This window comes from Aerococcaceae bacterium DSM 111021, from assembly GCA_020112395.1.
Lineage (GTDB): Bacteria > Bacillota > Bacilli > Lactobacillales > Aerococcaceae > Ruoffia.
Genome location: JACCEK010000001.1, coordinates 519,043 through 634,385 on the forward strand (window position 1 = coordinate 519,043; position 115,343 = coordinate 634,385).

The 115,343-nt window shown below is 35.0% G+C and carries 102 protein-coding genes, 2 pseudogenes and 4 other annotated features (1 of these 108 running past the window's edge); of the genes and pseudogenes, 16 read left to right on the forward strand and 88 right to left on the reverse strand.

Annotation, left to right across the window (positions count from 1 at the left end; translation table 11 throughout):
• The 7 genes and pseudogenes from HYQ40_02435 to HYQ40_02465 form a co-directional block, all read right to left on the reverse strand.
• On the reverse strand, positions 1-223 hold the 5' end (the start) of the coding sequence (locus tag HYQ40_02435; GenBank protein ID MBZ6526619.1) for a kinase/pyrophosphorylase. The gene continues 614 nt to the left of window position 1, outside the view; 223 of the gene's 837 nt are visible here — the first part of the coding sequence; it begins with the start codon at positions 221-223; its stop codon lies beyond the left edge, outside the window.
• Positions 223-843: a helix-turn-helix transcriptional regulator gene (locus HYQ40_02440; GenBank protein MBZ6526620.1), complete on the reverse strand. Its 621-nt coding sequence runs from the start codon at positions 841-843 to the stop codon at positions 223-225. Before HYQ40_02440 ends, HYQ40_02435 begins: the two co-directional genes overlap by 1 nt.
• Positions 844-876: 33 nt before the next feature.
• The gene (locus HYQ40_02445) at positions 877-3,501 is read right to left on the reverse strand and encodes a pyruvate, phosphate dikinase (protein MBZ6526621.1); all 2,625 of its coding nucleotides are present in this window, start codon (positions 3,499-3,501) and stop codon (positions 877-879) included.
• A gap of 163 nt (positions 3,502-3,664) precedes the next feature.
• On the reverse strand, positions 3,665-4,516 hold the full coding sequence (locus tag HYQ40_02450; GenBank protein MBZ6526622.1) for a MurR/RpiR family transcriptional regulator: 852 nt from the start codon (positions 4,514-4,516) through the stop codon (positions 3,665-3,667).
• A 63-nt stretch (positions 4,517-4,579) separates the two neighbouring features.
• Positions 4,580-5,674 carry a DUF871 domain-containing protein gene (locus HYQ40_02455; protein MBZ6526623.1) on the reverse strand — a complete coding sequence of 365 codons (1,095 nt, stop codon included), beginning with the start codon at positions 5,672-5,674 and terminating at the stop codon, positions 4,580-4,582.
• A 69-nt stretch (positions 5,675-5,743) separates the two neighbouring features.
• A pseudogene (locus HYQ40_02460) lies at positions 5,744-6,171 on the reverse strand (PTS sugar transporter subunit IIC).
• 374 nt (positions 6,172-6,545) lie between these two features.
• Complete coding sequence (locus HYQ40_02465) at positions 6,546-7,334, reverse strand: hypothetical protein (protein MBZ6526624.1); 789 nt, start codon at positions 7,332-7,334, stop codon at positions 6,546-6,548.
• Positions 7,335-7,501: 167 nt separating this feature from the next.
• Here HYQ40_02465 and HYQ40_02470 point away from each other — a divergent pair, with 167 nt between their 5' ends.
• Positions 7,502-8,725 (forward strand): NADH-dependent flavin oxidoreductase, encoded by a 1,224-nt coding sequence (locus tag HYQ40_02470; GenBank protein MBZ6526625.1) that lies wholly within the window; start codon positions 7,502-7,504, stop codon positions 8,723-8,725.
• Positions 8,726-9,149: 424 nt separating this feature from the next.
• On the opposite strand, the gene HYQ40_02475 is transcribed toward HYQ40_02470, so the two are convergent.
• Positions 9,150-11,495: an ABC transporter ATP-binding protein/permease gene (locus HYQ40_02475; GenBank protein MBZ6526626.1), complete on the reverse strand. Its 2,346-nt coding sequence runs from the start codon at positions 11,493-11,495 to the stop codon at positions 9,150-9,152.
• Between the two features lie 175 nt (positions 11,496-11,670).
• On the opposite strand from HYQ40_02475, the gene HYQ40_02480 reads away from it, so the two are divergent.
• The 3 genes from HYQ40_02480 to HYQ40_02490 all read left to right on the forward strand — a co-directional run bounded on the left by HYQ40_02480 (position 11,671) and on the right by HYQ40_02490 (position 15,092).
• The gene (locus tag HYQ40_02480; GenBank protein ID MBZ6526627.1) at positions 11,671-12,654 is read left to right on the forward strand and encodes a hypothetical protein; all 984 of its coding nucleotides are present in this window, start codon (positions 11,671-11,673) and stop codon (positions 12,652-12,654) included.
• A gap of 266 nt (positions 12,655-12,920) precedes the next feature.
• The gene (locus HYQ40_02485) at positions 12,921-14,468 is read left to right on the forward strand and encodes an ABC-F family ATP-binding cassette domain-containing protein (protein ID MBZ6526628.1); all 1,548 of its coding nucleotides are present in this window, start codon (positions 12,921-12,923) and stop codon (positions 14,466-14,468) included.
• Between the two features lie 138 nt (positions 14,469-14,606).
• Positions 14,607-15,092, forward strand: a complete 486-nt coding sequence (locus HYQ40_02490; GenBank protein MBZ6526629.1) for a DUF421 domain-containing protein — start codon at positions 14,607-14,609, stop codon at positions 15,090-15,092.
• 122 nt (positions 15,093-15,214) lie between these two features.
• On the opposite strand, the pseudogene HYQ40_02495 reads toward HYQ40_02490, so the two are convergent.
• The 23 genes and pseudogenes from HYQ40_02495 to HYQ40_02605 form a co-directional block, all read right to left on the reverse strand.
• Positions 15,215-15,961, reverse strand: a pseudogene (locus HYQ40_02495) (methyltransferase domain-containing protein).
• 185 nt (positions 15,962-16,146) lie between these two features.
• A complete protein-coding gene (gene rpmA, locus HYQ40_02500; GenBank protein ID MBZ6526630.1) occupies positions 16,147-16,437 on the reverse strand; it encodes a 50S ribosomal protein L27 in 291 nt (96 codons plus the stop codon).
• Positions 16,438-16,450: 13 nt separating this feature from the next.
• Complete coding sequence (locus HYQ40_02505) at positions 16,451-16,798, reverse strand: ribosomal-processing cysteine protease Prp (GenBank protein ID MBZ6526631.1); 348 nt, start codon at positions 16,796-16,798, stop codon at positions 16,451-16,453.
• Between the two features lie 2 nt (positions 16,799-16,800).
• Complete coding sequence (gene rplU / locus HYQ40_02510) at positions 16,801-17,109, reverse strand: 50S ribosomal protein L21 (GenBank protein MBZ6526632.1); 309 nt, start codon at positions 17,107-17,109, stop codon at positions 16,801-16,803.
• A gap of 42 nt (positions 17,110-17,151) precedes the next feature.
• Positions 17,152-17,227, reverse strand: a sequence feature (ribosomal protein L21 leader region).
• A gap of 64 nt (positions 17,228-17,291) precedes the next feature.
• Positions 17,292-17,915, reverse strand: a complete 624-nt coding sequence (locus tag HYQ40_02515) for a DUF1054 family protein (protein ID MBZ6526633.1) — start codon at positions 17,913-17,915, stop codon at positions 17,292-17,294.
• Between the two features lie 9 nt (positions 17,916-17,924).
• The gene (locus tag HYQ40_02520; GenBank protein ID MBZ6526634.1) at positions 17,925-18,902 is read right to left on the reverse strand and encodes a membrane dipeptidase; all 978 of its coding nucleotides are present in this window, start codon (positions 18,900-18,902) and stop codon (positions 17,925-17,927) included.
• Positions 18,903-18,918: 16 nt separating this feature from the next.
• Complete coding sequence (locus HYQ40_02525; protein MBZ6526635.1) at positions 18,919-20,286, reverse strand: Sapep family Mn(2+)-dependent dipeptidase; 1,368 nt, start codon at positions 20,284-20,286, stop codon at positions 18,919-18,921.
• A gap of 138 nt (positions 20,287-20,424) precedes the next feature.
• Positions 20,425-21,228, reverse strand: a complete 804-nt coding sequence (locus HYQ40_02530) for a transporter substrate-binding domain-containing protein (GenBank protein ID MBZ6526636.1) — start codon at positions 21,226-21,228, stop codon at positions 20,425-20,427.
• A 39-nt stretch (positions 21,229-21,267) separates the two neighbouring features.
• Complete coding sequence (locus HYQ40_02535) at positions 21,268-22,092, reverse strand: transporter substrate-binding domain-containing protein (protein ID MBZ6526637.1); 825 nt, start codon at positions 22,090-22,092, stop codon at positions 21,268-21,270.
• Positions 22,093-22,195: 103 nt separating this feature from the next.
• Positions 22,196-22,415, reverse strand: a binding site (T-box leader).
• Between the two features lie 113 nt (positions 22,416-22,528).
• A complete protein-coding gene (gene mreD / locus HYQ40_02540; GenBank protein ID MBZ6526638.1) occupies positions 22,529-23,071 on the reverse strand; it encodes a rod shape-determining protein MreD in 543 nt (180 codons plus the stop codon).
• Complete coding sequence (gene mreC, locus HYQ40_02545; GenBank protein ID MBZ6526639.1) at positions 23,072-23,911, reverse strand: rod shape-determining protein MreC; 840 nt, start codon at positions 23,909-23,911, stop codon at positions 23,072-23,074. It abuts the gene before it with no gap.
• Between the two features lie 27 nt (positions 23,912-23,938).
• Positions 23,939-24,958: a rod shape-determining protein gene (locus HYQ40_02550; protein ID MBZ6526640.1), complete on the reverse strand. Its 1,020-nt coding sequence runs from the start codon at positions 24,956-24,958 to the stop codon at positions 23,939-23,941.
• Positions 24,959-25,334: 376 nt separating this feature from the next.
• Positions 25,335-26,738: an aldehyde dehydrogenase family protein gene (locus HYQ40_02555; GenBank protein MBZ6526641.1), complete on the reverse strand. Its 1,404-nt coding sequence runs from the start codon at positions 26,736-26,738 to the stop codon at positions 25,335-25,337.
• Positions 26,739-26,962: 224 nt separating this feature from the next.
• Positions 26,963-27,163: a cold shock domain-containing protein gene (locus tag HYQ40_02560; GenBank protein ID MBZ6526642.1), complete on the reverse strand. Its 201-nt coding sequence runs from the start codon at positions 27,161-27,163 to the stop codon at positions 26,963-26,965.
• A 155-nt stretch (positions 27,164-27,318) separates the two neighbouring features.
• Positions 27,319-28,014 carry a DNA repair protein RadC gene (gene radC, locus HYQ40_02565; protein MBZ6526643.1) on the reverse strand — a complete coding sequence of 232 codons (696 nt, stop codon included), beginning with the start codon at positions 28,012-28,014 and terminating at the stop codon, positions 27,319-27,321.
• 54 nt (positions 28,015-28,068) lie between these two features.
• The gene (locus HYQ40_02570) at positions 28,069-29,409 is read right to left on the reverse strand and encodes a bifunctional folylpolyglutamate synthase/dihydrofolate synthase (protein MBZ6526644.1); all 1,341 of its coding nucleotides are present in this window, start codon (positions 29,407-29,409) and stop codon (positions 28,069-28,071) included.
• Positions 29,410-29,594: 185 nt separating this feature from the next.
• Positions 29,595-32,228, reverse strand: coding sequence for a valine--tRNA ligase (locus HYQ40_02575; protein ID MBZ6526645.1), 2,634 nt, complete (start codon positions 32,226-32,228; stop codon positions 29,595-29,597).
• A 93-nt stretch (positions 32,229-32,321) separates the two neighbouring features.
• Positions 32,322-32,524: a binding site (T-box leader), on the reverse strand.
• A gap of 129 nt (positions 32,525-32,653) precedes the next feature.
• Positions 32,654-33,394: an NAD-dependent protein deacylase gene (locus tag HYQ40_02580; GenBank protein ID MBZ6526646.1), complete on the reverse strand. Its 741-nt coding sequence runs from the start codon at positions 33,392-33,394 to the stop codon at positions 32,654-32,656.
• Between the two features lie 89 nt (positions 33,395-33,483).
• Positions 33,484-35,406 carry a fructose-1,6-bisphosphatase gene (locus HYQ40_02585; GenBank protein MBZ6526647.1) on the reverse strand — a complete coding sequence of 641 codons (1,923 nt, stop codon included), beginning with the start codon at positions 35,404-35,406 and terminating at the stop codon, positions 33,484-33,486.
• 199 nt (positions 35,407-35,605) lie between these two features.
• The gene (locus tag HYQ40_02590) at positions 35,606-36,100 is read right to left on the reverse strand and encodes a redoxin domain-containing protein (GenBank protein ID MBZ6526648.1); all 495 of its coding nucleotides are present in this window, start codon (positions 36,098-36,100) and stop codon (positions 35,606-35,608) included.
• Between the two features lie 80 nt (positions 36,101-36,180).
• Entirely contained in the window at positions 36,181-37,398 is a 1,218-nt protein-coding gene (gene thiI, locus HYQ40_02595) for a tRNA 4-thiouridine(8) synthase ThiI (GenBank protein MBZ6526649.1), read from the reverse strand.
• A 12-nt stretch (positions 37,399-37,410) separates the two neighbouring features.
• Positions 37,411-38,553: a cysteine desulfurase gene (locus HYQ40_02600; GenBank protein MBZ6526650.1), complete on the reverse strand. Its 1,143-nt coding sequence runs from the start codon at positions 38,551-38,553 to the stop codon at positions 37,411-37,413.
• 167 nt (positions 38,554-38,720) lie between these two features.
• Positions 38,721-40,445, reverse strand: a complete 1,725-nt coding sequence (locus HYQ40_02605; GenBank protein ID MBZ6526651.1) for a septation ring formation regulator EzrA — start codon at positions 40,443-40,445, stop codon at positions 38,721-38,723.
• Positions 40,446-40,887: 442 nt separating this feature from the next.
• On the opposite strand from HYQ40_02605, the gene HYQ40_02610 reads away from it, so the two are divergent.
• Entirely contained in the window at positions 40,888-41,901 is a 1,014-nt protein-coding gene (locus tag HYQ40_02610; GenBank protein ID MBZ6526652.1) for a BMP family protein, read from the forward strand.
• 349 nt (positions 41,902-42,250) lie between these two features.
• On the opposite strand, the gene rpsD is transcribed toward HYQ40_02610, so the two are convergent.
• From rpsD to HYQ40_02650, 8 genes are all read right to left on the reverse strand, one after another.
• Complete coding sequence (gene rpsD, locus HYQ40_02615; protein ID MBZ6526653.1) at positions 42,251-42,859, reverse strand: 30S ribosomal protein S4; 609 nt, start codon at positions 42,857-42,859, stop codon at positions 42,251-42,253.
• Between the two features lie 215 nt (positions 42,860-43,074).
• Positions 43,075-43,740 carry an amino acid ABC transporter ATP-binding protein gene (locus HYQ40_02620; protein MBZ6526654.1) on the reverse strand — a complete coding sequence of 222 codons (666 nt, stop codon included), beginning with the start codon at positions 43,738-43,740 and terminating at the stop codon, positions 43,075-43,077.
• 11 nt (positions 43,741-43,751) lie between these two features.
• Positions 43,752-45,176, reverse strand: coding sequence for an ABC transporter permease subunit (locus HYQ40_02625; protein ID MBZ6526655.1), 1,425 nt, complete (start codon positions 45,174-45,176; stop codon positions 43,752-43,754).
• 339 nt (positions 45,177-45,515) lie between these two features.
• The gene (locus tag HYQ40_02630) at positions 45,516-46,145 is read right to left on the reverse strand and encodes an amino acid ABC transporter permease (protein MBZ6526656.1); all 630 of its coding nucleotides are present in this window, start codon (positions 46,143-46,145) and stop codon (positions 45,516-45,518) included.
• A 37-nt stretch (positions 46,146-46,182) separates the two neighbouring features.
• Positions 46,183-46,980 carry an amino acid ABC transporter substrate-binding protein gene (locus HYQ40_02635; GenBank protein MBZ6526657.1) on the reverse strand — a complete coding sequence of 266 codons (798 nt, stop codon included), beginning with the start codon at positions 46,978-46,980 and terminating at the stop codon, positions 46,183-46,185.
• Positions 46,981-47,659: 679 nt separating this feature from the next.
• Positions 47,660-48,355 (reverse strand): 5'-methylthioadenosine/adenosylhomocysteine nucleosidase, encoded by a 696-nt coding sequence (locus HYQ40_02640; GenBank protein MBZ6526658.1) that lies wholly within the window; start codon positions 48,353-48,355, stop codon positions 47,660-47,662.
• A gap of 17 nt (positions 48,356-48,372) precedes the next feature.
• Positions 48,373-48,900, reverse strand: coding sequence for a hypothetical protein (locus HYQ40_02645; GenBank protein MBZ6526659.1), 528 nt, complete (start codon positions 48,898-48,900; stop codon positions 48,373-48,375).
• Between the two features lie 5 nt (positions 48,901-48,905).
• Positions 48,906-49,484 carry an NUDIX hydrolase gene (locus tag HYQ40_02650; protein ID MBZ6526660.1) on the reverse strand — a complete coding sequence of 193 codons (579 nt, stop codon included), beginning with the start codon at positions 49,482-49,484 and terminating at the stop codon, positions 48,906-48,908.
• A gap of 251 nt (positions 49,485-49,735) precedes the next feature.
• On the opposite strand from HYQ40_02650, the gene HYQ40_02655 reads away from it, so the two are divergent.
• Together HYQ40_02655 and HYQ40_02660 are read left to right on the forward strand one after the other, a co-directional pair.
• A complete protein-coding gene (locus HYQ40_02655) occupies positions 49,736-50,797 on the forward strand; it encodes a 5-bromo-4-chloroindolyl phosphate hydrolysis family protein (GenBank protein ID MBZ6526661.1) in 1,062 nt (353 codons plus the stop codon).
• Between the two features lie 6 nt (positions 50,798-50,803).
• Positions 50,804-52,084 carry a toxic anion resistance protein gene (locus HYQ40_02660; GenBank protein MBZ6526662.1) on the forward strand — a complete coding sequence of 427 codons (1,281 nt, stop codon included), beginning with the start codon at positions 50,804-50,806 and terminating at the stop codon, positions 52,082-52,084.
• 70 nt (positions 52,085-52,154) lie between these two features.
• Here HYQ40_02660 and HYQ40_02665 read toward each other — a convergent pair whose 3' ends face one another.
• Positions 52,155-52,397, reverse strand: coding sequence for a hypothetical protein (locus tag HYQ40_02665; GenBank protein ID MBZ6526663.1), 243 nt, complete (start codon positions 52,395-52,397; stop codon positions 52,155-52,157).
• Positions 52,398-53,237: 840 nt separating this feature from the next.
• Here HYQ40_02665 and HYQ40_02670 point away from each other — a divergent pair.
• Positions 53,238-54,104, forward strand: coding sequence for a helix-turn-helix domain-containing protein (locus HYQ40_02670; protein MBZ6526664.1), 867 nt, complete (start codon positions 53,238-53,240; stop codon positions 54,102-54,104).
• Positions 54,105-54,404: 300 nt separating this feature from the next.
• Here HYQ40_02670 and HYQ40_02675 read toward each other — a convergent pair whose 3' ends face one another.
• Entirely contained in the window at positions 54,405-54,890 is a 486-nt protein-coding gene (locus tag HYQ40_02675; GenBank protein ID MBZ6526665.1) for a hypothetical protein, read from the reverse strand.
• Between the two features lie 482 nt (positions 54,891-55,372).
• On the opposite strand from HYQ40_02675, the gene HYQ40_02680 reads away from it, so the two are divergent.
• Both HYQ40_02680 and HYQ40_02685 read left to right on the forward strand, forming a co-directional pair.
• Positions 55,373-55,609 (forward strand): hypothetical protein, encoded by a 237-nt coding sequence (locus HYQ40_02680; protein ID MBZ6526666.1) that lies wholly within the window; start codon positions 55,373-55,375, stop codon positions 55,607-55,609.
• A 16-nt stretch (positions 55,610-55,625) separates the two neighbouring features.
• Positions 55,626-55,901: a hypothetical protein gene (locus tag HYQ40_02685; protein ID MBZ6526667.1), complete on the forward strand. Its 276-nt coding sequence runs from the start codon at positions 55,626-55,628 to the stop codon at positions 55,899-55,901.
• A 158-nt stretch (positions 55,902-56,059) separates the two neighbouring features.
• On the opposite strand, the gene HYQ40_02690 is transcribed toward HYQ40_02685, so the two are convergent.
• From HYQ40_02690 to HYQ40_02860, 35 genes are all read right to left on the reverse strand, one after another.
• The gene (locus HYQ40_02690; protein ID MBZ6526668.1) at positions 56,060-56,767 is read right to left on the reverse strand and encodes an ATP-binding protein; all 708 of its coding nucleotides are present in this window, start codon (positions 56,765-56,767) and stop codon (positions 56,060-56,062) included.
• A 27-nt stretch (positions 56,768-56,794) separates the two neighbouring features.
• Positions 56,795-58,351: an IS21 family transposase gene (locus tag HYQ40_02695; protein ID MBZ6526669.1), complete on the reverse strand. Its 1,557-nt coding sequence runs from the start codon at positions 58,349-58,351 to the stop codon at positions 56,795-56,797.
• 194 nt (positions 58,352-58,545) lie between these two features.
• Positions 58,546-59,598, reverse strand: coding sequence for an ABC transporter permease (locus HYQ40_02700; protein ID MBZ6526670.1), 1,053 nt, complete (start codon positions 59,596-59,598; stop codon positions 58,546-58,548).
• Positions 59,595-60,755 (reverse strand): ABC transporter permease, encoded by a 1,161-nt coding sequence (locus tag HYQ40_02705; GenBank protein MBZ6526671.1) that lies wholly within the window; start codon positions 60,753-60,755, stop codon positions 59,595-59,597. Before HYQ40_02705 ends, HYQ40_02700 begins: the two co-directional genes overlap by 4 nt.
• Positions 60,756-60,767: 12 nt before the next feature.
• Complete coding sequence (locus HYQ40_02710; GenBank protein ID MBZ6526672.1) at positions 60,768-61,709, reverse strand: ABC transporter ATP-binding protein; 942 nt, start codon at positions 61,707-61,709, stop codon at positions 60,768-60,770.
• A 258-nt stretch (positions 61,710-61,967) separates the two neighbouring features.
• Positions 61,968-62,618, reverse strand: coding sequence for a response regulator transcription factor (locus tag HYQ40_02715; GenBank protein ID MBZ6526673.1), 651 nt, complete (start codon positions 62,616-62,618; stop codon positions 61,968-61,970).
• A complete protein-coding gene (locus HYQ40_02720) occupies positions 62,611-63,744 on the reverse strand; it encodes a sensor histidine kinase (GenBank protein MBZ6526674.1) in 1,134 nt (377 codons plus the stop codon). The genes HYQ40_02715 and HYQ40_02720 overlap by 8 nt, the downstream gene beginning before the upstream one ends.
• Before the next feature lie 143 nt (positions 63,745-63,887).
• Positions 63,888-66,680, reverse strand: a complete 2,793-nt coding sequence (gene ileS / locus HYQ40_02725) for an isoleucine--tRNA ligase (GenBank protein ID MBZ6526675.1) — start codon at positions 66,678-66,680, stop codon at positions 63,888-63,890.
• A gap of 256 nt (positions 66,681-66,936) precedes the next feature.
• A complete protein-coding gene (locus HYQ40_02730) occupies positions 66,937-67,815 on the reverse strand; it encodes a DivIVA domain-containing protein (GenBank protein ID MBZ6526676.1) in 879 nt (292 codons plus the stop codon).
• A 42-nt stretch (positions 67,816-67,857) separates the two neighbouring features.
• Positions 67,858-68,640, reverse strand: coding sequence for an RNA-binding protein (locus HYQ40_02735; GenBank protein ID MBZ6526677.1), 783 nt, complete (start codon positions 68,638-68,640; stop codon positions 67,858-67,860).
• A 17-nt stretch (positions 68,641-68,657) separates the two neighbouring features.
• Positions 68,658-68,921, reverse strand: coding sequence for a YggT family protein (locus HYQ40_02740; GenBank protein ID MBZ6526678.1), 264 nt, complete (start codon positions 68,919-68,921; stop codon positions 68,658-68,660).
• 131 nt (positions 68,922-69,052) lie between these two features.
• A complete protein-coding gene (gene ftsZ, locus HYQ40_02745; protein ID MBZ6526679.1) occupies positions 69,053-70,345 on the reverse strand; it encodes a cell division protein FtsZ in 1,293 nt (430 codons plus the stop codon).
• 29 nt (positions 70,346-70,374) lie between these two features.
• Positions 70,375-71,928, reverse strand: a complete 1,554-nt coding sequence (gene ftsA / locus HYQ40_02750) for a cell division protein FtsA (GenBank protein MBZ6526680.1) — start codon at positions 71,926-71,928, stop codon at positions 70,375-70,377.
• A gap of 143 nt (positions 71,929-72,071) precedes the next feature.
• Positions 72,072-73,379, reverse strand: a complete 1,308-nt coding sequence (locus HYQ40_02755; protein MBZ6526681.1) for a hypothetical protein — start codon at positions 73,377-73,379, stop codon at positions 72,072-72,074.
• Between the two features lie 107 nt (positions 73,380-73,486).
• Positions 73,487-74,605: an undecaprenyldiphospho-muramoylpentapeptide beta-N-acetylglucosaminyltransferase gene (gene murG / locus HYQ40_02760; GenBank protein MBZ6526682.1), complete on the reverse strand. Its 1,119-nt coding sequence runs from the start codon at positions 74,603-74,605 to the stop codon at positions 73,487-73,489.
• A 12-nt stretch (positions 74,606-74,617) separates the two neighbouring features.
• A complete protein-coding gene (locus tag HYQ40_02765) occupies positions 74,618-76,009 on the reverse strand; it encodes a UDP-N-acetylmuramoyl-L-alanine--D-glutamate ligase (protein MBZ6526683.1) in 1,392 nt (463 codons plus the stop codon).
• An 18-nt stretch (positions 76,010-76,027) separates the two neighbouring features.
• On the reverse strand, positions 76,028-76,978 hold the full coding sequence (locus tag HYQ40_02770) for a phospho-N-acetylmuramoyl-pentapeptide-transferase (protein MBZ6526684.1): 951 nt from the start codon (positions 76,976-76,978) through the stop codon (positions 76,028-76,030).
• A 21-nt stretch (positions 76,979-76,999) separates the two neighbouring features.
• Entirely contained in the window at positions 77,000-78,505 is a 1,506-nt protein-coding gene (locus HYQ40_02775) for a UDP-N-acetylmuramoyl-L-alanyl-D-glutamate--2,6-diaminopimelate ligase (protein ID MBZ6526685.1), read from the reverse strand.
• A gap of 14 nt (positions 78,506-78,519) precedes the next feature.
• Positions 78,520-80,235 carry a penicillin-binding protein 2 gene (locus HYQ40_02780; GenBank protein ID MBZ6526686.1) on the reverse strand — a complete coding sequence of 572 codons (1,716 nt, stop codon included), beginning with the start codon at positions 80,233-80,235 and terminating at the stop codon, positions 78,520-78,522.
• Entirely contained in the window at positions 80,232-80,669 is a 438-nt protein-coding gene (locus HYQ40_02785; GenBank protein MBZ6526687.1) for a hypothetical protein, read from the reverse strand. The genes HYQ40_02780 and HYQ40_02785 overlap by 4 nt, the downstream gene beginning before the upstream one ends.
• An 18-nt stretch (positions 80,670-80,687) precedes the next feature.
• The gene (gene rsmH, locus HYQ40_02790; GenBank protein MBZ6526688.1) at positions 80,688-81,641 is read right to left on the reverse strand and encodes a 16S rRNA (cytosine(1402)-N(4))-methyltransferase RsmH; all 954 of its coding nucleotides are present in this window, start codon (positions 81,639-81,641) and stop codon (positions 80,688-80,690) included.
• A gap of 17 nt (positions 81,642-81,658) precedes the next feature.
• Positions 81,659-82,090 (reverse strand): division/cell wall cluster transcriptional repressor MraZ, encoded by a 432-nt coding sequence (mraZ, locus tag HYQ40_02795; protein MBZ6526689.1) that lies wholly within the window; start codon positions 82,088-82,090, stop codon positions 81,659-81,661.
• 184 nt (positions 82,091-82,274) lie between these two features.
• Positions 82,275-82,649: a hypothetical protein gene (locus HYQ40_02800; protein ID MBZ6526690.1), complete on the reverse strand. Its 375-nt coding sequence runs from the start codon at positions 82,647-82,649 to the stop codon at positions 82,275-82,277.
• 416 nt (positions 82,650-83,065) lie between these two features.
• Complete coding sequence (locus HYQ40_02805; GenBank protein MBZ6526691.1) at positions 83,066-83,263, reverse strand: DNA-directed RNA polymerase subunit beta; 198 nt, start codon at positions 83,261-83,263, stop codon at positions 83,066-83,068.
• 22 nt (positions 83,264-83,285) lie between these two features.
• The gene (locus HYQ40_02810; protein ID MBZ6526692.1) at positions 83,286-84,353 is read right to left on the reverse strand and encodes a rod shape-determining protein; all 1,068 of its coding nucleotides are present in this window, start codon (positions 84,351-84,353) and stop codon (positions 83,286-83,288) included.
• Positions 84,354-84,381: 28 nt separating this feature from the next.
• Positions 84,382-85,686, reverse strand: coding sequence for a UDP-N-acetylglucosamine 1-carboxyvinyltransferase (gene murA, locus HYQ40_02815; GenBank protein ID MBZ6526693.1), 1,305 nt, complete (start codon positions 85,684-85,686; stop codon positions 84,382-84,384).
• A 62-nt stretch (positions 85,687-85,748) separates the two neighbouring features.
• Positions 85,749-85,979, reverse strand: coding sequence for a DUF1146 domain-containing protein (locus HYQ40_02820; GenBank protein ID MBZ6526694.1), 231 nt, complete (start codon positions 85,977-85,979; stop codon positions 85,749-85,751).
• 356 nt (positions 85,980-86,335) lie between these two features.
• Positions 86,336-87,508: a hydroxymethylglutaryl-CoA synthase gene (locus HYQ40_02825; GenBank protein ID MBZ6526695.1), complete on the reverse strand. Its 1,173-nt coding sequence runs from the start codon at positions 87,506-87,508 to the stop codon at positions 86,336-86,338.
• Between the two features lie 48 nt (positions 87,509-87,556).
• Positions 87,557-88,816: a hydroxymethylglutaryl-CoA reductase, degradative gene (locus tag HYQ40_02830; protein MBZ6526696.1), complete on the reverse strand. Its 1,260-nt coding sequence runs from the start codon at positions 88,814-88,816 to the stop codon at positions 87,557-87,559.
• Between the two features lie 329 nt (positions 88,817-89,145).
• Positions 89,146-89,784 (reverse strand): uracil phosphoribosyltransferase, encoded by a 639-nt coding sequence (gene upp, locus HYQ40_02835; GenBank protein MBZ6526697.1) that lies wholly within the window; start codon positions 89,782-89,784, stop codon positions 89,146-89,148.
• A 20-nt stretch (positions 89,785-89,804) separates the two neighbouring features.
• Positions 89,805-91,031 (reverse strand): serine hydroxymethyltransferase, encoded by a 1,227-nt coding sequence (locus tag HYQ40_02840; protein ID MBZ6526698.1) that lies wholly within the window; start codon positions 91,029-91,031, stop codon positions 89,805-89,807.
• A gap of 27 nt (positions 91,032-91,058) precedes the next feature.
• Positions 91,059-92,108 carry a threonylcarbamoyl-AMP synthase gene (locus HYQ40_02845; GenBank protein ID MBZ6526699.1) on the reverse strand — a complete coding sequence of 350 codons (1,050 nt, stop codon included), beginning with the start codon at positions 92,106-92,108 and terminating at the stop codon, positions 91,059-91,061.
• A 13-nt stretch (positions 92,109-92,121) separates the two neighbouring features.
• Positions 92,122-92,973, reverse strand: a complete 852-nt coding sequence (gene prmC / locus HYQ40_02850; protein ID MBZ6526700.1) for a peptide chain release factor N(5)-glutamine methyltransferase — start codon at positions 92,971-92,973, stop codon at positions 92,122-92,124.
• Complete coding sequence (gene prfA, locus HYQ40_02855; protein ID MBZ6526701.1) at positions 92,957-94,036, reverse strand: peptide chain release factor 1; 1,080 nt, start codon at positions 94,034-94,036, stop codon at positions 92,957-92,959. The genes prmC and prfA overlap by 17 nt, the downstream gene beginning before the upstream one ends.
• 16 nt (positions 94,037-94,052) lie before the next feature.
• The gene (locus tag HYQ40_02860) at positions 94,053-94,634 is read right to left on the reverse strand and encodes a thymidine kinase (protein ID MBZ6526702.1); all 582 of its coding nucleotides are present in this window, start codon (positions 94,632-94,634) and stop codon (positions 94,053-94,055) included.
• A 286-nt stretch (positions 94,635-94,920) separates the two neighbouring features.
• Between HYQ40_02860 and HYQ40_02865 the strand changes: the two genes are divergently transcribed.
• Together HYQ40_02865 and HYQ40_02870 are read left to right on the forward strand one after the other, a co-directional pair.
• Complete coding sequence (locus HYQ40_02865; protein ID MBZ6526703.1) at positions 94,921-96,261, forward strand: Mur ligase family protein; 1,341 nt, start codon at positions 94,921-94,923, stop codon at positions 96,259-96,261.
• A gap of 22 nt (positions 96,262-96,283) precedes the next feature.
• Positions 96,284-96,931 carry a phosphoribosylformylglycinamidine synthase subunit PurQ gene (locus HYQ40_02870; protein MBZ6526704.1) on the forward strand — a complete coding sequence of 216 codons (648 nt, stop codon included), beginning with the start codon at positions 96,284-96,286 and terminating at the stop codon, positions 96,929-96,931.
• A 149-nt stretch (positions 96,932-97,080) separates the two neighbouring features.
• Here the strand turns inward: HYQ40_02870 and HYQ40_02875 are convergent, their stop codons facing one another.
• Genes HYQ40_02875 through HYQ40_02890 form a run of 4 tightly spaced genes read right to left on the reverse strand, consistent with a single transcriptional unit; the run spans position 97,081 to position 102,276 of the window.
• Positions 97,081-98,832 carry a M3 family oligoendopeptidase gene (locus HYQ40_02875; GenBank protein MBZ6526705.1) on the reverse strand — a complete coding sequence of 584 codons (1,752 nt, stop codon included), beginning with the start codon at positions 98,830-98,832 and terminating at the stop codon, positions 97,081-97,083.
• Between the two features lie 31 nt (positions 98,833-98,863).
• Positions 98,864-99,544, reverse strand: a complete 681-nt coding sequence (locus tag HYQ40_02880; GenBank protein MBZ6526706.1) for a DUF554 domain-containing protein — start codon at positions 99,542-99,544, stop codon at positions 98,864-98,866.
• A gap of 28 nt (positions 99,545-99,572) precedes the next feature.
• On the reverse strand, positions 99,573-101,048 hold the full coding sequence (locus HYQ40_02885) for a DUF5068 domain-containing protein (protein ID MBZ6526707.1): 1,476 nt from the start codon (positions 101,046-101,048) through the stop codon (positions 99,573-99,575).
• A gap of 13 nt (positions 101,049-101,061) precedes the next feature.
• Positions 101,062-102,276, reverse strand: coding sequence for an AI-2E family transporter (locus tag HYQ40_02890; GenBank protein ID MBZ6526708.1), 1,215 nt, complete (start codon positions 102,274-102,276; stop codon positions 101,062-101,064).
• A gap of 133 nt (positions 102,277-102,409) precedes the next feature.
• Between HYQ40_02890 and HYQ40_02895 the strand changes: the two genes are divergently transcribed.
• Together HYQ40_02895 and HYQ40_02900 are read left to right on the forward strand one after the other, a co-directional pair.
• On the forward strand, positions 102,410-103,438 hold the full coding sequence (locus HYQ40_02895) for a lactonase family protein (GenBank protein ID MBZ6526709.1): 1,029 nt from the start codon (positions 102,410-102,412) through the stop codon (positions 103,436-103,438).
• A 181-nt stretch (positions 103,439-103,619) separates the two neighbouring features.
• Positions 103,620-104,459: an undecaprenyl-diphosphate phosphatase gene (locus tag HYQ40_02900; protein ID MBZ6526710.1), complete on the forward strand. Its 840-nt coding sequence runs from the start codon at positions 103,620-103,622 to the stop codon at positions 104,457-104,459.
• A 260-nt stretch (positions 104,460-104,719) separates the two neighbouring features.
• Here the strand turns inward: HYQ40_02900 and serS are convergent, their stop codons facing one another.
• The 3 genes from serS to HYQ40_02915 form a co-directional block, all read right to left on the reverse strand.
• Positions 104,720-106,009 (reverse strand): serine--tRNA ligase, encoded by a 1,290-nt coding sequence (gene serS / locus HYQ40_02905; protein MBZ6526711.1) that lies wholly within the window; start codon positions 106,007-106,009, stop codon positions 104,720-104,722.
• Positions 106,010-106,102: 93 nt separating this feature from the next.
• Positions 106,103-106,326: a binding site (T-box leader), on the reverse strand.
• A gap of 34 nt (positions 106,327-106,360) precedes the next feature.
• A complete protein-coding gene (locus HYQ40_02910; GenBank protein MBZ6526712.1) occupies positions 106,361-106,888 on the reverse strand; it encodes a tRNA (cytidine(34)-2'-O)-methyltransferase in 528 nt (175 codons plus the stop codon).
• 90 nt (positions 106,889-106,978) lie between these two features.
• A complete protein-coding gene (locus tag HYQ40_02915; GenBank protein ID MBZ6526713.1) occupies positions 106,979-107,593 on the reverse strand; it encodes a 50S ribosomal protein L25 in 615 nt (204 codons plus the stop codon).
• A gap of 160 nt (positions 107,594-107,753) precedes the next feature.
• On the opposite strand from HYQ40_02915, the gene HYQ40_02920 reads away from it, so the two are divergent.
• Together HYQ40_02920 and HYQ40_02925 are read left to right on the forward strand one after the other, a co-directional pair.
• Positions 107,754-108,152 (forward strand): NusG domain II-containing protein, encoded by a 399-nt coding sequence (locus HYQ40_02920; GenBank protein ID MBZ6526714.1) that lies wholly within the window; start codon positions 107,754-107,756, stop codon positions 108,150-108,152.
• A gap of 47 nt (positions 108,153-108,199) precedes the next feature.
• On the forward strand, positions 108,200-108,619 hold the full coding sequence (locus tag HYQ40_02925; GenBank protein ID MBZ6526715.1) for a DUF1801 domain-containing protein: 420 nt from the start codon (positions 108,200-108,202) through the stop codon (positions 108,617-108,619).
• Between the two features lie 94 nt (positions 108,620-108,713).
• On the opposite strand, the gene HYQ40_02930 is transcribed toward HYQ40_02925, so the two are convergent.
• The 5 genes from HYQ40_02930 to HYQ40_02950 form a co-directional block, all read right to left on the reverse strand.
• A complete protein-coding gene (locus HYQ40_02930; protein ID MBZ6526716.1) occupies positions 108,714-109,679 on the reverse strand; it encodes a UbiA family prenyltransferase in 966 nt (321 codons plus the stop codon).
• Positions 109,651-110,757 (reverse strand): FAD:protein FMN transferase, encoded by a 1,107-nt coding sequence (locus tag HYQ40_02935; GenBank protein MBZ6526717.1) that lies wholly within the window; start codon positions 110,755-110,757, stop codon positions 109,651-109,653. Before HYQ40_02935 ends, HYQ40_02930 begins: the two co-directional genes overlap by 29 nt.
• Before the next feature lie 129 nt (positions 110,758-110,886).
• Entirely contained in the window at positions 110,887-112,185 is a 1,299-nt protein-coding gene (locus tag HYQ40_02940; GenBank protein MBZ6526718.1) for an FMN-binding protein, read from the reverse strand.
• A gap of 110 nt (positions 112,186-112,295) precedes the next feature.
• Complete coding sequence (locus HYQ40_02945; protein ID MBZ6526719.1) at positions 112,296-113,270, reverse strand: polyprenyl synthetase family protein; 975 nt, start codon at positions 113,268-113,270, stop codon at positions 112,296-112,298.
• Between the two features lie 119 nt (positions 113,271-113,389).
• Positions 113,390-115,267 carry an FAD-dependent oxidoreductase gene (locus tag HYQ40_02950; protein ID MBZ6526720.1) on the reverse strand — a complete coding sequence of 626 codons (1,878 nt, stop codon included), beginning with the start codon at positions 115,265-115,267 and terminating at the stop codon, positions 113,390-113,392.
• Positions 115,268-115,343 lie beyond the last annotated feature (76 nt).

Here is a 115,343-nt window from a genome sequence, read left to right on the forward strand (position 1 = left end):
GTAATTCTTCATTAACCAATGTCGCGATGACTGTCGCCTCATGCTTTGCCGCATCTCCTAAAATTTCTGATAATTCATCTAAGGTATTAATAAACGGAAATCGTTTAACGCTCATTTCATTCAATGTTGGAAACTGTGCAAGAGCAGCATTTGTCACTCGAATAGCTGTTTCACCTACAGAATCTGATATAACATAAATTGTTTGGTAATTTTCTTCTTGCATTAAGAATCCTCCCCCGAACTCAATTCTACTAATAAATCTACGATATTTGTCTTAGACATTTTACCTATTACTTGATTATCAGAACTAATAACGGGTAATGAGTCAATTTGGTGCTTTGAAATTAACTGGGCTGCTTTTAACACTGTCATCTCTGGCGTTACAGCAATTATGTTAGGCATTCGTGTCATAACAATTGCCACAGCAGTCTTGTCAGCCTGGCCAGCTATTAAACTTCGCAATAAATCTTTTCTTGATACGACACCAATTAAAGCTTTAGACTCTGATTCAACAACATATAATGAGCCGACATTGTACATAAACAAAGACGTAATCGCATCATTCACCATTGTATCTGGATAGACAATGACAGGTTGAATCATCACATCAGAAACTTTATATCGATTAAAATGCTCAAATAAGAGTGATTGAGGTTCTAAGCCCGAATATATATAGCCTACTTTTGGTCTTGCATCTAGAACACCCGTCATTGTTAAGACAGCTAAATCACTTCTTAATGTTGACTTAGCTAAGCCTATCTTCTCAGCAATAATGTCACCACTAACTGGCTCGTTCTCTTTAACAATTTCAACTATTTGTTGTTGCCGTGATGTGAAATTCATTTTAGTTCCTCACTTTATCATCATTATTATCTGTTATTGCGCTAATTTTATCGCACTTTGTGCTGCTGCCAGTTGAGCGATTGGGATTCGGTACGGTGAGCATGATACATAATCAAACCCTAAAGAATCGAATAATTCAACTGATTTTGGATTGCCTCCATGCTCTCCACATATTCCTAACTTCATCTCAGGATTCACTTCATGTATCTTTTCGATGGCTATTTTAAGTAATTCTCCTACCCCATCCTCATCAACGCGTTGGAACGGGTCATAAGCTAGAACACCTTCATTAACGTATTGATTTAAGAATTTCCCTGCATCATCACGTGAATAGCCGAATGTCATTTGAGTCATATCATTCGTTCCAAAGCTACAGAAGTCACTGTGCTGAGCGATTTGATCTGCGATTAAACTCGCACGTGGTGTTTCAATCATTGTACCTATTGTATAAGCAATCTGAACATCCATTTGATCTAATAGCGACTCAATTCGTTCTTGAATTATTTCTTTTAAGAAAGCAATTTCACGTTCTGTACTCACTAATGGTATCATAATTTCTGGCTTCACGGCTATACCTTTATTATATAATTCAATCGCAGCTAATATGATTGCTTCGGCTTGCATTAAATATAGACCTGGGAAAGTCATGGCTAAACGACATCCACGGTGTCCAAGCATTGGATTCAATTCATTAAGGCTTATTAATCTTTGTGATATGTCTTCAATTGCCATATTTTGTTGTTGCGAAACCAATTCAATATCTTGGTCTGAATTCGGTAAGAATTCATGTAAAGGCATATCTAATAGTCGAATTACCGTTGGTTTGTCTTGAATCAATTCAAAGATTTGCTTAAAGTCCCTTTGCTGATGGACTAATATAGCTTCGAGTGCATTCTTCCGGTCTTTATCACTATTTGATAAGATGAATCGACGAATTTCACTTAGTGGCTCTGGTTGGAAGAACATGTGCTCTGTTCTAACTAAGCCAATACCTGTCGCGCCAAAATCTAAACCTGTTTTAATATCTAAAGGTGTCTCAGCATTCATTCGCACTTGTACCCTAGCAACTTCATTTGCCCATCTCATGACTGTCTGATAATTCTCGTCTAAATCAGAATTTGTCGTCTCGATAGCTCCTACATAAATCGATCCCGTATCACCATTAACCGAAATGATGTCACCCTCATCTAAACTTCCTCCAGGGTAACGTACTTTTCTACTTTCTTCATTAATCTCTAATACATCACATCCAGCTACACAACATTTCCCCATACCACGTGCCACTACAGCAGCATGCGAAGTCATTCCACCATGATTGGTAACAATTGCTTCACTGACGCTCATCCCTTCAATATCTTCAGGTGACGTTTCATGGCGCACAAGAATAACTGGTTTACCTAAAGCCGTCCATTCTTTAGCGGTTTGAGCATCAAAAACGACATGCCCTGTGGCTGCTCCTGGACTTGCAGGTAGGCCGTTGTCAGTAATCAATTCTGCTTTACTTAATCCTTTAGTGTCAAAGGTCGGATGAAGAAGTTGGTTGATTGATTCTGGGTCAATCGTTAATAATGCTTCCTCTTTCGTTAAAACACCTTCGTTGACAAAATCCACTGCAATTTTAAACGCTGATTTAGCTACTCGTTTACCATTACGTGTCTGTAGTAAATATAGTTTCTCATCTTCTATCGTAAATTCAACATCTTGCATATCTTTATAGTGTTGTTCTAACTTGTTTGTCATTGTTAATAATTCATCGTAGAGTTGTGGCATCGTTTCTTTTAATCGATTAATTGCGATGGGTGTGCGAATTCCTGCTACGACGTCCTCACCTTGTGCCTTAAGTAAGAATTCACCATATAATTCATTTTCTCCAGTTGATGGATTTCTTGTAAAAAGTACCCCTGTCCCGCTTTGTTCATTTTTATTACCGAAAACCATTTCTTGGATTGTAACTGCAGTCCCAATTGAATCTGGTATATTATTTAAACGACGGTATACTTTCGCTCGGTCATTATTCCATGATTTAAAGACAGCTTCAACAGCACCCACTATTTGTTCTTTTACATCTTGTGGAAAAGGTTTGTCACATAAATCTAAGTATACTTGTTTATATTTTGTAATAATATTTTTTAAATCTTCTGCTGTTAATTCTGAATCATTGCTGTAGCGTTTAGCTATTTTTACATCATTTAGGATATTATCGAAATGAACCATATCAATTCCATAAACAACATTCCCGTACATTTGTAAAAGACGGCGATAACAATCTAAAGCAAATCGTGTGTCTTGAGTCATCTCAGAGAAACGCTCCACATTCGCATCATTTAAGCCCACATTCAATATCGTATCCATCATCCCGGGCATTGAGATTGTTGCACCACTTCTTACTGAAACGAGAAGTAAATTATTTGCTTGGTCAAATGCTTTTTCAGTCGATTTTTCTAATTGAACGAGTGCAGCATTAATCTGCGCTTGAAGTGCATCATTTAACTGTTCTCCAAGTTTTAAAAAATCCATACACGCTTCTGTCGTAATAACAAAACCATCCGGTACTGGTAGACCTAATCGTGTCATCTCAGCTAAGTTGCTTCCTTTACCACCTAGTAATTCTTTCATATCTAATCGACCTTCATTAAAAGCGTATACATGTTTCATCATAATGTCCCCCTAAAGTTTTTATATATCATGCATTCCATTATATAGTACGCATTATATAAAAGACATATGATGATTAAATGCATCTTATTTATAAGCACATAAAGAAACAGCCCTTAATATTAGAATAAGTATGCATTCTAATATCAAAAGCTGTTCAATTATGCTATTGATTGTATTCTTTCGTTGCTTTTCGTGATGATAAGATTTTATCGAGCGCAACTTCGTAATGCTTTGTCGCGTAAGTATGGAACAAAATATCTACAACGTAGAATTGCACATGCAATGATGCTGTGGCTGCGCTACGATATAATTGTTCATTCGCTCTCACATGACGAATTGAAACATCTGCTTCTTCAGAGACACTATTTTTCCCGAACTGAGTAATTGACATTGTTTGGCAACCTACTTTATTGGCAAGCTGCATAAGTTTTATGATTTCATTCGTTTCGCCTGAATTGGATATACCAACAAACAGTGCTTTCTTCGTATTACCCGTTATTATTGTAATCATAACGTGTGCATCCTTTTCAACAATACAAATTTTGCCGATACGTCGCCATTTCTGGGCAAAGTTTTCAGCAACTAAATGAGATGATCCAACTCCATATACATAGATAACATCTGCTTCTTCAATCTGTTGGATTGAAGCTTTTACCTCTTCTTCTTTAATTAACGACGAGGTATCTACTAGAGATTGGTGTGCATTACCCAATAATTTCTCTTTAATTTCGTAAAAATTTTCATCTTCACTAATGTCTGAATAGCCTGGTTCTTTTAGTTTAGATAATTCACTCGAAATCATTAATTTCAACTGTGTGAACCCATCCACATCCAACCGTCTACAAAAACGAACAACTGTAGGAGCACTCGCTCCCGCCTTTTCTCCTAATTGCTTGGCAGATAGATAGATGGTATCTTCTGGGGCGTCAATAATTGCTTGAGCAATCTTCTTTTCAGCCTTGGGTAAACTGTCCTTGATAGATTTAATCAAACCAATAATATTCGTCTCATTCAAACTATTTTCACCACATTTCTATTTTTCATTTCGCTTTTAACTAATAGTGAAAAACATCAGTTATTATCGATTAGCCTGCAGTTTAAATTTTTGCCAAGGCTTAATATCATCTAATATAAATACTTCTTCTTCTCTTACTTTGCCAACAACATTACTCTTTCCACTGTTCTTCATATCTTTTAATGCAATCTGTAATTCACCAGCATAATGACCATACTCACTACTTTCAATGACAACATCACCTCGTCTGATGACTTCTGGTGTATTAAAGACATCAAATTGATGTCCTTTATATTTCACTCGGCTTTGCGTTGAACGAATCATGTTCTCACTTACATCTCCACGATTAAAGTGTAAAGTATTAAATAAAATAGCTGTCTCCGTTTCAGGCAGTCCTTCAATCGGATCAACATTGAATGTTGGCATTTTTAAGTCAAGCTTGCTGACATTATTTAATTCTTCAACGGTTGGGAAGCAATTTGATATTATTATATCATCTACTAGGTTTAAAGTAATGTAGTGTTTTAATTGAACATCTAACGGCAGTTCACGATGAATTTCTAATGTTGGAAGACCATCCGTCACTGGCCAAGGTCCATATGTATTTTCATTCTGACTCGTGATAAAAGCTGCAGTCCTTAGCCCATGTTGAGTAAAACGCTCTGTACAAGCTTTAAAAAATTCTATTCCAAGTGCACTATAACGATGTGGGTAAAAGTTGTGACATGCAATCAAATTATATTGATTAGGTTGGTAATCCATTATGGTATCGATCGTATGAACATTGTTACTCATATTAATCTCAATAAGTAAATCGTGTTCGTTATAAGTCATAAGTGCTTCTTCACTTCCAGTGAACCCCATATCTAAACGAAGACCATCTGCACCGATTTCTTTAAAGAATGATAAATCAGCATAACTAATTTCAAGCTTTTCGAAAATACGTGGGGCAACGTCAACAATAACTTCAAAGCCTAATTCTTTTGCGTAACTATTTACATCGATAAACTCAGCAACTATTTCGTTTTTGTCTCCGTCTGCTGATAAAAGACACGAGAATATGCGTGAAAAACCACTTTCTGAAGCTTTTTTGATATACTCTTTAATTCGTTGACTATCATCTTTTTCTGGGTAAATTGATATACCTAATTTTCTCATAAATACCTACCTTTTTTTATTAAGAAACGTCCTAGGTGATTAGGACGTTAATAAACATTGATTTAATTATTATTCTGCGCTTACTTCACTTTGTTCTTCTGCTAACATCTGGTTATCATAAGTTCGTACAAATGGATAATAGATTAACACAGCAATAAGTGTTAAGACAATATTTAACACTGCTGCTCGCCAGTCATTACCCATTGAAAGAAAGGCACCAATTGGGCCAGGAAGTGTCCAAGGTGCACTCGCTACTGTTCGACTTACAAGCCCCCATTCTGTCGCATACCATGCAATCACAGCATTCACCAATGGAGCAATAGTGAATGGTATCATTAACGTTGGATTTAATACTACGGGAGCCCCAAAGATTAAAGGCTCATTGATATTGAATATTGCTGGTACTAAGGCAGTTTTCCCTAAAGTTCTTCCATAGGTTGATTTAATAGAAATGGCACGTAACAATGCTAAACAATTGTTGCACCTCCGATATAAATAAACCATTGATAAAAAGGTTCTGGTGCCGTATTTTGAACACGTTTTCACTTATAGATAATAGCATACTTTTTTATATATTGAAATCATATTTCGTTTTTTATTTATTTTTATGAAATGTTTTTCTATAAAATAAAAAAATATCGTTTCCCTAGTTTAAGATCATATTTACGGAGCGTATTGAATTTTGCCTAAAACAGCTTGCTTTGACGCTCCAGTGGCGCTTGGAGCATTGGATGGATTCTTTTGCAGAGTTTCATTGGCTAATATAATAACATCACTTTTTTATTAAAGTATGCGCTTTCTGAAATAGAATTTCAAGTATAAGTATTAAAAAAAGACACTAAACAAAACGTTTAGTAGCTTAACTATCATACTATTGTCCAGGTTCAAATATCTGATTGTCAACTTGAGTCACTAACATGAGGTAAATATAACCTGAAAAGCTATAAGCCATTAATTCTTCGAAAGGAACGGTCGTATCATCAACTACAGTTCCATCCTGAATAATTATAAGTCCACCTTCCCCAATAGTTGATGCTTCTTTTGGATATCCAATCCCATAAGCATATTCTCCATCAACAAGTATTTGACCAAATCCATTTAATTCCAGATTTTCAATATTCAGAAGTTCTTCTGTTGTTGCATTGTTCGATATAAGATCAGAATGCTCTTGGTTTGACACTAATTTATCTGACATAAAAGCTAATGATAAAGTCGTAATTCCTGTATAAATCAAATTATCATTTACAAAGTAAAAGTCGACTTGAGCCCAATCTTCAATACCAGTCGTAGGATTCATATCCCCTTCTTCTGCACGGTAAACATAACTAATACTTGCCGTACCATCACCACCATCTGCCTCAGAAACTTCGACATCACTGCCTGCTTCGTATGATTCAAGCACTTGATTATAGAAAGTTCCCTGCTCCATCGTTCCCATATCTGCTAGTTGATATGACTCTGTAGCAGTTTGATAATCTTCCCAAGCTCTTTCTAACATGGTATTGTTTTGGGCTTTATCTTCAAAAAGTTCTACCGTCCATTCAGGTATCAACGTCTCTCCACTAGTTGTCCATTCTGATGCTGCGTTAACTTGTGTAGATAACGATAGGAATAATGTCAAAAGGAGTGACATGACAATGCTTTTTTTTAATAACTTCATTTTATTTCCTCCTATTATAATTGCCAAACAGCTTATCTATATTCTATTATACAGAAAGCCTTTTCATACTGGTAATGATATGTATTTTAGTATTACTAAACAAGTTGTTAGTTGCTTTCAAAGCTCTATGATATAATTAGAATAATTTAATTTTATAGGAGGATTCAATGTCTTACCAAATTAATCAGAAATATGCTCCGCTTTTCAAGTCCCTTCGTTTTCCAAATGGTATTGAAATCGCGAATCGTTTTTCATTAAACCCGCTAACTACTAATGCTTCTTCTCTTGAAGGTTATGTTACTGAAGAAGAGACTTTATATGCTGAAAGACGTAGCTTATCTGCACCTCTTCAAATTACAACTGCCACATATATTGAAGATTATGCTCAACTCTTCGAATTTGGACCGAGTGTTCGTGATGATAGTTATATCTACGGCTTATCAAAATGGGCCGCAGCAATGAAAAAAGATGGCGCGAAAGCAATTTTACAATTAACTCATGCGGGCCGTTTTGCCAAAATCACATTACAAGACTATGGTATTGTTTACGGGCCAAGTCATATGAGTTTGAATACTCCAGTTGTTCACGAAGTACTACCGATGTCTAAACGAAAAATTAATCATGTTATTCAACAATATGTAGAAGCTACACGACGTGCGATTAAAGCCGGTTTTGATGGAGTTGAAATTTCTAATGCTCAACGATTATTACCGCAACAATTCTTCTCGCCTTTCTCTAATGAGCGTGATGATGAATACGGCCCACAATCATTGGAAAATCGATCTCGTTTTGGTATCGAAGTAATGAAAGCTGTTCAAGGTGCGATTGATGAATCTGGTGCAGAAAACTTTATACTAGGTTTTCGCGGTACGCCTGAAGAAACTCGTGGATCTGAAATTGGCTATACAGTTGATGAATTTAATCAATACTTTGATTGGTTAATGGAAGTTTCGGATATTCAATATTACGCCATCGCTAGCTGGGGACGTGATATATATAAAGCCACTGCTCGAGCTGGAAAACATGAAGGTGAACTAGTTAATAAAGCAGTATATGATCATGTAAACGGCCGTGTTCCAGTCATTGCGACGGGTGGCGTTAATAGCCCTGATAAAGCGTTAGAAGCTCTAGAGAATGCTGATATGATTGGTATGTCGTCTGTATTTGTTACAGAACCAGACTTTGTCCAAAAACTTGAAAAAGGTAAAGAAGCAGACATCAATCTTGGTTTCACACTTGAAGAATTACCTGATTTAGCTATTCCCCATCGTGCTTTTAAAGATTTAGTGGAATTTATGGACTTTGGTGGATCACTCCCCCAAGAAACACGCGATGAACTTCGTAAACTGACTGAACAGGATAAATCAAGTTACTTTAAAGAATTTAAATAGTACCAGAGATATAATATAAATTCACCTAAACACATTTGGAATAATGTTTAGGTGAATTTTTTATTATTTATACATGTGGCAGCCCACATTACATGTATTGTTTATGATTTACTTCAGAAATGACATTTTGTCAGGGATAGTTCACTAATTTTGGATTTGAAACTTTCTCAAATCCATAAAACCTCTTTATTTGGATTTGAAATCCTCTCAAATCCATAAAACCTCTTTATTTGGATTTGAAATCTTCTCAAATCCATAAAACCATTGAATTTGATTTGAAACTTTCTCAAATCCATAAAACCCCTTAATTTGGATTTGAAATCTTCTCAAATCCATAAAACCTCTGAATTTGGATTTGAAACTTTCTCAAATCCATAATACAACAAAAAATACGCCCTAATTAAAGGACGTATCTTCAAATTATTTAATCTGCTCTTAACGCGATTGCAGCATCTTTCTGTGCTGCCATTCTAGCTGGGATATGACCACCTAATACCGTTAATATCGTACTAATAATAATTAATGCCATTGCGTGCATTGGATCTAATTGAGCTACATTTGTAAGTCCAGTTAAAGATTCAATAATTGTGTTAATTGGGAGTGTAGCTAAGTATGCTACAGCAACTCCGATAACACCTGAGAAAACTCCTAAAATTAATGTTTCAGCATCAAATACACGTGTGATATCTTTCTTGCGTGCACCCAAGGCTTTTAGAACTCCAATTTCTTTCGTTCTTTCTAATACAGATGTGTAAGTAATTATACTAATCATAATCATACTTGTGATTAGAGAGATTGCGGCGAATGCGATTAATACATACGTGATTGCATCCATCAAGCCACCCGTCAACTCAGTCATTGTTCCTGCTAAGTCTGAATATATAATCTTATCTTCGCTCTCTTTTCCTTCATTAAATTCATCCAAGTAAGTTAAAACTTGATCTTTTGCTTCAAAGTTATTCGGATAAATCATTATCGTATTCGGAATCTCGCTTGCGCCTAAGTAAGTCATAAACTGATCTTTTGAATCACCTTCTAAAGTTTCATTTGTCATTACGTTGACATCTGACTCTTCCTGAGCTTGAACAATTTCTGATTCTTGGTTTTGGCTCACTACTTTTTGAGCTAATAAATCACTATAAGCTATACCAGGTGCCAATAAATCCATTGGCGAGTCTTCTTTAATACGAAGAACACCAGTTACCGTAATAGTTTCGTTGTTTTCATTATTATAAACATCTTCTAAATCTTGATTAGGCACAAAATTTCCCGTTGGTAACTCTTGGAAATAAGCATCATTATAAATTAAAGATACTTCCGTTCCTACTATATCTTCGAACGGTATTGTGTCACCTTCTGAAACTTCAAAACCAAGATTGTTTAAACCATGTAAATTAGCTTGATTGCGACCATCCACAATCAATACAACGTCGTTTTCATTTTCTGGATAACTTCCTTCTAAAACATCGTAGTTATCTTGTAGGAAAGTATTCTGGTCTTCATCTAAACTATGTGGGAATGTTGATACTCCCACTCCTGTCATATTAGACATCATACTCATCATTTCACCCGTCGCTTGATTGTCAGGATTTACGTTAGAGAATTGAACCATTTGAGGTTCGCCATCTATCTCACGCATCAAGTTAAGTTTAGTACTTCGTGCATAGTTTATATGTTGACTGAGTTCCGGGTCAATGTTTTCCACATGCTCTATGAAATCTTCATCAATAGGATTAATGTGCTGTAAAGCTTCTCTTGCATCTACGTCTACTATAACTTCATTTGTATCTGGAAACGTTACTTCTGTATTTTCCATACCCGAAAGATTTTCAGTTGACGTATCTTGTGCTATCTGAGAAATCGTTATAGGAAACTGTGCTAAAGTTTCGGCTTGTGTTTGATCAATTTGCTTTTGGAAACCATTAGATAAGGAAAGTACGATAGCTATACCGATAATTCCAATACTTGATGCAAAGGCTGTTAAGAATGTTCGACCTTTTTTCGTCCAAATATTTTTAAATGACAAACTCAGTGCCGTAAAGTAACTCATCTTAGTTCGTTTAAGATTTAATTTATCTGCAGCCACAGTATTGTCATATGCATTTGAATCATTCACAATCTGACCATCACTGAATTCGATGATGCGATTTGCATAATTTTCGGCTAATTCTGGATTATGTGTCACCATAATAACTAATTTTTCATGTGACAACTCTTCAATTAGTTCCATAATCTGAACACCAGTATCTGAATCTAATGCACCTGTCGGCTCGTCACATAATAGAATATCGGGGTCATTCGCTAATGCACGGGCAATAGCAACACGTTGCATCTGTCCTCCTGATAATTGATTTGGCTTTTTATTTAAATGTTCGCCTAAACCAACTCGTATCAGCGCATCTTCTGCCTTTTTTCTTTTTTCTTCTTTAGAGACACCACTCAAAGTCATACCCAATTCCACGTTATCAGTAATTCCTAAGTGACTGATTAAGTTGTAGCTTTGGAATACAAATCCGATTGAATTATTTCGATAGGCATCCCAATCTGTATCTTTAAATAATTTAGTTGATTGGCCATTAATAATCATGTCCCCACTGTCATAACGATCCAGACCACCTACAACGTTTAAGAATGTCGTCTTTCCTGAACCACTTGGCCCAAGAATTGCTACAAATTCTTTCTGACGAAATGAAACTGATACACCGTCTAAAGCTTTCGTGACCGTATCTCCAACTTCATATATTTTTTTGAGATTTTTCAACTCAAGCATTTTAACACGTCCTTTATATATTTTAAATTAATTCTCATGTAAATCATGTCCATCAATTACTTTAACATTCATTTATTGACTCTACATTAATTTCTTCTAACTTCTATAGTAATTTTTTGACCTATGATATTATATTAAGTAAACTTCATAGAAGTCATAGAAAAGAGGAATTAATATGGGAAGATTTAGTGTTTTTACAGAAGTTTACGCTTTAGAGAAACAAAAGAATTTTGGTAAAACTACTTATACTGGCATTATTAATGGGTATTTAACTATTATAACCATAGAAGAATCAAGGTATAAGCGCGATTTGTATATCACAATTGGAGCGACGGTAGATTCTAATAAACTAAAACAATCGAAAGAAAATTTATTGGACATTAAACGTGTTAAACATGTCACAATTAAAGATCATACGATTGAGATTTACGCTAATACATATGCAAGAACCGGAAAATTTAAAGAACATATTCAACAAATTATAGATCCATTAATAGATGATTTAGTTCAATTAAACGTAACAACTGGTTGTTTCTTAACTGGTATTAATGACAATACGGTTGAGCTCATGAAATTAGAAGGAGAATATGCATTCGTATCGAGTGTTGCTTATGAAGAAAAGCATGCTGAATTTCAAAAAATTCAAACAGATAAAAATGCTAAAGGAAACAGCCTAATTTTTGGCTTAGTCGGAGCTTTTATTGGCTCACTCATTGGAGGTCTTATCTGGGGTATTCTTTTATACTTTGGTTACTATGGTTGGTTTGCTGCTGTTATCGGAGTGATAGTAGCATTTTATCTTTATCGGAAATTCGGTGGGCCTATTAATATAACAGGAGCCATTGGAATACTTATCATACTCATATCCATCTTGCTGTTAACAAATAGAGCCGTCTATACTTATATCCTCTCCGAAATATTTACTGAAGCTAATCTTGTTGGTTATAGTTTTAGCGATATTTTTATGAATATCGAAGAATACCTATATCGACTTGATTCAATAATAGTTCAGACTGGAGAATCTGTTAGTTTCGTCAGTGCTTTTAATCTAGATAATTGGTTAGGGATTGGCGTTGCAATGATTTTTGGTATTGGATACTTTATTTTTGAATATCAACGGTTTAAAAATCAATATACAATTAAAAAATTAAATAAATAAAATTGTACTTCAGAATACTTCATGATATACTCTAGCTAATAAATTAAAGGTGGTGTGCACATGTTAACAATCTAAAAAAGCAGCTTATTGAAAATATTCTATTATAAGAGTATTTTCTGCGGTCTTTTTTAGATATTTACTGTGCATAAATGGGTTTATTTAATATACTTTGCGTATATTCCCCCTATTATAATGCTCTTTCCTAAAAACGGCCGTGCTGCAATTATTTGTAGTCGGCCGTTTTTTTGAATACGAGGTGTAAATATATGTTACAAATAAAAAATTTATTCATTAGGCATCGTTATGATTTGTCTATATTAATGCAAGATGTAAACTTTGTCGTTAATTCTGGTGATAAACTTGCCATAATTGGTCAAGAAGGTAATGGTAAGTCTACTCTACTTCACTATATTCTAGAACTAAGTCAAATTCATAGTTATTTGGATATTAATGGAGAAATGATTAATCATTTTAATCAAGTAGGCTATTTACCTCAAACTCTCCCAGAAGAAACTTTACAGAAACCACTTGAAAGTTACTTCTTTGCAGGATTAGACCCTGCGACAATAGATTATACAGAATTATATCGATACGGAAGTCAACTTGCTTTTGATATTGATCGCTTGTATACTGACCAACTTTTAAAGTCATTATCGGGTGGGGAACGGATTAAGGTTCAGTTGCTTAAATTATTAATTGAAGGCTCTGATTTATTACTATTAGATGAACCATCAAATGACTTAGACATTGATACTTTAAGTTGGCTTGAGAAATTTATTCGTGAGTCGAACCAAGCGATTATTTTCATCTCGCATGATGAAGCTTTGCTTGAATCAACTGCTACCAGCGTGTTGCACCTTGAAAGATTGCAGCATAAAGAACGTCCAGTTGCAACTTTCGCTAACCTGACTTATCTTGAGTATGTCGAACAAAAGAATGCAAAATTCAGTCATCAAATGAAGGTATCACAAAAACAACGTGAAGAACATGATCAGAAGATGGCGCGTCATCATCGCATTGAACAAAGTGTGACCCACCAACTTCGAGCAACAAAAGATGCCTCTGCCGGTCGCCTACTTGCGAAGAAAATGCAAGCCGTTAAATCAACAGGCTCACGTTTTGAGCGAGAAGCAGACCACTTTGAAGATATTCCTATTAAAGAAGATGCCATTGATATTCGATTTACTAACACTCAGCCAGTTCCAACAGGCAAGCAAATTATACATATCTATAATGAATCGGTAAAAATTGACGAGACTATCTTAGCTCAAAATATCGAATTAACTGTGAATGGTACTGATAAGATCGGAATTATCGGGCAAAACGGAATTGGCAAAAGCACCTTTTTAAAGAAAATTTGGAAAGTCTTAGCTAACAACGACACGTTTAAAGTAGGATATATGCCTCAAAACTATGACGAAATTCTTTCACCAGAAGACACACCGATTAGTTTTCTAACTGAAATTGGCTCAACAGATGAAAGAACTCAGATTATGACATACTTAGGGAGCATGAAGTTTCTTCCTGAAGAAATGGCGCATCCAATTAACGCATTATCTGGTGGACAACGTGCTAAACTATTATTACTGAAATTTGACTTACAAGGTCAAAATGTATTGCTTCTAGATGAGCCCACAAGGAACTTCTCTCCCACATCCCAAGGTGAATTAAGACAAGTCTTTCAAGACTTTCCTGGTGTAATAATAACTGTATCACATGACCGTCGGTTTTTACGTTCTGTATGTAGTCGGATTATAGAGTTGACTCCAACTGGATTTGTTGATCGAAGTGATTTATTTAATGAAGTAGAATAAAAACGAGCCTCATTAAATGAGCTAATAATGCCACTTTTTTATTATAAACTTTTCGCTATTTCAGAATTTTGTAACTCGTTAACCCTTCCGGTATAATTAGGCTAATGAACTAATTATACTGGAAGGGTGTTTTACTTTATGGTTACATTAATCAATCTATCTGAAGTAATCAGAATTAGTCTTGTTTCTTTATTATTTTTTATTTCTTTAATAATTATTTTAAGAATATCAGGTAAACGTACTTTGTCGAAAATGAATGCTTTTGATTTTGTTATAACCATTGCACTTGGTTCGATATTCGCTACTATTATCTTAGACTCGTCTATCAGTTTAATGAGTGGTCTTACTGCAATTATTTCCTTAGTTTTTTATCAATTTATTATCACTTTTTTGAGCGTCAGATTTAAAAATTTTAAGAACATTACTAAATCTAAACCATCCTTACTTTATTATAATGGCCAGTTTTTTGATGATTCTCTGAAAAAGGAACGAATTGCATTAGACGAACTCAAACAAGCAGTTCGAAATTCTGGTTTTGCATCCATTGAAGATATAACAGCTATTGTACTCGAAACGGACGGAACACTCTCAGTTATTGAAAAAGCCTCCGAGATTATTTTATAAGTTTGAATAAACGTTGTGTATATAATACTTATTTTTAGGCCATTTCCAATGGTTCCGTTATTGTAATATAACCGTATTTTTTGATTATGTTAACCATTCATGATTACGAGTTTATTTAATATTTAGATTTTTTTCGCAATATAAAAAACATAATTAAAGTATTCGTGATATTGTTTATATACTTCAATCTCTTCATGCACTAAATTTATAAATGTTTTTACATCTTCACTATTATTGTATTTTTGTAAAAAAGACTCTATCCGCTCTTCCATAGGATTGTAATAGTTTTCCAACCAAGCCTCTTCAGATAGTTCAAAATGTGTAATCGGCTCATAGCCAGAGTTTCAAATGACTTTTAACTTCTCTTCCATTGTATCTATTTCACTATATGCTTCAATCCAATACGATTCAATCTCAGCCGGTCGCTCATCTGTTGTCCACGAGATTTCTGATACAACAATATATCCGTTATCCTTTAAGTATCGTCTCCATTCAGTTAAGCCACGTTTGAAACCAATATTATAAATTGCTCCCTCAGACCAAATCACATCAAATGATTCTTCTGGAAAGTCTAAATTATCCATATCAGCTTCAACAGTTTTGATTCTATTCTCTAAACCTAATACATTACGTCTAGTTACTAACTCATCTAAAAAATTCAATAACATATCTACGGCAACAATATTTGCTGGTGAATGCTCAGCTAAAGTGAATGTCTGCTCGCCCGTTCCACTTCCAATATCTAATATCGTTGCTTTATCTGTCATTTGAGGTAAGTATCCAAGCGCTTTGAGTGTATCTTCTGTCGATCCCGGCCCTTGTCTTTTGGCACTGACGTGAAAATCAATGATATAATCCATTAAATTCATTGATAACCCCTCCTATAATTATTTGTTTTAATCGTAAATGTTCACTATAAGTGTAACATTAGTTATTGGATTTCAATAATAATACAGTGGGTGTTAACACTCACAAAGCGAAGACAAAAAAAGACCTGCCGATAAATCGGCAGATCTTCTTCAAACGCTGTTACACCAACGTTTATGTGGCTAAATTAAGCTTCAACCGTTGCAGGGTAAACAGAAACTTGTTTCTTGCTATGCCCTTTACGCTCGAATTTAACAACGCCGTCAACTAGTGCGAATAATGTATCGTCCCCACCGCGACCTACGTTATTTCCTGGATGGATTTTAGTACCACGTTGGCGGAAAATGATTGATCCACCTGTAACAGTTTGTCCGTCAGATGCTTTCGCACCTAAACGTTTCGCGATTGAGTCACGACCGTTTTGAGTAGAACCTCCACCTTTTTTCGTAGCGAACATTTGTAAATTAAGTTTTAACATTCCAATGCACCTCCTATGATATGAATTCTTTTTCGTATATATGAATAAATTCAGGATAACTATCTGCAAGTACTTCAAATGCAAAGTGCAAATGTTGAAGTAATAACTGCGCATCATGAGTCACCGATTTACTTAAATCTGAGGGTAGCGTTACTTTTAAGTAACCTCCTTCAGTTTCGTTAACTTCAGTTTGAACTTCAATGTTCAATAATTGAACAAGTGAATTTTCAACTGAAATCACTTGGCTCGATACAGCTGCACAAACAATATCATAACCCGAATCTGCATAACCTGCATGTCCAGTCACTAAGATTTGTTTGATTCGCTTTTTTGTATCGTGATAAAATGAAATTTTAATCATTATTAAGCGTTGATTGAGTCAATTGTAACTTTAGTATACGGTTGACGGTGACCTTGCTTAGTATGAGAGTCTTTACGACGTCTGTATTTGAAGATTGTTACTTTTTTACCGCGACCTTGTTTTTCAACAGTCGCTTCAACAGTAGCACCTTCTACAAATGGAACACCAATTTTAGTGTCTTCTCCACCTACAAATACAACTTCGTCAAAAGTGACTTTGTCACCTTCGTTAACGTCCAACTTCTCAATGAAGATAGTTTGTCCTACTTCTACTTTTACTTGTTTTCCGCCAGTTTTAATAATTGCGTACATTCAAGCACCTCCTATATTTATATTATCAGGGTAATCTCTTACCCCTACACCGAGACTCGCCATGTTAAGTGGATGATAACATCACTTAAATACTTAATATGTGCGGTTGCAGATGGGTGCACAAATACAACAGTAATATCATAGCAAATTATAAGTAGAGCGTCAACTATATTTCAATGAAATTAATACAATTCCATCGCTTTTTGATAGAATGGTAATAGTTGGTCAACTGTTCGTCTCATCCACTCTTTATAAGCTTCTTCCGTTACTAATTGATGGTTTAGTTTCGGTTCGACTCTTCCTATCATAAACTCAGCACTTTTAACTGTTTCTAATCGATTAAATAACTTCTCCAAGTCAACTTCATCAATGCTAGAATAATTAAGCTTTGTATGATCTGGAATAATCATTATATCTTTAGATAATTCATCGAAGAGCTCCAATTCTCCTTGGAAAAGTTTAGCAATTTCCGTTTGGTACAAGATATTATCAATAAAAGATAATGTTATAAAAAGATACTCGCCATTAATACCAATTTGAAAATGGGGGTATTTTTTATAACCTCGCTTGTCTCCCCCAATTGCACACCAAGTAGCTTCTGGCTCGTGGACTGAGCGTTGAATGTGTTTAGCCACATGAACAGGCAAAGGTACATTGAGTCCAAGTTTAGATTGTACATATTCCGAAATAAAACTTCCATAATGTCGAAACAAAGGTTGTATATCTGAACGAATTAATTTCATTCTGTTATCTAAACCTTCAACATTAAAGATATTAAATATGTCTTCATTAAAATTTCTTTCCATTATTTACTCCTACTTCATTACTTCTTTAATAACTCGCATGGCATTTTGATAAGCTAACTTTTCAATCGTTCCATAATCCCATCCAGCATGCCATAAAGAATCAAATAAAAGGTTCATCTTATCTGGTCCATTAATTTCTAAGTCACCACTTATTCCATCAAAATCTGTTCCTATCGAAATGACTTCAGCCCCGCCAATATTACGGATATGGTTTAAATGCTCAATCATTGATTTAATAGTAGACTTATCCTGTGTGATGTCTTTATTTAAAAGATTTCCAAAGAAGTTCAAACCAATTACTCCACCTGAATTAGCAATTTTTTTAATCATATCATCCGTGAGGTTACGAGAATGTGGTGAAATTGATCTTGCATTAGAATGACTCGCAACAATTGGCTTTGTTGACGTTTCGATTACATCATAGAAGCCCCCGTCGGAAAGATGCGATACATCTATCACCATGCCTAAACTATTCATTAATTCCACCACTTCAAATCCAAATTTCTTTAAACCTTTTCGCATATCATTTTTGTCTAAACTATTCGGATACCCTATCGCATTTTCATGATTCCACGTTAGTGTCATCAATCTAAAGCCCATGTCGTATAGTTCTTCCAACCGATTCAAGTCTTGACCAATCGGTCTACCATCTTCTAATGTCAAAAAGATTGAAATACGATTTGCCATCTGATTACTAGCTAGCGTCTCATAGTTTGTCGCTAATTGAATGCTATTACTGTATGATTTAAGCCCTTTGTGTAAGTGTTGATATAATTCATCAATATACTCTTTATCGCTTATCACAGGTCGATTTAACCCTTTGAATATTGCTTCATTCAACATAAAAACAGCTAAAAATTGTGCCATCGCACCACCCTGACTTAAACGTTGAATATCGAGATGAGTTTGTGAGTTTTGCATTAATGAATCTACACCTGTCAAAGAAGTATGCATTAGTGTATCTGCGTGTAAATCAATGAATTTCATTCAATCTTCCTTCTTTCTATAATTGACTTAATCGAACCATCGCATCTGTAAGTGCTCCTACAATTGTTGGTATTGCTGTCAAATTAAAATATTCATCAGCTTGATGAGCCCGGTTTTCCATACCATCATTCAGGTAAGTTGTCCCAAACGCTACTCCAACGCCTTGGAATAATTTTGCGTAAGTAATTCCTCCACTATAAAAGGCTGGCTGATTCTCACCTATCCATAAATCATATACATCCAATAATTGACTAACATATGGACTATCTAAGGATACTTCCGTTGGTGGGAAATGGAAATGATTTCCAATTGAAAATTCTGGGAATTTACTTTCAAGTGTCTCCTGTAATTGATCTTTGGTTACAGGATTTGGAAAGCGGATGTCCACAACTAATCGCATATGACCATTTGTTAAGTGACATTGCGATGGATTTACAGTTGGTGAGCCCATAGGTTCATAATGCGGTTTTAAATCAAGCCCAGCGCCATTGTAATCATTAAACGCATCATTAAATGCTACTGCCCATTCATCATTCAATTCTTCATCAAGCAACTTAAATAAGTGTGCTAGCGCATTTTCACCCAACTCTGGTTTTGAGCTATGTGCCGATTTCCCGTAAATTGTTAAACTATTACCAACTAACGCATGCTTGAATGTTATATTATCTAAAGCTTGGCTTACTTTTTCTAAAGCATCATCTTTAAGTTGTACATCTACGCGATCATTAATGGCATTTTCCGAGTTGAAAGTCTCAATTGTATCAACAATCGTTGAAGCAACAGGTCCCTCTAATGAGAATGCCGCATCTCCTTTTTCACCAAGTGTCACTTGGAATGATGCATCTGGTGTGAACATAAAATTAGGCAACCCATTCTGTTCAACATAATAAATAATATCTTCGAAAGAGCTTTCTTCATCAGTTCCCACTACAATGCGTAAATTATGTGATAAATGCAATCCTAGATCTCTTATAAGTAGTAAAGAAATATACGAAAGCCATACTGATGCTTTCATATCTTGGGCTCCACGTGCGTATAGTAAATCTCCTACTATCTCAGCACCAAATGGATCGTAATTCCATCCGGCCCCAACAGATACAACATCCATATGTCCTACCACATCAATACGTTGATCTGTAGGTTCCGTTGCTGGAAGTTCAATGACTAAATACTGCCCTTTATCAATAAATGTTTCAAAGCCGTCTTTATCAGCTCGTTCTTTCATCCATGCTAGACCCTTAGCTATTCCTGCACCATACGGCGCTTCTTCAGAAACGGTTTTGGGTTCAAAAACCGTTGGTATTTTCAGTAACTGAACCATCCCTTCAATGATCATTGAATTATTTTCTTCTGTCCATTGTTTAATTTGTTTTGATAAATCCATCTATTCAAATCCTCCTGTATAAAATAATACCTTATTTTAAAAATTATTTATTATCTATATTAGTGTAACATAGTCATAATTATTATTATAAAAAAGAACCGTAAGTAGTATTACAAACGGTTCCTTGTATATCTTACATTAAATTAATTCAATGTATTTTTCGATTAACTCTTCATACTCGCCGCTTTCAACCATTTCTTCAATAACTCCATCAATAACTTCTAATAAGTCTTCATTATCTTTGTTGATAATAACTGATTGACCCGTTTGAGCCTCTTCATCAACGAACGGGAATGATTCCAGAAGAACTAATTTGTCCTCATTTTGTTTTATAAATTGAGCAGCAGCTACCTCATCAAGTAACACAGCATCGATACGATTTGTTAATAATGATTGGATTAAATCGTTATTTTTGCCTAATGAAGTTAAATCAGCATCTGGAAATTCACTCGAAATAATCCCTTCTTGAATTGATGCTTTTTGTGCTCCTAGACGTTTCTCACCAAAAGCCGAAGCATCTTGAAACTGATCTACATCTTCAGCACGAACGACAAAATAATCTGTTGTTTCATAATAAGGTGTTGAAAAATCAACTTGATTTGCACGGTCCTCAGTATAACCCATTCCAGCAATTAGAATATCAACGCGGTTTGTCATTAATGAAGGGATTAAACCATCAAAGCCCATATTTTCAATGACTAATTCAACGCCCAACTCATCAGCAATTTCTTGAGCTAAGTCGATATCAGCTCCAATAATTTCTTCTTTACCATCTTCAATGGAAACCCATTCGAATGGTGGGTAATCAGCTGACGTTCCAACGACCAATTGCCCTTTTTCTTTAATACTTTCGAGTGTAGTTTGAGCATTCACATTTGTTAATGGGAATACGATTGATGCTGCAAGCAACATTATTGTTAAATATTTAATTAATTTTTTCATAGTTATACCTCCTAGTATCGTCGAACGATATACTTTTTACTATTCTGCTGCTGCTTCTGATGATTCAGCATTTAATTCAGTATTTTTAGTAACAATCTCTTCCATTTGTCCAGATTCTTTTACATCTGCAATCACTTTATTAATGACTTCCATTAATTCAGTGTTATCTTTGGCTGTTACTATTGCGAATCCTTCGCTTTCTTCTTCAACTTGGATATCTTCCATTAATACAATTGCATCGCTGTTTAAGTTAACAAACTCTTCTACTACGATTCCATCCATTAATACTGCATCTACACGCTTCGCTTTAATTGCTTCAATTAAATCACCATTTTTGTTCATTGATACTAACTCAGCATCCGGTAATAATTCTTTTAATAAATTTTCTTGAATTGTTCCTTTTTGAACTCCAATTTTTAGATTGGCGAAGTCTTCTAATGATTCGAAATCTCCTTCTTGTCCGATTGGAACGACAAATTTACTATTTGTCTCATAGTAAACTTCTGAGAAATCAACTTGTTCAGCACGTTCTTCTGAATAAGTTACCCCTGCTAGTACAACATCAACACGACCAGAACTTACTGATGGGATTAATCCATCAAACGATGTATCTTCGATGACAAGTTCTACACCAATCTCGTCGGCAATTAATTGAGCTAAATCTGCATCAATCCCCACAATTTGTGCTTCACCACCATCTAAGATTACCCATTCGAATGGAGGGAAATCCGCACTCGTTCCCATAACTAATTCACCAGATTCCTGAATATCAGCTAATGTTTTTTGTGCTTGAACTGGACTCATAGAAGCAAATAAACTCAATACCATTACGAATGTTAGAAATACTTTTACCATTTTTTTCATTTTAATTTCTCCTTTTATATATAATTCACTTTGCAATTTGACTGTTAAAAACTAAATTCTGAATACAAAAGTATACAAAAAAACCGTCCCTAGTTCTTTCGAACATAGAGACGGGTTTGAGACCGCGGTACCACTCTAGTTAATAACTCTAGATAATCTAGAGTCATTCCCTCTAATTGTTAACGCTCAGATAGCGAAGCAAGCTACTTATTCACTTGCCTGTCTCATAAGTGCGGTTCAACAATCATCCAACGGCAAGCTTCCACTCTGTCTTACCTCGCTTTGATGTTTTAATTGTCTACTCTCTTAATCTCAGACTTAATTTATTAACTTGAACCGATTTTAGCAATTCTTTTAAGATAAGTCAATACTTTTTCGCCATTTCATTAAAAATATATTCATAATATTGTTTTTTCTATCATCGTTTTCTAATTTACTAGAAAATGATGTAGTCTTCATATCCTAACCAATTCAATAAACTTCGTGTTGGGAAATAAAGAATAATTGCCATAACAACATTGAATATTAATGTTGGGCTCAATCTAGATACTAAAAAGCTTGTCATAGACATCATCGATGTCCCTATTTCGTTATAAAAGACATAGACTAAGACATCGAGTATCACAACACCTACAATAAATAACATTGCATGAAATAGCATTTTTTTTGGGAAATATACTTTAACTTTAGTTATTAAATATGCAATGATGAAATAAAGCGTAGCATAAACACCTAATACGGTCGTATTATATGAATCATAAAATAATCCGAATATAAAACTGTACATCAAAATATTACTTTCACGGAAATAAAAGGCAAAGGTCACAACATAATACAATGTAATGTGAGAAACAATAACCTGCCCGTGCCCTAAAAAGGCTGAAGGGAATATTGCTGGTAGAGCAGCATCAATAATTGTTGTTAGAAATAAAACTAAAGGTATAGTCCATTTTAATCTTTGCCAACGATTGATTCTCATCTACTCACTCTGCCCTTCGCCGATGATTACTGTTACAAAACGAATATCAGTCATTTCTCCAGCAGGCTCAATTTCTACTACTTGAAATAGTCCGTAATCATCCATATAAGATTCAGCAACTTCTCCAATTAATAATGTTGCAGGAGTGATTCCACCTAAACCAGATGTAATAACCATATCACCTTGTGCAACTTCTGCAGCTGGATCGACTTGTGTCATCTTATAATTTCCAGTTCGAGGATCATAAGAGCTCAAAATACCATTCGCTGATGAATCACCTTGTGTTTGAATTCGAGCCGAGACCATACTTTCGGATTGTTGTTGTGTTGTTAATAACATTACTTTTGAACTAGTTGGGTTAACTTCAACAATACGTCCAATTAAACCATTACCAGCCATGACAGACATGTCTTTTCTGATTCCCTCATTCGAACCAACATTGATCGTTAATGTTTCCATCCATTGGTCTGGGTTTCTAGAGATAACAGTTGCATTTACACGAGTAAAATCACTTAATGTTTCTGATAAGTTTAATTCTTGACGCATTTTTTCGTTTTCAGTCTCCAAATCAGCAATTCTTACTTGTAACTCGTCAATCTCACTGATTTTAGATTTTAAACTTTGATTTTCCTCAAATGTATTTATTAACTCATCGACTGAGTTCACAAAATTTACGACAATATTTACAGGGGCAGAGAATACTCTACCTACCCATGCGCCGGTTTCATTGACTGCACTACTGACAACATTAGTAGTTCCATTATTCAGTGAAAAGAATACCAATGAAATTACGGCAATACTAGAGATAAGCAATCCGATTAATTTCTTATTATTTAACATTCATTCCTCTTCCTTACCTAAAAAACTCTAGCGTGAACGACGCTCGTGTTCTTTACCTTGTTTATTTAATTCTTTTAGCATCTTTCCTGCACCAATTGCAACACTATCCAACGGTATCTTAGATAAGTGTACTGGAATACCAATCTCATCATACAATCTTTCTGGTAGACGCTTCAATAATGCGCCACCACCTGACAAGACAATACCAGATTCCATAATATCAGCGGACAGTTCAGGCTTTGTAACTTCTAGGACTTGTTTAATTGAAGTTACAATCATTGAAATGACTTCATCTAATGCTTCAGAAATCACTTTTGCATAGATGATACGTTCATCAGGCACACCCGTTGCGATATTACGACCTTTGACTACCATCTTATCATTTTTATCATATTCAGTAAATTTAGCATTACCAATTTCGATCTTTAATGCTTCAGCTTCACCATATCCGATTGCTAATTGATAATTTTCTCGCACATATGCTTGAATCGCTTCATTCATTCGATTCCCACCAGCACGCGATGTAATATCATCAACCACTTCTCCATATGAGATAGTCGCGACATCAGTCGTACCACCACCAATATCCACCACCATCTTACCGCGTGGCTCTGATATAGATAAGTCAGCTCCTAACGCTGCTGCAAATGGTTCTTCAATAATCATCGCTCTTGAAATACCTAAGTCTTTGATTGCGTCAATCATTGCACGTCTTTCAACTTTAGATATATTACTAGGCACACAGATAACAACTTCTGGCCGCGAAAAAGATCGATGAACTGCTTGTTTAATATAATGAGATAACATTTGTTTTGTTAACTCAAAGTTTGCAATCACACCGTCACGCATCGGACGAATAATTTCATATTTGTCAGAGGTTCTTCCAACTAATTGTTCAGCCTCTTTTCCAAAAGCAACAATCTCACCTGTCGCAATTTGCTTAGCAACTATGGAAGGTTCCCTAAGTGCAATACCTTTTTTCTCAATATAAATGATGGTATTAGCGGTTCCCAGGTCAATGCCGAGTCTTTGTTTATTCCAAAACATTGCATTCCCTCCTTTTGACAAGAATATAACATACCAAAACATTATAGCAAATCCATTGGTCAAAAAGCTACCAATCTTCACACTCTTAATAAAATTATATAAGTTATTTTTGAATTGTAAACAAAATATCAATGAATAACAATAACTTCTTTTACGTTCCTACATTTTACATGGAAAAGTGATCACGATGTGTAAAAAAAGAGCCTTCACACATTTTGGTATCAAGACGACAGCCAAAATGATTTTCTGGAGACATTCAACTATGTTTACCGAACCATTCTCACTAAAATAAGTGTAATAGAATTGTCAGTTTTTCACATCTTATCAATTGCAAACAAAAAGCACACTTATCTGTTAAATACGTGTGCTAATAAAACTATTTAAAAATCGCTTTTATTTCTAAGTAATCTTCAATGCCGTAGTGGCCTTTTTCACGGCCAACTCCTGATTGTTTGTACCCACCAAACGGAGCAGCATTACTTACTTTCGCTCCATTAATTATAACATTCCCTGTCCTAAGTTGACGAGCTACTTCTAACGCTTCCTCAGCTGGACCAACGACTGCTCCACCTAAACCATATTCTGAGTCGTTCGCAATTCGAATCGCTTCTTCTACATCTTTATATGTAATGACAACAAGAACTGGGCCAAATATTTCTTCTTGAGCGATTGTCATATCATTTGAGACATTGACAAAAACGGTTGGTTCAACAAAGTAACCTTTACGGTCAATTGCATTCCCACCAATTAATATTTCAGCACCTTCTTGTTTTCCTTTTTCAATATATTCTAAAACTGTTTCTTTTTGCCCCTTAGATACAAGTGGGCCTACAACAGTCTCTTTATCGTTTGGATCGCCTACTTTTGCACTCTTTACATACTCAATTAGGGCTGATTTTACTTCTTCAAGTTCAACTTCGGGAACTAGTAAGCGAGTTAGTGCTGAACACGATTGGCCAGTATTATTCGCAACGGTATCCATCGATGTTTTAACAGCTGTTTGTAAATCACCACCTTTTAAGTATACTAAGGCTGATTTACCTCCTAATTCTAGGACGAGCTTCTTGATTCCGTGCTTCGCTTTGTCAAATAGACTACTACCAACATCAGTCGATCCAGTAAATGAAATTAAGCCCACATCTTTATGTCCTGCTAAGTAATCACCCATATCACTACCGCTTCCGGTAATTAAGTTAAATACACCTTTTGGTAAGCCAACATCATCAATAATCTCGGCCAATAACATTGCTGTAATTGGCGTATCCGAAGCTGGTTTTACAACAACTGTGTTACCTGCGAGAAGCGCTGGAGTCAGTTTACGTTGAATTTGATTCAATGGATAGTTCCAAGGCGTGATGGCGGCTACGACACCTACACCTTCTTTAACTATTGTCGCATTCTCTATCTCTTCAGTGAATTCAAAATGATCTAATGACGCTACAGATGCTTCAAGTTCTTCTGCTGAGCGAATAACTTGCGAGTATTCACTAAAACTACGCGCAGATCCTAATTCAGCAATAACAGAATCAGTTATCTCTTCCGCTCGATCACGAATACCTTTGCCTATTTTTAGTACATACTCCGCTCGCTCTTTTGGTGTTAAGGCGTTCCAAGAAGGAAATGCATCTTTTGCTGCAGATACCGCCTTATTTGCATCTTCTTGATTCCCTATTGGAACTTGTGCGATTACCTCCTCTGTTGTGGGGTTTATAACATCTTTTTTCTCTGAACTCTGGCTATCGGTCCAAGCACCATTAATATACATTTTATACGTTTTCAATTTACTTTCTCCTTTCGCCATTCACTTCACACCATGTCACTATATTGTGCAAATTTAAATGAATACCACTATAAATATAATGACTATTTATTTTCGCTTTATATAAACTAGTTTATCATCGTAACCACTTACATTCAATTTATATGCATGCAAAAAAAGCTCAAGACTCGTTGTCTTGAGCTTAACTCTCTAAAGAGTTTTAACTTGCTTGTTGTTAACGAAAATTAGATTTTGTTAACATTTGCTGCTTGTGGTCCACGAGCTCCATCTTCAATATCAAAAGTCACTTCTTGACCTTCTTCTAAAGATTTGAATCCATCACCTTGGATTGCTGAGAAATGTACGAATACGTCTGCATCTCCGTCGCGTTCGATGAAACCGAACCCTTTACCAGCGTCAAACCATTTTACTTTTCCTTCTGCCATTTTCATAGCCTCCTCTTCGTGCCTAGCACATGTATTATATTCTTGCTGATGGTACGAATCGAATTTTTAAAATCTTTCTTACCTCTGACAAAAACATATGTTAATATTATCACAATGTGAAAAAAATGCAATATTTTTACATTTTATATTAAAATTTAATCAAATAAATTTGTGCTTTCATGTAAACTTAAGTACTCTCCCTGTCCAATAATTAAATGATCCAATACGTCAATCCCCATCAGTTCTCCGCAAGCAATCATACGCTTTGTAAAATGTAAATCAGCCGGACTCGGCTTAGTATCTCCACTAGGATGATTATGAGCGATGATAATCCGAGCAGTCGGATACTTTACTGCTTCTTTGAAAATTTCTCGAGGATGCGCGACTGCACTATTAACTGATCCGACAAAGATAGTTCGCTTCTTAATAATTTCATTTTTTGTGTTTAAGAACAAAACGACAAGATGTTCTTGATGCAAATCAGACATTTCTTGCATGAGCCATTCACCAGCAGATCGCGTTGATACAATGTGACCGTATTTTGGAATAGCACTGGTCGCGATGCGGTACCCTAATTCAATCGCAGCTTTGAGTTCAATGGCTTTAACTGGTCCTACTCCTTTTACTTGTTGAAAGGCTTCGATACTCGAATGTTTTAGTTCGTTTAGATTTTCAAAATGATTAATAAAACTCATCGCTAATTTTAGTACGTTCTCATCTTTTGTACCAGTTCGAAATAGTATTGCTAGTAATTCATGGTCTGACAGTGCCTTTTCACCGTATGCTAATAGTCTCTCTCTAGGTTGAACATCTTTAGGAACTTCACGTATAAATGAATTTATAATTTTCAAAAAAAATACCTCCTTTTCGTATATATATAGATACACGAAAAAGAGGCGATTCCATTATTTTATTTTCACTTTATTCAAAATTAATTGTCTTACATCTGATACGAAATATAAAGAACCCGTTATTAACAAGATATTATTACTCGATCTACCTTCATTTTGAGTATAATCTAAGATAAAATCTTTCCAATCATAAACCATCTCAAAAGATGTGTTATTCATTCTGTCAGCCAACTCAGAAAAATGATCAATGGACATTGATTTACGATGATCAAACTGAGTTAAATAAAGTGCTTCTGCATTAAATGATTGTAATATTGGTAACTGATCATCTTGATTCTTTGTTGATAGTCCTGCATACAAAATTGTAATTGATTTGTCATAAAAATATTCATCAACTAAACGTTTTAATGCTGTCAATCCGTGAGCGTTATGAGCCCCATCAATATAAATAATTGGGAAGTTCGATACTTTCTCCATACGAGCCATCCACTTTGTATACTTCAAAGCCGTATAAGCATTCTCGAAATCAACTGCTTCACCTTGCATTGACATCCAAGCAAGAAATGCTCTAAGAGCAATTGTCGCATTATCTATCTGATAATGTCCAAGCATGGTAATTTGCCAATTTTTGACTAACTTCTGCCCATCTATTTTAATCCAAAAATCAAATGAAGAGCCATTTTCTTTCAAGTTAGTGACGTTTTCGAAACCATAATTCACATCAAATTGTAGATGTGTGCCATCCATACGCTCTACCCGGTCACTTACAACACTTAGAGGGGATGAAAGAATCGGTCCTGTTACTACAGTTGTTCCATTCTTAATAATGCCTGACTTTTCAGTTGCCACAGCTTCTACTGTATCTCCTAATAAGTCTTCATGATCCAGGCCGATTGTAGTCAAAATAGCTAAGTCAGCATCAAAAACATTGGTGCAATCATTCTCGCCACCAATTCCTACTTCAATTAAACAAACATCTGGTTGATTTTCATGGAAATACAATGCCATCATGACCGTATAGAGTTCAAAAAAGACTAATCGTCCATACTCCGTTGTTTCCATATATTCATTCAATTCAACCATCTGTTCTGTAATTCGAATTAAATCCTCATCACTAATATTACGACCGTTATAACTAATTCTTTCGTTAAAACGCATAATGTGAGGCGAAGTAAACGTACCTACAGCTAATCCTTGGCTTAGCAATAATTCTTTAAGAAAAGTTGTAGTAGACCCCTTCCCATTTGTTCCAGTTATATGAATAACTGGAAGTCCAAGTTGTGGATTATCAAAATATGCCATTGCTGTACGTATTTTGTTGATTCCTATTCTTTGTTTTGAATTAGTTTGTGCATCAAGCCAAGCGACTGCTTGGTCAACAGTAGTTAATTTCATTTTATCATCAAGACTCCTCGTTAATATAATTCGAATATTAACTCCCCTTAAAATGATTGCTCTTGTTCAATTTTTTGTGAATGACTACCCTCTGGGTTCATTTAGTAATTACAATTCATTCATTACTACATATATTGTCCAATACCCAATTGTTACTTTTTGGAGAATACTCGTGTTGCGTTCTTTTATAAAGCGTTTAATTCTTCAATTCTTTCAGTAACTGCAGCTAATTGCTTGTTATAATCAGCTTCCTTTTCGCGTTCTTCTTTAACAACTGCTTCAGGCGCTTTTTTAATAAAGTTTTCGTTACCTAATTTTTTAACTAAACGTTCAACTTCTTTTTCTAATTTAGCTTTTTCTTGCTCTAATCGTTTAATTTCATCTTCGATTTTAATTAATCCTTCTAACGGCATTAAGATTTGAGCAAATGCCAATGTTTGTGTTACAACTTCGCTTGGCGTAGTTACCTCGCTACCAATCTCTAATTTTTCTGGATTACAGAACCTGTGAATGTAAGCAATATTCTCTTCTAAAACTTTACGAGTTGAATCGTCACTTACTTTAATATATAAATCAACAGCTTTAGAAAGAGGCGTATTCATTTCATTACGAATTTGACGAACTGAACGAATAATCTCAATCAGTTTAGTCATCGCTTCTTCACTATCTTTATCCATGAACTTATCTTGAACAACTGGATAGCTTGAAACTACAATTGATTCGTCTGCTGGAGCTATTTGTTGCCAAATCTCTTCCGTTACGAATGGCATAATTGGATGTAATAAGCGTAAGAATTGGTCTAATACATAGATTAAAATACTCTTAGTTGTTGTATTATCAGTACTCTCATCTTGTAAGTTTTCTTTCGTCATCTCAATATACCAGTCACAGTAATCATCCCAGATAAAGTGGTATAATACTCTTCCAGCTTCACCAAAATCAAATTTATCGAATAAACGTGTCACTGTCTCAGTCACTGTCTGTAAACGAGATAAGATCCAATGGTCTGCAAGTGTCATGTCATCCCCAATGGTAATTTCATCAATAGTCATGTCACCAACGTTCATTAATACATAACGGCTCGCATTCCAAATCTTATTAATGAAATTCCATGCCGCAGATACTTTTTCAGGAATATAACGAACATCTTGACCAGGTGCTGATCCATTAGCTAAGAACCAACGTAATGCATCTACTCCATGTTCTTCAATAACGTCCATTGGATCAATTCCGTTACCTAGGGACTTACTCATCTTAAGTCCGTCAGAATCACGTATTAATCCATGCATCAAAACATTTTTAAATGGCTTTTCTCCAGTAAACTCCAATGATTGGAAAATCATTCGGCTAACCCAAAATGGTAGTATATCGTAACCAGTTACTAAGGTATTTGTAGGGAAATATCTAGCTAGATCTGGTGTTTCTTCCGGCCAACCCATAGTAGAAAATGGCCATAATGCAGAAGAGAACCATGTATCTAACACATCTGGATCACGTTCCCAATTGGACTCATCCTCGGGCGCTTCCTCACCAACATATACTTCACCGGTTTCTTTATGGTGCCAAGCAGGAATTTGATGTCCCCACCACAATTGACGCGAAATAACCCAATCATGTACATTTTCCATCCAAGTGATGAATGTTGAATTAAATCTTTCTGGGAAGAATTCTACCGCTGTTTCTGAGCTTTGTTTATCAATCGCTTGTTTAGCTAACGGCTCCATCTTAACGAACCATTGAGTTGATAGGTAAGGTTCTACTACCGCTCCACTACGCTCAGAGTGTCCAACACTATGTACGATTTCTTCGATTTTAACTAAGTAACCTTGTTCTTCTAAATCTTTAACCACTGCTTTACGTGCTTCAAAACGGTCCATTCCGTCGTACTTACCACCATTTTTGTTAATTGATCCATCTTTATGCATCACGTTTAAACGTGGTAAGTCATGACGATTACCCACTTCAAAGTCATTAGGATCATGAGCGGGTGTTATCTTTACAACCCCTGTTCCAAATTCACGTTCAACATACTCATCGGCAACAACTGGAATTTCTCGGTCCATAAGTGGTAACATAACTGTTTTACCAATTAAGTGTTGATAACGGTCATCTTCAGGGTGAACTGCAATCGCCGTATCACCTAACATTGTTTCTGGTCGTGTTGTTGCAATTTCTACTCTTTCATCTGATCCTACTACTGGATATTCCACGTGGTAAAATGCACCTTGAACGTCTTTATGAATAACTTCGATATCAGATAACGCTGTTTGGGCAACTGGGTCCCAGTTAATAATATATTCACCACGATAAATTAAATCTTTTTCGTATAATTTAACGAATACTTTATTTACAGCTTTGTTTAAACCTTCATCTAAAGTAAAACGCTCACGAGAATAGTCTACGGAAACGCCCATTTTGGCCCATTGTTCACGAATATGAGAAGCATACTCCTCTTTCCATTCCCACGTTTTCTCTAAGAATTTCTCACGACCTAAGTCATGTCTTGATACACCTTGTTCACGTAATCTTTCCTCAACTTTTGCTTGAGTAGCGATTCCGGCATGGTCCATCCCTGGTAACCATAATGTATCGAATCCTTGCATACGTTTTTGACGTATGATCATATCTTGTAACGTTACATCCCATGCATGTCCCAAATGGAGTTTACCTGTGACATTTGGTGGTGGTATAACGATTGAATATGGTTCCGCATTAGGATCTTCACTTGGTTTAAATACACCTTTTTCTAGCCATTGTTCATATTTACCCGCTTCAACTTCTTGCGGTTGATACTTTGTAGATAATTCTTTCTTGCTCATTATCTCAGTCCTTTCTTTGTATGAATGCCTATTTATGCACTTTATTTCGACGGTACTTTATGATTTTTTTCAATAAAAAAGGCCCTATGTTAAACATAGGACGATGTTATCGTGGTACCACCTAATTTAATGATTGCTCATTCTCTTTGTTATTATCGAAGTGACATCTCCGTAAAGCACTCAGGAAATCCATCGCACTTTATTGCTCCAAGCTACCTTCATCAACAGTAGGAACTTTCACCATTCGTTCCCTCTCTTTAGTGTTTGTTGATTACTCTTCTCTTCATCGCAAAGTATTAAAATATAGTAACAGTGTATCAAATCTAGTGTCATTCTACAAGTAGACGATGACTTCATTTTCGCTAGTTTTAAGTTAATATTGTTCGGTTATTCATTCACGCTTAATTATAAATCCGATGTCGTTCTCAAACATTATCTAACTCTAATTGATTAAAAACGTTTGATAATGTGTCTTCAAACGTTAGCACTCCTTGGTGGTTTGCTTGTATCAACGTTTTATTGATTACGACCAAATTATCACCACTAAAGTAATTGACTAAACCAGCTGCTGGATATACAACAAGGGATGTTCCCCCGATAATCAACATATCAGCTTTCTGGATAGCTTTAACCGCACTATTAAGTACATCTTCATCTAAGCCTTCTTGATATAAAACTACATTCGGTCGAACAATACCGCTATCATATGGACATCTTGGAATCCCATTAGAATCTCTTTCAAGTTCTTCAACAGTAAAATGCTCATGGCAATTTAAGCAATAATTATCACGCACTGTACCATGTAATTCATGAACTTTAGTACTCCCAGCATCTTGATGAAGACCGTCAATATTTTGTGTAATGACATTCACTTCTTTACCAACAGATTCAAGATCAGCAATAAATTGGTGCGTAGAATTTGGTTTTGCATCAGGATATATGAGTTTATCAAAATAAAATTCAAAAAATACTTTTGGATGTTGTTCAAAAAAAGAGCGAGAAATAATTTCTTCAGGCGAATACTGGTAGCCTGTATCTTGGACAAAAATCCCTTCAGCTGAACGGAAATCAGGTATGCCACTTTCTGTTGATACACCTGCTCCCCCAAAGAAGACGATGCGTTGCGATTCATTAATTTGTTGTTGTAACTTTTGAATGTTTTTCATGACAGCCTCCTTATAAGCCTTCTTGCTGTATACTATTAAAACACTCCACTTTTTATGCAATCAGCTTTGCTGAAAAGTAGAGTGTTAATTTAGTAACGTTCATAATTTTTAAATAACTCTTCTAAATCTGTAATTTCTTTCTGGAGCCTTTCTCCAACCGTTGTTTCTTTAACTTTAGTACGATTTTCTACTCGATCGACTAAACGTTTTACAGAAACAATATCCTTTTTATTCATGACCGCATCATCAATAGAGTCAAAAGGTTGATGCGCTACTAACTGCATTCCCCAACTATTAGATAGTAACGTATAACCCGCAATCCCAGTTTGAGAATGGTAAGCTTTAGAAAAACCTCCATCAATCACAATCAATCTTCCATTACCTTTAATTGGACTCTCACCATCTTTAGCTTTTACTGGTGTATGGCCATTAATGATGTGTGCTGTCTCATCAAGGCCAAACTCATGTAGAATATCCAAACAATTTATTTCATTATTTCTTAATTGATAATAGGCATTTTTAGGTTCTTTATGTGTTTCTTTATTTTCAATATAGTAACGCTCAAAAGTTTTCATTGCACCTTTTCCAAATAATGAAGATGAATCTCCACACCATAAATACCACATTAAATCTGTCGAAAAATCACCCGTTTTATTTCTATCGCTGAACCCTTTGAAAACATGTGTTTCAAAAAAGTCTAAGAGTTCCTTGCCCGCATAAGATTTATTATCAATTCGTAAGGATTTGAAATCTCCATTTTCATGCATTGGAATGCCACCATGAATAAGTAAATTATTATTGTAAACTAAATACATTCCACCGTTGTCCAATAAGAAGTTAATGTGTCGTCTTAACTTTTCACTACCTTGAAAAGAGTCTTTCAACTTTTCAAGTAACACTTCTTCCTCTTCAGTGAGCTCATTTGGGTTATCCCAAGTGACTGTTGGTGCATGAAAATTAGTCAATGAATAATCCTTCCCATCAATTCTGATTGTTTCTTCCTCAGGGTTAATCGCACTTAGCATATCACGATTTTTCATCTTAAAATCAGGGCGTCGATTGTATAACTGCCCTTCTAATTTGAGTTGTAAAATACTTGTCGCTTGCTGGATAATATTTAATATGGTGTGTTCTAAGTCAGATATTTCGCTCTCATCATTAATTTTTGGTTTGAATTTATCGATAGGCTCATAGTATTTATCCGCGTACTCAATGAGGGGTCTAAGGTTAATTCCATATGACTCTTCAATAATATCTAAATTATTGTAACGCGCAGATATTCGAACAACATTCATAATTGAAACGAGTGACCCTGCCATCGAGGCCATCCAAATAATGTCATGATTTCCCCATTGAATATCAATACTAGGTACAGCCATTAATCGATCGATAATCTTATCCGGTGCAGGCCCTCTATCGAAAATATCACCTACGACATGGAGATGATCAACAACTAAATGCTGAATCGTAATACAAAGTGAGCGAATTAATTGTTTTGCTTGCCCTAATTCAATAACTTTATTAATAATTGTATTATAATAATCTCTCTTATTAGAATCAGGATTTGCTTCGAAAAGTAGCTCTTCAATTATATAGCGATACTGAGTGTCTAAAGACTTTCTCACTTTTGAACGGGTGTATTTTGAGCTTGAAAATAGTGTTACTTCTAATAGTAAATGAATTTGTTTTTGATACCATTCAGTTATTTCTTTGTCATTCAGTCGATTTTCTTCCATTGTTATCTTGCCAGTAGGGTAATATATCAATACACTTAAATCATCTATATCAACATCATTACGGCCTGCAAAACAGTTAGATACTTTCTCTTTAATACTTCCTGAACCATTACGCATAACGTGATTGAACGCTACATACTCACCGTGTAAGTCACTCACAAAGTGTTCAGTTCCTTTAGGTAATTGCATAATAGCATCCAAATTAATAATTTCTGTTAAAACACTTTCTTTAGTTGGGAATTTCTCCTTTAAAAGTGCATAATACTTATTATTCATCCAAAATCACCCCTCTTATATATAATAGTACATTTTTAGTGAAAAGGCCTCATTTTTGCAATAAAAAATATTTATTATTTGGTATCATTCTTATTTTACTTTATATTATAAGTTTTTCAGTACAAAATTGAATAATATTTATGTTCATACAAAAAAGCACTTTAGTGGTTAACTAAAGTGCTAATCTATTAAATTTTGTTTATAATTTATCCGCAGCAGCTAAAGCAGAATCATAATCTGGCTCATCTGCTACTTCACTGACGATTTCTTTATATTGAACGACTCCATCTTTATCGACAACGAATACAGCACGAGTTGTGCGAGTGTTTCCGCCTAAATCAATATCTAAGCCATAGGCTTTACCAAACTCTCCATCAGCGTCAGTAAAAGTATCAACTTCTAAGTCGTTCTCTTTGTTCCACTCATTGAACTCATCAACAGTATTACGACCAAGAGTAATATATTTATAGCCTTTATCTGCTGTTTTTTCAGCAAAGTTCTTAGTTTGCAATTCACATGTACGAGTTAATACATCCGGTACGACACTTAAAATCGTTACATTACCACTAATAATATTAGCTAATTCTACTTTTTCGCCTTTGCTATTAGTAACTGTTGCGTTAGGTGCTTTCTCACCAACTGAGGGTTGAGTACCTTGAACTTCGATTGGATCGCCTTTAAATGTTACTTGCATGATATAACTCCCTTTCATATTTCAATTCTAAAGTTATTATATCGTTTACGGATCAAAGTTTCAAAGAATCTGATTACAGACTAAAGTAAGTCAGCAAAGTCAGTTTGTAGATTTTGAATATAACCCTCATCTATTTTTTCAATCGTTGTATTTTCAATAGCATCTTGAACTAATGCCTCGATATCTAAAGCTGTTTCGTAATCTTTGATTTTTTCAATTTTCGGCTTCGTATGTGGTGCACTTGGTGCAAATACTGTACAACAATCTTCATATGGTTCATTAGATACATCATACGTATCGATTCGCTCTGCTAAAGCTATAATTTCATTTTTGTCGGTTGCAATCAATGGTCTAAGTACCGGAGTTGTTGTAACCTCATTAATGACACGCATACTTTGAACTGTTTGTGATGCAACTTGTCCAAGTGATTCTCCATTAATAATTGCATCCGCATTGTTCTGTTCAATAAGTTGATCCATAATTCTTAACATAAAACGACGCATTACAGTCATCGATTCGCTATCTGGAATGTGCGCTTTAATCTCCTCTTGAATTTTAGCGAATGGTACATTATGGAATTTTATAGGCATTCCAAAATGCGCTAATTTTGCAGTTAATTTTTTAGCCTTTTCTAATGCTTGTGGGCTTGTATAAGGCGGACTGCTAAAGTGAACTGCTTCAATCTCCATTCCACGACGCATCATTAAATACCCTGCAATTGGAGAATCAAATCCTCCTGACAACATTAGCATTCCTCTTCCACTAGAACCATAAGGCATTCCTTGAAGTCCAGGATAAGATAACAAACTCAAATAAGCTTCGTCTTTAAGGTGAATACTCACTGTTAGTTTATAGGTTGGTTTATTCATCTTCACTTCTAAATTTTGATACGCTTCACCAATGACATCCCCTACTTCACGTTGAATCTCATAAGTATCCAACGCGAATTCCTTATCAGAGCGTTTTGCGACAACTTTAAATGATTCATTATCCTGAATATTCAATTCCTTAAACAATTCTAAAGCACGCTTTTTAATTGCATCCATATTTTTGGCAACTGGATAGACAGGTTCAAATCTTGCAATACCTGGTATATCTTTTAATACATCTATAATGTCTTCATAGCTTGCCTCATTCCAAATAACAAACATAAAATCACGATTAGGTAAAATCTTAATACGTTCAATATGTTTCGTTTTATGGCGAATTTGCTCAGCCATTTTTTGTTGAAACATTTTTCGGTTTTTTCCTTTAGTTGACAATTCACCATAGTGAATTTTGATTTGTTTTTCTTTCATTATATCTCCTCTTTAAGCATAAGTTTTAAATTGTTCAGTGACTTGTTGTAGTGTCTTGATTAGAAACTCAACTTCTTCATCGGTTGTTGTATTTGCCATACTTATTCTGATAGCTGATTTACTGATACTATCGGGTATTTTCATCGCTTTTAACGTTGCATGCTCTTTATGGGAACGACTAGCACAAGCACTCGTTGTGGAAACAAACACATTGTGTGCTTCTAATGCATGTAGCAATACTTCACCTGGTACTGGAGTTAACGCACCACATACTATATGTTCACTACCTGTTGCCTCAGAAAAAACATTCCAGCCAAGTTTTTTCATTTCATTAATCAGTTGAAGTCTGTAATTACCCAATTTCTCTTTTGTTTCGCTTTGAATTTCATCCATCTTTCGTAGAGCACGACTTGTTGCCACGATTCCCGGTAAGTTCTCAGTACTACTACGTCGACCAGTTTCTTGTCCCCCACCAAATAATAAGGGTTTAGTAGGTACTCGCTTGCGTTGCGCTAAAATCCCAACACCTCTTACCGAATGAAATTTGTGACTGGATAATGTAATCATATCAATTCTTGGTTCCCGTAATAAGTCAATTTGAGTTGTAACAGTTTGAACGCCATCCATATGCCAGATGACTTGAGGATATTTCTTTAATAATGAAGCAATTCCATCAATTGGTTGAATAGCCCCGACTTCATTGTTAACACCCATAATAGATACGAGTAGAACGTCATCACTGAGTAATTCTTCAAAGTGATTTAGCTCAATTTGTCCATTTGAATCAACGTTTATCAATTCAACTTGATACCCCATTGATTCTAACAACGGGATTTGTTTCATTGTAGCTGGATGTTCAATGGATGAGATTAACACTTTATTTCTTTTTGGATGAATATCTTTAATTGCTTTTAATATTGCTTGCATAACCCAGTTATTAACTTCAGTCCCGCTAGAAGCAAAGAAAATCTCATTACTTTGAAAACACAATATGTCAGCAATTTGTTGTCTAGCTGATGTCATTAAAGCCTTGGCTTCTTCTCCTAATTTGTGAGCACTCGAAGGGTTTCCAAAGTAACTTAATGATACTTTTTGAAATACATCAAGTATTTCTGAAAAGGGTTTTGTTGTTGCACTATTATCGAAATAATACATCTCATTTCTCCTTCTACAATTTATTTTATCAATTTTTTCTAAAAACAGCACCAAACATTATAACATAGCTTTGATTGGATGTCAGTGATTTTATCATATTTAACACACTACATAAAAATAACCTTTGAATTGTCACTTGACGACCAATTCAAAGGTTAAAACTTATTTTAAAATACTCGGTTTTGCTTTTCTTGTTGATACATACGTCTAACTTGAGTTGGACCATCACGATCAACACGGTATAAAGCTTTTTCAATGACATTTAGAGCTTCATCATATCTGAATTCATCGTAGAATAAGTATTCTGCATCATGAATGGCTTGATCCATCTCTGGATAGTCAAAGCGGAATCGATTACTATGTTGAATCATATATTCAGTAAGTGTAGCACTATCTACTGTCGTCTCAGTCAGATCTTCTAATTGACCAAGATGTTCAGTTAATTGTCTCTCTAACACTTCAATCTCGCTCATATCAATACGTACTCGGTTTAATTGTTTTGATAAGTTTTCAATCTCATCTGTTACTTTATAGAATATATCATAGTAATTCGAACTTAAACCTGGTAGATGTTGTTTCTCCAAGCGTCGTTTCATATTACGTAAATCTAATTCATAAGTATCTAAATTGCTTTTCGCTTCGCGTTCGCGTAGATTTAGTTGACCTAAATCTTTAACAATTTTTTGTTGCTTACTATCGTAATCATTAAGATTCTTTTCAATGCGGCTTAATTGTTCCGCTACTTGAGTAAACACTGCACCGTCTGTTTCAATTGATCCAGCCGTGTTAGTGAAGCGACCAAACTCTGCATTAATCTGATCAGTTAATTCACTAATCTGATCCACTTCGTTCTCATGCAAGATATAACTTTGAGCGATACGATCTACCTCAATACTAGCATAACGATTATTTTCTCTTACTTCGTCAAAACGCGAACGCAATTGATTAATATGAGTGTTCACATAATTTTTTGCTTCGATTTCCGCTTCCATAAAGTCATATAGTGAATTGATTTCTCGATCTGCTTTGTCCATTAAAGTTTGTGCATCAACTAAATCAGCATTTTTAATGTGATTTTTAGCTTCATTCAATCTTTCTTGAATCTCTTCTACTTTCTCAGGCACATTCACACCTTCGAAATTAAAGTGACTTTCAAGCATTCTTTGATGCCCATCAAGAATATCTTCCAAAGCATCTTCGTAATCTTTCTTAATCTTGTTGTACATAGATGGTAGCTTTTCAAGAATTTCTTCTAAGCTACTTAAATCTGCTTCGATTGTATCTAACATGTCGTCGGCTTCAATGTGATCACCAGCAGTTGTTAACTCATTGTAACGTGTAAAGTTTAACTCTAAATATTGTAAGTTTTTCTCTAACGTTTCAATAGCTGGCCCGTAATCGAAAGAATGATTCATAATGCTTTTACGCGCTGTGTTATAGCGTTCAAGCATAGCTTCATTACGGTCATGATTATTTTCACTAATACGTAGTAAAGCTGTTAACTCATCATGTAAGTCATGGACTTGTACTTCCGTTTCGTCAAGTAAATCACGTGCCTCATCTAGCGCAGTTTTAGCCTTCATCAAGTTCATTTGTTCGCTGTATTGCTCTGCTCCGACTAACATTGCCTCAATCTCTGTAAATTGAAAATTTGTTAGTGTTTGCCAAGTTGCAACAAGGCTCTCATATTTACGTTTCGTTTGGCCCGCTAAATCCATATTCTTTAACGTAAATAATTGATCAGCAATCGAAATGCTCATCATTTCGTCTTTACGATTCTCTAGTTCTCGTATCTCTTTCGCACGCTGCGTTCTTAGATAAAAAATAACCCCCGATGCAACAAGAAAGAGGATAACGATGATAAATAAAATATCAGTAAAGGTTAAATTCATTGTCTCGCTCCTCATCAATCAGTATATATATGTGTTTTAAATTTACTACATAAATTGTCAATCTCGATTATAGCATTTACAAGTCATTAATTAAAGTATTTATCGCGATAAATAAAGGCATTAGCGTAAAGGTTGTAGTGAAATACACCCATATTCAATAGATTCTATCCAAATCAACTTCATCCTTTATTAAAATAGACAACAAAAGTAACTTAAAATATTACTACTTGTATATATAATTCATTCCAAAAATGTCAAATTGCTCTATAGTACACCCATACACTTACTATAATAACAGAAATAATTACTAATTATCACTATATATGAAAATAAACGATATATTTATACTAAAAATTTACTTATACCTACTAATTTAATTTTATCCCCCTTAATAAAACATGATATACTATGTCTATTATATTTAGAAAGGTTTGGTAGATAAATGAAAATTTTATTACTACTCTCAAGTTTACTTACACTCTCTTCTATTAATGTCCATGCTCAAGATGACTTCAGTATTGGGATGGTCACAGACGTCGGTGGAGTTGACGATAAATCCTTCAACCAAGGTGCATGGGAAGGCATGAATCGCTGGGGTAAAGAGCATAATAAAGAACAAGGATTAGATGGCTTTACCTATTTCCAATCTGATACCGAAGCTGATTACATAACAAACTTAAACTTAGCATCTCAAAATAACATCGATCTTATATTTGCTATCGGCTATAAATTACAACCCGCTGTACAAGAAATTGCTAAACAATATCCAGATCAATACTTTGGGATGGTCGATTCGGTAATTGAATTACCCAATGTTGCTTCTTTAAACTTTGCCGATGAAGAAGCAGCCTTTCTTGCTGGTGTCGCGGCGGCTACAACTACTAAATCCAATAAAGTTGGATTTGTTGGCGGTGTTGAAGGTGTTGTTATTGATAAGTTTGAAGCCGGTTTTGTTGCTGGTGTTCAAGCTGTTGACGATTCTATCGATATCGACATCCAATACGCTGGAAGCTTCACAGACTCTTCGATCGGACGTACTATCGCTGCTACGATGTATGCCAACGACGTCGATGTTATCTTCCACGCTTCAGGACCTACCGGTAACGGCGTCTTTTCAGAAGCTAAAGATTTAGTAAGCATCCAACCAGATAGAGAGCTTTGGGTGATTGGTGTTGATTTGGATCAAAGTGCTGAAGGGAAAACAACCATAAATGGTGAAACCCGAAATATCAATTTAACTTCTACCTTAAAAAACACCGGTAATGCAATCCATTCCTTTAGCAATGGTGTTTTAGAAAACGGCTTTGAACCAGGTATTCAATGGTTTAACCTCGCTAACGATGGTGTTGGTTTAGCAGATGGTCGTTTATCTGATGACTCTTTATCTGTTATTGAAGACTTCAGACAACAAATCATTCATGGTGACATTGAAGTTCCAGATGCTCCAGAACAATAATTAAAGTGACTAAAAGTTAGTATTGCCTAGGCAATACTAACTTTTTTTTGTTGCATCATTTAAAGCCGAAATCAATTTGATTTGAAAATGCGAAAGGTGTTCGCATTGTTCCGTGTAAGGAAGACTTCCATTGTGGCCATTGAATTATCTTCAGCTCTAAATAATATACTAACGTATTTTTATTTGGGCGTTTCTGACTCATCATAAATTGATTCATCTTATTCTATATTTCTACCTTATTATACAAAATAACGAGTGCAGTTCGAAGCAGGGCTCCAAACTAACACTCGTTATGTTAAATTCTGTGTTCAATCGTTGTTTTGATAAACTTACAAAATTAGTATTAAAATTAACCTAATTTGTTGTAGTACTCAACAACTAATGACTCATCAATTTCAGCATTTAATTCGCTACGCTCTGGTAAACGAGTTAAAGTACCTTGTTTAGAGTTTTCGTCATATGAAACGAAGTCTAAACGTGAAACAACGTTTTCTAAGTTGTTTTTGATTAATGCTAAATCTTGAGATTTCTCACGTAATCCAACAACTTGTTCTGGTGATACTAAGTATGATGGAATATCAACACGTTTACCATCAACAGTAACGTGACCGTGGTTTACTAATTGACGCGCTTGGCGACGAGTATTAGCAAATCCTAGACGGTATACTAAGTTATCTAAACGAGTTTCTAATAACACCATGAAGTTCTCACCGTGTTTTCCTTCCATTTTACCTGCACGTAGGTATAATGTTGAGAATTGACGTTCGTTTAATCCATACATGAAACGTAATTTTTGTTTCTCTTGTAATTGAGATCCGTACTCAGAAATCTTTCTACGAGAGTTGTTCCCGTGTTGTCCTGGTGCGTAGTTACGTTTTGCGATTTCTTTACCTGTTTCAGTTAAAGAGATTCCTAAACGACGTGATAATTTCCATGATGGTCCTGTATATCTTGACATAATTTAATTCCTCCAATAATTTTTTTGGAGTAAAATAATTCTGTTTAAAACTCGAATGCGTGCATTCCGCTTTCCACTTTCACCATTAGCAGCCGCGGTTACTCGACGCCCTACTTATTTCATTAGGTTTTAGAATGTTGACGCGCTTTCTGTTTTAACGCTGCATTATTTTACACAAGGAATAGTTTAACAAATAAGTGAGTCCAAATCAAGTATTAATTGATAAATTCCGTTGATCGAATCACTTTTGCATTCCCTAGTAACTTCACTAATTCATTATCATGGGTGATAATTAAAATCATTATCCCTTGATTTGATAATTGAGTAATTAATTCTGCGATTTTTCCTACTGTCTTCTCATCTAATGCTGATGTCGGTTCATCAAAGCATAATAAACTCGGATTCATCATCATAGCACGCGCAATCGCTACACGTTGCTTCTGTCCACCAGACAGTTGACCGGGTTTCGAGTCACCTTTATCTCCTACGCCCATTTGTGTTAATAATGAATTTGCTTTTTCTTCCAACACTGCTTTTGAATCAAACTTATTCGACTGTGGCGCAAGTAATAAATTCTCAAGTACACTTAAATTAGGGAATAATTGGTAATCTTGAAATACAAGGCCAATTTTATATTGATAATCCTTAATTGATTGATTATCTTGGTACTGTCCATCCTTAACTAAGAAAGTATCATCAATTGATATAGATCCTTTATCTACTTCTTCAAGATGATTAATCATTCTAAGTAATGTCGTCTTCCCACTACCGGACTCACCTAATACGACTGTAATTTCACCTGGATTCACTTCCATATTATAATTACTTAAAACAACATTGTTGCCAAACTGTTTACTTACGTCTTTTACGATTAAACTCATTTGTTATCCTCCTAATAGTCCAGTTTCTTTTCAATTTGATTTAACACTAAAGTGACAATCCCTGTTAATGCCAAGTAAATCACACCAACATAAAGATACGGTAGCATGCTTGCATGTTGATTCGATAATGATCGCCCGACTTTTAATAATTCATCTAAACCTAGAATATAGATAAGTGATGTATCTTTCACTAAACTTATAATCTCATTACCAACGGATGGCATCACGATATTCCATAATTGAGGTAATATCACTCGGCGGTAACCCGTTAGTTTATTAATTGATAATACTTTCAATGATTCATACTGTCCTTGTGGGATAGCATTTAACCCACCTCGGAATATCTCGACCAAATAGGCGGCATAGTTAATAATCATAGTAGCCAATGCTGCAGGTACACGTTCAAGGGTTATTCCTAAGAATGGTAAACCAAAATATACAACCATCAATTGTAATAATAATGGTGATCCTCTAAACACATAAACGTAAACTTGAATAATAGCTTTTATCCAAGTAGGTGCTCTTTGTTCTAATAATGCAATCAACAAACCAAGTGGGATACTAATAATTAAAACAACAAAAAATACGAATAACGTCGTTTTAGCTGCCTCAAGCAAAGGAGCAAGCATATTTGCTTCATCAGCCGCCTCATCCCCTCCTAGTGTAGCAAACCATCGACCTTCTATCTCATCATAAACATCACTATTCATCACTGTATTTAAAGCTGTGTTAAACTCTTCAACAAACGCTGTATCACTCTTTCTAAATCCAACTGCCGTTGGGGTAATACCAAAATCCTCATCTAGCATTCGATAATCAGCTGCTTGACCATTTTGTGAAAAGTAGTAACGTGTTACTAAGTCTGCAACTACAATTGCGTCAACTCTTCCTGTAGCCAATTCTTGAAGAACTTCATTAAAGGAAGAGAACGTTATAACACGTCCACCATCTAATGATTCGACGAGCCCTGGTTGCTGCATAATTGCTTCGAGCTGCGAAGAACCTTCTTGAGTCGCTACTTTCAATCCTTCTAAATCATTAATTGATTGAATATCACTGTCTTGTTTAACCAAAACTCCTACTCGGCCTTCAACATAATTATCCGAAAAAAGAACTAATTCTTCTCGTTCCGGGGTTTTCGAATAGCCATTCCAAATCATATCAATATTCCCGTTATTCAACTCAGCTTCCTTCATCGACCAATCGATTGATTGAAATTCGTAATCTACACCCATTTCAGTAAAGACTTCCTCAGCCAATTCAACATCAAATCCTGTGAATTCACCGTTTTTTAAGAAACCATATGGTGCGAACGTTGAATCCAACCCTACCGTAACTGTTTCATCTGGTTGAATCGTTATATTCGACTGAGCACTCGCTTGTAAAGGAACGAACACCAAAACACTAAGTATCAACAAGTTAAACCATTTTTTCATTATTACTTACTCCTTATATTCAAATTAAAAACGCCCTTCACTCTATTTTTAGAGTAAAGGACGTTGAGACGTGGTTCCACCTTCATTTTTAATTACCTCACGATAATTAACTTAATCACTTAAGCTAAACTAATCATAAGTGAGACGATAACGAGTCTACCGTTTTATGTTTTAAATTAATAGGTCGTGTATGAGTTGGCTTCATGCTTTGCTTTCCAGCTACCGCAAATTCTCTTTCATGAAGGTGACGACTCGATATCCTATCCATAAATATCTTTTTGTTAAGAATATGGTAAAAGAAAATGATTATAAAGTCAATATGTTAATGTTATTTTAATATTAGTCTTCAATTCTTCTTTCTACAAATCTTAATATCATTGTTGTTACTCCTGTAAATAATAAATAAATCACAGCTACATAAACAAATGGCAATAAACTAGCTTGTTGATTCGACATTGTTCGACCAACTTTCAATAATTCTTCCAAACCAAGAATATGAATTAATGATGTATCTTTAATTAAACTAATGACTTCATTACCGACTGAGGGCATTACAATCTTCCATAATTGAGGAAGAATAACATTCTTTAATCCAGTAATCCGATCAATTGAAAGAACTTGTAAGGCCTCGTACTGACCTTTGGGTATAGCGTTTAAGCCACCTCTAAAAATTTCAACAAAATACGCTGCATAATTCAACACTAAAGTAATTAGGGCTGCTTCAAAACGCCCTAATACAATTCCAATAAAAGGTAGGCCAAAGAACATAAACATCATTTGAAGGAGTAATGGTGTTCCACGGAAAAGATAGACGTAACCCCTAATTATAACTCCTAATGTTTTCGAAAACCTTTGAGCTAACAACGCTATTATTAATCCAAGCGGAATACTTAGTATTAGCGTAAATATGAAAAATTGAAACGTCGTAACGAATCCATTATATAGTGGTTGTATCATTGATAAATCCATCTCTTTTTCGCTCCTTATAGCCTACATTAATATTATTTTATTCGCTCTCTACATCGCTGAACCATTGAGATTTAATCTCATCGAATGTTCCGTCTTCAATTATTTCTGCCAATACAGTATTAAATTCTTCAGCGAATGCTTCATCACTCTTACGGAACCCTACACCATAATCCTCTTCACCAAAGTTATCATCTAAAATACGGTATTGATCTGCTGATCCATTTTGTTCTAAGAAATAGGTTGCCAATAATTCATCAACGACAATGCCATCAACACGACCATTGTCTAAATCGCTAAACACTTCTACGAAGGTTGGATACGTGACTGGTTGCCCACCATCCAAGCCCATAGCAAACTCTTCTTCATTCATAATTGCTTCAAACGATGCTGATTGTTCCTGGGTTGCCATAAATCTTCCAGCAAAATCTTCTTTTGCTTGAATATCACTATCCGCTTTAACAATGATAACTTGTCGGTTTTGGATATATGGTTCTGAGAACAATACAACTTCTTCACGCTGTGGTGTGATAGAATACCCATTCCAAATCATATCAATGTTGTTTGTATTCAATTCTGTTTCTTTCATACTCCAATCAATGGGTTGGAAAGTATAGTCAACATTTAGTCGACCAAGGATTTCTTCAGCTAAATCAATATCAAAACCAACATTCTCTCCTTCATTATTTTTGAATCCGAACGGTGCGAACGTATCATCAAATCCGATGACTACACCTTCATCTTTATTAATTTCTTGAGCAAATGCTGGGCTTGATGCAGACACTAATGTTAATAACGCAATAAAAGCGACGATTATTTTTGATACTATTTTTTTCATTTTATAAGTCTCCTTTTGTAAACTAAAGCAACAAAAAACGCCCTTTAATCCATATGGATTAAAGGACGTCTACGACGTGGTCCCACCTTTGTTTATAATTATTTCTCAATAATTATCTCAGTAAGTAATACGATTACTTAGACGATAAAGGGTCAACCTTGATTGTAATACGAAAGGCTGTGTCTTCATAGGCTGTTATGCTTTGCTTCTCAGCTACCGCAAATTCTCTTTCATAACATGACCTATCTCTTTGTCCTTTGAAACAATCTTTTTTTATTTATGAGTTTATAATAAGTTAATCCGTGCATTAAGTCAAGTGTTTTAATCGTATACTAATAATTTAACCGAAATTCTATGTTTAATCATTTTTTGTGTAAAAGCGACCATTCTTTTATACTTATTCCATTGAGAATGGTTTAATCCCCGGTTAGGAACACAGCTCCACTAGTTCCTCGACTGACACCTCGTGATTGAGCTTCCATCTCGCTGTACTACTGAATCTATACGTCGCTCATCGCCGAAAGAGGTAACCGAAGACATTCCCACGGACACAATGAATTCCCAATTGATACGGGAATGTGTGCAAATCCCTCGCTTTTACACAAAGACATCTTGATTAACCGTATAAAAAAAGCTTCCCACATTATTTAGGAAGCTTAGAAAACTCATTGTATTTAACTTATAGTGCGCCGACTGTGGCTTTAACCATTGTCGCTGATACTTTACCAGCGGTGACGATAAACTGATCAAATGACATTGATGCTTCATCATTCGCTGAATCTGATATAGCACGCACAATGACAAATGGAATCCCCATGACATAAGCAGCTTGAGCGATAGCAGTCGATTCCATCTCAGCAGCTCTTGCAAGTGGAAAATTCTCTAGTATCTCAGCTTTTTGAGCATGAGTTCCAACAAATTGGTCCCCTGATACAATTTGTCCGATGTAAGGCTCTAAGCCCATATCACGACATACATTCTGTGCCACTCTTACCATTTCAGTATCTGGGTAATACAATGCTGGCATACCTGCCATTTGTCCTAGTTCATAATTGAACCCAGTTACGTCCACATCATGATAAGCTAATGTATGTGCAATAACAATGTCCCCTACTTCTAATGCAGAATCTAAAGCACCTGCAGATCCAGTGTTTATAATGTGAGTCACATTAAATAATTGTTTTAATAATGTCACTGTGATTGTCACGTTTACTTTACCTATGCCCGATAAGACAAGCACAACTTCCTTACCTTCTAAATTACCTTTAATAAACTCTACACCAAATTGTGTAGATACTTCTTGTTCAGTAATTGATTTTTTTAATTCGCGAATTTCTTCTTCCATCGCTCCAATTAATCCAATAATCATATTCATCCTCTTTTCTACAAATTTTATAATAAGAATGCAATAACTAATACAATAATCAATAATACACCAACAATGATTATACCATTATTTAAAAATCTATCGATGCGCGCATTATATTTAGTTCGTCTTGGCATATTTTCATTCTGCTTGAATCGTGATTCTTCTTGCGTTAAACCATAATCATCGTAGTCTTCAGGATTATCATGTTGGTAGTTAAATTCATCTTGGTCATGATATTCTGATGAATGTTGAGTTTGGTCATTATTATAAGTGTTCTGTTGTCTTCTTTGGCTTCTAGAAACATACTGATTGCCAAATTCACCTTCTTGTTCATGTGTTCCATATTCAGAATAGTCGTCTAAATTTTCAGCATAGCCTTGGCCTTGATAGTAATCGTGATTCTCTTCATTTTGCCACTCACTACCTTGGACCGGTTCTCTTGAATCCATTCGGTATTCTCGCTGCTCATCCATTTCTGTATTGTCGAATTCTGAATCACTTTCATAATCGATATATTCTTGATAGTCTTCATTTCGTTTCTTCTTAAACATTCTCATCATCCTTTTTGATATAGCCAGTAATTTAATGCCATAGCTGTCTTCATATCTCTTACTTCATCATTTTCTAGCATCATTTTCACTTCTTGTCGTGTAAACTCAACTAGTTCAATATGTTCATCCTCATCTTGAGCCAGAGGTGTCTCTACTTTCACTAAACGATCCGCAACAAAGACTGTTACTTTCTCATTCACGAAGCCTGGGGATACATAATAACTCCCTAACTCAGTCCAATCACTGGCTTGATAGCCTGTCTCTTCCTCCAACTCACGCTTTGCAGCAGTTAATGCCTCTTCCTCTACTCCATCAATAAAGTCTCTTAAACCAGCTGGTATTTCGATAATATGCTCAACAACTGCTGGGCGATATTGCTTAACAAGTAGTACTGTGTCTTGTGGAGTTATAGCTAATATACCTACCGCAGATTGATGATTGATTAATTCACGGTAAGCTAATTGTCCATTTTCTAACTCTATTTGGTTACGATATAATTGTAAAATTGCCCCATCATAGATTAACTCACTCTGTCTTAGGACTTTGTCTTGCAAAAATGGGATATGTTCTGGATTTGAATACATGATATACCTCCTGATAAATATTAAACAAATTGTAGCGACTCTCACTTTATAAAACAAGCAAAGACTGTCAATGTATAATTCAATCACTTTCTTTTGTTTATTATAGACGAGATCTATGATCAGTAAATGACTATTTTATGACATTTCTATGCATGATTCTAAAATATGGGACTCCAGTCCGATAAATGACACGATACTTTATGATAAACTTTAGTTAAGATGAACAAGAAAAAACAAATGGAGGGATAAATATGTTCGGATTATTAGCATTAGGCTTAAATATACTCTTTATTATTGGTATAGGCTCAATTTTACTTAGTATAATCATAAATATGACACGACCACATTCAAAAAAATCAAACAATATAAGCAAAGGTGTTCCCATCTTTTTTATTATATTATTTCTCATAGGGATAATACTTTCAGGTGCGTCATTTATACCTTATTCGTTGATTAGCGTATTTGTGTTGATGATTATTACATTTGGATCAATTTCACTGTTAACGCGTTTGTATAATCATTTAACTCAAGATTCACCTCATACTCTACAAACAATTGTCTATTTGTTTTCAATTTTAAGTATTGGTGGAGCTGGTCTCGGTTCAGTATTTGATGCAGACTATCAAATCATTCAAAATATTATCTTACTTTTCATTTCAAATGTGAGTATAATTATTGGTTTCACTGTTATTACATTCCTTATCGGGAAATTATTCAAATCTAATTCTAGACCTTTTTCAAAAAATTCTTTTGCACGAACAAGCTCTAAAGATAAGCTCCAACATTACCATGAAGCCGGCTTATCTGATGAAGAAATTTCATACTTAAGAGAACAGTTAGCGCAAGCACGTGAGCATATTATATCGATAGAAAAACAAATGAATGCTACAGCAAAACTACGTGCGATTGATGTGCGTCATAATACAATTGAAATTAGTAAACAATTCTTCCAAGATATAGTCAAAGAGCCTAAACGTTTTAGTGAAGCAGGCGATGTAATATACCGTATCCTCCCATCATTAAATGATTTAACTGAAAAATACAATGAAGTGAGCGAACATATTGCCAAGAATAAACAAACTTACCTAATCTTAGAAAAAAGTGCACAAACGATTGAAGAATTAGCAAAACGATTAACAGAAGATTACATTCACTTTCATAAAGCGACTTACCAAGATTTGGATGATGAGATTAATTTAGCAAATCGTACCTTAAATCGGAATCAAAATATTGAACCATCACGCTCTGTCGATGATATCTTAGAAGATTGGAACAATATGAATGATGAAGATAATACAGATACAAAGGAGTAGATATATATGAGTGAAGAAAAAGATTTATTCGATGAGTTGTTAGAACAAGAACACGGTTCGATCAATGAGGCCGTTCAGTCAGTTCAACCAGAATCATCAGAATTCGATGAATTACTAGCTAATCCTTTTGATGAAACAATCGAACAAACAATTGAAAAAGATATTGCTGATCAAGAAATGTTAGCTAAACGCCAAGTTTCAAACGAAAAACTTATCGAACGCTTACCAGAACATCGCCAAAAGCAAGCTAAAGACTTAGCTAATCAAATTGACGAGGACAACATGAGTGCAATTATCGCTTATGGATCGAATGCACAGAAAAAATTAAGTGAATTCTCTCGTTCAATCTTACAACAAGTACAGTTAAAAGATACTGGAGAAGTTGGAGATGTTTTGACTGAGTTAATGACAAAGTTACAAGAGTCTGATCCACGTCAACTAACTGCAGAACCTAATATTTTCCAACGCGTTTTCAAACGTGTAAAAAGCTCAATTACAGAAACACAAATGCGTTATCAACAAATTGGTAGTCAAATTGATCGTGTAGCTATTCGTTTAGAACGTGAGAAAACAGAATTACTTAATGATAATCAAATGTTAGAACAGTTTTACAGTAAAAATAAAGATTATTTTGATGCACTAAATGTCTATATTGCGGCTGGTGAAGTTAAGATGGAACAACTCCAAAACGAAGTTATTCCTAAAGCCATCGATACGGCTAGACAATCTCAAGATCAAATGGAAGTTCAAAAAGTCAATGACTTAAACCAATTTCTAGATCGTTTAGATAAGCGAACACACGACTTACGCTTAACGCGACAAATGACTATTCAACAAGCACCACAAATACGAATGATTCAAAACACTAATCAAGTCTTAGCTGAGAAGATTCAAGTATCTGTCCATACGGCTATTCCGTTATGGGAGAACCAAATTACAATCGCTTTGGCCCTACTTCGTCAGCAAAATGCTGCGACGTCACAGCGACAAGTGTCCGAAACAACAAATAACTTGTTGCTTAAAAACTCAGAAATGTTGAAACAAAGTACCATTGATATTGCTCGTGAAGCTGAACGAGGCGTGATTGATATCGATACATTACGTAAGACTCAAAGTAACTTGATTAGTACATTAGAAGAAACCTTAGAAATTCAACAAACAGGCCGTCAACAACGTCGATTGGCCGAACATGAACTTCAAGAAATGGAAAATGATTTACGCGATAAATTATTAGCCATCTCAAATGAGCAAAAGAAACAACGCCAAGGGGATCAAGAAAATATCTAAAAAAAGTCAGCCGAAAAAAACGGCTGACTTTTTCATTTGATTTTTTTTAATTAAGACAATCTATCATTAACTATTTTTTAGACTCTTTTGATGCATGTAATACTATTTTCTTTTTCATTTGTAAAATAAAATAATGAAAAAGAAAAATTAATACTGTTATTTTAATATAACTGAATATACCTGTACTTTTGTTATCAATTATCATAATTAAAAAAATAGCATGCACAATTCCCTCTTCCCAGGAATATGTTTCTTTATGAAATTTATTCAATGCACTCTTTGGATTAATTAATGCTTTCAAAGTTTCTATCAATTGAAAGCTCCTTTCATATAAATTTTAATGACTCATTTTAGTTTTTTGATTTATTAGTTTAACTTTGTTAATCACTAATTATTTGTTGTAACAATATCATTTAATATGGCTGTTGTATCCTATTTTTATAATATCACTATTAATGGTGGTTTCCCTTTTTGAGGTTTTTTCAAAATCAGTTAAATCTTGATTAACAGTAATAAGTTCTTAACTAATTACCTATGCAAATATGGTTTGTCTAACGCTAAATATAATATCACAGCTTAAACTGGATTAAGAAGTGATATTACTACTATAGTTAATATTATGTATAAAATTATTCATGTAATTATTTAGTGCCACTTATTTTTCATTACGTTTTTTCATTATAAATGAATTACTAATGCTTTTCTATTTTTTGCTCTAAGAATAAATTCTTAAACTTCATTAATTGCACTATCCAATTAATCTGTAGCATAAAGAATACACTTCATATAAATCAATATTATCATTATTTTTTCATGACTAAATTCCTGATAAAATGCTTCAGAGATAAAAGAGTTTGATTGCCAGTCTTTTCTAACGTTTCTTCGTTATTTTCATTTCAGACTAAAGTATTTACGCATTTGTTCTAGTTGCGATGAGTAAACATTACAATTTTCTTTTTAAGATTGACTCTTGAGAACTTTACTTTTCCTAAAAAACATTAAAATATCGTTTTCTCGTCCTATCAGTTACATTTATATTTGAACAATATCTCTTATTTTTGAACTTGACATAATACAAATTTACTTTAGGATAAGTGATAAATCGATGCTCTAAAAATTAACAATTGATCCAACATAAGGAGAGGATTTTTTTATGCAACATATTGGACCTTTAATCAAGAGAATTAGATTAGATAAAGGACTTACTTTAAAAGAAACTTCTGAAGGGATTATATCAATTGCTTTTCTTTCAAAGTTTGAAAATCAAAAAAATGATATATCTGTTTCGAATTTATTTGCTTTACTTCAACGGTTAAAGATAAGTCCAGATGAGTTTTATCGATTAACCTCTCGATACAATTCAACACCTATGTATCAGTTTTTGCAGGACTTATTACCGGGCTTAGTAAATAACGATATTATTTTTTTAAACAAAAAATTAGATGAACTATCCTTTAATATATACACTTTTGATAGCATTTTTGTCCTTCATTACAAAATCCTAATTGAACAGTACATAAACCTATATAGCAAATTACCTTATAATAACAAGGATATTAACACTATCAGCAAATACTTAATTCATAATGAAAATTGGGGCAACTATGAATTACATCTTTATTCAAATTTCATTAAATTTTTACCACTCCACACTAATTTAATATTGATTAAGAAGGCGAAAAATGCTGCAAGTTCTTTCGTTGGAACAGAGAGTTATAAACATACCGTTGTACTGTTATATATTAACTTTATTAATATGTTGATAGTTAATAATGAATTGCTTGCTGCTCGTGATACTATTAAGGAAATCATGCCGGATTTAATCGATACTAAATATTTTTACGAGATTAATAAACTCAATTATTTAGAAGGAAAAATAATGATTGCTAGTGGTAAAATTACTGAAGGTAAAAGAATAGCTGAAAAAGCAATTGATATAATGTATCAATTGCAAAATAGTAAAATTGCTCGAGCACATAAAAAATCTTTAGATGAATTTATAAACTCCTTCCTATTATAATTTAAAGTAAAGAAAGGAGCAATGTGCATAGGGCCATCGTTCTGTTTTATATTTAAGTATTCATTTTTTCAATGAAGTTGAAGTCGTTAATTAAGTTATTTTTAGAAAAGCGAATACAACTCTAGTCTACATATTTAGAGTCATATCCACTTTTAAATTTTTATAAAACTAATTTCTTATTGTAAATATTATGATTTTTTTATTATCCTAAAAATATACTTTAATTAAATTTTAACACGAATAAAATCATGTACTCGTAAATTTAAATTGAAAATTATAGTTATAATCAAAAAAAAGCATTTATGGATAGTAATACACTGTCTCTACTCCAATTAAGTTTGTTCTTGCTGAATCTGAATAAGCATAAATTATAACTTGTTCCGCCATTATTATCGGTATAGGCCCCCTGTAATCAAATGACCTATATACATATTCAGTAGTATAAACCGTATTTACATTTGAATTATATATATATGTCGCAAGGTCAATAAAGGAACTCACCAAAAAATTTCCACCTGCAGCATTTGATAAAAATATTGCTATACCATTAATTGTATAATTAGCAATACTACCATTTCGATAAAAAGTTTGTATGTATTCAAAGTTCATAAACGGCGATATTTCTGATTCTGCTAAAATATTTACTTCTTCAAAATTAACTATTTCTTCAGTTTCAATTACAGTGGTATCATTATTATAGTGAGCACTAACTGATATAGAAGTAGTTAATGTGCTCATTATCAAAACTGTAATTAAGAACAACTTATTTAATTTTCGTTTTAACATTCCGATTCCTCATTTCTGATTTTACCTTCTGATAACTCACTTTAAATAATTAACTTTTAAATTATTATTGATTCTTATTAAATTAAATAACGGAATATTTTTCTGTTGTAATATTTCTCCTATTAATTCATATTCTTATATTTGTCTAAACTATTCAATAATAATAATATATTCATCATCCCCAAATGGATTCAGCAGACTATAATTTAAATAAGTAAAGCATCCACTTACTAACAAGCTACAAAAAATAAATAACATAGTTTTTTTTATTATTATCCCCCTTGATATATTATGGATATACTTTACCACGTTTAATTTAGTGATGGCTTGTAATTTAACTATAGTTCAAACATAATACAAAATTACTTATACATCATAATATTTTATTTACTCAGAAGAACAGGTGAAGACTTGTTTATCATAGATAGTACTGATTAAGTCTATTTTTGTTGATTTTCTATCTTAACTTGAACTCATGATATATGCTTCCGCAGTCTTTAATTTTTCATTATAGTAAGACTGATACTAACACAATCATCAACTATTTAATGTCCAATGAACATTGGGGCAGTTATGAAGTATATCTCTATACAAATTTTATTAAGTTTATTCCTTTGAATGTAAACAAGCTACTGTTAAAGAAAGCCAAAAGCTCTGCTGCTCATTACGTTAATAAAGATAGTTATAAACATAATGTTGTCGTGATCCAAACTAATTAACGAACGAGACATATTATTGGCTCGAAAATTAATTGATGAATTACTTGACGATTTAATTAATACAAACTATTTCTACGAGATTAATAAACTCCATTATTTAAAAGGCAAGGCAATGATTGCGGATGGAAAGATTGATAAAGGCAAAAAATTAGCTCAACAGGCAATCGATACCATGTATCAATTAAAAAATGATTCACTTGGCCGATCTCATCAAAAATCTTTAAATGAACTCATAATTTCCATTGAGTTTGAACTAAAGGAAAACTCTCAACACAAAAAAATTATATTATAAAAAAAGCATGTGGCTCGTGAATATTTCGGCCGATTTTGAGCCACCATTTCGGATGTTGAGAGCCACCGTTTCGGACAACGAGAGCCACTCTCTTTATCATTTTCATCAGGGTAAACTTAAAAGAGAATTGACTCAAAATAAGTCAATTCTCTTTTTAATTAGTCGATTCTTTCGCGCATCGAACGCTCACTTTGAATTTCTATCTTTTTAGATCTACTGACTAAACGGTCTAATATTGCATCTGCAACCGCGCCACCTCCTAGTCGTTCATGCCAACCTCCTACTGAAAACTGGGAACATAAAATAGTTGCTTTCGTACGGTATCTTCTTTCAATAATTTCCAACAACTCGGCTGCCTGAACAGTGCTTATGGCCATTAGGACCCACTCGTCGATGATGAGTAAATCGAGACGTTCATACCGATTTAATAGCTTACTGAAAGTGGCCTCCGCTTTGGCTAAAGCAATTTCTGTTAATAAATCAGGAAGCCGAACGTACTTCGTGCGCATTCCATGTAAACAAGCTTCATAACCGAGTGCACAGGAGATATAACTCTTTCCAGATCCAGTGGGACCAACAATAATCACGTTGTGAGGCGCTGTAATGTATTTGTTGGTCTTTAATTCTTGGATTAAGTCCTTATTAAGTCCACGGTCTGAATAATATTTAATCCCATCGATGTATGCTTGGTTTTCTGGTAAGTGGGCATTTTGTATGAGTCGTTTAATTTTCGAATCGTACTTCACGTCTGCTTCACGATCAATTAAGTGAGCAAGGCGCTCTTCGAATGTCCACTGAGTATATTCGGACACATTATTTTGTTCTTGATAAGCTTCTGCCATGCCTTTTAGGCGTAATTGAATCATCTTTTCATAAGTTTATTCATTCATGATTTAGTCCTTCTCTCCGTAATAATCTTGTCCACGTAAATAGACATGTTGGCTGGTATCAGACTGATTAGTCGGCTGCTGGCTGTAACCCGGTTGATTTGTTGACTGTGCTTCAATGATTCTTTTAATATTGCGATACCTAGGGGTGTGGATAATACTGATTGCTTGTTCACAAGCAGAATCTAATTGCTTCTCGGTATATTTATCAGTCAGTTTAAGTATCGAAAGGCAACCATTAAAGGCCTGTTGTTCTATTTTATAATGATCAAGTAAGCGCTCAATGACTAACGCGGTATGCGGGCCTATATTATTTGCCCACTTGATAAAACGATGTCGATTCCAGTCGCCTGCTTGACGATGATTGATAGGCATATGCTCCTCCACTGTAACGTATTGACCTGGTCGGCCATGGCGACGCCGATGACTACATACACGTGCATGTTGATGAAAAATTTCGATTCGATTCTGTGTTATTCGAACTCGCACATCTTTTTTGATATAGTGATAGGGGACCGAATAGTAAATCTTATCAATGGCGATATGGTAGTTATACTGGACTCGGGCAGATTTCCAGACACCATATTCATACGCTTCTTTGGGTAGTGGTTGAAGATACGTTTTTTCTTCAGTTAAGAAAACCTCTAGTCGGGACCCTTTCCTTTTTTGGAACCCCTTCTCATTGATATTGACTAATAACTCAAGGATCCGCTGATTAAGATCATATAAATTAAAGAAAGTTTCGTGTCTTAACTTAGCGATAATTTGAGTGGTGATTTGACCGACAGCGCCTTCAACCGATGCTTTTCCTTTGGGTGTTCGAGGCTTCGCTGGGATAATCGCAGTTCTATAGTAATCAGCCATCTCTTGATAAGCCGCATTTAAAACAACTTCACCCCGTTTAGGATGCTTAATTACACCTGTTTTTAAATTGTCGCAAATAACTATTTTAGGGCTACCTTGGATAAACTCAAATAAATGAACATGCGCATTAATCCATTGTTCTTCTTTCATATCTAATGTGGCTTCTACGTAAGTCAACTGACTGTAAGGTAACGTGGCAACAAAGAAAAACACTTTTTGTGTCTCCCCAGTCTCTGAATTAACCACATGATATGTTGTACCAGCCCAATCAACTTCAGCTTTTTCACCCGCAGTATGCTCAAAATACATCGTGGCTTTAGACTGTTCAATCCCTCGATTTAAGTGGGTACAAAATTGCGTATATTGATAAGGAAGCTGCTTACCCACGGTATGACACTCTTTCACATACTCTTCCCATAACAACTTTTTAGTGACGCCTGGCTTCTTTAATTCACCCATTAGATATTCAACATCCATTGGATAATAAAAGCTTGCGCTGTCGCCTCTCACCTCAGGAAAAAGTTTCGACTCTAGCTCCGCTTCAGTGTGTCCACTGATTTGATCCCAATCTAATTGAGCGGCTTTCCTCGCATTGATTACTTTTGAGACAGTATTACGAGAGACAGAAAGTATCTTCGCTATTTCTCGTTGAGAGATACCGGCATGTTCATACCGAAGTATCTGTTTATATTTTTCCATACAAAAACCTCTTTCTATAAAATGTGTCGTAGGATAATACCTACATACATATTTTATAAAAAGAGGTGGCTCTCACACAGCGAAATGGCGGCTCTCCTTTAGCGAAACGGTGGCTCTCTATAAAACGAACTAAGTGGCTCCGCCACAACGTAATATTCAGCTCGTTCAAATTCAAACGAGCTACATGCTTTTCTCTATACTCTCACTAATCTCTCAACTTTAAAACTCCCGGCGGTAAATAAAACAAGTCCGTATAAGGCGATAATTGGAATGTTTGGTAATATAACTCCTGTATCTAATGATTCGAACAACCAATAAAATGGGGAGAGATATTGAATGAACGAAAATGACGTCATGTCAATTACGCCCATTCCCATGAAGGCTAGCATGATTGATAATACGATCCCTACAATCAAAATCATCTGCTCATTTTTGAATAACCTGAATAGAACCATGGTTAATCCAACATTAAAAATACAAAATGCCAGAATTGAACTGACTATCAATGGAATTTGACTGATTGTAATTCCAAATAATAGACAAATGATGAGGACTACCAAGATAGACGATATAAAATTGTACAGTGTATAGGCACTTAAAACACTTCCTAGTATTTGCCAACTACGTGCATTGGTTACTATACTTCGAGTTAAGACACCATCACTTCTCAATTTATTTAAATCACTTCCGATCAGACTACTTGAGTAACTCATGAAGAAAACCGCCATAAAGATGATAAGAACCAGTCGCCCATCAATCGGCGTATAACTTTGGTTAATAGTTGGCTGAGCTACTTGAATAGCTTCAAAGCTCACACCCGCCTCGGCAAGTGCACTCTCGGTCATTACTTCGCTCAATATTGCCGTAAACTCTGATTCAAAGAAAATGTCATTGTTCTCTCCATTAATACTATGCGTTTTTATACTCACCCCTTCTTCAGGAAAGGCAGCAGGAATCTCATAGACCATAGATATTTCACTTTGGTCTAATTGTTCAAAAACTTCGATCTCATCATCGGTAAAACCAGCTTGAAAAGTCTCACTCAGTTTTGGATAGACATTTTCCTCCACAAATGCAGAATGATTAAGTACCACAACGTTTTCTCCTAGACTCGCGGTTGAATCTGGAGTCTGAATGAAAATCAACCCACTAATCATAAACAGTGGCATTATAAATGTCATAGCCACAAGACCCATACTTTGAAAAATCCGTTTAAAATGAAACCACGTTAATTGGATGAATTTCATGATGGTTTCAACTCCCTTCTTGTTCTCAGTTGAATAACGATGAGTGTTAAGATAACACCGACAATCACTATCCCGAAAGCCAACCCTATATGATTATTCCATTGTTGATTGATAATGTAATCATACATAGGTTCGGAAAATATCTCCCGGTAATAATTCGTACTTAAAAAATCTTGAAAGTTCTCACCTAGTAGTCGATCAATTGGCATAAATCCAAAAATCATAAATATCATTGTGAACACTTGATAAACCACATTGGCATACTTATCTGGTATGAAGTAGAACAAGACATTATTTAATACTTGGAATAAAAAGGCATATAATGTCAGCCATCCGAGATAAAATAATGGATTACCCACAAAGGTGTTCCCATCAATTAAGTGCCAAATAATCATATAAATAGCTCCCAATAAAACAAACATTATCGTATCACTTGTAATGCCATAGATAACATCTTTAGCTGGCGTCAGTGGTAAGACACCGATTCTCTTTCTGAGCCCTTTCATTTCTTCTTTGGTCTTCATTCCCACACTCCCAGCGAGTGATAAGATGAATATATAAATGAGCCCCGAAACAGATGTGAACTGATTGCTTGTTAATGAGGACTGCGATTCATATTGTTGTTTTTCAAAAACCTGTTCCGCACTTAAACTAGCGACTCGGTCTAATGACACTACGAGTTGTTCGACTATCGCTTGATCATTGATTGTTGCCATCTCATTGGCTAACGCTTGTTGATTCACGAGTACATTTTGGTATTCGGTAATCATTTGAACTAATATTGTCTCTTGGGAAGCTGAAGCATTTTCTTTCGATTCAACCTCAACTAAAGTCTCTTCTAATCTTTGGCTATATTCTGGTTGAATATGAATGATAAAGTCCGCTTCTTCGCCACCTTCAACAATATCAACATAATTCTGCATAGCCTCAGTATTGAGCGTATCTACTAATGCTTGCCCTGTTCCTCCATTGTCTCCATTATTAATACTAACTTCAATAGGATCACTTGTCTCTTCAGGTACAAAGAGCGAACTAAAGGAGAAGCCCATTAAAAAAGAGAAAAAAACTGGCATGACAACATACATTGCTAGAAGCGCCGGCCATTGCTTAGCATTTGCTCGCATGTTTGTTTTAATGTAAATCCATAATTGGCTCATAGAACGCCCTCCTTAATCTCGTAATGTTTTTCCGGTTAGTTGCAAGAATGCTTCTTCCAGACTCAAGGCTTCTTTATTTAATGTGGTTAACTCAATATTATTTTCGTTGATTAAAGACATTAGTTCTTTTGTACTGAAATCTACTGGATCCACTATTAAGTGGAACTTATTATTTTCACTAACGACTTGTTGAATACCAGTTAAATGAGTGGATAGTTTCTCTTCAAAATCAAGGGGCGCTTGTTCAACTTCGATATACCATTTTACAGTATCTTGAACTAATTGCTTAATCTCTTCTTGAGTTCCATAGCCAATGCGCTGACCGTTATCAAGAATGAATAAACGATCACACAAGGCTTCAACTTCTTCCATATAGTGGGATGTATATAAAACTGTCATTCCATATTCGCTATTCATATGTTTAATAAATTCAAAAATCTTGTTTCGCGATTGTGGGTCAACTCCTACTGTTGGCTCATCAAGGATTAAAAATTTTGGATGATGTAATATTGCAGCAGCAATATTTAATCGTCTTTGCATTCCTCCTGAGAATGTTTTGACTGCCTTCTTCGTATGTTCCGTTAAACCAACAACTTCAAGCGCTTCTTTTATACGTTCTTTTAATAGCTTTCCAGATAAGCCGTATAAGCCCCCAAAATATTCTAAATTCGATGTAGCATTTAGTTCTTGCATCAATGCAATTTCTTGAGGCACTAAACCAATTTGCTTACGAACTTTTACTATATCTTTAGGTACAACCTGTCCACCTACAGAAATATCTCCCGAATTATATTGTTCTAATCCAGTTATGATATCAATTAATGTAGATTTCCCTGCTCCATTTGGTCCGATTAATCCAAAACACTCTCCACTTTCAATTGCAAAAGAAATATTCTCCAACACTTGGTCTTTTCCATAACTCTTGTAAATATTATTAATTTCTACATAGCTCATTGTGTGACCTCCTCTTAATTTGTAACTTAAGTATAAACGAATCTTGATTCTATGCCTATTCACTCAAGTCACTCTCTAAAGTGACTAAAGTCATTACTTCTTAATTAATACAAAATATTTGTTCTGGATAACCGCCATCTGAATGTATGGAGTACAATTCCTCCCACAATTCTGTATACTCTGTCTTACTCCTTCTAATCACAAGTTCAAAAAAACCTTATTTGTTGCTTAAATTGTAGCAACAAATAAGGTTAACACTTAATTCATCATTCCATTCTCGAAGGCAAAGATTGCGAGCTGGGTACGATCACGTAATTCAAGTTTATTTAATATCGTACTGATATTATTTTTTACCGTACCTACTGAGAGAAACATCTTCTCAGAGATTTCTTGATTATTCAACCCACTTGCAATGAGTGTAATCATATTTACTTCTTTCTCTGATAATTCAAAATCATTACTGCTAAAATCTTTGCTTTGAAAACCAGAAACCTTTGATAACATGGCTTGACTAATCTTTCCATCGAGTACGACATTGTCATTATAAACAATGCGAATACTTTCATGAATTTCATCATGACTGCTGTCTTTTAATAAGTAGCCTGAAGCACCTAACTGCATAGTTTGGGATATGTATTCCACATCTTGAAATGTCGTCAATATTAATACTTTAATTTTGGGATGATTTTTCTTAATTAACTCTGTTCCCTCAATTCCATTCGAATCTGGCATCCGGATGTCCATGAGTACGACATCCACTTCATTTTGGTTACAAAATTTTGCAGCATCTTTTCCGTTGATTGCTTGGCCAACAATATCGATATCATCAAAAGTTCCTAATAGGATAGCTAAACCGCCTCTAATTAGCTGTTCATCGTCGACCAATAGTACTTTTATTGAATCAGTCATTAGTATAGCCTCCCTTCGGTAAAACAATTCTAATTTTAAAACCTTTATTAATGGCAGAATGCATATGAACTTTCCCACCTAATAACTTCGTACGTTCTCTCATGCCAGTAATACCCATTTGAGGCTTAATAACATCCGTACCTTTTCCATTATCAGTCATGGTCAGAATTACAGTGGAGTCAGTAAAATGACACTGTATTCTCACTTCTTTGGCATCACTGTGCTTATTACTATTCCCTAAGAACTCTTGAATCGCACGCACAAATAGTAACTCCTGCTCTGGGGATAATTCCCATAACAGTTGATTATTATTAAAGTATACTTTAATTGGACTATTATGTTCAAAGTCAGAAATAATATTATGTATATTCTCAATGAATGCGATTTTTTGATAATGCTGTGGTTTTAATTTATGAATGACTTGGCGAACATCAGCCAAACCATCTTTGGTAAACTGATGCAGTTGCTTTAACATAGCTGATGCTTGTGGTGCATTATCTTCAGTTAACTTCTCTATGGCAGCTAATTGAATGACAATGGTTGATAAGGTATGGCCAATTGAGTCATGTAAATCTCTTGAGATACGATTTCTCTCATTCAAAGTATGGATTTCCTCCATAGCGATCATCTGAGATTTTAAAGCAATGAGATTGCTTTCTTGTTCATCAGTTTGACTACGGAAGTTGTATAGAGATATTTCTTGTTCCTCCACTAACATATATTTCTCAGTCATATTTACACATAAGATAATCACTCCAACTGTAAAGATCAAATAGTCCGCATTCGGCCAAACCGTTACACTTGTCCAGATAATAACTGTAAATAACGATAAGAATGCCAATAATATGGCTGTCTTTTTTCTAGTATATAATTGGCGCAATTCTATCGTCAAAAGACCTAACATCAAAAATGGAAATTTAGGCAGTATCGCGATATTTATTAAAGCCATGATACATAATATCATGCTATTTATTTGTCTATTTTTCTTACTTTCAGTATAAAACCAACCTAAATGAAAACTAACAATCCATATAAAAAACCAAAAAAAGTTCATTCGCCAAAATTCTTCTAAAGGAATAAATTGGATAATACTTAATAATAACAGTATGTACTTAATGACTAACACAGACTCACCTCATCTCTTTTCATCTTTTAATATAACAGATGAATGAATTGAATGATAGAAATTGCTTAATTTCTATTTTACATTTGAAAAAAGCCACCAATTAGACAAGATATTGTCTAATTGATGGTTTTTAAATTTTCTAACTATTCAGCAGCTTCTGCAAAGTACTCTGGGAAGTTTGCTTCCACAATTGTGTGACAACGGTGGCATAATTCTGGTGCCTCTTCAATTGTCCCAACTTCTGGTCTAACTGCACGACAACGGTCACAAGTATGTCCTTGAGCTGGTTCTACTTTAATGCCATATCCATCGTAATCAACAGCTGAATCATTCGCTTCATCAGTTAATTTTAAGTCAATAGCTGACACAATTAATAATTGATCTAAATGGTCACTTAAAGCATTTAACTGATTGATTGTATCCTGATCAGTATAAACAGTAACTTTTGCTTCGAATGATTTCTTAATTGGATGTTCTTCATTGTTTTTAGCTTGTTCTAATCCCTTAGCGACAGCAGATTCAACATTAAAGAATACATCCCACTCTTTGATTGTTTCTTTGTCTTTAGCAACATCTTCGAAACCAGGCATATCTTGTAATTGTACAAAACTAGTAACTCCTGGTAACTCACGCCAAGCTTCTTCCATTGTGTGAAGTAAGATTGGAGACATTAATGGAATCAAGCCTTCAAGAATTGTATAAATTACAGTCTGCATAGCACGACGCGGTTTAGATTCTGCAGCTTCAATGTAGACAACATCTTTCGCGAAGTCTAGATAGAAAGCAGACATATCAACTGTAATAAAGTTAATAATTTTCTTGAAGATATTAGAGAATTCATAATTATCATATGCAGTACGAACTTCGTTAACTAATACGCGGTATTTAGCTAAGATATACTGATCAACTTTATCTAAGTTCTCTTCAGCTATCTTGTCTGTTTCAGGGTTATAATCATATACGTTCGATAACATGAAACGAACTGTATTACGGATTTTACGGTATGACTCTGATACTTGTTTTAAGATATCTTTAGAGATACGTACGTCATTTTCGTAATCGACACTTGATACCCATAAACGGATAATGTCTGCTCCTAATTCTTTCATAATTTCTTCTGGTGTAATGACATTACCAATTGATTTACTCATCTTTTGTCCTTTACCATCCATAACGAATCCTTGTGATAGCACTGATTTGTATGGTGGGTGCCCGTTAACAGCTACAGAAGTAGTCAGACTTGAGTTAAACCAACCACGGTATTGGTCAGATCCTTCTAAATACATGTCAGCTGGAAACACTTGATCCTCACGTGTTTGTAGAACGCCTGCATAAGATGTACCTGAATCAAACCATACATCCATAATGTCCTTCTCTTTAGTAAATGTTCCGTTAGGACTTCCTTCATGAGTGAATCCTTCAGGTAGTAAATCTTTTGGTTCTGTTTCAAACCAAATATTCGACCCAAATTCTTCTACTAAGTTTGCTACATGCTCAACTGTTTCTTTTGTAAGAATTGGTTCACCATTCTCAGCATAGAAGATTGGTAATGGAACTCCCCAAACACGTTGACGTGAGATAACCCAGTCACCACGATCACGAATCATATTAAAGATACGACGCTGACCTGATGGGTGGTACCATTTCACTTCATTTTCAACTGAATTCAGTAATTCTTTACGGAATTTATCAATTGAAGCAAACCATTGTGGTGTTGCTCGATAAATAACGGGTTGTTTTGTACGCCAGTCATGTGGGTAACTATGCTTATAATTTTCGTGGAATAATAAAGCTCCACTCTCACGCATTTCTTGAACAATTACTTTGTTCCCTTTAAGGTAGAACATACCTTCGTAACCTGGTGCTTCTTCGGTAAAATGACCACGATCATCAACTGGAGAAAGAACATCTAAGCCGTATTTTCTACCAATAATGTAGTCATCCTCACCATGTCCAGGAGCCGTATGAACAACACCTGTACCTGCATCTAATTCAACGTGGTCACCTAACATCACTAATGATTCACGGTCATAGAATGGATGTTGTGCTGTTAAGCGGTCGAATTGTTCGCCTTTATACTTCGCTTCAACTGTATAATCTTCCCAACCAATCTTGTTGGCAGTTGACTCTAATAATGCTTCAGCGATAATATATTTATTGTCTTGAACATTTACTAACACATAATTTGCATCGGCCTTAACTGATAGACCTAAGTTAGCTGGTAAAGTCCAAGGCGTCGTCGTCCAGATGACGAACTTAGCATCTGCTGGAAGTACATCCCCACCATCTTTCACATCAAAGCTCACAAAAATAGATGGTGAAGTAATATCTTGATATTCTACTTCTGCTTCAGCCAAAGTAGATTCACTTGATGGTGACCAATAAATAGGTTTTAAGCCTTTGTAGATATAACCACGTTCAGCCATTTCACCAAACACTCTAATTTGTTGTGCTTCATATTGTGGTTTAAGTGTAATATAAGGGTTATCCCACTCACCCGTTACTCCAAGACGCATGAAGTCAGTTTTTTGACTTTCGACTTGCTTAAGTGCATATTCTTCACATAATTTTCTGAATTCAGCAACTGTCATGCTCTTGCGGTCTACGCCTTCTGCATTCGCTAAAGCTTGTTCAATTGGTAATCCATGTGTATCCCAACCTGGAATATATGGTGCACGGTGTCCAGACATAGAATGGTAACGAACGATAAAGTCTTTAGTTACTTTATTTAACGCATGTCCCATATGTAACTTACCGTTAGCAAAAGGAGGTCCATCATGTAAAATCCAAGCTGGACGAGAAGCATTCTTTTCTTGAATCTTCTTATACATTTCTTCCTCTGCCCATTCATTTTGTAATTCTACTTCTTTAGTTGGTAAATTAGCACGCATTGCAAATGCTGTTTTACCAAGATTTAATGTATCTTTTAATTTCATTATAATCTCCTGTCTTATCTAATTATTTATATATAAAAAACGCCCCTCAAAAAGGGACGTTATAAACGCGGTACCACCCAAATTAATAAGCACCTAATTTAAGCACCTATTCACTCTTCATGGTAACGCTATTTAAGCGGCAATGATTACTTATTTCATCATTACATAACTGAAGATGATATTAATAATAGTAGTGACTGCCAAGCTCCCACCGCTCTTGACTCGCTAAAAGTATACTATCATTAATGTGTTCTTCTTAATCTTTAGGTAATTCTATTCTAATTGTTTGTCCAAGTACGCTTTCACGACGTTGTGCAGCGCGCTTTTCTCTCTCTGCTTCAGCTTGTGCTTCCGCATCAATCATTGCTTCTAACTCAGCATGTTTAGAATCAGACTCTTCGACCTGAATATTATTGTCATTAAGCAATTCTTCAGTAGCAACATCCTCATTAGTATCTTCAACGTCATCATACATTCCGTATGTCGCTGGATAATCTACTTCAGGTGTTGGTGCAGGTAAGTCTTGAATCTCTTCTGCATAACGATCGTTAGTAATTTGGTGAGCTGCTTCAAAATCAGCACTATTCTCTTCCTCGAGGCGGTCAACACGGTGCGTTGCACGTTGATTTGCTGCTTCATGAAAGTGATCAGGATTGAATTTTGATTCAATCTCCTCATCAAATAATCGATGATATTCTTCGCTAGTTACAACTTCAAGTTGTTGGCGAATCATTTGTTCTAACTTAGTACGGTAAGACTTGCTTGAACGACGCAATGCGTCAGATTCTGTAACGATATTTTTAGCTGTATCAGACGCGCTATTAATCATACGATCTGCTTCACGTTCTGCTTCAAATAAAATCAGTTCTGCTTCTTTACGCGCATTTTGTTTCAATCGATCTGCAGCCTCTTGAGCTACTACGATTGAACTGTTTAATGAATCTTGTAATTGTGCGAAGTATTCATTTTTCTCTCTTGCTGAAGCTAAATCTTTCTTAAGCTCGTTGTTATCAGCAATCAGTTTTTCAAAGTCCGCTACAATTATATCTAAATAATCATTGACCTGGTCTGAGTCATATCCGCGAAACTTTGAGTTAAATTCTTTATTTAATATTTCATTTGGTGTTAATGCCATGAATTTACAAATCCTTTCAAATATATTCAAGTTAGGTACTTCTTATTTTAAAAGTACATTGACGTTTAATCGATAATTATCTTTCTTAGTCATACCCTCAATATCGTTAATCCAGAAGCGTCCAAATTTACGTAATGAGACGATATCATTAATTCCTATCTCAACATCTGGTCTCACCATTGGAACGAAATTCACTTTCACATCACCTTGTGATACTGAATTTTTCGCACGCTGTCTAGAAAAATTATAGACCTTGCTTAATAAAGTGTCAAGCCGTAATGAGCTAGAAATAACAAGCTTTGATTCCCATTGTTCTTCTGAAGTTAATATCTCTTCAAAAGATAGCTCTTCCAATTGTACTCCAACGTTAGCGATTTTGGTTACTTGCCCTTTAAGATACTCACTTATTGACGCATCTACAAGTGCATGCCAATTAGTTCCATCAGTTATAATATCTCCAATACGCTCTCTTTCAATCCCCGTTGATATAAACGTTCCAAGAATCCTACCGTGAGTTAACTTACCAAACTTTGCTGGGAAGTTAATATTAAATAGAATCATTGAAAAGTCTTCATCATTCGGTTCATAGTATTGAGGATAAATACATGCTTGCTTACGTTCAGCGCCTTCATATCCGCCTTTGAACGTAACAGATAATTCTTCTCTTCCTCCGACAAGTTGTTCGACAATCATTTTTTCACGTGGAGTCAAAAAAACAGTTGTATAAGGTGCATAAGTTAAATCTACTTGATCCAGCCAACCAAAGACCGTATCTATAAACGGTTGCTCTTCAGGTCGATAATGCTGATATATATCTTGTATCATTTAATTCACCACATTTTTTAAAATAATATTGCCGCCAATATCCAGATTAAACCATCTCGGATAAATCGTAATACAAAAATTGCAATGATTACATTGAAACTAATGCCCCCTAATGATGGGATTAAACGATCAAATATATCCAAATATGGTCGTGCTAATTTAACAACAAATTGTCCTAATGCACTCTCACGGGCACCTGGTAACCATGATAATAGTGCGTATATTACTAAAACCATTGTATATGCCTGAAATAAATTAGAAACTAAGCTCAAAAGGCCCAAACTATAACACTCCTCTAAATTCTTATCTTATGAATTATAACATAAATTTTCGTTTTTTAATAAATAAAAAGAGGAATCAATTCTGATTCCTCTATTTCGGTTCTAATGTTCATTCATTAGAATCTATATTATTAACGATGACGCTTACGGAAAAATGGTGGTGTATCCAGTTCGTCTGAATCGTTTACTTCACTTTGACGATTCGGAGTACCATCTGTATTTGTTCGTTCAAATTGGCGTTTTGGTTTTGAATCTGCTTCAGTTGCTTCAACCTCACGCGTATTTGTTTCTCTATTAATATCCCAATCGCTGAATAAATCACGTTTCTGTTGACGACGTGGCGATGATTCAGTTGTTGGTTTAGTTGCTTCTTCTTGTTGACCATGTGTTTGTTGACTTGGTTCAGTCGACGGTGTATTAAATGAACGTCTTGGTGGTGTGCTCATTTTGTTACGGTCTGTCTTTTCGTTTTCAATTCCTGTTGCAATAACAGTAACAATAACTTCGTCACCTAATTCATTATTAATTGATGTACCGAAGATAATATTCACATCACCACTTGATGCGTTGGCAACAATATCACTTGCATCTTGTGCTTCGAATAGACTTAAGTCTTCTCCACCAGTAATATTTAATAGGATTTGTTCTGCACCATCAATAGATACTTCTAGTAATGGTGAAGAAATAGCTTTCTTGGTTGCTTCAGCAGTACGGTTCTCACCTGAAGCTTGACCCACACCCATCAAAGCAGTACCTTGGTCTTTCATAACAGTCTTCACATCTGCAAAGTCTAAGTTTACGTATCCTGGTGCTGTAATTAAATCTGAAATACCTTGTACACCTTGACGTAACACATTATCTGCTTCGCTAAATGCTTCAAGCATTGGAGTCTTACGATCAACAATCTCTAATAAGCGGTTATTGGAGATGATTACTAATGTATCTACAGCGTCTTTTAAGTTTTTTAACCCTTCAGCTGCAAAGCGACCACGTTTTGGTCCTTCGAAAGTAAATGGACGTGTAACAACACCTACTGTCAATGCACCTAAATCTTTAGCGATTTTTGCGACGACTGGTGCAGCACCTGTACCTGTACCTCCACCCATACCAGCAGTAACAAACACTAAGTCTGCTCCTTCTAATACTTCACGAAGTTGCTCTTCACTTTCTTCAGCAGCTTTCAATCCAATTTCTGGTAACGAACCTGCTCCTAATCCTTTAGTAACTTTTGGGCCTAATTGGATTTTGATCTCCGCTTCAGATCCTTGTAGTGCTTGTGTATCCGTATTCGCAACGATGAATTCAACACCTTGAACCTCATCTTTAATCATACGATTAACGGCATTCCCACCAGCTCCACCTACACCAATTACTTTAATTACTGCACCATCATAACTCATTGTTGAATCGAATGATAATTCCATTTATATTCCTCCTGTTTATCTATCAAGTCTTAATCAAAAAATGTTTGGAAAAAGTCACGAACTTTTGCCGTTATGCCATTCCCATTACTTTGATCAGTAACAGGCTCTGAATAGTTGTTCGCTTCATCTTCTTGTGAATAGTCATCATAATATGCAGCATCTTCGTAACGACTGTCATCATCATATGAACTATATTGCTGATAATCTTCTTGTTGATTTGAATTAGGCATATTATCAGAAACTGGATGTTGTTCATTTCTCACTGGTCTAGTTTCATTAGCAGGCTGACGACGTTGACCGCCGAATAAATCACCTGATGTTTGTCCTCTAGCAGGTTGACCTTGACCACGACCAGCTGAAGATGCTGGACGTCTTTGCCCACCTTGTTGAGGCATAGATTGTCTTGGGTCAAATTGCGGTTGATCTGCAAAAGTACCTTGTGCAATTCGATGAACATCATCGAGGTTCGCAGCGTATTCAATCATTCCAAGACTTGTTGTATAGATAGGATTACGCATACCCATTTCTTCCGGAATATAAAGTCGAACTTTACCTCCAAAGTAACGTTTTGCTAAGTCTAATACACCAGGTAAAGAAACTGCTCCACCCGTTAAAACATATCCACCCGGTAAATCAAGTCCGTCTACTCGGTCTAATTCTTCATATAAAGTCTCAAAAATTTGAGTTAAACGTGCTTCGATAATTTCAGCTAAGTAATGTTCATCAACACGAACTGGTTCTTTCTTCCCAACTGTTTCTACAGGGAAGTACTCATCATCAGTAGTTTGACTTGCGATAGCAAAACCATATTCACGCTTAATTCTTTCTGCTGAATCGAGCGATGTATTTAAGATAACTGAAATATCTTTAGTTACAAAGTCTCCACCCTCTTGATCTACAAATGAGAATTTCATTTGATCATCATACAAGATTGATGCACTCGTTTGTCCACCACCCATATCTACTACTACAGTACCAAACTCACGTTCGTCTGCAGTAAGGGCAACAGATGCAATTGCTTGTGGCTGTACAACAAGTTCACTAATTGATAAGCCAGCTTTTTGAACACAGCGTCGAATGTTATGAATAATCGTTCTAGGTCCAGTCACTAAACGTGCATAAAGTTCTAAGCGAACTCCAATCATTCCTCTTGGATCTTTAATTCCGTTAAACCCATCAACAATAAATTCTTCTGGAATGATTGAAATGATTTCTCTCTCTGGGGGTACTGATCGTACTTTAGCCGCTGAGATAACATTTTCCACGTCTCGGGCAGTGATTTCTCTATTATCACTTGAGACAGCAATCATTCCATGACAATCTTCAATCATAATTTGATTACTTGGAACACCAACAATTACTTCGTTAATTTTAACATTTGCTTTGCGTTCTGCCTGAGAGATCGCTTGTTGTATTGAATTCACTGTTTCATCTATATCGACGATAACTCCACGACTCAATCCACGCGACTTCTCATTTCCCACACCAATTATATTAATATTTCCATTAATATACTCGGCCACAACGACTTTAATCGAGGTCGTACCAATATCTAAACTAACAAAAATTTCTTGATTTCTCATTTAGGTATTAACCCCCTTCTGGCTAATTTATTTTTTTATATTTTTTATTTATTTTTTCAATTTCACATACCTTATATTAGCACAAACTTCATTTTAATAGAAGAAAAAATGATGAATGTAAATATAATCACATATAACTTATCTTAATTATTGTCAAGTTTGACACTATTAGCATTTACATCGTTAGGTGTGAAGTAAGCACCCACTTCAAAATTGATAACTCCGGTTTGACCTTCTAATTGAGATAAAATGCTGGGGTAATATTGTACTTTTTGAGCAAAAGTAGAAATAATTGCTCTAATAATATTACCATCTTTCATTTGTACTTCAATCGCATTAGGCTTGTTAGGATCATCAGCATTGGTGACTGTTTCCATCATGGCGAGTATTTCAGGTTCAATTTGGCGCAATCCTTGTGCCACATCTTTAAGCTTACCACTTGTATCAAAGCCTATTAATTCCGGCAAAGCATCGTTAGCTATATCCGCTAATTCTTGGTTGCTAGACACATTAAGCACTTCCCCATTATTTAACACTGGATGATAGCCATCTTGATTAATTAATCCAACTAATTCATGCTCAACCACATTAATTTCTAGTTGTTTCCAATCTGGGCGATTAAACACGATACTTTCTATTAATGGATTTTCATTCTTAATAGTTGTTTCGATTGTTTGTCGTTGACTCATCACTTCATCTACTTCGTCGTAACTGTATATACGTGATGATCCTTTAACAAAGCTTTCAGGTACTAACTCATTTCCAGTAACAACAAGATTGTTAACTTTATTAAAAGGCATCAAATGCCAGCCTGTTACAAGCATTGTTAAGTATATTAATGCAAACACAGCAAATAGTACAGTTTTTCCTTCTGGTAGACTCGCATTGGAACTCTTTTGCCCCTGTCTATTTACCCATTGATGCAGCTTATAATACCAATTTGTATTTTTTGAATTATTCTCTTGATAACTATTTCTTCTTGGTGGCTGATTGCTAGAATAATGACGATTCTGGTTTCTTGTTTGTCTTGTCTCAGTAAATTGGCGAGGTGGTACATAATTTCGGGTATTCGGTTGCCTCATCCGTCCACTCAATTCATTCTCTCTTCGATTATAATCTTCCATATGATAAACTCGCCTTTGATTATGATCCAATTGTGGAGGTAATGGATGGATGACTTGATTAGGTTGATACTGTTCTTCACTACTTAAACTACCTTCTGACTGCTTCACTTGATTACGACTAAAGTAATCTTGTTCAAGCTCATCAAAATTACGCATGCTACTTTGCTTTGGTATAATTGGATTCCCATTACTATCAATACGATAATTGCCTGGAATTGACTGTGTCGGTTTGATAGGTTGTATCGGTTGTTGTTCACGTGACTTAATTGTTTCGCGATTTTCTTGGTAATCTTTTCGATAATTTCCTCGTTGTCCATTATTACTCATAGCTTTCACCTCCTTGAAAAATATTCGTTCAAATCTATAGTATTATACAAATTAACGCATTTAATTGCTCTTTAATTTCACACAATATTATAGACTAAAACTAATTATCATGAGTTAATTGTTTCAACCAGCTTAATAATATCATCAATTGCATTAGGTGTGCCTAATTTCTTAGCTTCTTCTGCCATTTCTTTTAATACTTGTTGATCAAGAATAATTCGATCAATGGTTTTAACTAATTGGTCTGAATCCAGTTGTTTCTCTTTAATTATTTCCGCAGCATGCTTGTTCACTAATGCCATGGCATTCATCTCTTGATGGTTATTAGTTACATATGGACTTGGTATTAAAATGCTTGGTAAACCAAGTGCTGTTAACTCCGCCAAAGTCGTCGCACCACTTCGACAAACCACTAAATCAATAGCTTGAAATAAAGCTGGCATGTTATCAATGTATGAAACTATCTTAACATTTTTTGGAATTTCAATATGATTTTCTTCTAAATATGTCAACCATTCTGAATAATGTACAGAACCAGTTCCAATAATAACTTGATAGTCTTTTTCTGCAAAAGCTTTTACCGATTCTATCGCTGCTTTATTAATTGCTGGTGCACCACGACTACCGCCGAAAATTAATACAGTTGGAATTTGATTATCAAAATCATAATTTGCCGATAAGATTTGATTATCTTTAGCATAGTTTGTTACTTCTTGCCCTCTTGGGTTTCCTGTAAACGTTACTTTATGACTCACTTTCTCAAAGTCTTCATGTACATCATGAAATGATGTCGCAATTTTATTTACGAATTTGCCTAAGAATTTATTTGTCACACCTGCAACACTGTTCTGTTCATGGATTAATGTCGGTATGTTTAATTGTGTCGCTCCATAAAGTACTGGAGCACACACGAATCCACCTGTTCCAATAACTATGTCTGGATTAAAGTCTTTAATTAGCTTTTTAGCCTTTTTTGTACTTGTTAGCATCTGCCAAGCAACTTTAACATTATCTAGTGATAAACTACGTTTTAAGCCTGATATTTCAATTGATTTAAATTCAATATTTGCTTTTGGAACAATTGTTGCTTCTAAGCCTGTATCGGTTCCAATATACAAACATTCTAAATCTGGGTTAATTTCTTTCATTCGATTGTAGATAGCAAGCGCTGGATAGATATGTCCACCAGTACCTCCCCCAGATAGGATGATTCGATTGATTTTCATTATTTGACTCCCCTATTCATTGGTATATGGTTCTTCTATTAGTAGCTTATCAATTGTATCAATATATACATCTCCGCGTATTTCGAAATTCTTATATTGATCCCAACTTGCACAACTTGGAGAAAGTAATACAACCTCACCTTGTCTTGCATCTCTATAAGCTTTTGTTGTTGCTTGAATTAAGTCGTCAAAAACTTCAATTGAATTGGTTCCTGCAGCTCTAAATGCTTTAGCCATCTTTTCTTTCGTTTCACCGTAAAGATAGGCTCCAGCTACGTTTTCTAAATATGGTATTAAGTCATCGAATTCATTCCCACGATCTAATCCACCACCAATATATCTAATTGGCTGCTTAAAACTATTTAGGGCAGTAATTGTCGCCGTCGTATTCGTTGCTTTAGAGTCATTGTAAAAACTACGTTCGCTGACCTTCACAATTGGTTGAATCCGGTGACGCATACCTTTATATTCTCTAACTGTTTTAGATATATCTTCATTTGATATTTCTTTTAACTTAGCTACTGAAATAGCAGCTAAGACATTCTCAACATTATGACTACCAGGGATTTGGATATCAGATAATGGTATTATCTGTTCTTCTTTAAAGTAGATCCAATCTCCTTCAATATAAGCCCCATTATTTCTTACAAATTCATCAGTATTTTCAATCGAGAAAGGAACTAGCTGACCGCTAAAGCCTTCTACCCATTGATGTAGTTCAGCATTGTCATAACGATAAACGACCATATCTTCAGCAGTTTGATTTGCTAAGATTTTTAATTTTGCTGCCGCATATTCTTTCCTTGTATGATGATAATCTAAATGAGCTTCATATATATTCGTTATAACTGCAATATCTGAATGAAAGTGCTTTGTTCCAGCTAATTGAAAACTCGATAACTCCATTACAATATCATCTTCTTCAGTAGCTTTTTCGATGACATCCAATGTTGGCACACCAATATTTCCAGCTAGATACGCCAATCCTTTTTCTCGGTGTGTTAATAATTCTCTTAATAAACTCGTCGTAGTAGTTTTTCCGTTACTACCTGTTATTCCAATAATCGATCCTTTACTAAACCAAGACGCTAATTCTACATCTGTATATATCGGAATATTTTTTTCAATTGCCTTTTGTAAAAAAGGGATTGAATAAGGTATTCCAGGGTTTTTGATAATCATATCAAAATGGTTATCTAATAGATCTAGGGGATGTCCTCCATCTACGACTTTGACACTCTCTTCTAAAAGTAAAGTAACCGACGGGTCTTGTGATAGATCCCCTCGGTCATTGATTGTTACATTCGCATTTTGTTTTACTAGAAACTCAGCAACACTTTTTCCCGTTAAGGCGTAGCCTAAGACTAATATTGCTTTATCTGATAAATTCTCATTCGTTCCCATTCTAATAATCGCTCCCTATTAAAAGATAAATAGCGCAATCAATGCACTAATTAATCCGATAGCCCAAAAGACATTCACTACTTTTGCTTCACTCCATCCAATCATTTCGAAGTGATGATGTATTGGGGCCATCTTAAATATTCTTTTTCCACGAGTCTTGAACGACCATACTTGAAGCATTACACTTACAGTTTCAACAACAAAGACGAAACCAATAATAAGTAAGCTCCATGGATTATTAAGTACTGAAGAGATGACGGCAAGTCCTGCTCCTAAAGCTAGAGAACCAACATCACCCATAAATATCTTGGCTGGTTTACGGTTAAAAATTAAAAATCCAATTAAAGATCCAACTACAATTAATGACATTGTAGCCACTGTTGAATTACCTTCAGCAGCAGCGATAAAATAATATGCCCCATAAGCGATAATATTCAATCCAGTTGCTAAACCATCTAACCCATCCGTTAAATTAACCGCATTTGAAAAACCAGTAATCCAGATAAACATAAACATTCCAACTAAGACAATATTTGAAATCTCAAATCCAAAGAAAGGAATGAGGATTTGTTGATTTGTAATCATTCCTATTAAAGCAATGATAAAGGCAAATAATAATTGTGTCAAAAATTTCTGTCTGGCTGTTAAGCCTTCATTTCTTTTTTTGAAAATACTAATAAAATCGTCAACAAATCCTATCGCTCCGAATAATAGGAATGCTAACCAGATCATCCAAAACTCACCCGACATTGATGTTTGGATAAATCCAAAGATTAACATCGATAGTAAGATAGCTAAGATAAACACTGTCCCACCCATAGTTGGTGTCCCTGTTTTTACCTCATGCCATAATGGCCCATCTTCACGTGTAGTTTGACCTAATTTCTTTTTATTAAAGAATTGGATGAAAAAAGGCATTGTAATGACCGTTAATAAAAAACTAGTCACTATTGGTAAGATAATATTCAACTTTCTATTCACTCCTTAGTTTTATAACTTAGATCGATGGATTGCATCGATAACTGTCTGTACTTCATCGTACGGTATATTGTCGTTTCCGATAACTTGGTATGGTTCTCCACCTTTACCTGCGAATAAGACAATATCATTTTCACGAGCAATATCAATGGCATGTTGAACTGCGACTGCTCTATCCTTAATGATTGAATATGGTTTGTTATCATTATGATGAATACCAATCATCTCATTAACGATTTTTTCAACAGGTTCAAATCTGGGATTATCAGCAGTAAACACAATTTCATCTGCATACTTGAATAGAATATCTCCTAAAGGCTGACGCATACCACTATCGCGGTTCCCCCCACTATGACCCATTAACGCAATTAAGCTTTGGGACTCATCTTTGTTTTGAACAAGCTCTTGCATTACTCGCTCAAGTGCATCCGGTGAGTGTGCAAAATCTACAATCACTTCAAAGTTTTGGCCTTCATCAACGACTTGCATACGTCCAGGTACACCATTAAATTCTTCTGTCGCTTTTAGAATATCTTCTATTGTATACCGGTAATATTTACTCAATGTTAAAAATGCTGCTAAATAGTTTGATACATTATAAGAACCACGCATTGGAATCTCCAACGTGTATGATTCATTATTATAATCTAAAACAAATTCTGTTTTACCATTCTTTTCTTTAATTGTGTGTCCATAAACTGTCGCTGATTGGCTCTCTAAACTATACGTTACAATATCAGCACTCGTTACTTCAGCCATATTTTTATGATATTCATCATCCATATTTAAGATAGCTAATCTTGGCCGTTGATTATGAAATCTTTGACCTAACTGACTAAATAGCAAGCTTTTGGCATTAGCATACCCTTCCATTGTTGAATGGAAATCTAAATGTTCACGCGTTAAATTAGTAAAAATAGCACAATCAATATCAGTAAACGATAAACGTCCCAAAGCTAATGCATGTGAGGAAGCTTCAATAACTGCATCGGTACAATCATCCTCAACCATTTCATTAAATAACTTTTGCAACTCTAAGGCATTAGGTGTTGTGTTCACTGCAGGGTAATATTTTTCTCCTACTTTATAATGTAGTGTTCCGATTACGCCAGTTCGTCTATTTAAACTTTCAAGTAACTGACTAATCATATTGCTTGTTGTTGTTTTCCCGTTTGTTCCAGTTACAGCAACGACATTAATTTTTGTGGATGGCTCTTCATAGAATTGATTAGCCAAAATTGCTTGTGCACGAAATGTTGAAGATACTTGAACAATCGTTGCTTCTAACTTCTCAGGTTCATTTGGCAATTCTTCAACAATGACCATTCTTGCTCCATTTTTAATAACGTCTTCAATGGCATTATGACCATCAAAGTTTTCACCTTTAATAGCGATAAAACATGTATTATTTTCTACCTTACGAGAATCATTTGCTATACTCGACACATTATTATCTAAGTACTTTGTATTAATAATATTAGCGTCATATAATACATTCATTAAGTCTTTTTGTTGCATCGTACTCCTACTTTCTATTCATAAACTGATACATATTCAACGAAAGGTCTAAATATCTCTGCCAATATTTGAGAACCCATTAAATTATGATCATTTGTTGGTCGTTTCATTGAGAAATACAACATATACTTAGGATCTTCGGCTGGAAAGAATGATACGACTGAAAAATAATAATCATTCGCTCCTTCTAAATAACCTAATCCATCAGGGTTAGCAATTTGTGCTGTACCTGTTTTAGCAGCAATTTGAACTCCCGGAACACTATATTCTTGAGCCGTTCCGTAATCTTCATTCACTGTATTCACCATTAATTGAAGTATATGATTTGCCGCTTCTTCCGATATCGGTTGGTTAACTTGAATAGGTTCAAATTCATTGTTCTCCCCAACTCCATTTAAGTATTGAATTTTCATCATTTTTCCATCATTAGCAATTGATGTAAATGCTTGTAATAACTGAATGGGTGAAGCTGCAAATCCTTGTCCAAACCCTGACATCGTAGCTGATACTGGATTATCAAACTCTACAGTACCTATTGCTTCATTCGCAAGGCCTGAGGAAGTTGATTGACCAAAGCCAAATTCACTCAGCTGATTGGTCCAATTCTCTAAACCTATTCGGCGAACTAATTCCACAATCGTAACATTACTCGATCTAGATAGACCCTCATCAAAAGTTATTGGTCCCCATCCATACAAGTTATAATCACGCACTGTAACATTCTCAATATCCGTCGAACCTGTTTCTGTTAACTCGTTTTGTTCATAAACACCCATATCATAAGCTGTTCCTTGAGTTAATATCTTCATTGTTGATCCTGGCTCATAGACTTCTTCAACTAATTGATTGGTCCATTGAGTCTCAATGCCTTCACGTGTATTCAAGTTAAATGTCGGTCTCTGAGCTGCTGTCAATAATCTTCCAGTCTCAACCTCGACTAAATACGCACTCATTTCTTCAGGTTGATACTTGTTATATGAATAATCTAATAATTCTTCCATATAATGTTGTAGACGACTATCTAATGTGAGATAAACATCTTCACCTAATAAAGTACGTGTTCTTTCAACAAGTTCTGGATTATTTTCAATTGTATTTTGCCCACTTAATTCAGAATTATACGCTGATTCGACCCCTATTTGTCCTGTTAAAATATTAGCTGAGGGCATCCATTCATTACTTTGTTCTTCATTCACAGCATACCCGATTAGATGTGAACTAAAATAATCGTTAACATACTGTCTTGAGCTTTTGCTTACAAAATATATACCAGGTAAGTTCTCGGCTTCAATAGCTTCACGAACTTCTTGTGTTATATTATTTCCAGCTGTACCAAATTCCACTTGAACAGCCTCATAGTTTAATAAAATATCGAGTACTTCATCGCGAGACATATCTATGTAATTACTCAATACTTTTGCAGTATGATCTCTATCTTCAACAGCTTCGTAACCATTTCCTTCTTGCAATACTGCATACATTGAATAAGAAGTAGTATCAATAGCAATGGGCTGACCTTGAATGTCATAAATCGTGCCACGTTTTGCTTCCATGATACTACTTCTTGGGTCTTCTGAATCTTCTATATACTCTACCAAATCTTCACCATGTGAGGACTGAGTTATGTTTAATTGAAAGAAGCGTGCACCTAACAACATGAATGTTATAGCTGCTACGCCTATCAGTATTAATATATTTAAGTTAGAATTATTGCCTTTTTTTTCAGTCATTTCTCAACAGTCCTTACTCTGTCTTTTTCAATAGTCATTCCATTAGTATCTGCAGCATCTTTTATCTGATGATAATTAAACTGCTCAGTGATCTGACTATTTAAAACATCTGTATTAGAACGATATTCAGTGATCGAATCTTCTAAGTTATTTATTGAACGACGTTGTTCAATTATATCTACTCTGATTAGAAAACTAAATGCGATTGCTCCAACTGCAATTATACTACAAAGAGATAACCAAATTGTTTCAAATTTAGATAACTTACGTTTCGATTTTACAACATTCCTAGATACTTCCTCAATATACTCATCTGTATCAGACACACTATAATTTGACGAGGCAGTAGGTTTGTTGTAATCATAATGATTCACCATTTTTCGATTAAAATATTGTTCTTCATTATAATTTGTCTTTTCTAATAACTCTGACATCCTATGCCTCCTAGCTGTCTATTCTTTAATTGTCGTTCGCTCAATAACTCTAAGTTTTGCACTGCGAGCTCTATTGTTATTTTCTAGTTCTTCAGTATTAGCTGTAACTGGTTTACGATTAATAAATTTGTACTCTGGTTGGTACTCTGCAGGTAATATTGGTAAATTCGGTGGTGTTTCTGGTGGTGTTGATTTCTCTCTAAATAGTTGTTTAACAAGTCTATCTTCTAAAGAATGGAATGATATAACGCTCATGCGTCCTTCAACTTTCAACAACTTCAATCCATCTTCTAGCGATTCTTCAAGTGCTCCTAATTCATCGTTAACTGCAATTCTTATTGCTTGGAAAGTTCGTTTAGCAGGATGGCCACCAGTTCTCCTAGTAGCTGCCGGTATAGCTAACTTAACGATTTCACTTAATTGAGTTGTTGTTTCAATTGGTGCTTTTTCTCTCTCGGATTCAATAGAACGCGTGATTCTTTTTGCAAATTTCTCCTCACCATATCGGCTGATAATCTTCACTAAATCATTGAATTCCCACTCATTAACCACTTCGTATGCACTTAACTCTTGAGCTTGGTCCATACGCATGTCTAATCGTGCTTCTTGATGGTAACTAAAACCACGTTCAGCAATGTCTAGCTGTGGTGATGAAACTCCTAAATCATAATAGATTCCATCTACGTAATTAACACCATGATCAGATAAACCTTCTTTAATTTCTCTAAAATTACGATGTATAAATGTTACTTTACCTGCTTCTACTGCTTCTGCTAATACAATTTTTGCATTCTCAATTGCTGTAATATCCTGATCAAAGGCATATAAATGTCCACGCTCTGATAGTTGAGATAATAAATAACTAGCATGTCCTGCTCCACCTAAGGTACAGTCAACGTAAGTCCCATTTGGATTAATCTCTAACATATCAATCGTTTCATGCAATAGAACTGTTTCATGTTCAAATGACATTCATAATCCCTCCGTTTCTAAAATCCAAAATCAATCATGTCCTCTGCAATATCTTCAAAATCTTCTGCAACATCTTCTGCAAAATCTTCCCAACGTTCGCTACTCCAAATCTCAATACGATCTGATACGCCGATCACACGACAGCTCTTATCAATTTTAGCGAAATCTATTAATGTTTGTGGTAAGTTAATGCGTCCTTGTTTGTCAACTTCTACTTCAGTGGCAGCTGAGTAAAAGAAGCGAGTAAATTTACGTGCATCTTTTTTTGCTAAAGGTAATTGTTGTAATTTTTCTTCTATATTTTTCCAATTTTCTAATGGATATCCAAACAAACATCCGTCTAATCCACGAGTAATAATAAAGTTATGACCTAAATCTGGACGAAATTTTGATGGCATAATTATTCGTCCTTTTGCGTCAATATTATGTTGATATTCACCAATAAGCACGACTAATTATACCTCCTCCATTTTAGTTATTTTCATTCTACCACATCACCCCACTTCGTACCACCCTTTACCAATTTTAAGCAAAAAAAGAACCGTTACTCAAAAGAGCAACAGTTCTAAACGTTGTCAAATCAATATTTACATATGGTGGTAGCTGGTGGGTACTTAGTGGGGGATTTGCCCATTAAAAGTAAGTATAAATTCTCAAAATAACTAAACCGACTAAGAATGCACTAAAAACTGAATAGGCTAATTGAGCGGCTGGTAAGTAATAATCGCGAAATGTAAATTCTTCTATTCGTCGAATATAATCGAACAATTGAAGACCTAATGAAAATGCTGTAATGAAAAGTATATATGGTATAAGGCTAAAGCCAAATATTAAAGTTGAAAAAAGATGAATTAATGTTAACCAAAGTGGCAACAACAAAATAGCCAAGTTCAATGGATACTTATCAAAAAATTTCAGATAAGATTTCATATATTTCTGAACAAGAAAAATAATCACTGGTGGTACTATATATAAAAGTAATTCTGATAACACAAATGAATTTGACATTAATACACCTCGGCTTTCTCTTTTATTCTAATAAAATACTGACTCATTCAATTATACACAATTTATCAACTAACTTAAATCATGTTTAATTATATTCATTAAATAAGCAACAATTTCTTTAATTTTTTAAAAATCTCAAACTACATTACTTTGTAAAAATAAAATACATATTTCCATGTCAGCGATAATTTTAATTTTAACCGAAAATATGGTTTACAAAAGTGAGGTAAAGGAAGTTCAGTAGTATCAGGATGACTGTGCGTAAAGCAAGGTACGATTTACTTTTAAAGCGAATTATAAAAAAAATCGAATGGTAAATCAAACTCATCACTCGTACACCTACTAGTTTGTAAGTATAAAAGATAACATTTGATTTAACATTCGACTAAATTAATTTTTATGCTTGTAACATTCTGTCATCTTATAAAGTCAAGAATATGTTGCCATGTATCCTGATTTAACACTTCCCAATAATTTCCGTCACCTACTATGGAATATCCAACAAATAAACCAAGAACGAAAAACAAAATGACAAATAATAAAAATAATATTATTTTACCTAGTGTTTTTAAGACAGTTAATAAAACATTGTCTTCAATATATTTATCTGACATATTACGATCCCCTATCGTTAGATTATCCAATGAGACGGCGCTTCATTCTTGAGAAATAGCGTGCAACTTTTTGTTGCCAAGATAAATTAGTTCGTTGTAATTTACCAGACTGAATTAAATCTAGCATAATACCCGTTCCAATCGCTACACAACTCATAGGTTGATCGGCACGAATAGCTGAGACGTTTAAATAATCGGATAGAAAAATATCAATTGATCCAATTAATGCGCCACCACCAGTAAGTAGTATGCCTCTTTCCATAATATCAGACGCAATTTCGGGTTGCGTATCTTCAAGCAGTTCTTTAGCTGCTCTTGCTATCATAGCTAATTGTTCATGAATCGCTTCATAAAGCTGGTTTGATGTGACATTGATTGATTTTGGTAGTCCAGAAACTAAATCTCGTCCTTTTAACGTCTTTGTTTCTAACTGTGATTGATCCTCGTAAAACAATGCTGAAGCAAGTTCTATCTTAATTTGCTCAGCAGAACGTTCACCAATGAAAAGTTTATACTTATCTTTAAAGTATTGAATGATGCTTGCATCAAAATCATCCCCGGCAATTTTTAACGATGTACTTTGAATGATTTCACCACCAGATATTATAGCAATATCACTGGTTCCTCCACCAATATCAATTACCATATTCCCAGATGGATCAAGTAAATCAATTCCAGCGCCAACTCCTGCCACTTTAGGCTCTTCTTCCATGAATATCTTACCACCACCTGCTTTTTCAATTGCTTCTACAAGAGCGGTTTGTTCTATTTCACTAATACTTGATGGTCTACAAATAAGTACGTTCGGTTTTGTAAACCAACGTTGTGAATGAATTTTCTGAAAGAAAAGCACAAGAAGTGCCTCGGCAATGTCATAATCTGCAATGACACCGCCTTTTAGTGGTTTGATGATTTCAATCGAATCCGCAGTTCTACCAATCATATCATACGCCTCTTTACCAATAGCGATGACCTCTTGAGTCTGTTTATCTAAAGCAACGACTGAAGGTTCATTTAATATGACCCCTCGACCTTTAAGATGAATCAAAACATTCGCAGTACCTAAGTCAATTCCGATATCTCTGCTCATATGTTTTCACCCATCTATTTTCCGTACTTTAAGCGAGTACTCTTGTTTTTTTAGATTCAGAAACAATTGGCTGAATTTCTACGCGTTCAATATTTGCACCTAAGTTAGCTAATTTCTCATGGAATTTATAGTAACCACGATCTAAATTTTTTAATTCTGAAACTCGCGTTAAACCTTTTGCTACTAATCCTGCAATTATTAATGCTGCAGCTGCTCTTAAGTCAGTTGCTTTCACACTTGCACCACTAAATTCAGTTGGTCCGTACATTACAGCTGTTTGACGTTCAATTGTAAATTTAGCGCTCATACGGCGTAATTCTTCAAAATGCATGAAGCGGTTCTCGAATACAGTTTCAGTTAACGCACTACTTCCACCAGCCAACAATTGAGCAATTGACATTTGTGCTTGCATATCTGTTGGGAAACCTGGATAAGGTAACGTTTTAACATCTGTTGCTTTTAATGTTTCTGGTCCAATGACACGGATACCTGTTGTGTATTCCTCAAACTTAACACCCATTTCAGTTAATTTACTGATTAATGGTTTATTATGATCTCGGATTGCACCTTCAACAAATACATCTCCTTGTGTTACTGCTGCAGCAACGATGAATGTACCCGCTTCGATACGATCTGGAATAACAGAGTGTTTAGCACCATGAAGTGCTTTTACACCTTTAATTTTAATCATTTCTGTACCAGCACCAATGACTTTAGCACCCATCTTGTTAAGATAGTTTGCTAAATCAACGATTTCAGGTTCACGTGCTACGTTTTCAAGGATAGTTTCCCCTTCTGCTAAAACAGCAGCCATCATAATGTTCTCAGTTGCACCGACACTTGGGAAATCAAGATAAATTCTTGCCCCTTTTAATTTTGATGCAGTTGCTTCTACATAACCTGCTTGGCTATTAATCTCAGCACCTAATGCTTCAAATCCTTTTAGGTGTAAATCAATTGGTCTAGTTCCAATTGCACATCCACCAGGCATAGCTACTTTTGCATGACCAAAACGAGCTAATAACGGTCCCATAACCACAATCGATGCTCTCATTTTACTAACAAAATCATAATCTGCGATTGTCATTACCTCACCAGTCGCATCGATTTCCATTTTGTTTTCTTCTTCGTTAAATGTATTTTTTACGTTAATGTTCGTCAATAATTCATTAATTGTCAGAACGTCAGATAAAATAGGTACATTAGTTAATTCAGTGACACCAGTTTCTGCCAAAATTGATGCTGCTAATATAGGTAAGACGGCATTTTTTGCTCCTTCAACTTTTACCGTACCTTCTAGGCGATTTCCACCTTGAACAATAATTTCTTGCATTTTAAAATAATCCCCTTTAAGTATTCTATCGCATTGGAGCTTACGATAGAAAAATATAATATTTATAGAAAGCTACTCAAAAATAAATTTTGAAGTACTTCAATGATCGTCAGTACGAACGAACCTGCTACATGTCCAACTGCAATACTAATTAATATACACGCGTACTGTGCCATGTAATATTTGCGATCAGTAAAAAACTGACGCCAATTAATATCTTTAAAGACCATATAACTCAATAGGATAAACGTAAATCGGACAACAAGTACTGCCATACCATTGAAAATCGCCATACTACGCCCACCTTTCTAGTTCGAAATTATCATAGCACAAATACAAATTGAATTAAACTGATTTATTTTATCCTAATTTCAAACTTGTCAAAATTAAGTTTTAATAAAGACAAGTGTAATAATTCAAACATTGCTCTAATAACTTTGTACATTATACTTTTACAAATATTACAGCTGCACCTTTTATACAAATTTAAGCAAATCTTAATTTTCAAGAACTAAAAATCCTTCACTTAAATTACATTTAGGTTTTAAGACTTTCGTTGTATGCGCTATCAATATTTTGGATAGTCAATATTTTTTGTACATAAAAAAACTAGAGCAAAATATTATTTTGCTCTAGTTTTTTACATGACTTATGCTTCTTTAATTTCTCCATAATATCTACGATGTTCATCGATACGATCTAAATAAAAACCTGGGTGTAAAGTTTCTTTGTCTTTAGCAATTTCAATTATTCCACCCTCATTTGAGATAGTTTGATTAAAATTATCTTCATAAGCACTAATGTCTAATTCTTCTCTGCGATTTAAGTGTAAGAGCGTTCCTTCTTTAGACATTCTTTCTTTATATTCCGGTTGTAGAACACCTGTAAATAATTCGGCAACCGCTCCAGAACCATAGCTAAACATCCCAATACGCTGTCCTGCTTCTAGTTTTTCATCAAAGTTAAGTAATGAAATTAGACTTAAGTATAAAGAACCAGTATATACATTCCCTACTTGGCGACCAATGTATGTTGACTCTTCGAAATGGCTTAGCCACTCTTCCACCGGTTTTGAATCAATGTTCGATTCTTCTTTATTCTCTAATGATTGGAGACATTTTCTTCCCATCTTTGTAAATGGCAAATGGAATGCGATGGCTTGAACTTCACTCAGTCGTTCAGGATAGCGTTTCGAATACTCTTCTATAATTGTATTAAACATTGAAATATAAAGTTCAGTTGAATATTTCCCTTCAACAAAAGGTATTTCTGCATAATTCGGACGCCAAAAGTCAAACTGATTGTCAGTTAAACTGATTGTTTCACTATCAATCGCTAGAACACGTGGATTAGCTGTAACTAACATTGCGATAGCTCCTGCACCTTGTGTCGCTTCTCCACCAGAATTGAGTCCATAACGCGAAATATCAGACATAATTACAAGTACTTTTCGCTCTGGATTAAGTCTTACATAATCACAAGCTGAAAGGAGTCCTGCAGTGCCTCCATAACAAGCATGTTTAACCTCATAAGCTTTAGCAAATGGTTGTATTCCTAACATTTGGTGTATATATGTCGCCGCTGATTTTGAGAAATCCACGCCTGTTTCAGTTGCAAAGATGACTTGATCAATCAAATCTCTATCTTCTTCTGTTACGATTCTTCTGGCTGCATTGGCACCCATAGCTACGATATCTTCTTCAATTGTTGGTACTGCCATTTTTTCTTGGCCTATTCCAATTAAGAATTTATTTGGATCAATTTCTCTAGCCTCTGCTAGCTGAACCATATCAACATAGTGATGTGGTACATGAAAAGCCATTTGATCGATTCCTACCGTTATGATGTGAATCAACTCCTTTTATTATCTTTAATTTCGTACTTTATTTAATATTTTTCTTGCTGTGTCCCGGTTCATTTGAGGTGCTATATTTAATTGAGCTACGACTTCAGGTATTTCTTCTATTGTCGCTCCAATTTGCATAGCTAAGGCTCGTGCTTGCATACGCATGTGTCCTTTTTGTATCCCTTCACTTACTAAAGCTCGTAGTGCCGCAAAGTTTTGCACTAAACCAACTGATGCGATAATATCCGATAGGTCAGTTGCTGAAGTGATATCTAACAATGATAAAGCAAGTTTTGCTGTTGGGTGAGATGATAATGTTCCTCCAACTGTCGCTACTTGTAAGGGGATTCTAATCGTTCCTTCTAATGATTTATCTTGATAGTTAACTTGCCATTTTGTCAAACTACGATATTGACCATCTTTCACGGCATACGCATGTGCTCCAGCTTCAATGGCTCTCCAATCGTTACCAGTTGCAAGAACAACTGCATCTATCCCATTCATAACCCCTTTATTGTGCGTTGTAGCACGATACGGATCAATCCATGCATAGTCAGACGCCATCTCAATACGCTCTGCAAGTTTAATTGCTTCGTCGTAATTCTTATTCAAATGATTTAAAGGTACTTTTGCCTTAGCAATGGTCACGGCATGAGGTTGATAATTGGATAGTATACTCATTAAAACTTCCCCATTAATTAAAGTCTCTATCGTTGGGGATAGTGTTTCTAAAACAGTATTGATAACGTTGGCCCCCATTGCATCACAAGGATCAAGTGATAAGTAGAGACTTACATATTTATGTCTTAGATCTTCTTTTTCTTCAACCCATATATCTTTTGGACCACCACCACGGTTTACCATAGATTGGCTAGCTTTAGAGGCTAAGTCTAATAGCATTATTTTATTTTGTTCAATAATACTTTTTATTTCTTCAAAGGGTTGTTGAACAGTCATGACTATTTGTCCAATTAATAAACGCTCTTTTGTTTCAGCTTTTATATTTCCTAATAATTTCGCACCAAAACTGGCTGCAGCAATAACTGAAGGCTCTTCTATAGCCATAGGTACGATATAATTAGTATTATTAACAGTTAGATTTACCGCTACACCTAAAGGTAAATGATAGTTAAATAAATAATTTTCTATCATTTGATTCGCATATTCTTCAGGTAATACGGTACTCGAATTTTCTATCTTTAAATCTACCCATGATTCTATTAGTTGAATCCGTTTTGAGATGGAATGCTTATAAAACCCTGAGAAAAACTGACTTTGGTCCATAAAATTGCTCCTTAAAACTTTTACGATGACAAAACTAACAACATAATTTAATACTATTTATATAGTTGTTTTTAATCATACATAAAATATTATTGATAAGCCTATGTGAGACATCTTTTAACTATTAATGACTTTAGTTAATTCTAACCTTTGTTTAAAAAAATAGCAAAAAAACGAATATAACTATTATGATGTACTGACAAGTACACTTACCGTTTCAGCAGTTAATTATACTATGAATATTTTTTATATTCTAGTGTAATTCTAAACTTCATCAGTGTTCAACCATCAAGAATAGTATATTCGTTTTTAAACGAGTATTAAGTTATTTATTTTGTTCCAAAGATTCTGTCTCCAGCATCTCCTAAACCGGGAATGATGTACCCATGCTCATTTAGTTTCTCATCTAATGCAGCTGTGTAGATATCTACGTTTGGATGTGCTTCTTGTAAAGCCTTAATCCCTTCTGGTGCAGCAACTAAACATACAAATGTAATGTTTTCTTCAGATACATTGTATTTTGTAGTTAATTGCTTAAGTGCAGCAATAGCAGAAGCTCCTGTTGCAAGCATTGGATCAACTACAAACACACGGCGTTCATTGATATCTTGTGGGAATTTGGCAAAATACTCAATTGCTTCTAATGTATCAGGATCACGATACATTCCAATATGACCAACACGAGCTGCTGGAATCATATCCATGATACCATCTACCATACCTAATCCAGCACGTAAAATTGGTACAATTGCTAATTTTTTACCCGCAATTTGTTTTTGAGTTGTTTTCATAATTGGTGTTTCAATTTCGATATCTTCTAAAGGAAGATCTCTTGTAATCTCATAAGCCATTAACATTCCGATTTCATTTGTTACCTCACGAAATACTTTTGTCGAACAATCCTTATCTCTAATAATTGTTAATTTATGTTGTATTAATGGATGATTTACTACCTCAAATTTTGCCATACTATTCCTCCTAAGAAAATTTATTCATTAAATAATGGTCGATCTTGCATTAATTGATTGACCTTGTTTTTTATTTCTAACATTTCTGACTCTTCTGCAGATAAAGCATCTAAGATTAAATCCGCTACTAATTCTACATCCGATTCTTTTAAACCACGAGTTGTAATTGCTGCTGTACCAATTCGAATACCACTTGTTTGAACAAAAGACTCTTTATCGAATGGTATAGAGTTTTTATTTACTGTGATACCAACTTCATCTAAGCGTTCTTGTGCCCATTTACCTGTTACACCTAAGGGAGTAACATCAACTAAAAACAAATGATTATCCGTTCCACCAGAAACAATTCTTAATGGACTCAAATCAAATATGCGTGACATTGCTTTTGCATTAACCTTAACTTGCTGAATGTATTCTTTAAAGGCTGGTTGCATTGCTTCATGTAATGCAACTGCTTTTGCTGCAATTACATGTTCTAAAGGTCCACCTTGAATTCCAGGGAAGATCGCTTTATTGAGTTGCTTACCATACTTCTCTTTAGCTAAGATAAGTCCCCCGCGAGGTCCGCGAAGTGTTTTATGCGTTGTTGTCGTTACCACATCTGCATATGGTACAGGATCTGGATGCTCTTTGACTGCGACTAAACCTGCAATATGAGCCATATCAACAAAATAAATTGCCCCTACGCTCTTTGCAATTTTTCCGATACGTTCGAAATCAATTTCACGAGAATAAGCACTTGCACCTGCTATTAACATCTTTGGTTTTACTTGATTTGCGATTTCTTCTAATTTATCGTAATCAATTAACTCTGTTTCAGGATCAACACCATAGCTATACATCTCATAAGATTGACCACTAAAATTCACTGGTGAGCCATGTGTTAAATGACCTCCTTGTGACAGATCCATACCAAGTACTTTGTCATTGGGCTCTAAAAATGCACGATATACAGCTAAATTCGCACTTGATCCCGAATGGGGCTGTACGTTAGCATATTCAGCATTAAACAATTCCTTCGCTCGATCGATTGCAATCTGTTCAATCTTATCAACAAATTCACAGCCACCGTAGTATCGTTTGCCAGGATAACCCTCAGCATATTTGTTTGTCAAAATACTTCCTTGAGCTTTTAAAACACTTGGTGAAACAAAGTTTTCTGAAGCAATTAATTCAACACCATTTGTTTGGCGTAAGCGTTCATTCTCAATCTGTGCAAATACAAATGTATCGTCGTTATAGGTCATAGAGACACCTCCAGGTTATTTTTTTTATTATATCATACTCGATGAAGCTTTAGAAAGACGGTTTAAATATGCATGGGTCTTATCTGTTTCTGGAAACGATTGCGCGAAAATGATATCGCACTCACTGCTTTCAAGGTAACGTAACCCTGCAAACAAACGTTGTGTCGCTTGTTCTAGCTCGTCTTTGCTTCCTAATGAATAATAACTGAAGCCAATATTATCACTCTTTAATTCACTTATAATATTATCTTGTGCAAGAATGCCAACTTTTAAATCCATTTGTTGTATCAGTGTTTTCCACTCTTCAGTTGAAGTAAGCGTTTGAACCATTTTAACGGGTTGAGCTGGACTATAGTGTGTGTATTTAACACCAGGACTAGCAATTGTTGTGTCAGATATTTGTTCCTCACTAGACTTTTCAATCGTTTCAATTCCTGTTGCCTCGGTCAACATCGCTTGCGTAACAGCACCTGGTCTTAGTATGTCAATCCGATGATCTGATGGCCAGACAACTGTCGATTCTACACCGACTTGCGTAAATTCTGAGTAATTATTAACGACTCCAGCAATTTCCCCGTCAAAATCATTGATTACATGTTCAACAGCTGTCGGACTTGGTTTACCAGATAAATTTGCACTAGGTCCGACTAATGGAAAACCTGCCATCTCGATGAGTAGCAAGGTCTCTAATTGATTCGGCATCCGAATTCCCACTGTTTTTTGATTAGGCGTGACACTGTCAGCAAAGATTCCTTCTTTAATTGGAAATATAATAGTTAATGGACCCGGCCAAAAAGTTTGCATTAATTTTAAGGCAACATCATTTACTTCAGCAACATAATCATAAACCGATTCAATATTATGAACATGTACAATTAAAGGATTGTCTGCTGGACGCCCTTTTGTTTTGAATACTTGTTTTACAGCGTGATCATTATTGGCTATAGCCCCTAATCCAAACACAGTTTCAGTTGGGAAAGCTACCAATTCTCCTAGTTTTAAAGAATCTGCCGCAAGATTTAATTCGTCACGCCCAAAAATTTTTGTGTTTCTTTGCTTCTGTTTAAATTCATTCATTTTTATACCTACTTTATAACTCAATTTGTACGTAACGATCTTTCCCGTTCAAATCTTTTTGAACGTTAACGGTCGATTGTGGAAACACATCTATAAAGATGTCTTTTACAGCTTTACCTTGTTGAAACCCAATCTCCACGATAATCATACTCGTGTTCGTTACATATGCTTGCATCTGACGAGCCATCTGTTTGTATATCGCTAAACCATTATCTTCAGCAAATAATGCAAGTGATGGTTCGAATTTCTTCACACTTTCATCCATTAATTCTAGCTCATCTTCACTAATATAAGGTGGATTAGATACGATCAGATCATATCTTTGTGGTGGAATTTGTTCAAATAAATTGCTTTCCATGAAATTTATATCAACCTGATGTGCTAAAGCATTTGCTTTGGCAACTTCTAGTGCATCTGATGATATGTCTGATGCTGATACATGATTTGTTGGGTTCATTTTGGCTATCATAATCGCTAAAATCCCTGTACCAGTTCCAATATCTAATACTTTAGCATTTGGTTTCGATTCTAAATATTCGTTGGACATACTGACAATCCCAGCTGTATCTTCACGTGGAATTAAGGTATGTTCAGTTACTTTGAATTTTTCATCCATAAAATAAGCATAGCCCAAGAGATATTGAATTGGTTTATCTTGGATAATTTGATTCAGAATATGCATATAATAATTATACATCTCTTCCTCAACTGGTTTATTAAGGCCTAATACAATCTCCGTTAAAGTTAGATCAAAGGTCATCATCCAGTAAGTTCTAGCTAAATCCTCATCTAGATTATGAGCTTTTAAAAAAAGTGAAGCTTTAAATAAAGCTTCACCCAAAGTTAAATTAACCGTTTTGACCATTTAACTCCTCCAATAGTTGAGTTTGGTCATAGACAATCAGTGCATCAACAATATCATTTAAATTACCACTTAAGATAGAATCTAATTGTTGAATTGTTAAACCGATACGGTGGTCAGTTACTCGGTTTTGTGGGAAGTTATACGTTCGAATACGCTCAGAACGGTCCCCAGTTCCAACTTTTAACTTACGATCGGCATCGATTTCAGATTGTGCTTCTGATTGAACTTTATCATAGACACGAGCGAGTAAGATTTTCATCGCTTTTTCACGGTTTTTCAATTGAGAACGCTCATCTTGCATTGCGACAACTGTATTCGTTGGGATATGCGTAAGTCGAACAGCAGAAGCAGTCTTGTTAACGTGCTGTCCACCTGCTCCACTCGCATGATAAATATCCACACGAATATCATTCTCGTCAATACTGAAATCAATTTCTTCAGCTTCCGGCATAACAATAACCGTTGCAGTTGAAGTATGAACACGCCCTTGAGACTCAGTCTCTGGTACACGTTGAACACGGTGTGCACCATTCTCATACTTAAGTTTTGAGTACACTTTATCTCCTGAAATCATAATTGTTACTTCTTTATACCCACCAATTCCAGTAATGTTAGCGTCAATTACTTCTACTCTCCAACCTTGGTTAGTAGCATAATGTGTATACATATCTAAAAGATCTCCAGCAAATAATTGTGCTTCATCTCCACCGGCTGCACCACGGATTTCCATAATAATATTCTTTTTATCATTAGGATCTTCTGGAATCATCATAATTTTGATTTTACTTTCTAATTCTGCAAGTTCAGCTTTTAAATCTGATAATTCTTCTTTAGCAAGTTCAGCCATTTCATCATCTGTATTCTCAGATAGAATCTCTTCAGTTTCAATGATTTCTTCATTAACTTGCTTGTAGCGTTTGATTTTTTCGACCTTTGGTCTTAAATCACTTTCTTCAATAGTTAGTTCTCGTAGACGATTTGTATCACTAATTACGCTTGGATCACTTAGTAATTCATTGACTTCGTCATAGCGAAAAATTAACGTATCTAATTGTTCAAACATTACTTTTCCCCATTTCTTATAACTTGTTTGTGACTGATGGATTATGATAACAACTTCTACAAACTGGTAAATAAGATTCATTTCCACCTATTTGAATTTGTTCACCAGTATAAACTGGTTTTCCATCATTAATTCTTAAGTTCATTGTTGCCTTGCGGTGACAAAACCAACAAATTGTTTTAAGTTCTTCGATTTTATCAGCATATATTAAAAGGTATTTTGATCCTTCAAATAAATCATTTGAAAAATCATTTTTTAATCCGAATGCCATCACAGGTATATTTAATCGGTCTACTACTTGTGCTAGCTCTAATATATGATGCTTCTTTAAAAATTGTGCTTCATCAATCAAAATACAATATAAGTCTGTATCAATCGCTGAAATTTCATCGAATAAGTTCATGTCATCCGTAATCGGAGTTGCCTCACGGTTTAAACCAGTACGACTTGCAACTAACCCTACTTTTGTACGTGTGTCAACCGCACTCGTATAAATCTTAACTGGTTTATTTTGCTCTTCGTAGTTATGTGCAACCTTTACAATCTCGATTGACTTCCCACTATTCATCGCACCGTATTTGAAGTACAATTTCGCCATGATCATTACTCCTTCTTTTCTACTCTCAACTATTAATAATAAAATAACCAAGCTTCTTAGTCAATTACTTGTATGAAAAATTATAATAAAAACTACTTCATTGAATTTTAGGATATACTATATTAAATCCTTAATAAGAATATCATACAGTCATTATTGTTTTTTTACAATTAAGGTTCGATTTTTTTGACATTCCATTTAAAATATAACTCTTTATTTTCACCCCAATGATTGCTAAAATACTAATGTTAAAAGAGTAAGTTTACTCACCAAAGGAGAATTATTAATGAGCTTTAGAAGTAATATTGCCACACATGTTGGCCGCCTATCTCGTTGGGCTCTTACTAAATTTACTGGTGGCGGAAGCAGTCTGCCAGGTAAATTAGCCCTAACGATTGACCCCGAAATACTCACTGCGTTAGGGGAAAACTATGATGTAGCTATTATCACTGGTACAAATGGTAAAACCTTAACGACTGCGTTAAGTGTATATTCATTAAATGAAGCATATCCTCACGTATTAACAAACCCAACTGGATCTAATATGCATCAAGGTATTGTTAGTACATTCTTAGCTGCGCCCCGACTTGAAAAAAATAAAAAGGGTATCGCAGTTTTGGAAGTAGATGAGGGGTCTTTAAAACATGTTGTAAAACATATAAAACCTAAAGTTTTTATTCACACCAACGTCTTTAGAGATCAGATGGATCGTTATGGAGAAATCTATACAATCTATAAATTAATGGCTGATGCTGCTAAAGAAGTTCCAGAGGCAACAGTTATTTCTAATGCTGACTCACCTATCTTAAATTCAATTGACTTACCAAATCCTCGCTTATACTTTGGTTTTGAAGACCAAATGGATGATGACGTGGTTCCGCATCATAACACTGACGGTATCTTATGTCCTAAATGTAACAACACACTAAAATATCATTCTTTAACTTACGCTAATCAAGGTAAGTACTATTGCGATCACTGTGGTTTTAAACGTCCTGCATTGGACTTCAAAGTATCAAGTTTAGATGACTTAAACTTAACTGATTCAACTTTTACAATTAATGACCATCAATTCAAAATCCCTATTGCTGGTTTATATAATATTTACAATGCTTTGGCTGCTTACAGCTTAAGTCGCTTCTTTGACTTAACACCTGAACAGATACATAGTGGTTTCGAAAAAGCTGAACGCGTCTTTGGTCGTCAAGAAATTCTAGATATTGAGGGTAAACAAGTTTTAATTAATTTAGTTAAAAATCCTGTCGGCTTAAATCAAGTCATTGACCTTGTTGGTCTTGATAAGAACCCTTCTACTTTTATTGCCATTTTAAATAATCATTATGCTGATGGTACTGACGTGAGTTGGATTTGGGATGGTGACTTTGAAAAGATGGCAGATTTCCCTATAGAAGCGGTCTATACTTCAGGTATGCGTAAAGAAGATATGACTAAACGTCTTGAAGTAGCGAATGTTTTCAACGGAGATATTCAACAACTAGACTCTATACAAGATGTTATTGATGCCACTCGACAAGCAACAACTGATAACGTTCATATTTTTGCAACATATACAGCCATGCTTGATTTACGCAAAGAACTTAGTCAGGCAGGCTATATAAAAAAATAATCCTAAGAAAAGAGCAGCCTTTATGAAAACAATTCGAATATGTCACTTATATGGGAACTTGATGAATACTTACGGTGATAATGGAAACTTGCTCATGCTTCAGCACTACGCAAAAGAAGCTGGATATGACATCGTCACTACAATGATAAGTCTTAATGATGATTTTTCAGCTGATGATTATGATCTAGTATTCTTTGGTGGCGGACAAGATTATGAACAAAAAGTCGTTTCTCAAGATTTACCGCGTATTCGCGATGAAATAGCTAAGTACATTGAAGGTGACGGTGTAATGCTTACTATCTGTGGAGGCTTTCAATTATTGGGACAATATTATATCAATGCCGCTGGTGAAAAATTAGAAGGCATGAAAATATTATCCCATCACACTGAGAGACAAATTAATTCCCGTTTTATAGGTGACATTGAAATTTACGATGAGATTAATAACAAAACGTATTATGGTTTTGAAAACCACAATGGTGTTACTCACTTAGGCGATGACTTGAAACCTTTAGGTCGTGTTGTTTCAGGTAATGGTAACAATGGTGTCGATAAGACAGAAGGTGTTCGTTACAAAAATACATTTGGATCTTATTTCCACGGCCCCCTACTCGTCCGCAATGAATGGCTTGCTAAACATATTATTGATTTAGTTATACAAAACAAATAAACACACATCACCCACTTCTAAAGTCTAAGTGGGTGATGTGTGTTTTGCTTAGCTTCCTACTAAAAAATATATGTCTTAATACAACTCAAAAAACCGTGAGTCTTTAGAGAATATTAATTCTCTAATGGCTCACGGTTTTTTACAAGTAATTATTTATCTGACATTAATTTGTTAGTGATAGTTTCAAATTGATCAATATACTCGACAAATGTATCTAAAGATTTCTCCCAGAAAGCAACGTCTGTTACATCGATATTCATTACTTTCGCAGTATCTTCAACTGTTGATACTGTTGTTAACTTTAATAATTCATCGTAGCGCTCTACAAATCCTTCAGGTTGTTGTTCATAGATTGAATACAATCCTCTAGCAAATAATCCACCGAATGCATACGGGAAATTGTAGAAACTTAATCCCGCTGAATAGTAATGACCTTTATTGACCCACATATATGGATGTAAATAGTTTGAATCTAGGCCATCACCATAAGCTTCTAACTGAGCTTCTTTCATTAGCTCTTCAAGTTGTTGGCTGAATAAGAATGTGTCTTCCTTAGCTTCAAACACTTTTGATTCGAAATAATAACGCGAATAAATATCTACGATAATCTGAGTTGTATCTTGTAACAATGATTCAATCAATGCAAGTTTTTCTACTTCGTCATTCGTATTGTTTAATAAATCATTCATAATTAATGTTTCATTAAATGTTGATGCAGTTTCAGCTACTGGCATTGAATATGACCAATTTAAAGGCTTATGAGATTGAATGATAGATCCGTGATATGCGTGTCCCAATTCGTGGGCCATCGTGATAACACTAGAAAGTGAACCATCGAAGTTAGTCATAATACGTGATTGACCAATAAACGGTAAGTTTGAACAGAACGCTCCACCACGTTTACCTTTTCTTGGAATAAAATCAACATAATCATTCTCATAGAATGTAGCTACTAAATCAGCTAACTTGTCAGAAAAAGGTCTAAAGTGATCCACTAAATAGTCCCCAGATTCCTCAACCGTGAATTGTTGACTTGTCTCGCCCATTGGAGCAAATAAATCATAAAATGGCAACCCATTCTCATGTCCTAAATATGTCGCTTTTTGTTTTAAATAACGTCTGAATTCAGGTAGATACTTTTTAATTGCTGTGATTAAACTCTCTAGAGTACGTCGGTCCATACGTGATTTTTGTAAAGTTTCATCCAAAGGTGACTCGTAGCCACGAAGCGAAGAAGTTGTTAAAACTTGTTGCTTAATATTATTTAAGGAAAAAGCAATTGGATCTTTAATTTTGTTATACATATCAAGTTCAGCATGATAGGCTTTTTTACGAATATCTTGATTAGCATCATAAGCTAGGTTTCGAATTTCACTCAATGTGAATGTCTTACCTTCAACATCTGTCTCTACAGTTGAAGTTAAGAAAGTGTGTAAGTTAGACCACGCACTCGCACCCGAAATATTCATTTTAGAAATCACTGCTTCAGTCTCTTCGTCTAATAAATGCGCTGCTTCTTCTTTAAGTTCTTTAAACGCAAACGTATATTCTGACAACTCACTATCTTGAGTGATATCAGATGTTACACTTCCTAAAAAACGATCTAATAGAATTTGGCTTTTCGTTAACTCAGATAAGATTTGTGAATATTGGCCTCGATAGTTCGTTGATATTTCATCCGTCGTATTTGTCGATAAAGTCAAACTAATATAAGCTCCAATACGTCGTGCTGTAATTAATAAGTCTTCTTTAAATTTCACAGCTGCTTTAATCGATTCAAGATTATCTTTCAAACTTAATTCTGAAAAATCTTCTTTGAATTGATTTAATTTCTTCCAGTCTGCTTTAAAATCTTCACTTTCATAACTCACATATAAATCATCTAATTGCCATTCATACATTTTTTAACGCCCTTTCTTCAATCACTTTCTATTATAAAAACATCATGAGAAACACTGGTAAAATAATCGCTGGTACAAAATTCATAATCTTGAACTTAGTAACATCAATCATATTTAAACCTAAGCCTACAAGTAGGACTGATCCTACACATATAATTTCTGTAACAACGTCTGCGGGTAACCAAGGTTCTAATAGACCTGCAAAAAGAATAATACTTCCTTGTATAAAGAGAACCGGAATGGCTGACAAGGCCACTCCAATACCTAGTGACGATGCTAACAAGACTGAGGTAATTCCGTCTAGAATACTTTTAGTATAAAGTGTTGTGTTATCACCAACCAAGCCACTTTCTAACGAACCAACAATTGCCATCGATCCGATACAAAAAATCATGGCCGCACTAATCATACCGTGAGAAAGGTCTCCGTATTTTGTACTACCTTTACTCACTTTTTGCTCCAATTTATTGATGCCAGTCAATACACGGCGATCAATATCAATCCATTCTCCAATTAATGTACCAATAACAATACTTAAAATCATAACCATTGTGTTATTTCCTTGAATAGCTCCAGCTATTCCAATGGATAGTACGCATAGTCCAACTGCTTGCATCAAACTTGTCTGTACTCGTTTGGGTATTCCAGAACGAATTTGAACTCCAATCACAGAACAAATGATAATTATTATTGCATTTACTAGTGCTCCCATTGAACATCTCCTACTTTAAAAATCATTATTATTCCATTGATTCATCTGCTGATAGAGTTTCACTTTCTTGAGTCTCATCTTCATCAAGTTCACTCTCTTCAGTTTGATCAGGATTATCACTTACAATTTCTAATTCTTCATTAATATATTTTATTAAGCTTGGTGTCCAACTAAAATCAAAGTAATGAATTAACTCATCTGTTGATTCGAGGCTATCCACCTCTTGAGCAATATCATCTTCCTCATCTATAGCAACTTCAACTTCATGTTTTACTGGCGTGTTGACTGCTATATAGATTGGTTCTCCTTGCCAAGTTTCTTGATAGCGTAGTTTGTCTAAGGCAAATGTTTTGATTGTTGTATAACTATCACCTGGCTCTAATACAGTTCCGTTGTAATCATTGATTAACACATAATCACTATTAATCGCATCATCACCAATTTGTAAAGTTGCAATTCCATCTACTGGAAGAAGTTTATTCTCACTGTTATTTGTTATCTCATATTCAATTGAGACAATGACTTGGCCATAGCCAAAGTTTTGAAAGTTTTCTTCATATATATCTCTTGGTTCAAAGTCACTTATTTCAGCACGGAGTAACTCAACGGACACATCATTATCTTCATCTTCACTCACCTGATTAAGTTCTTCCTTAGCTAAGATTGTTTTATTTCCCCACCACTCTGATGATAGACGATCTTGAATCATTTGATTATTTTCAGATAATTGAGTCTGAGTTTCTTCATCTAAAGGCAAGTGGAGAATCCGCTCATCGCCTAACAAACTCGCTCCTACACCCGAAATAGCATCCGCATCAGATTGAGGAGGAACAACTGTCAAATAGACATTCCCTAATTCAGAAGCTTCTTCCCATTCATCCTGACCAAAACTATAAATTATATAACCATTTACTGTTCTACTTGGCCCTATTTCACCATTATTTTGTTCTAAAATCTTAGTTAAGTCTCCACTTCGTGATGGATATAAAGCTGATGATGGATGCATCTGTACATCACCCGACTGGTAACTCATGCGTAAGCCTTCAATCGGATAGTAGATTGTTTCGTCTGTTAAGTTTGTAATTGCTACTTCCATCAGAACGACTGCTCCTGGATTTTCTTCATAATTAAACTCACTTATTACAGATTCAGCTGCCTTTTCAACTTCGTATACTTGCATATTACCAACACTCAATTGAAAATTATTTTGTGTTTGAATAAATGATTCATTAATACTAAAGAATACTTCATCAGCAATCGTTAAATCTTCGCTTGCACTCAAGTCCGCAATAACTTGGCTAAATTCAGGAACAAATCGTTGATCTATCACTGTAGTATTTTCATTATCCTCATCTATAGGCGGTTCTAAATCTGTTACAACTTGATTCTGGTCTTGTTCAGATGCTACTGCTTCGTTTGATTCTTCAATCTTGCCACAACCGACAAGGAAAATGGCTACGACAAATGCTAGCCATGTGACTTTGCTTAATTTAATTTTATTCATATACTTCAACCTTTTAATTTTTTTCTTTTTCTTCACTTGGTGTTGCTATAACTTCTGTGTCTAATGGCACCAATTCGTATTCTTCTTCAAACAATCCGGATGATTCGCGGAATGTTTTATACAATTCTGTTGCAATCACTTTAATAACTGCGTAACCAGGCACACCTAATATAACCCCCGATAAACCGAATAATCGTCCTGCTCCTAATAGAACTAAAAGGATGGTCACAGGATGTATTTTTAAATTATTCCCTAAGATTTGAGGTGATACAAAACGTCCTTCAAGCAATTGTTCAATAGCTACAACAATCACCACTTTTATAAACATATATGGGGATATCAAAAGCCCAATAATTAATGCGGGAACGACTGCCATGATTGATCCTAAATAAGGGATAATATTAAATATCCCTGCTATTACAGATAGTGATATAGCATAATCTAAACCGATAATTGAATAGCCAATTGCGAATATAAAACCAACGACTAAAGCAACTAAAATCTGTCCTCGTATATACTGAGATATTTGATAGTTCGACTGGAATAAAATCCGTCGTACTTTCGGCCGGTACTTATCAGGTACATGGTATAAAATATATTGGGGTATTTTATAACCTTCTAGTAGCAAATAATACAGTAGAACAGGCATCGTAATTAATCCTGTTACAACTTGTGCTACTGTTCCTATAACACTTCCTAATCCGCCAAATGTCGAGGTAATAATTGTATTCAACTGGTCTGTAACATTGTTCCAATCAATATTTCTAAAGTATTCTACTATATTTGGATCGAATAGTCCCCATTCTATTTCAATTGGGAACGATTCTATCGTTCTAGCAAACGATTCTTGGTAATTTGGAATATTACCTACAAATGCTGTAGCTTGCTCTTGAAGCAATGGGATTAATGTCGAAATCCCCCAACTAATAAGTGCGATAATAATAATAAAGATAATCCATATCGATATATTTCTCGAAAGACCTCTTTGCATTAATTTCGTTACGAAAGGATAAAACAGATAATATAATATCCCTGCAGCAATAATAGGAAATGCAACTAAATTTACAAATGTAACTATCGGGGTAAACAGATAGGAAACACGTGTAAATAATAAAATTATTAATAAAATTAACAGTGTGTTAAATAAGAAAATAACAAACTGATTGTTCAAAAACTGACTAACAAACCAACTCTCTTTGCGCTTTTGGTTCTGTTTATTATCTGTCATAAAATTCACTCCAATGACTTAAGATAATGATATTTTAACACACTCATAATAAAAAAACTCAAGAATCTAATTCATACATGAATTTCGTCATCTATGCTATACTTTATGTATTAATATACTGGGAGGAAATCAAATGACTCAATCATTTATTTTAGGTGGATATACAAAACGAGATAATAAAGGAATTCATAATGTTGAATTCGATCCAAAAGAAGGAACTTTTTCTACACCAAGTTTAATTAGCGAATTAAACGGTCCTACTTTTGTTGCTTTATCTAAAGCAAAAGACTTACTTTTTGCAATCCACAAAGAAGGTGACAAAGGTGGAATTGTTGCTTTCAAAAAGAAAGATGCTAATACTTGGGATAAACTAGCTAGTGGATACGGCGATAATGGTAGTGGTTGTCATGTAAGCTATCGTGAGAGTAGCCAAACAATCTACGTATCAAATTATCACGCTGGAGTTGTAGATGTATTCAAGTTGGATGGTGAGGAATTAACTGTTGTGCAAACTGTAGAACATTCAGGCTCAAGTGTTCATAAAAACCAAGATGCATCTCATGTTCACTATGCTGACTTCAATGATGGACAAACTTTATTATTTGTTTGTGACCTAGGTACAGACTACGTAACAACATATGACATTGCAGAAGATGGGACACTTACACATTCTAGTGAGATTAAATTAACACCAGGAACTGGCCCACGTCACTTGGTATTGCATCCAACCGAACCTTACGCATATATTATCGGTGAATTAGCAAATACAACGACGGTTGTCTCTGTAGATGCCGCTGGTGAAATGGCAGCAGTTGAAACACAACTTAACATCCCAGAAGAACATGTAGAGAAATCTGCTGGCGCTGCTATCCGCATTACAAACGACGGTCGCTTCTTATACGTGTCTACACGATTCCATAATGTATTGACAGTTTATGAGATTAGCGCAAATGGTAGTGCTTTAACTAGAATCCAAGAAATTAATACACAAGGAGAAATTCCACGTGATTTCAACATTGATGAAACTGAGAAATACGTTCTTGTAGCACATCAAGATACAGATCACCTATCTGTATTTGAGCGTAACGCTGAAACTGGTGAATTAACATTTATCCAAAATGAAACTCAAGCACCTGAATGTGTATGTATTGCCTCAGCATAACATCATATAGTTAATTTTAAACCGAATTTTAAAAATTCGGTTTTTTAATTGGTTTAAACTATTAATTTTCATATTTTAGTATAAATTCGTTTTCTTAAGTTGATTTTCGCTAGGGAGCTATACTTTTTTATATAATTTACGTTATAATGGATTGAATAAATTTCTAGAGAGGACAGGAAACATGGATCAAATGATTGATATTATTGAATTAATAAAAATATTTGTCTTAAGTGTGGTACAAGGTATCACAGAATGGCTACCTATCAGTAGTACTGGACATATGATTATTTTAGAAGATTTAATTCCTTTGAATTTATCTTCAGAATTCGTTGAAGTCTTTTTAGTATTAGTACAACTAGGCTCAATTTTTGCAGTTATCTTACTTTACTTTAATAAATTAAATCCTTTTTCACCAAAGAAAACATCAGAGGAACGTAAAGACACTTGGGTATTATGGTTTAAGGTTGCTTTTGCTAGTATCCCCGTCGCAATCTTTGGTTTTGCACTAAAAGATTATATGGATGAATACTTCTATAACCCTATTGTTGTAGCAATCGCATTAATCGTTTATGGTATTATTTTTATTTGGATTGAGAACACTGGAGAATCAAAACATGCAGCTACGGTAACAGAGTTTAACTCATTATCTTTTGCGACAGCATTTAAAATTGGTATATTCCAAGCTTTATCAATTATACCCGGAACTTCTCGTTCAGGATCAACAATTATTGGTGGTTTGTTAGTTGGAACTTCTCGTCATATTGCGACAGAATTTTCATTCTTCTTAAGTATCCCAGCAATGTTTGGTGCAAGTTTAGTCAAACTACTTGACCTTGGATTCGCGTTTACTTCAGTTGAATGGATTTACTTATTATTTGGTATGTTTGTTGCTTTCATCGTTTCAGTTTTTGCTATTAAGTTCTTATTGAATTACTTGAAACGTAATGACTTTACTGGATTTGGTAAATACCGTATCATTCTGGGTGCAATCGTTATACTATACTCATTATTCCAACTATAATACATATTTTAACCCCCTAGTTATTAGTCAGATTGACTAATAACTAGGGGGTTTCTTGTTTAAAGATGGTCAATTCTCTTGCGGATTGTCGTCAGTTCCACGATAACACGATAACCCGATAACCCATTTGCAGATCGTCATTAGGTTCACGACGACCCAATCACTAAATAGATCTAAACGTTTAAGTATACTCACATAAAAAAACCGAAGTTCCTAACAAAGAATCATTCTCAGTTAAGGCCTTCGGTTTTATTATTTAATTATCCCATTGCATTTTCTTTATTGATTTCAGTGACTCCGCCCATATAAGGTACTAAAACTTCAGGTATCTTGATTGAACCATCAGCTTGTTGGTAATTTTCTAAAATTGCAACAACTGTACGCCCTACTGCAAGACCTGATCCATTTAGTGTATGAACATGCTCTACTTTTTCAAATTCATTACGGTAGCGAATTTTAGCTCGACGAGCTTGGAACGCTTCTGTATTTGAACATGAACTAATTTCACGGTATGTATTTTGAGCTGGTATCCACGCTTCAATATCATAAGTCTTAGCTGCTGAGAATCCCATATCTCCTGTTGATAAGATAATTGTACGGTATGGAATGTTTAATGCTTCTAAAATACCTTCAGCATCTTTGGTCATGCTTTCTAATTCTGCATATGATTCATCCGGACGAGCTAGTTTAACTAATTCTACCTTATGGAATTGGTGCATACGGATTAATCCACGTGTATCGCGACCAGCACTACCTGCTTCTGATCTAAATGATGGTGAGAATGCAGTAAAGTGAACAGGTAATTGCTCCAGAGAAAGAATTTCATCTGCATAGTAATTTGTTAATGGTACTTCAGCAGTTGGTATTAAAGTTAAGTTACGCTCATCTTCTAACTGGAATACATCTTCCTTGAATTTAGGAAATTGTCCTGTACCAAACATTGCTTTTTCATTTACCATATAAGGTGTAATCATTTCACGATAGCCATTTTTTCCATGAGTATCTAACATGAAGTTATATACTGCACGCTCTAGACGAGCTCCTAAGCCAACATAATAAACAAAGCGAGCTCCTGCTACTTTTGCTCCGCGTTCAAAATCTAAGATACCTAAATCCTCAGCAATATCCCAATGGTTTAATGGCTCAAAGTCGAACTCTTCAATTTCTCCCCAGCGACGAATTTCTACATTATCATCTTCATCTTCTCCAACTGGAACATCCTCGTGTGGAATGTTAGGTAAAGTAAACTCAATGTTGTTTAAATCTGTTTGGATTGCTTCTAATTGTTCATCCATTGTTTTAATTTCTTTACCAATTTCTTGCATTGCTTTTATTTGATCATCTGCATTTTCTTTATTGCGTTTTAGTTGCGCAATTTTTTCTGTTGTTTCATTACGTGTTTGTTTAGCTTCTTCTGTTTTAGCAATAAGCTCACGTCTTTGAGTATCTAATTCACGATATCTTTCTAATACTTCTCGTTCAACGCCTCGTGTTGCTAGCTTCTCAGCTACTAACTCAAATTCATCTCTTAATAATTTACGGTCTAACATAGCATTTCCCCCTATTAATTTAAATTAATTAGTCATATTTTTGCTGTTCACTTTAAAAATAACCATAAAAAAGAACCTCATCTCCTCATGAAATCATGGGACGAAAGGTTCTCATTCGCGGTGCCACCCAAGTTCAAATAAACCCATAGTTGATGGATACTTGCTCTTAAATTCAATAACGGAGAGGCCGGCACTACTTAATCTGGCTTTCGTAGGCTGAATAAAACGCGGATTCCTTGATTAAACTGAGTGATTCTCACCAACCATCACTTCTCTTAACAGCTATCTCAAATACTATTCGTTTCTCATTTAGATATATTATAAATTAACCATCAATAAAGTCAAGCAAACCTACCAATTCAGATTTCGCGCCTTATCTGTGTCATCATAATGATGAACTACTTCGAGCCCTTGCCATTGTTGTTGGCGTAATGCTTCATAAATAATGATATTAGCAGTGTTAGATAGGTTTAGTGACCTAACATGTTCATCATTCATCGGTACGCGCAAACTATCTTTTTTATGCGCTTCCATTAGTTCAATTGGGAGTCCTGTTGTTTCTTTTCCGAAAAGGAAAAATTGTTCATCACTGTCATTCTTAGCTAAATCAACATCTGAATAAATATGCGGCGCAAACTTAGTGATTAAATATAATTTACGTTCACCAACATATGATAGAAACGACTCTAAATTCTCATGTTCAATAATATCAACACTATTCCAGTAATCTAATCCAGCTCTTTTTAACATCTTATCATCCGTTGAGAATCCTAAGGGGTGAATTAAGTGTAGTGTAGAATTCGTTGCTGCACATGTTCGTGAAATATTACCAGTATTAGCTGGCATTAATGGTTCGTATAAAGCTATATGGTTTTTCAAACAAACCCATCCTTTCTTTCATGTTATATACTTTAATTTTAAATAGAAAAAGACACGTATGCAACGTGTCTTTTTAGTGTTATATGAAAATTATTCTGCGTCTTCTTCAGTTGCACCAATAACTTCTGGTTCAGCTGCTTCTGCGTCTGGATCAACATCTTCAGCTTCTTCAGTTGGTACTGATACTGAAATGATTGTTGTATCGCTTTCCATCATTACTTCAACACCTTCTGGAAGTGTGATGTCAGCTACAGTTAATGTATCTCCGATAGTTAAACCTTTAACATCAATTTCAAAGTATTGAGGGATTGAATCTGGTTTAGTTTCAACAGTAATTTCGTTTTCGATGATTTCAACGATACCTTCTTCTACTGTCTCTTCATTAACTACGTATAATGGAACTTCTACAGTTAATGTTTGGTCAGCTGAGATAGCTTCTAAATCAATACTGTACATTTCATCTTTCATTGCAGCACGTACATAATCTTTTAACCAAACTTTTTGAGTACCGTCATTAAATTCTAAATCGAATACTGCGTTTGTTCCCTCTGCTTTTAATAAACCTTCGAAGTCACGACGGTTAACTAATAATGATGTAGCTTCTACAGTTTTACTGTATAAAGATACTGGTACTTTCCCTTCAGCACGCGCTTTACGTGAAGCACTTGAGCCAGTTGTTTCTCTAAGTTCTGCTTTTAATTTCATAATTAAAACTCCTTATCTATAACTTATTTAATGCATTTCAAATAGTAATTTTCGCACATACGTTATGGTATCAAATTTTTCTCTAAAAAGCTAGATAAAAACGAATTTTTTTAATACAATGAGTAAAGATTAATTGCGTTGCAATAGAGAGGTAGGTTCAATGAGAAAAATATTAAGCTATTTTAAACCCTTTGATTATGTATTTATTATATTATCAATAGCCATTTCCTTTATCCCTAACATCATAACGAATGCTCATTTTAATGATTCTGGTGATGCCATTGCTATAGTAAAGATTCACGGTGAAGTCATTGATGAATTCCCTCTATCCGACGGAATGCAAATTGAAAAGACTTACTATCCTAACGAAGATCAATATAATATTGTAGAAATCAATAATCATCAAGCACGTATTAAAGAAGATAACAGTCCTGATCAAGTCGGCGTAAACACTGGCTGGATTGAACGCCCAGGCCAAACTGCCATTTGTTTGCCTCACGGATTTGTCTTAGAAATAACTGGAAAAATGGCTGAAGATGAATTGATATTGCCATTGTAGAAGTACTTATAACAAATCAATCAAACTAATATTATGGAGGTTTTTCAGTGTCAGAAGCAAAGTATAAACCAACTGGTGAGGATGTTCATGAGTTTATCGAATCAATTGATTCAAAACAAAAACAGATTGATTCTTATGTGTTGTTAGATTTATTTAAAGAAGTTACCGGAGAGGATCCGCAGATGTGGTATCCAAATATAATCGGTTTTGGTAATTATCATTATGTATATGATTCAGGGCGAGAAGGCGATGCCTCATACTTAGCTTTCTCACCAAGAAAAGCAAAATTCAGCTTATATCTTTCTACCGAATTTGAAAATAAAGATGATTTATTATCACAACTCGGAAAACACACTACTGGAAAGATGTGTATTTATGTAAATAAATTAGCTGATATTGATCTTAATATATTAAAAACTATGTTAGAAAATTCATTTGCACATACTTTAAATAAGTATCCTAAGTAAAAAAACAACCCCGATTTTGAATAATGTTGTGACCCCCGAAAATTAGTTTTAAACTCTAACTTTCGGGGGTCACATCATAATCGAGGTTGTTTGTTTATATAAATTGTAAAATAATTAATACACACACATACATACTTAAAAATAAGACGAAACTTTGAATGGCTTCTTTGAAAGCTATTGGTTGAGGTACTCTTTCAGTATACCTTTTAACGCTTTGGTAATGGAAGTACCCTACTCCTAAAGTAAGAATAGCCCACCAAGGTAACACCCCGGTGATAATATAAGTAAGCCATACTATCCAAGGTAAGATACTTAGCAGTTGATATAACTTTATCGCATTAGGCCTTCCAATATAATAAACTAAAGTCCAACGGTTATTCTGAATATCTGTGTCTAAGTCACGTGTATTATTTGCTAGCATAATGTTTGCAGTCAATAGTATTTGTGGCAAGCTAAACCATAAAATCGTCAAAATATCTAACCAACCAATGTTCAAGCTCAAATATGTCATTGTCCATTCACTTGATAACACCACTTCATATCTCGTCATAAAAACAGCTAAGAAAGTAATCCCAAATCCCATCGTTAAACTCGAAAAAATCTCTCCATATGGTGTTCGAGATATCGGTAATGGACCAAATGTATATATAATACCAATAAAATAAAGTGCCGCCCCAATAAATAAAAGCATTGGGTCTGTCAACCAAACTAGAGTCAAACTGAGTGCTAGTGAAATCGCTAATAGGACGAACACGATAATTACCATTGTTCTGTAATTCAACTTGTACTTCCCTATAACATTCTCTTCTTCTTTATATTCACTATCAATGGCTTTATGATAATCTAACGTATTATTAATAGCAGTCACAGTCATATCAAAAATTGTAGCGGCTAAGAAGAACACAATTGAATTCAACCAATTAAACTCTTTAAAATAATAGCTTGTCCATAAGAAACCAACCATCATCGGAAAGAAACTAGCAATTTTTGTTTGTATTTCAACAAACTCTAAAAAGATTTTTATATTTTTCTTATTCATCAGCGATGTAATACTCCTCATTTGTTAAATTAAAACTATTTTTGATACCTTCAGAAAGATGCACTCCACCGTCTTTATCAACATATGCAACTTCGAAGCCATCTTTTGAATTAATAAACTCAATTCCTTCGTCAATTCCCATTAAGAATAATGCTGTTGAATATGAATCTCCATCAAATGATGTAGGGGCAAATACTGTGACTCCTGATATTTCATTATCTAAGGGATAGCCTGTTCGAGGATCCATAATATGGTGATATTTTACCCCCTCTACTTCTAAGTACCGTTCATATATCCCACTCGTTACTATTGCGGCATTAATAACACGCTGTGTTCCGACAATTTCTCCGCGCACTTCATCTGGATCTTGAACACCTACATTCCACCCTTCGTCATTCGAGGGTGACGTTCCCATAACAACAACGTTACCACCAAGATTAATAATTGCAGTTGTAATATTATGTTCATTGAATATCTCTACAATTCCACTACCAATATATCCTTTGGAAATACCACCTAATTCAAGTGACATTCCTTCTTCCTCGAGCATAACAGTCATATTCTCTTCGTCTAAACGAATCTTTTCATAATCAATTAATTCAGTTGCTTCATTGATTTCTGACTCTTTTGGAACTCGCGCATCTTCACTACCAATCTGCCACAAGTTTGTTAAGGCGCCAATTGATATATCGAATAAACCATCACTTTCTTCAGCAATTTGAATTGATCGTTTAATTATTTCCATTGTTTCTGGATGAACTTCTACTGGTTCTATCCCTGCGCTTTCATTGATTTTGTACACATCAGATTCTTCTAAATTCGTCGAAAAACGCTCTTCCATCTCTGACATATAAGCAATCGCTTCTTGCATCACATCATCTACATTCTCATGATATACTTGCATCTGAACTACAGTATGTAACATCGTCTCTGTTATACTCGTGGGTTCTTCTACAACCGGTAAACCATCTTCAGTCATTGCTGTCGAAGTCGTTGGACTAGCACCTGTTGTAACATCTTCAGTATCATCATTCTTCGCACAGCCGAATAAAATCAGTGATGTGCTTAATATTAATATTTTCTTTATTACCTTTTTCATTAACCAGACTCCTAGCTATTTTAATTCCTTGTTCCTATTATACTATTCAAAGCACTTCTGTAAAAGTGAAAAAGTGAGCTAATTGAATCAATTAGCTCACTTTTTATTAATTTATGTAGTTGTAGATTATTACTCGTCTGATTCTTCTGATGATTCCTCTGAAGTTTCCTCCGAAGACTCTTCTTCGTTTGATTCTTCTTCACTTGTCTCTTCTGACGATTCTTCAGATTCGTCTGATTCTTCTTCAGTAGACTCATCTGATTCTTCACTAGATTCTTCCGTTGTAGCTTCTGTAGCTTTTAAGCTTGCTAACTTAGCTTCGTTTGTTGCTTCGGTTGCTAATGTAATGAATGTTGTAGAAAGTTCTTCTTGCCCTTCCACAGGTTCAACATCTTCAACATTTCCAGCTTCAACTAAAGCTGCTGCTAACTCGTCAGCAACGTCTTGATCTTCTGCTTCAAATGTAGCATCAGTAATTTCTCCGCCTTCAACTGTGATTGTTAAGTCTTCAGCAGTATATTCACCATCTGCTAATTCTAGTTCATCCACATTAACTTCTTCAGAATTACCTTGTGCAGCTAACTCTAATAAAACTTGTGTAGTGAATTGGAATGAAGTTGACGTTGAAGTCGCTCCAGTTACAACATCTACATCAGCTGATTGAGTTTCAACTAAAGCATCATTTAATTCTTGAGTTGCATCTGCAGACGATACTCCTGTAACTTCTTCCATTTGAGTGTTATATTCTTCATCTTCTGATTTTAAGTCGCCATCAGCATTTTCATAGTCAAAATTAGAGTCAGTAATTTCTCCATCTGCAACTGTGATTGTGTGCGTTACTGCCCAACCACGATCATCTGGGTTACCAACCACTGCGTAGTCACCATCCACTAATGCACCTGCTTCTGCTGATTCATCTGTTCCAACAACAGTAGCAGCATCGCTTGATTCTTCTGATGTATCTTCGTCTGCCGAATCGTCTGATTCTTCTGATGTCTCTTCATCTGCTGAATCGTCTGATTCTTCTGATGTTTCTTCATCTACTGAGTCATCTGATTCTTCTGATGTCTCTTCATCTGCTGAATCGTCTGATTCTTCTGATGTCTCTTCATCTGCTGAATCGTCTGATTCTTCTGATGTCTCTTCATCTGCTGAATCGTCTGATTCTTCTGATGTCTCTTCATCTGCTGAGTCATCTGATTCTTCTGATGTTTCTTCATCTGCTGAGTCATCTGATTCTTCTGATGTCTCTTCTACCGTAGTCTCTTCAGCTTCTTCTGATGTTTCTACTTCCTCAGTTGTTTCTTCTTCGACAACACTTGTGACTTCTGATTCTACAGTTTCTGGAGCTTCCTCTTCAGCCCCACATGCAGCAAGGATAAACATAGATCCTAATAATAGAGTACCTTTTAATAAGTTTTTCTTCATTTAAGTCATCTCCTTTTTTTGTAAGTGTTTACCTCTGTGTAACGAAGGCAAATTCTACTTAAAATCAGTTTATAATATATTCTTTTTTTTGTCTAGTAATGACACTAAAATTAGAAGTCTCTACTAGAAATTAATAAAATAATGTCTTTTATTTGTTTTTTATAATCGGAGTTACTTACTTTCTCTAAATATTTTAAGGCCTTTTTAACATAACGATCAATTAATATTTCTGTATCATCAAAAGCTCCAGTCTCTTCAACCATGACTGACAATTGTTCTAGTGACGCTTCATTCCAATTCTCAGTTTCATTAATATAATCTGAAACTAACTTACTCTTCTCCATTGCAAGTAGTAACGGAGCTGTGTAGATACCATTTTTAACATCTTGCATACTAGGTTTCCCAGACTTACTCTCTGGTAATGTAAAATCAATCAAATCATCTTGCAATTGAAAAGCAATGCCTAAGTAGGTACCCAATAACCTCACATTGTGTGCCTTTTTAACATCATTATTGGCTAAGTAATAGCCACCTGATGTAGACATTGCAAAAAGCATTGCTGTTTTACCCCGAATTTGCCTTATGTAATCAATCATCGTCATATTCTTATTATACGCATTAGCAAGTTGACGTAACTCTCCACTCATGATGTTTTCTAGTATCCAATCATTTTGTCGAGTTAATGTCACTTCGTCTTTTAATTCTGATACTAACCGCGCACTATAACTGAACAGATAATCTCCAGCATAAACAGCTATCTTATTGTTATATGTTATATGCATTGATTCAATCCCTCGACGTGATTGAGCTAGGTCAATCACATCATCATGAATTAATGTCGCTAAGTGCAGTAGTTCAATTCCTGCTGCATATTTAATTGCTTTATTATCAATGCTACCATTTTCCAAATAGAAGAACATTAATGACATTCCTGCACGTAGATATTTACCTGGAGCATCAATATATTCATTAATTTTTTCTTCTATCTCAGGAATGCGAATAGAAATACCTTCACGCATTGTCTTTTTTGTCTCATTTAAGGCTCTTTCTATTTCAGGATACTCACGCCAAATCTCATGTATCAATGTCTCTTTCTCCCATCTTAAGCATCTTCGCAAATATTAAAAAGCTAGGAATTAACAAAGATAGGTTTACTTTCTATCTGTTAAAATCCTAGCTTTCGATTTATCTAAATCTATTTCACTTATGCTATTGTATCTGTATAAATGTGTTTAGGTTTACCCCAAATCCATCCATCGAATAATTTACCTAACCATGGCATTACATAATAGTCTAATCCAAATGAACGACCTGCTCCAAGCATTAATGCAATTGCAACTGGGATGAACCACATATTAACCCATACAAACATTCCTGACAAGCAGAATGTTGCAACAAGGACAATTGTTAAGCCACTTACTAAGAATGTAAACAATCCAGCGATTAGAGCTAAACCAATACCTAATTCGACAATAGACATCATTTTTTGCATGAATAAAGCAATATCTTGATTTGGCATCATGAATTCCATAATAGTTGCAAACCAATTTGGCATCCCATCAAAAACTAACATTGGTTCTTCACCATAGACATAGTTTAAGCTGAATATCTGCTCAGCCACAGCAGCAACTTCTTCAGACTCAGCAACTGCTGAAGCTGCACTAGTTACATCTTCTTGTAGCCATGGGAATGGAAATACAACCGTATCTTCAAACCATGATTGCCCACCGAACATACCAAACGTCTTCTTCAACCCTTCTACTAGCCACATACCACCATAGAAAACACGTAATGGAACAGTCCACAAAATGTTTCCATGAGCTGATAAGTGTCCGCGGAAAATGTTGCGTTTGTGCTTAATTGTAAAGAATTCGTGACGAACATACAACCAAGCATAGTAGAAACTTCCAATACTTAAGAAGTAAATGACATTCGCAACATGTTTGATAAACATTGCGATAAATCCTTGTACACTGTACTTATTGTATAAGTAAGCTACACCGTAGGTTGAACCGATAGATACCATGTTCCCATCATATTTACCTTCAAATTCTTCTTTTTCAGTTCCACTGATTTCTGAAATAATGCTTGTTGCCGCTATATCACCAGTTTGTTCTGCCGCTTGAACGATTTGAGGAGTTGGCATGTTATTGTTGTTTGGATCTTCATAATACACCAAGTCTCCAGCAACAAATACGTCGTCATATCCTTTAGCTTGCATGTATTGATCAGCTACTAAACGACCAGCACGAGCTTGTTCAACGCCCCATTCACTAGCATCCGTATTCGCTTTAATACCTGCTGTCCAGATAGATGTATACGTATCAATTTTCTTACCTGAAGCTAATTCAATATGATTATCTGCGATTTTAGAAATCCCATCACCTAAAGTAATATCGATTCCTTTTTTGCGCATATAATTCATTGCACGTTCTTGTTCTTTTTCAGTTACAGTGTTTAAGATTTTTGGTGCTGCTTCAACTAGATGGAATGAAATCTCATCCGGATTTAGTTTGTGCTCTTTAGCCAGAATCGGTAACCACTCAACTAATTCACCAATCATCTCAACACCAGTGAATCCTCCTCCACATACTAAGAATGATAATAAAGCGCGGCGTTTAACTGGATCATGTTCACGAGCCGCCTTGTACACCATATCAATAATATGTTCACGTACGCGTTCTGCATCTTCCATTGACCATAATGTGAAGCCGTTATCTTTAACTCCTTCAATACCAAAGTCATTTGGCTCAGCACCTACTGCTAATACTAAATAATCAAATTTATAATTTCCATGCTCTCCAACAACAACATTATTGTCATGATCAATTTCAGAAACATCATCAGTTACTAACTTAACGTTACGTAATCGATGGAAAATACGGCGTAAGTCATACTTAATTGATTCTGGCTCTAGACGTCCACCAGCTATTTCATGTAATTCAGTCATGTATGTTAAATAAGAATGACGATCGATTAAAGTGATATTTACTGTTTTATCTTTTTTATATTTCTTACCTAATTTTCTTGCGGCAGCAACACCAGCAAAGCCAGCACCTACAACAACTATTTCTTTTGCCAATTGAATTCACATCCTATCAAATAATTTCGTTCATAGTATACCGTTAGAACATTGATTTTACAATGTCTTTTTTTTC

Coding starts and splice junctions, on each gene's coding strand:
- HYQ40_02455 (MBZ6526623.1), bottom strand. CDS start 5,674: ATGAGAAAATTAGGTATATCAATTTACCCAGAAAAAGATGATAGTCAA.
- ftsA (MBZ6526680.1), bottom strand. CDS start 71,928: ATGAGAAATCAAGAAATTTTTGTTAGTTTAGATATTGGTACGACCTCG.
- HYQ40_02490 (MBZ6526629.1), top strand. CDS start 14,607: ATGGTTACATTAATCAATCTATCTGAAGTAATCAGAATTAGTCTTGTT.
- HYQ40_02520 (MBZ6526634.1), bottom strand. CDS start 18,902: ATGAAATTCATTGATTTACACGCAGATACACTAATGCATACTTCTTTG.
- ftsZ (MBZ6526679.1), bottom strand. CDS start 70,345: ATGGAATTATCATTCGATTCAACAATGAGTTATGATGGTGCAGTAATT.
- HYQ40_02465 (MBZ6526624.1), bottom strand. CDS start 7,334: ATGAAGTTATTAAAAAAAAGCATTGTCATGTCACTCCTTTTGACATTA.
- rplU (MBZ6526632.1), bottom strand. CDS start 17,109: ATGTACGCAATTATTAAAACTGGCGGAAAACAAGTAAAAGTAGAAGTA.
- HYQ40_02845 (MBZ6526699.1), bottom strand. CDS start 92,108: ATGAATGAATTTAAACAGAAGCAAAGAAACACAAAAATTTTTGGGCGT.
- HYQ40_02935 (MBZ6526717.1), bottom strand. CDS start 110,757: ATGAAAAAGGTAATAAAGAAAATATTAATATTAAGCACATCACTGATT.
- HYQ40_02690 (MBZ6526668.1), bottom strand. CDS start 56,767: ATGATTCAATTACGCCTAAAAGGCATGGCAGAAGCTTATCAAGAACAA.
- HYQ40_02825 (MBZ6526695.1), bottom strand. CDS start 87,508: ATGGCTTTTCATGTACCACATCACTATGTTGATATGGTTCAGCTAGCA.
- HYQ40_02630 (MBZ6526656.1), bottom strand. CDS start 46,145: ATGGATTTATCAATGATACAACCACTATATAATGGATTCGTTACGACG.
- HYQ40_02640 (MBZ6526658.1), bottom strand. CDS start 48,355: ATGAATATGATTATTGGATTAATTGGAGCGATGGAAGAAGAAATTCGC.
- HYQ40_02900 (MBZ6526710.1), top strand. CDS start 103,620: ATGGATCAAATGATTGATATTATTGAATTAATAAAAATATTTGTCTTA.
- HYQ40_02765 (MBZ6526683.1), bottom strand. CDS start 76,009: ATGGGAACGAATGAGAATTTATCAGATAAAGCAATATTAGTCTTAGGC.
- HYQ40_02830 (MBZ6526696.1), bottom strand. CDS start 88,816: ATGGACCAAAGTCAGTTTTTCTCAGGGTTTTATAAGCATTCCATCTCA.
- murG (MBZ6526682.1), bottom strand. CDS start 74,605: ATGAAAATCAATCGAATCATCCTATCTGGGGGAGGTACTGGTGGACAT.
- HYQ40_02920 (MBZ6526714.1), top strand. CDS start 107,754: ATGAGAAAAATATTAAGCTATTTTAAACCCTTTGATTATGTATTTATT.
- HYQ40_02535 (MBZ6526637.1), bottom strand. CDS start 22,092: ATGAAAAAAATGGTAAAAGTATTTCTAACATTCGTAATGGTATTGAGT.
- HYQ40_02710 (MBZ6526672.1), bottom strand. CDS start 61,709: ATGAGCTATGTAGAAATTAATAATATTTACAAGAGTTATGGAAAAGAC.
- thiI (MBZ6526649.1), bottom strand. CDS start 37,398: ATGAAAGAAAAACAAATCAAAATTCACTATGGTGAATTGTCAACTAAA.
- HYQ40_02635 (MBZ6526657.1), bottom strand. CDS start 46,980: ATGAAAAAAATAGTATCAAAAATAATCGTCGCTTTTATTGCGTTATTA.
- HYQ40_02525 (MBZ6526635.1), bottom strand. CDS start 20,286: ATGGATTTATCAAAACAAATTAAACAATGGACAGAAGAAAATAATTCA.
- HYQ40_02590 (MBZ6526648.1), bottom strand. CDS start 36,100: ATGCAAGTAACATTTAAAGGCGATCCAATCGAAGTTCAAGGTACTCAA.
- prmC (MBZ6526700.1), bottom strand. CDS start 92,973: ATGGTCAAAACGGTTAATTTAACTTTGGGTGAAGCTTTATTTAAAGCT.
- HYQ40_02570 (MBZ6526644.1), bottom strand. CDS start 29,409: ATGAAATTAACTACTGTTGACCAAGCAGTCGCTTGGCTTGATGCACAA.
- HYQ40_02780 (MBZ6526686.1), bottom strand. CDS start 80,235: ATGACTGAAAAAAAAGGCAATAATTCTAACTTAAATATATTAATACTG.
- HYQ40_02585 (MBZ6526647.1), bottom strand. CDS start 35,406: ATGAATAATAAGTATTATGCACTTTTAAAGGAGAAATTCCCAACTAAA.
- prfA (MBZ6526701.1), bottom strand. CDS start 94,036: ATGTTTGAACAATTAGATACGTTAATTTTTCGCTATGACGAAGTCAAT.
- HYQ40_02695 (MBZ6526669.1), bottom strand. CDS start 58,351: ATGGAAAAATATAAACAGATACTTCGGTATGAACATGCCGGTATCTCT.
- HYQ40_02670 (MBZ6526664.1), top strand. CDS start 53,238: ATGCAACATATTGGACCTTTAATCAAGAGAATTAGATTAGATAAAGGA.
- HYQ40_02575 (MBZ6526645.1), bottom strand. CDS start 32,228: ATGAGCAAGAAAGAATTATCTACAAAGTATCAACCGCAAGAAGTTGAA.
- HYQ40_02610 (MBZ6526652.1), top strand. CDS start 40,888: ATGAAAATTTTATTACTACTCTCAAGTTTACTTACACTCTCTTCTATT.
- HYQ40_02870 (MBZ6526704.1), top strand. CDS start 96,284: ATGAAAACAATTCGAATATGTCACTTATATGGGAACTTGATGAATACT.
- mreC (MBZ6526639.1), bottom strand. CDS start 23,911: ATGTTAAATAATAAGAAATTAATCGGATTGCTTATCTCTAGTATTGCC.
- ileS (MBZ6526675.1), bottom strand. CDS start 66,680: ATGAAATTAAAAGATACATTAAATCTTGGTAAAACAGCATTTGCAATG.
- rpsD (MBZ6526653.1), bottom strand. CDS start 42,859: ATGTCAAGATATACAGGACCATCATGGAAATTATCACGTCGTTTAGGA.
- serS (MBZ6526711.1), bottom strand. CDS start 106,009: ATGTTAGACCGTAAATTATTAAGAGATGAATTTGAGTTAGTAGCTGAG.
- HYQ40_02755 (MBZ6526681.1), bottom strand. CDS start 73,379: ATGAGTAATAATGGACAACGAGGAAATTATCGAAAAGATTACCAAGAA.
- HYQ40_02840 (MBZ6526698.1), bottom strand. CDS start 91,031: ATGACCTATAACGACGATACATTTGTATTTGCACAGATTGAGAATGAA.
- HYQ40_02820 (MBZ6526694.1), bottom strand. CDS start 85,979: ATGGCGATTTTCAATGGTATGGCAGTACTTGTTGTCCGATTTACGTTT.
- HYQ40_02660 (MBZ6526662.1), top strand. CDS start 50,804: ATGAGTGAAGAAAAAGATTTATTCGATGAGTTGTTAGAACAAGAACAC.
- HYQ40_02620 (MBZ6526654.1), bottom strand. CDS start 43,740: ATGAGTTTAATCGTAAAAGACGTAAGTAAACAGTTTGGCAACAATGTT.
- HYQ40_02895 (MBZ6526709.1), top strand. CDS start 102,410: ATGACTCAATCATTTATTTTAGGTGGATATACAAAACGAGATAATAAA.
- HYQ40_02785 (MBZ6526687.1), bottom strand. CDS start 80,669: ATGTCAGAGTTATTAGAAAAGACAAATTATAATGAAGAACAATATTTT.
- HYQ40_02730 (MBZ6526676.1), bottom strand. CDS start 67,815: ATGGCATTAACACCAAATGAAATATTAAATAAAGAATTTAACTCAAAG.
- HYQ40_02550 (MBZ6526640.1), bottom strand. CDS start 24,958: ATGTTTTGGAATAAACAAAGACTCGGCATTGACCTGGGAACCGCTAAT.
- HYQ40_02875 (MBZ6526705.1), bottom strand. CDS start 98,832: ATGTATGAATGGCAATTAGATGATTTATATGTGAGTTATGAAAGTGAA.
- HYQ40_02480 (MBZ6526627.1), top strand. CDS start 11,671: ATGGGAAGATTTAGTGTTTTTACAGAAGTTTACGCTTTAGAGAAACAA.
- HYQ40_02515 (MBZ6526633.1), bottom strand. CDS start 17,915: ATGGAAAGAAATTTTAATGAAGACATATTTAATATCTTTAATGTTGAA.
- upp (MBZ6526697.1), bottom strand. CDS start 89,784: ATGGCAAAATTTGAGGTAGTAAATCATCCATTAATACAACATAAATTA.
- HYQ40_02705 (MBZ6526671.1), bottom strand. CDS start 60,755: ATGAGCCAATTATGGATTTACATTAAAACAAACATGCGAGCAAATGCT.
- HYQ40_02805 (MBZ6526691.1), bottom strand. CDS start 83,263: ATGTCAGATAAATATATTGAAGACAATGTTTTATTAACTGTCTTAAAA.
- HYQ40_02860 (MBZ6526702.1), bottom strand. CDS start 94,634: ATGGCGAAATTGTACTTCAAATACGGTGCGATGAATAGTGGGAAGTCA.
- HYQ40_02580 (MBZ6526646.1), bottom strand. CDS start 33,394: ATGAAAAACATTCAAAAGTTACAACAACAAATTAATGAATCGCAACGC.
- HYQ40_02880 (MBZ6526706.1), bottom strand. CDS start 99,544: ATGGGAGCACTAGTAAATGCAATAATAATTATCATTTGTTCTGTGATT.
- rpmA (MBZ6526630.1), bottom strand. CDS start 16,437: ATGTTAAAACTTAATTTACAAATGTTCGCTACGAAAAAAGGTGGAGGT.
- murA (MBZ6526693.1), bottom strand. CDS start 85,686: ATGCAAGAAATTATTGTTCAAGGTGGAAATCGCCTAGAAGGTACGGTA.
- HYQ40_02930 (MBZ6526716.1), bottom strand. CDS start 109,679: ATGAGGAGTATTACATCGCTGATGAATAAGAAAAATATAAAAATCTTT.
- HYQ40_02505 (MBZ6526631.1), bottom strand. CDS start 16,798: ATGATTAAAATTTCATTTTATCACGATACAAAAAAGCGAATCAAACAA.
- HYQ40_02890 (MBZ6526708.1), bottom strand. CDS start 102,276: ATGACAGATAATAAACAGAACCAAAAGCGCAAAGAGAGTTGGTTTGTT.
- HYQ40_02485 (MBZ6526628.1), top strand. CDS start 12,921: ATGTTACAAATAAAAAATTTATTCATTAGGCATCGTTATGATTTGTCT.
- HYQ40_02680 (MBZ6526666.1), top strand. CDS start 55,373: ATGCTTCCGCAGTCTTTAATTTTTCATTATAGTAAGACTGATACTAAC.
- HYQ40_02735 (MBZ6526677.1), bottom strand. CDS start 68,640: ATGATACAAGATATATATCAGCATTATCGACCTGAAGAGCAACCGTTT.
- HYQ40_02470 (MBZ6526625.1), top strand. CDS start 7,502: ATGTCTTACCAAATTAATCAGAAATATGCTCCGCTTTTCAAGTCCCTT.
- HYQ40_02650 (MBZ6526660.1), bottom strand. CDS start 49,484: ATGTATTCAAATCCAGAACATATCCCATTTTTGCAAGACAAAGTCCTA.
- HYQ40_02700 (MBZ6526670.1), bottom strand. CDS start 59,598: ATGAAATTCATCCAATTAACGTGGTTTCATTTTAAACGGATTTTTCAA.
- HYQ40_02560 (MBZ6526642.1), bottom strand. CDS start 27,163: ATGGCAGAAGGAAAAGTAAAATGGTTTGACGCTGGTAAAGGGTTCGGT.
- HYQ40_02475 (MBZ6526626.1), bottom strand. CDS start 11,495: ATGCTTGAGTTGAAAAATCTCAAAAAAATATATGAAGTTGGAGATACG.
- HYQ40_02800 (MBZ6526690.1), bottom strand. CDS start 82,649: ATGTCAAATTCATTTGTGTTATCAGAATTACTTTTATATATAGTACCA.
- HYQ40_02675 (MBZ6526665.1), bottom strand. CDS start 54,890: ATGTTAAAACGAAAATTAAATAAGTTGTTCTTAATTACAGTTTTGATA.
- HYQ40_02605 (MBZ6526651.1), bottom strand. CDS start 40,445: ATGAATTTAACCTTTACTGATATTTTATTTATCATCGTTATCCTCTTT.
- HYQ40_02600 (MBZ6526650.1), bottom strand. CDS start 38,553: ATGTATTATTTCGATAATAGTGCAACAACAAAACCCTTTTCAGAAATA.
- HYQ40_02885 (MBZ6526707.1), bottom strand. CDS start 101,048: ATGAATAAAATTAAATTAAGCAAAGTCACATGGCTAGCATTTGTCGTA.
- rsmH (MBZ6526688.1), bottom strand. CDS start 81,641: ATGTCATTTGAACATGAAACAGTTCTATTGCATGAAACGATTGATATG.
- HYQ40_02940 (MBZ6526718.1), bottom strand. CDS start 112,185: ATGAAGAAAAACTTATTAAAAGGTACTCTATTATTAGGATCTATGTTT.
- HYQ40_02625 (MBZ6526655.1), bottom strand. CDS start 45,176: ATGAAAAAATGGTTTAACTTGTTGATACTTAGTGTTTTGGTGTTCGTT.
- HYQ40_02655 (MBZ6526661.1), top strand. CDS start 49,736: ATGTTCGGATTATTAGCATTAGGCTTAAATATACTCTTTATTATTGGT.
- HYQ40_02530 (MBZ6526636.1), bottom strand. CDS start 21,228: ATGAAAAAATTAATTAAATATTTAACAATAATGTTGCTTGCAGCATCA.
- HYQ40_02645 (MBZ6526659.1), bottom strand. CDS start 48,900: ATGTTTAAGAAGAAACGAAATGAAGACTATCAAGAATATATCGATTAT.
- HYQ40_02865 (MBZ6526703.1), top strand. CDS start 94,921: ATGAGCTTTAGAAGTAATATTGCCACACATGTTGGCCGCCTATCTCGT.
- mreD (MBZ6526638.1), bottom strand. CDS start 23,071: ATGAGAATCAATCGTTGGCAAAGATTAAAATGGACTATACCTTTAGTT.
- HYQ40_02915 (MBZ6526713.1), bottom strand. CDS start 107,593: ATGAAATTAAAAGCAGAACTTAGAGAAACAACTGGCTCAAGTGCTTCA.
- HYQ40_02445 (MBZ6526621.1), bottom strand. CDS start 3,501: ATGATGAAACATGTATACGCTTTTAATGAAGGTCGATTAGATATGAAA.
- HYQ40_02810 (MBZ6526692.1), bottom strand. CDS start 84,353: ATGAGCAGAGATATCGGAATTGACTTAGGTACTGCGAATGTTTTGATT.
- HYQ40_02440 (MBZ6526620.1), bottom strand. CDS start 843: ATGAATTTCACATCACGGCAACAACAAATAGTTGAAATTGTTAAAGAG.
- HYQ40_02775 (MBZ6526685.1), bottom strand. CDS start 78,505: ATGCAACAAAAAGACTTAATGAATGTATTATATGACGCTAATATTATT.
- HYQ40_02715 (MBZ6526673.1), bottom strand. CDS start 62,618: ATGACTGATTCAATAAAAGTACTATTGGTCGACGATGAACAGCTAATT.